Below are 111,984 nucleotides of genomic sequence, written 5' to 3'. Positions count from 1 at the left end.
ACGCCACGGCGGCGGAAGCCGAAGCGCAAGGCGCGATCGTCGCAAAATGCCTCGGCGATCTCGCCGAGGAGACCGCGGCCACCGACACCGTCGCCGCTACGCAACGTGCCTTCGGCCGGCTCGACGGATTGATCCTGATCGGCGGCCATGCCCGGCGCGGCAGCGCCATCGGTACGCCGGCGGATCAGTTCCGCAAGGCAATGGACGAGTCGGCGCTGGCGTTCACACGGTTGGTGGACGCCGCGCTGCCGCTGCTGCGTGCAGGGCGAGATTCGCGGATCGTGGCGGTGTCGTCGTTCGTCGCTCACGCGATCCGGCCGGAGTTCGCGCCCTTTGCAGCGACGGCCGCGAGCCGCTCCGCGCTCGAAGCGCTGGTGCGGCTCACCGCAGTCGAGCTCGCCAGGGAGGGCATCACCGTCAACGCCGTCGCGCCGGGCCTGATCGTCAAGGACAAGCCCAGCGAAAGCCGGCTTACACCCGAGCAGATCGCCGCGACCGAGACGCTGATCCCGATGGGCCGCCGCGGGCGACCGGAGGAAGTCGCCGAGATCATCGCCTTCCTGGCATCCCCAAAAGCATCCTACGTCACCGGCCAGGTCTGGCACGTCAATGGAGGCCTGACATGACCGAAGCCACCATCGAACGTCTCAGGCTGTTCCTGATCGAGAGCCCGATCAAGATGGCGCGCCTCCAGGGCGTCGGCAACGTCAAGGGTACGGTGAAGCGCGTGCTGCTGGAGCTCACGTCGAGCGACGGCGTGATCGGCTGGGGCGAGGCGGCACCATGGGAAGTGTTCACGGGAACGCCGGAAGCGGCGTTCGCCGCGCTCGACATCTATTTGCGGCCAATCGTGCTCGGCAAGTCGGTGCGCCGCATCCGCGCGCTGATGGCCGAGCTCGATCGTGCGCTGGTCGGACATGCCGAAGCCAAGGTCGCGATCGAGATGGCGCTGCTCGACATCGTCGGCAAGTCGTCGGGACTTTCGGTCGCCGACCTGCTCGGCGGGCGCGTACGCGACACGATCCCGCTGTCGTTCTCGATCGCCGATCCGGATTTCGCCGCCGATCTCGAACGCATGCGGAAGATGGTTCCGGACGGCAATTTGATCTACAAGGTCAAGACCGGCGTGAAGCCGCATCGCGAGGATCTCGATCATCTCGCGGCGATCCGGAAAGAATTCGGCGACAAGGTCGATCTACGCGTCGATTACAACCAGGCGCTGGCGCCGTTCGGCGCCATCAAAATCCTGCGCGATATCGAGCAGTTTGCGCCGACCTTCATCGAGCAGCCGGTGCCGCGCAAATTTCTCGACGTGATGGCGCAGCTCACCGCGGCGCTGGAAACGCCGGTGCTCGCCGACGAAAGCTGTTTCGACCGCCGCGACATGATGGAGGTGGTGCGCCGCGAGGCGGCAGATGCCGTCTCGATCAAGCTGATGAAGGCCGGCGGCCTGTTCGAGGCGCAGGCGATCATGGCGATCGCTGACATCGCGGGCCTGCCCGGCTATGGCGGCACGCTGTGGGAGGGCGGCATCGGGCTTGCCGCCGGCACGCAGCTGATCGCCGCGACGCCGGGCATCTCGCTCGGCTGCGAATTCTACATGCCGCATCATGTGCTGACCGAGGACGTGCTGGAAGAGCGCGTCGCCAATCGCGGCGGCCACGTCGTGGTGCCGGACGGTGCCGGCCTCGGCATCCGCGTCAGCGAAGCCTCGGTCCGCGCCAATGCGCGGGTGTTGGCGGAGGGGTAAAGGCACGCCCCCACCGTCGTCCTGGCGAAAGCCAGGACCCATTGCCCCAAAGAGAAGTTGCGGCACGAGGTCGGTAACCCCGAATCTTCGCCAAACCCAATCCGATGGTAATGGGTCCTGGATCGGCGCTGCGCTTGTCCAGGACGACGATCGCGTATGCCGCCTCTGCGGAGCGCCATCCTTCCCCAATCAGATTCCGTATCGTATGGTCGCAGCAAATATTCAGGGGTTCCGCCCCGCCATGCCCGATCCCATCGGGCCATCCGGAAACCTTTATGTCCGAACCCGCCTGGTCGCTGCACTCCCGCCTGAAAGAGGACACTATCGACATCGGCGATTTGCCGCTGTGCAAGGTCTTGGTCATCAAGGACGCGCATTATCCCTGGCTGCTGCTGGTGCCGCGACGCGCCGACGCGGTGGAGATCATCGACCTCGACGAGGTGCAGCAGGCGCAATTGATGACGGAGATCTCCCGCGTCTCGCGCGCGCTGAAGGAGATCACCCAATGCGACAAGCTCAACATCGCGGCACTCGGTAACCTCGTGCCGCAGCTTCACGTCCACATCATCGCGCGCCGCACCAGTGACGCCGCCTGGCCGCGGCCGGTCTGGGGCGTGATGCAGCCCTTGGCGCACGACGCCACCGAGGTGCAGAGTTTCATCAGCGCGCTTCGCCGCAAGATCTGGTTGGGTTGAAAGAACAAGAAATGTCAGCATTCGACTCGTTTCCACTGGGACAACCCGCCTTCGTCACCAACATTCTCGACCGCGCCGCGCATCTGCGCCGCGACGACGAAAAGCTGTTCGCGATGGAGCAGAAGCCGTCGTCGCGCGCCTATGTGGTCTATCGCGACTCACTGCTGGTGAAGCGCGAGGGCGACAAAGTGCGCGCGCTGCTCGGAATCGACGAGGCGTTGAAATGCGGCGCCAATCCCGGCACGATCTTCTTAGGCTTGCGCGGCGGCGCCGCGATGTTCGGGATGGGCCTGTCGCAGGCCGCGTCCGAGAAGCTGATCGGGCGCGAGGACTACGCCCTCAGCGAGCTGCGCGGCATGGCGATGCAGGGCGCGGTGCCGCCGCAGGAGCTGTCGGCGATCGCGATGGCGAAGTCGATGGTGAGCTGGCATCAGCGCCACGGCTATTGCGCCAATTGCGGCACGCGTACCGCGATGAAGGAAGGCGGCTGGAAGCGGGAGTGCCCGAGTTGCAAGGCCGAGCATTTCCCGCGCACCGACCCTGTCGTGATCATGCACGTCGCCGCCGGCGACAAATGCCTGCTCGGCCGCCAGAAGCAGTTTCCGCCGGGCATGTATTCCTGCCTCGCCGGCTTCGTCGAGGCCGCCGAAACCATCGAGGACGCGGTGCGCCGCGAGATTTTCGAAGAATCCGGCATTCGCTGCACCGAGGTGCAATATTACATGACCCAGCCCTGGCCCTATCCGTCGTCGCTGATGATCGGGTGCAGCGCGCGGGCGGTGAGCGAGGACATCGTCGTCGATCACTCCGAGTTGGAGGATGCGCGCTGGTTCACGCGCGAGGAGGCGGCCTTGATGCTGACGCGGACGCATCCTGACGGGCTCGCCGGCCCGCATCCGTTTGCGATTGCGCATCACCTGCTCGGCCGCTGGGTGCACGACAAGAGCTGAGACGGAGATGGCTGCACCAGGGATCGCGCCGCGCATCCTCTGCATCGGCATTCCCGTGCGCGACCTGACCTTTCGTGTCGAAACCGTGCCCGCGCGCGGCAGCAAGGCGAATGCCAGGCATCTCGCGGAGATTTGCGGCGGCAACGCACTCAATGCCGCGATCGCTATCGCTCGGCTTGGTGGCCGCGTCGCGTTCGCAGGTCCGATGGGCGATGCGCAGGAGACGTCGAGCGGCTTCATTCTCGACCGCATGACATCCGAAAATATCGACACAAGCCATATCGTGCGCATACCTGATGCGAGCACGCCCGTCTCTGCCATCATCATTGACGCGACGGGCGAGCGAACGCTCACGATCTATCGCGATCCGGCCCTGTGGACAGTCGAGCTGCCCGACGCCGACAAGCTGCTCGCCGATTGCCGGGCGGTTCTCGTCGAAAGCCGCTGCGCCGCGTTCGCAACTTCGCTCTGCACCGAGGCACGCCGGCGCGGCATTGCCGTCATCGTCGGCGTCGACCGCGCGATGTCGTTGCAGGACAGCCTGCTCACGGCCGCCTCACATCTGCTGTTCGCCAGTGACCAGTTGCAGGAGACAGCCGGCATCCCCGATGACGGCGCGGCATTGAAGCGCCTGGCCGCGCTCACGCCCGCCTTCCTCGCCGCCACCCGCGGTCCGTATGGCACGATCTGGCTGAACGAGACCGGCGCATTGGAGCAGACGCCGGCCTTCCCGGTTCAGGCCGTCGATACGCTCGGCGCCGGCGACGTCTTCCATGGCGCCTTCACGCTTCGCTTCGCCGAAGGTGGCGGCGTGCGGCAGGCGCTGCGATTCGCCGCGGCCGCCGCGGCGCTGAAATGCACCCGTCCTGGTGGCGGCCTGGCCGCCCCGCAACGCGTTGAAGTTGAAGAGCTTTTGAGCACGTCGCCGGCGGCGACGTTGGAGCGGGCGCCAAGATTATAGACTTGCTATAGAAAGATTTTCTCTATATCAGGGAAAACGTCCCTTGAAATGGAACAAAGTTCTTCAAATGACCGATCTCGCCGTCCCACTCCCCGAGACCAGCCGCCGCCTCGACGCCATCGACCGCAAGATTCTGATGGTGCTGCAGGACGATGCCTCCCTCTCCGTCGCCGAGATTGGCGACCGCGTCGGCCTGTCCTCGACCCCCTGCTGGAAGCGCATCCAGCGCTTGGAGGCCGACGGCGTGATTACCAAGCGGGTGGCGCTGGTCGACCAGAACAAGATCGGGCTCGGCATCTCCGTGTTCGTGTCGGTCGAGAGCTCCGACCATTCCGACGCCTGGCTCAAGAGGTTCGCCGACGCCGTCAGCGCCATGCCTGAGGTGATGGAGTTCTATCGCATGGCCGGCGACGTCGATTACATGCTGCGCGTCGTCGTCGCGGACATGCAGGCCTATGACGTGTTCTACAAGAAACTGATCAGCGCCGTGCCGCTGAAGAACGTCACCTCGCGCTTCGCGATGGAGAAGATCAAGTCGGTCACCGCGCTGCCGATCCCGGCTGTGGTTGCGGCTTAAGGCTCACCACACGCAAACTGTCATCGCCCGGCTTGACCGGGCGATCCAGTATTCCAGAGACGATGATGGGGTTCGGATAAGCCGCGTACTGGATGCCCCGGTCAAGCCGGGGCATGACAGCAGGTGAGACTAGCCTCGCGCCTCAAATCTTCTGATTGTACTCGCCGACTTCGGGATGGGTGCGCAGCACGCTGTTCACCATCTCGAACATGTCGTGCATGCGCTGCTCGGAGACCGGGCTCTCGACCACGACAACGAGCTCGGGCTTGTTGGAGGAGGCACGCACCAGGCCCCAGCTGCCGTCCTCGACCGTGACGCGGACGCCGTTGACGGTGACGAGATCGCGGATCGACTGGCCGCCGATCTTGGCGCCCTTGGCCTGCAAGGCCTCGAAGTGCTTCACCACCTTGTCGATGACGCCGTATTTGGTCTCGTCGGCGCAATGCGGCGACATCGTCGGCGACGACCAGGTCTTCGGCAGCGCGTTCTTGAGATCGGCCATCGACTTGCCGGGGGCGCGGTCAAGCATATCGCAGATCGCCAGCGCCGAGACGAGACCGTCGTCATAGCCGCGTCCATACGGCTTGTTGAAGAAGAAGTGGCCGGACTTCTCGAAGCCGGCGAGCGCACCCGTCTCATGGGTGCGGCGCTTCATGTAGGAATGGCCGGTCTTCCAGTAGGTGGTTTTTGCACCCTGCTTCTGCAGCACCGGATCGGTGATGAACAGGCCGGTCGACTTCACGTCGACGATGAACTGCGCGTCCTTGTGGATCGCGGACATGTCGCGCGCCAGCATCACGCCGACCTTGTCGGCAAAGATCTCCTCGCCGGTGTTGTCGACGACGCCGCAGCGATCGCCGTCGCCGTCGAAGCCGAGACCCACATCGGCCTTGTGCTGCAGCACCGCGTCGCGGATCGCGTGCAGCATCTCCATGTCTTCGGGGTTCGGATTGTATTTCGGGAAGGTGTGGTCGAGCTCGGTGTCGAGCGGGATCACCTCGCAGCCGATCGCCTCCAGCACCTGCGGCGCGAATGCGCCGGCGGTACCGTTGCCGCAGGCCGCGACAACCTTGAGCTTGCGCTTGAGCTTCGGGCGGCTGGTGAGATCGGCGATGTAGCGCGCCGGATAATTCTCGTGGAATTGATAGGAGCCGCCGGCCTTGTTCTTGAACTCGGCGCCCAGCACGATCTCCTTCAGCCGCGTCATCTCGTCGGGACCGAAGGTCAGCGGGCGGTTGGCGCCCATCTTCACGCCGGTCCAGCCATTGTCGTTGTGCGAGGCCGTGACCATGGCGCAGCAGGGCACGTCGAGGTCGAACTGCGCGAAATAGGCCATCGGCGTCACCGCGAGCCCGATGTCGTGCACCTTGCAGCCTGCTGCCATCAGGCCGGAGATCAGCGCATATTTGATCGAGGCCGAATAGCCGCGGAAATCATGACCGGTGACGATCTCCTGGCTGACGCCGAGTTCTGCGATCAGCGCGCCCAGCCCCATGCCGAGCGCCTGGATTCCCATCAGGTTGATTTCCTTCTGGAACAGCCAGCGCGCGTCGTATTCGCGAAAGCCCGTGGCCTTCACCATCGGCTCGGATTCGAAGGCATAGGTGTTGGGCAGCAACACGGATTTCGGCTTGGGGAACATTGAGACGGTCTCGTGAAAAAAGAGCCAGGATTTGATGCAGCCTTAGCGAATGCCGGGCTGCAGCGGAAGGCGGGAATGGCAGCTTATGGATGATAATTGCGGCAGTTTGGTAACGGGGAAATCTGTCCGCGAGAGCGATCGAAATAGAGATTTTCTTGAAATATGTGTCGCCGTCGCCTTTGGGAGGACCTTTACTGCTCCAGCACCATCTGACCGTTGGCGTATTCGAAGCGCCTGAGGCGGGAGAGGAAGGAGAGACCGAGCAGGTTCTCGGACAGTGCTTCGTCGGGCAGCACCATGGCATCGACGTCGCGCACGATTAGGCCGCCGACATCGAGCATGGCGATGCGAGTGCGCGCGGCCTTGATGGTGCCGTTGGCGGTGGAGACGGTGGCGTTGTAATCGCTGCGCGAGGGACGCAGGCCGAAGCGGACGGCCGAGGTCTCGTTCAGCGCGACCACGGAGGCGCCGGTGTCGACCATGAAGCCGATGCGCTGGCCTTCGATCCGGCCCTCGGTTTGGAAGTGGCCGCGGCCGTCGCGGGGGATGTTGAGGCTGCGGCCGCCGGCCGCCGCGGTGGACGCGACTGCGACCGTACGCGGCACCGACGTCGCCGAGGCGGAGCTCATCCTGTCCGCCATCTGCGCCATGAAGGTGCCGAGGCCGATCATGATCGCCGCGAAGATCATTATGTTACGCATCACACCACTCGAAGCCGAAGCTCGATTTCACCACGCGGAAGGCCGCTCCGCGAGCGACGCTGCGGCCAGAGCGGTGCTATTTTGACGAAAAGGATGAGCGGACGGTTAATGCGCCGGTGTCGCGGATACGACATATCCTCATCCTGAGGTGCCCGCGAAGCGCGGGTCTCGAAGGGCCCGGCCACCAGCGGGGCCGTCATCCTTCGAGACGCTTGCTACGCAAGCTCGTCAGGATGAGGAATTGGCAACGGCGCCTGGGACTAGAACGGGCTCACCGAGAAATACCGCAGCCACAGATCGGTGTAGCGGCCCTTCTCCCAGACGCGGAACATCGCCCAGTTCAGGGCCTGGCGCAGCACGTCGTTGCCCTTGCGTACGGCGATGCCAATGCCCTCGCCGAAGAAACGGCTCTCGACGAAGGGGCCGCCGGAGAAGGCGCAGCAATCGCCGGAATCCGTGCCGTTGATCCAGAACGCGAGCGCGATGGCGTCGCCGAAGATGAAATCGACCTCGCCCTTGCGCAAGGCGCCGCGCATAGCGTCGTCGTTGGGATAAGGGTGCAGCTCGGCGTCGGTGAACAGGGCCTTGAGATAGGCCTCATGCGCGGAGCCGGCGATGACGCCGACCTTCTTGCCTTCGAGATATTCGGGCCGGATCTCCGGCATCACCGCGTCCTTGCGCGAAGCAAAGCGCGCAGGCACGCGGTAATAGGGATCGGTGAAGTCGACCCGGGCGCGGAGCTGCGGACTCACCGCCATCGAGGCGATGATGGCATCGCCCCGGTTGGAGGCGAGCGCATCGACCAGCGTCTCGAAGCGCCGCATCTGCACCGTGCAAGTGACCTTGATCTCCTCGCACAGCGCGCGCGCGAAGTCGACGTTGAAGCCGGCCGGATTACCGTCGGCGCCGGTGTAGTTGAACGGCGGATAGTCGGTCTCGGTCAGGAAACGGATCACGGTCAGGCGCGACAGGTCCGGCCGCTCCGGCCGCCGCCGCGGGTCCCAGAAACCCGGCACCGCCTGCGGGGCGGCTTGCGGCGCGACCTGAGGTGAGGCTTGCGGCGCCGTTGGGGGCTGCTTGGCCGGGGCCTGCGCCTGCGCGGACGGCGCAGCAGCGAGCGCGCAGACGCCGACGATCAGCCCGGTCAGCAAGCCACGGGCGGATTTGGACGATTTCGCCTGTTGCGATGGAGCCATCGGCTGAAATGAACGATTTTCGTTGGGATCGGAGGGCCTTATAGCCCATCCGGCCGGGAACGCGAGCGCGGATTGCGGTCAATAGGGAAGCCTACAGATACCGCTTCAACTCCCCTGCGGCTTCTTCCGGCGTGCGCTTCAGGTTGAACGGCGAGACGAAGCGGCCGTCGCGATCCATCAGATAGATCAGCGCCGTGTGGTCCATGGTGTAGTCGCCGTCCTTGGTCGGGACCTTCTTGGCATAGACCCGGTAGGAGGTGATCACCTTGGCGGTCTCGGCAGGATCGCCGCTCAGCCCTTCGAGGTGCGGGTCGAAGCTCGACAGATAATCCTTCATCGCGGCCGGCGTATCGCGCTCGGGATCGACCGAGATGAAGACGGCATTGACCTTGTCGGCGTCCTTGCCCATCGCGCGCAGCACTTCCGAGATCTCGAACAGCGAGGTTGGGCAGACGTCGGGACAATGGGTGTAGCCGAAGAAGATCAGGGTCGGCTTGCCCTTGAGGTTCTTGTCGGTGACGGTCTTGCCGTTCTGGTCGGTGAGCTGGAACGGGCCGCCGATCGCGGCCGGCTGCGCCACCTTGCCGACCCCGCCCATGGCCCAGAATACGATCAGCAGCCCGAGGACGAGGCTTGCGGCGAAGGCGGTCGCGATCACCAGCGGACGGGCGGTAGGGCTCATGAGCGGAAAACTTCCTGTCGCGTGTCAGAAGCAGGCGGCAAGACCGGTCCTGATCATTTCGAAGAACACCTGGCTGCCGTAGTGGAACCAGAGCGCGAGCGCGCCGAGCACGACCAGGCCGCCGACGCCAGCACCTGCCAACAGCAGCACGACCGGCGTCCGGCCGGCAGTGGGCGAATTGTCCGATACAGGATGGGTAGGGTGCAGTGGTTGAGCCATGACAACGATCGGGGTGAAGGGTTCCCTGCCTTTCAAATAGGCGCTGGGACCGGGCCGGGCAAGCGCGGCGGGCGGGCTGGAGAACTTGTGATACGGAGGTTCTCCGTCATGCCGGGCTTGCGCGGCCGAAGCCGCTTCCGCGAGGCGAAGGCCCGGGCATCCACGGACTTTCCAGCCGGGCCCAAGAACGTGGATGGCCGGGACAAGCCCGGCCATGACGACAGATTAGTGAAAGGCGAATGACTGCCGCGGCCTACCGCGACGATGGCTTGTTGGCCGAGGCCTGCGCGTCGAGGTAGCAAGGCTTGTACATAGCCTGGAGCTGCCGGCCCTTCAGGAAGAGCATATGCGGGGTGAGGCCGCCGCGCTGATTGATCCAGCGCTTCACCTGCGAGGGATACATCGCATAGAGCATCTGGGTCGCTTCGGTATTGGTGACGGCGCGGCCGTTGCTGCCGAAATCCCACGCGGCGTGGAAGCCCAGTGTGGCGTGCGACGTCACGCAGATGCGGTCAGGCGGGATGGCGCCGAGGACGATGGTGCAGGCAGAGGCGCAGAGACCGTCGATGATGACGGTATCGCCCGACTGTCGCAGGTCCTGGTATTTGTCGACGTAGGTTCCGATCCGGCCGCCGCGGTCATCCGCGATCCGAACCACCGCGTGAGAAGCGCCCATGCTCGCGATCAGGAGAACCGCCGCAAGCAACCCCGTCAGAAACTTCATTGGCCCCCGCCCCAGTCGAATTCGAATCTGTGTGTCAGGTGGTGATGCCCTGCTAGGGTCCGTCGTAACCGCGGTTTTGTCTAGGCATGCCGGCTCGCTCAAAACAAATTCAAATCCAGTGTTGCGCCGGCGCTGCACTCAGCCGGTCTTTTTCCCGAAGTGGAACAAGTTAACGATGTCTTACGCGCCGTCCTCTTGATCTCAGTTGCAACCGCCGGCTTCAATCCGGGCAACTACAGGGAGGAACCTGTGGAGGGCGAAACACATGGAGGGGGAAACATATGGCCGAACAGATGGCTGAAGAGACTGACGTCATCGTTGTCGGCGCAGGACTGTCGGGCCTGGTGGCCGCAACCGAGATCGCGGACGCCGGCAAGCGCGTAATCGTGGTCGACCAGGAGGGCGAGCAGTCGCTCGGCGGCCAGGCGTTCTGGTCGTTCGGCGGATTATTCCTGGTCGATTCGCCGGAGCAGCGCCGGCTCGGCATCAAGGACTCCTTCGACCTCGCGATGCAGGACTGGCTCGGCACCGCCGGCTTCGACCGCGACGAGGATTTCTGGCCGCGGCAATGGGCCGACGCCTATGTGGCGTTCGCGGCCGGCGAGAAGCGTGCATGGCTGCGAGCGATGGGCCATCGCATTTTCCCCGTGGTCGGATGGGCCGAGCGCGGTGGTTATGACGCGATGGGCCACGGCAATTCGGTGCCGCGCTTTCATGTCACCTGGGGCACCGGGCCCGGCATCGTCGAGCCGTTCGAGCGCCGGGCGCGCGAGGCGGTCAGAAGCGGCCGGCTGAGCTTTCGGTTCCGCCATCGCGTCGATGCGCTCTCGATCACCAACGGTACGGTGGATGGCGTCGGCGGCGCCATTCTCGCCCCCGACAATGTCGAGCGCGGCAAGAGTTCGTCGCGCAATGTTGTCGGCGAGTTTGCGTTGAAGGCCCAAGCCGTGATCGTGGCGTCCGGCGGCATCGGCGGCAATCACGAGCTGGTGCGGCAGAACTGGCCGAAGCGACTCGGCGCGCCGCCGAAATTCATGATCTCCGGCGTGCCCGAGCATGTCGACGGCCGCATGATCGGCATCACCGAGAAAGCAGGCGCGCGGCTGATCAACCGCGACCGCATGTGGCATTATGTCGAAGGCATCCAGAACTGGTCACCGATCTGGCCGCGCCACGGCATCCGCATCCTGCCCGGCCCCTCCTCGATGTGGTTCGACGCCACCGGCACGCGCCTGCCGGCGCCGTTGTTTCCCGGCTCCGACACGCTCGGCCAGCTCCAATACATCATGTCCACCGGCTACGATTATTCCTGGTTCATCCTGACCCAGAGCATCATCAAGAAGGAGTTTGCGCTGTCGGGCTCGGAGCAGAATCCCGACCTCACCGGCAAGAGCTGGCGTATGACCATCAAGCGCGCCACCAACAAGGGCGCGCCGGCGCCGGTGGAAGCGTTCAAAAGCCATGGTGTCGACTTCATCGTGCGCGACAAGATCGAGGATCTCGTTGCGGCCATGAACAAGCTGGCCGGCAGCGACCTCCTCAAGCTCGAGCACATCAGGATGCAGATCGAGGCGCGCGACCGAGAGATCGCCAACCCTTACGTCAAGGATGCGCAGGTGATGAACATTCACAATGCGCGGCGCTATATCGGCGACAGACTGATCCGCACCGCCTCCCCTCACCGCATCCTCGATCCCGCGCAAGGGCCGCTGATCGCGGTCAAGCTCAACATCCTCACCCGCAAGACGCTCGGCGGTTTCGAGACCGACCTCTCTTCGCGCGTGTTCGGCGAGGAGGGCAGCGTCATCCCCGGCCTCTATGCAGCCGGCGAAGCCGCCGGCTTCGGCGGCGGCGGCGTGCACGGCTATCGTTCGCTGGAAGGCACGTTCCTCGGCGGCTGCCTGTTCTCGGGCCGCAATGCGGGCCGGGCCGCGGCGAAGGCCGTGGGCTAGATGATGCGGCCGCGGCTGCGCATCGGGGCGTTTGTTGCGGCATTAGCCGCTGCCTCGGCTGCGTCCGCGGATACGATCGATATTGACGGTGTGAAGCGGTCCTACACTGTGCAACTGCCGTCGAAGCGGCTCGTGCCGCTCGTCGTCGTGCTGCACGGCAAGACGCAGCGCGGAGCCGACATGATGACGCGGACAGCGTGGCCGCAGGTCGCAAAGCGCGAAGGGTTTGCGGTGGTCTTTCCTGATGGCCTCAACCACGCATGGGCCGATGCGAGGACCAAGGCGGGACCGGCGCTCCGTGGCCCGCCCGCGGGTACCGACGACGTCGCCTTCATCGCAAAGCTCGTCGAGAAGCTGGTGGCGAACGGCACCGCCGATCCTCGCCGCGTCTATGTCACCGGCATCTCCAATGGCGGCGCCATGGCAATGACGCTGGTCTGCGCCCGAGCCGATCTGTTTGCTGCCGGCGCGAGCGTGAGCATGAACCTCACTGATGAGACCGCTGTCACGTGCCATCCGTCGCGGCCGTTGCCGATGCTGCTGATGAACGGCACGGCCGATCCGCTGGTCCCCTACGAAGGCGGCCGCGGATCGAGCTATTATGCCGCAGACAGTTTTTGGTCCACCGACGAGACGCTTGCGTTCTGGCGCAAGCTCAACGGCTGCGAGACCGATAATGCCGACATGACCGATTTGCCCGACCGGGCGCCAGCAGACCAGTCCACGGTGACGCGGATCTCCTCGCGCTGTCCTGAAGGGCACGACGTCGTGCTTTATCGCATCAATCAAGGCGGTCATCGCATGCCCGGATTTTCTCCGGATGCCCGCTTCCCGAAGGTCGCCGCCAGCTTGCTCGGGTCGCAGAACGGCGACATCGACGCAGCCGAAACGATCTGGACGTTCTTCGGCCAGTTTCCCTGAAGTGCAACTCAGGCATCGCCGATGACGCATGCGTGCCTGGCAACGCATGCGTGCCCGGCAACGCATGCGTGCCTGGGGTGGCACAGGGCAAGCCGCTGCGCTAGACAGGGCCGCCATTCAAAGGAGACCCCCAATGAGCATTCAGCGTCTTGAAACCGGCCCGCGCATGAGCCAGGTCGTCGTGCACGGTAACACAGTCTATCTCGCCGGTGTCGTCGCCAACAACGCCGCCGGCGAAAGCGTGACGAAGCAGACCCAGGACATTCTGGCGACTATCGACAGCCATCTCGCCAAGGCCGGCACCGACAAGTCCAAACTTCTTTCGGCCACGATCTACATCACCGACATGAAGACGTTTGGCGAGATGAACGCGGTGTGGGACGCCTGGGTCTCGCCCGGCAACACGCCGGCACGCGCCACCGTCGAAGCCAAGCTCGCGGCGGCACAATACACCGTCGAAATCATGGTCACGGCGGCCAAGTAAGTTCGCGACAAACATTTGCGCGCGCTTGTCGGCGCATGATCCGATCGGGAAACCGCTTCACACTTTCCCGCATCATGCGCATGACCTCCGAGGTAATCGATCAGCGCGCGCAAACCTTCGATAATCATGTCAGCCGAACGACACGGCGCCATCGAAGGAGACGACAATGACCGATCCCATCACCATCGCTCGCCGCTACATCGATCTCTGGAACGAACGTGCAGCTGACCGCCGGCGCGAACTGCTGAGCCAGAACTGGACGGCGGATGCGAGCTATGTCGATCCCCTGATGAAGGGCGACGGCCATGACGGCGTCGATGCGCTGATCGCAGGCGTGCAGCAGCGCTTCCCCGATTTCAAATTCAAGCTGATCGGCGAGCCCAACGGCTACGGCGACCATGTCCGCTTCAGTTGGGGCCTTGGTCCTGACGGCATCGACAGCCCGATCAAGGGTACGGATTTCGCCGTGCTGAAGGACGGCCGTATCAGGAGCATCACGGGATTTCTGGACCAGGTGCCCGCCGGCACGTGAGCGCGCGCTGCTCGTTGCTGCGCCCTCTCCCCCGGTAAGGGAGAGGGCACACTTTCGTTCGTCGCACAGGCGCTAGTTATTCGCGCTCGCGGAATCGTCCATCGCCTTGAAGGCTTCCTCCAGCTGCAGCGAGATCGGCACGTTCAGCCGTTCGCCGGTCGGAAGCCGTGCGGTGAACCATTTGTTGTAGAGCGGAACGAGGTCGTGGTTGGAGCCGAGCTTGCGGAAAGTGCGATCGACCACCGCCGCCAGTTGCGGTTCGCCCTTGCGGAACATGATGCCGTAGGGGTCGTAGGACAGGTAATCGCCGGTGACGCGGAACTTGTCCTGTGCCTTGTGACGCACGATCAGGCTGGACAGCAGGATGTCGTCGGTCGCGAACGCATCGGCCTTGCCGTCGACGAGCATCTGGTATGACTGTTCGTGATCGGCACCGACAACGATGGTCAGTCCCAACGATGACTTCTTGTCGGCCGCCTGGATCGCCTGCTCGTTGGTGGTGCCCTTCGTCACCACGACGGTCTTGCCCTTCAGATCAGTCAGTGACTGGACGCTGGACGCCTTCGGCACCATCAGCTTGGTGCCGGCGACGAACATCAGCGGCGAGAAGGCGACGCGCTTGCCGCGCTCGGCATTGGCCGTGGTCGAGCCGCATTCCAGGTCGATCTTGTTCTGGAGCACGGCGTCGATGCGGTCATCGGAGGTGACCTTGACGTAGGCGATCTTCAGATTGGGATCGTCGACCTCGACGCCGATCTCCTCGACAATAGCCTCGCAAAGCTCGAGGCTGTAGCCGATCGGCCGGTTGGCCTGGTCGAGGAAGGAGAACGGCGGCGAGCTCTCGCGATAGCCGAGGCGCACGGTGTGCGCGGTCTTGATCGCCGACAGCGTCGGGCTAAGCCCTTCGCTGCCACCGGTCTGGGCGGAGGCACCCGTGGCCAGCAGGCACGCTGCCAGCAACAGGCCGCCCGATATCGCCATTGAAAGGCGCATGATGCACTCCGATCAATGGCCGGCCATCGCAGGCACTTCGCCGGGGATCATGTCCCCCGGCACGGCATCGCCAGGTTCAAGCTCGTGCTCGGGCCCGAGCTCGCCTTCCCACTTGGCCACGACCGAGGTCGCGAGCGTGTTGCCGATCACGTTGGTGGCGCTGCGGCCCATGTCGAGGAAGGTGTCGATGCCCATGATCATCAACAGCCCCGCCTCGGGGATGCCGAACTGCGAGAGCGTCGAGGCGATCACCACGAGGGAGGCGCGCGGCACGCCGGCCACGCCCTTCGAGGTGATCATCAGCGTTGCCAGCATCGCGAGCTGGGTGCCGAGCGGCATGTCGATGTGATAGCTCTGCGCGATGAAGACGCTCGCGAAGGTGCAGTACATCATCGTGCCGTCGAGATTGAAGGAATAGCCGAGCGGCAGCACGAAGCTCGATATCCGCGACGAGGCGCCGAACTTGTTCAACCCCTCCAGAGTTTTCGGATACGCCGCTTCCGAGCTCGCGGTGGAGAACGCGATCATCAGCGGTTCGCGGATCAGCTTCAGCAGATGGGCGTAGCGCGGCCCGATCACGATGAAGCCCACGACCACCAGGATGCCCCACAGGAGCGCGAGCGAGAGATAGAAGCCACCCATGAAGACGATGAGCTTCCAGAGCACTAGCAGGCCGTTCTTGGCAACCGTCGCGGTGATGGCGGCCCAGACCGCGAACGGCGCGAACAGCATCACATAGCCCGTCACCTTGAGCATGATGTGGCCGATGTCGTCGATCAGCGCCAGGATCGGCTTGGAGCGCTCGGGCATCGAGCCCATCGCCACCGAGAAGAACACGGCGAAGATCACGATCTGCAGGATCTCGTTCTGCGCCATCGCATCCGCGATCGAGGTCGGGATCAGATGGGTCAGGAATTTTTCGATCGAGAAGGCGGAAACCGGCAGGCCGGTCGACTGCGCCTTGTCAGGCAGCGTACCCGGGAAATTCGCGCCGGGCTGGAGCAGATTGACCATCACGAGGCCGAGCATCAGCGAGACGAAAGAGGCGCTGACGAACCAGCCCATGGTCTTGGCGAAGATGCGGCCGAGCTTGGAGCCCGAGCCCATATGAGCAATGCCGCCGACCAGGGTCGCAAATACCAGCGGCGCGATGATCATCTTGATCAGGCGCAGGAAAATCACGGCGATCAGGTTGATGGACGAGGCCCAGTCGCCCCGCGTGTCGGGCAGGAAATTGTAGATCGCCGCGCCCATGATGATGCCGAGCACCATCGCCACCAGAATGAATTGCGTAAACCTGTTCGACATTGAACACCCCCGCTACACCGACCGCTTCATGATGTCGCAGATATGACGACTGCGCAACACGCTTGGCGTGCGATCGTCGGGCGGATGTTCCCGTTGCGAAACTGGCGCCCGCGATCTAGCCTTCATGCAGCGCACAACGAAAGCGGCTTGCACGTTTTTCTTGCGGCCGCTGCATCAATAATCGTCAAACGACCGAGGGGAAACATCATGAGCGGCAGCATCAATCGTCAGATTCTTTTGGTGGAAAAGCCCAGCGGCAAGCTCGGTCCCGAGCACTTCAAGCTGGTCGAAGGTGCGGTGCCCGAGCCGAAGGACGGCGAGGCCTTGCTGCGCGTGCGTTACATCTCGCTCGACGCCGCCAACCGCGCCTGGATGCACGGCGCGACCTATCGTTCAGCGGTGGAGGCCAACAGCGTGATGGCCGGCGGCGCCATCGCCGAGGTCATCAGCTCGAAGGCGCCGGAGCTTGCGCCGGGCGACATCGTGTTCGGCGACACCGGCTGGCAGGAGTTGGCGACAGTGCCCGCCAAGCATCTCACCAAGATGCCGAAGCTCGAGCCGATGACGCATCTGCTCAGCGTGTTCGGCATTGCCGGCCTCACCGCCTATTTCGGCCTGCTGGAGATCGGCAAGCCCAGAGAGGGCGAGACGGTCGTGGTCTCCGCGGCCGCGGGCTCGGTCGGCTCGATCGTCGGGCAAATCGCGAAGATCAAGGGATGCCGGGTCATCGGCATCGCCGGCGGCGCCGACAAGTGCAGCTGGCTGACCTCCGAACTCGGCTTCGATGCCGCCGTCGACTACAAGGACGGCGCGGTGTTCAAGGCGTTGCGCGCGGCGGCTCCGAAGGGCATCGATGTCTATTTCGACAATGTCGGCGGCGACATTCTCGAAGCCTGCCTGCCGCAGATGAACAATTACGGCCGCATCGCCTGCTGCGGTGCGATCTCGCAATATGACGGCGCGCCCTCGGCACACGGCCCGCGCGGCGTGCCCGGCCTGATCGTGGTGAAGCGGCTCGTCATGCAAGGCTTCATCGTGATGGACTACATGAAAGAGAGTCAGCGAGCGCTCGCCGACCTCCAGGCCTGGGTCACATCCGGCAAGCTGAAGGTGCAGGAGGATATCATCGACGGCCTCGAGAACACGCCGAAGGCGCTGGTCGGATTGCTGGCGGGCGAGAACCGCGGCAAGCGGATGATCAAGCTCTGACGACGTAGTTACGTCGCAATTGCAAAGCCAATATCTACTTGCGGTAGAGGTCGCGGCGGCCAATGATGTCGCGCGCGGCATCACCCGCGACGATTGTTTGCATCACATTTGAAAAAATTGTCGGCGTTGCCGACAGGGCAGGAATACTCGGATGTTCAACACGTTGAAACATGCGTCGGCACGCGGGGCGTTGCTGGCGGCGGCTCTCTTCGCAACTGCAGCAGGCGCATTCGCACAAGCGCCGACCGAGGCGCAAAAGAGCGCGATCCGCTCCGCATGCCGCTCGGATTTCATGGCGCACTGCGCGAGCGTCACGCCCGGCGGCGTGGAAGCCTATCAATGCCTGCAGAAGAACATGTCCAGCCTGTCCTCGGGATGCCAAACCGCGGTCCGCGCCGTCGAGCCTGCTGCGGCGCCGAAGACCGAGGCTGCACCCAAAGAGGCTCCACCCAAGGCGGAGGCCGCGCCTGCCGCGCCGAAGGCTGAAACCGCCCCCGCCGCAAAGCCGGCATCTGGAGCAGCGCCGAAGGACGCGGCAGCCAAACAGCCGAGCAGCGCGCAGGTCGCTGCCGTCAAGAGCGCGTGCCGCGCCGATTATCCCAAGGTGTGCGCCAGCGTGCCGCCAGGCGGCGCGCCTGCGCTCGAATGCCTCGAGAAGAACAAGGCAAAGGTTTCGCCGGCCTGCGAGAAGGCCGTGAGCGCCGCGGCCGGCGGCGGTGGCACGGCAGCAACGGCGGCACCTCCGGGCGCGGCTCCCGCGGCGGCGGCAGCACCGGCAGCCGCGCCCGCCGTGATCGCGTTGCGCCCGCTGCGGCCGCGCGAAGAGCTGTTCATCGTCCGCTCCGCCTGCGGTGCCGACATCCGCACGCTGTGCGCCGGCGTAGCGCCTGGCGGCGGCCGCATCGTGCAGTGCATCGCCAGCAACGCCGCGTCGCTGTCACCTGCCTGCAAGGACGTGCTGGCGCCGTTCGCGGCACGCTAGAGAAGCGTGCCATCCGGCGGTCCGCTGCACCACCGTGCTCGTGGGCGGCGTACGGGTGAAGCGCTGCGTCTGACGGGGCGGATGGCCAAGCCGCCACGGTTTGGCTATGCTTCGCAAGGTCACTGCTTCGGACACGCGCCAAACGCGCGTCCGGACGTGAGCTGTGGTGTGCCGCGCGGCTTGCCGATAATTCCGCTGGCGCGGGTGGCCGGAGCACATTAGTCTACCCCTAGATAGTAAGTATACTGTCAATTAGGGAGGCAGACGTTGCGGATCGCCGTGATTGGCGGGGGGCCCGGTGGGCTCTACTTCGCCTATCTCTGGAAGAAGCGTCACCCCGAGGATCAAGTCGACCTGTTCGAACAGAACCCGGCCGACGCGACCTGGGGCTTTGGCGTGGTGTTTTCTGATCAGGCCCTGGAATTCCTGCGCGCCGACGACCCCGAGACGGTCGACGCGATCTCGCCGCACATGGAGAGCTGGGAGAACATCACGCTGAACCTGAGCGGCGACAGCGTGGCCATCGACGGCGTCGGCTTCTCCTCGATCGGCCGGCTCGAGCTCTTGCGATTCCTGCAGCAGCGCGCGATCAATGCCGGCGTCACCCCGCGCTTCGACACGCCGATTCATGCGATCGATCAGCTCAACGGGCACGATCTGATCGTCGCTGCCGACGGGCTGAACTCGCTGGTACGCCGCGCCTTCGAAGGCGATTTCGGCACCTCGCTGTCCTACTCCTCGAACAAGTTCGTCTGGTACGGCACCTCGAAGCGCTTCGAGACGCTGTCGCAGACCTTCGTCAAGACCGACCGCGGTGCCTTCAACGCCCATCACTACCGCTACTCGCCGACCATGAGCACCTTCCTGGTCGAATGCGACCATGCGACGTGGCAGGCCTACGGTTTCGCCTACAAGGACGTGGAGCAGTCCAAAGGTGTCTGCGAGGAGGTGTTCGCCGACACGCTCGGCGGCCGCTCGCTGGTTTCCAACAAATCGGTCTGGCGCAACTTCCCCTGGGTCTGGAACGAGCACTGGTCGTTCAAGAACATGGTGCTGCTCGGTGACGCCCTGCACTCGGCGCATTTTTCGATCGGCTCCGGCACGCGGCTCGCGATCGAGGACGCCATTGCACTGGTCAAGGCGCTGGAATCGGACGCCCATCTCTCGACCGCCCTGCATCGCTACCAGGCCGCGCGAAAGCCGGTGGTGCAGAAGCTCGTCAATGCCGCGCGGACCAGCGCTTTCTGGTACGAGCACTTTGCTCAGCACATGCAGCAGGGCCTGATGGACTTTGCCTATAGCTACATCACCCGCTCCGGCCGCATCGACGACTCCCGCCTGCGCGCGATGTCGCCGGGCTTCATGGCGCGCTACGAAGCCGCCAAGAACGGTGGGGACGAGGCATGAGCCGGCAGATTCACGACCAGGTGCCCGCCGACTGCGCGGGCGCGCGCGAGATCGGCTTTTCCGTTCCGCAGGTCTACAATGCCAGCCGCGTGCTGTTCGACAATGTCGGCAAAGGCCACGGTGACAAGCTCGCGCTCATCGGCCCCGCGAGCACGCGCACCTACGCGGAGCTCTGCGCGGAAGCCGGGCGCTGGGGCAACGGCTTTGCCTCGCTTGGCCTCAAGCGCGGCGATCGCGTGCTGTTGTTCCTCGATGACACTCCGGCCTACCCGGCCGCGTTCTTCGGCGCGGTGCGCGCCGGCTTCGTGCCATTGCTGATCAACACGCTGACACCGCCGGATCTGCTGCAATTCTATCTCGCCGATTCCGGCGCGACTGTTGCGGTGGCGGACGCCGAGTTCTGTGCACGTTTCAACGCCGAGGCCTGCAAGGACACGGCCCTGCATACCCTGGTCGTCGTCAATGGCCCGGCGAGCGATCACGCCGCGCCGAACGCCGTTTCCGCCGCCGGCTGGCTCCCCCAGTTTCCGACTGAGCTCGCGGAAGCCGACACGCATCGCAACGAGATGGCGTTCTGGATGTATTCGTCCGGATCGACCGGCCGCCCCAAGGGCATCGTGCATCTCCAGCACGACATGGCCTATAGCGAAGTCGCCTTTGCGCAGAACGTCTTGAAGCTGACGCCGGATGACATCTGCTTCTCGGTGCCAAAAATCTTCTTCGCCTATGGCTTCGGCAACGCGATCACCTTCCCGTTCTCGGCGGGCGCGACGACACTGCTGTTGCCCGGCCAGCCGAAGCCCGTGGCAATCTTTTCGGCGATCGAGCAGTACAGGCCGACGGTCTTCTTCGGCCTGCCGACGCTTTATACATCGCTGACCAAGGCCGAGGGTGCGAACAAGACCGACTTCTCCTCACTGCGCATGGCGCTCTCGGCCGCCGAGGTGCTCTCGGCCGACGTCTTCAACGGCTGGAAGACGCTCACCGGTCTCGAGATCGTGGAAGGCCTCGGCTCGACCGAGGTGCTGCACATCTATCTCTCCAACCGCCCCGAGCGGAAGAAGCTCGGCGCCGCCGGCCTGCGCGTGCCCGGCTACGAGGTCGCGCTGCGCGACAAGGACGGCCGCGATGTCGCCGACGACGAGGAAGGCATCTTGTGGGTGCGCGGCGATTCCAACACGCCGCTGTACTGGAACCGGCCGGACAAATCCGCCGAGACCATCCGCGAAGGCGGCTGGATCTACACCGGCGACCGCTTCGTCCGCGATGGCGATGGCTTTCACTTCTTCCGCGGCCGCGCCGACGATCTCATCAAGATCTCCGGCCAATGGGTCTACCCGCTCGAGGTTGAGCTTTGCCTCGCCGACCACCCGGACATCCGCGAATGCGCGGTGTTCGCCGCCGAGCTGCCGGACCGGCGCATGACGCTTAAGGCAGTGGTGGTGATGAACACCCGCGCGGCGGATCAAAGCGAAACGACCCGGCGGCTGCAGGATTACGTGAAGGGCAAACTGCTTCCTTACAAATATCCGCGCGAGGTGATCTTCATCGACGAGCTGCCGAAGACCGGCACGGGGAAGATCGACCGGCAGGCGTTGCTGAGGATGTGAGCCACCGCTGCCATCGCCCGCGAAGGCGGGCGATGACAACCAGGATTAAGGTGCCTTCCCCAGATGCTCCATCGCGTCCTCCGCCCGGAGCGGCACCCGCGACGCCTCGTTGTTGAGATCGACGAGCTGCGCCAGGAGCCCCATAAGCGCCTTGCGGTCCGCTGGCTTGAGCGGCTCGAGCATCCGCGCCTGGGCGCGTTCGACGGCGGGAATGATGTCGCGCAGGATCGCCGCGCCTGATTTGGTCAAATAGAGCAGCTTGATCCGCTTGTCTTCCGGCGCCGGCCTGCGCTCGACGAAATCCTTGGCCTGAAGCCGCTCGATCACGCTGCCGAGCGTGGAGCGATCGAAGGCGATCACCGCGGACAGCCGCGTCGCGTCGATGCCGGGGTGGGTGTGGATCGCGATCAGCGCCGCGTATTGCACCGGCGTGAGGTCGAACGCCTTGCACTCCTCCATGAAGATCGAGACCGCGATCTGCTGCATGCGCCGGAACAGATAGCCCGGCGCCGCATAGACCGCGTCTATCGTGATTGGAGGGGCAGGCTTACTCGGCATCGGGCTGCTTCTCCGGCGCGGCGTTGACGAACGCCGGCAGGGCCTTGGCCGCAGCTTCCGCTTCAAGCAGGCGCGGATAGGCGGAGACGTCGACGCCGAAGCGGCGCGCATTGGCGAGCTGCGGCACAAGACAGAGATCGGCGAGCGTCGGCACATCCCCGAAGCAGAACGGGCCCGGCTCGTTTCTGATCAGCGTCTCGCACGCCGCGAGCCCCTCGCGGTTGACCCAGGCCGCCCAGTCCTGAACCTTCTCCTCGGCAAGGCCGAGCTCGCGCAGCCGCGCCAGCACCTTCAAGTTCTGCACGGGGTGAGTGTCGCAGGCGATCGCCAGCGCGAACGCCCTCACCTTGGCGCGCTGCAACGCATCCCTCGGCAACAGGGGCGGGTTGGGATGGGTCTCGTCGAGCCATTCGATGATGGCGACCGATTGGGTCAGCACTGCGCCCGCATCGTTCTCCAGCGCCGGCACCAGGCCTTGCGGATTGATGGCGAGATAGGCTGGCGCACATTGCTCGCCCTTGCGAAGATGATGCGGCAGGTGCTCGGCACCGCGGCCTTTGAGGTTCAGCGCGATGCGTACCCGGTAGGCGGCGCTGGAGCGGAAATAGCCGTGCAGCTTCATCGGAACCCTCCCGTTTCGTTCTTGTTCGCACGTTGACGCTACCCAGATCGTAAGTATACTGTCAATCAACAAAGCGACGGGAGCCGCACCATGGAAGCCGTGACCAAGACGCCGGAACGCGAGGCGTTCTACAAGAAGATCGACGGCGAGAATCTCACCGCGCTCTGGACGGTCATGAGCGATTTGATCACGCCGGAGCCGAAGAGCGCCTGCCGGCCGCATCTGTGGAAGTTCGACATCATCCGCGACTACATGACCGAAGCCGGCAAGCTGATCACGGCGAAAGAGGCCGAGCGGCGCGTGCTGGTTCTGGAAAACCCCGGCCTGCGCGGACAGTCGAAAATCACCACGTCGCTCTATGCCGGCGTGCAGATGGTGGTGCCCGGCGACGTCGCGCCCGCGCACCGGCACAGCCAATCGGCACTGCGCTTCGTGCTCGAAGGCAAGGGCGCCCACACCGCCGTGGACGGCGAGCGCACCGCGATGGAGCCCGGCGACTTCATCATCACGCCGTCGATGACCTGGCACGATCATTCCAACGAGACCGACCAGCCGATGTTCTGGCTCGACGGTCTCGACATTCCGCTGGTGCAGTTCTTCGACTGCTCTTTCGCGGAAGGCTCCAACGAGGATCAGCAGAAGATTACAAGGCCGGCCGGCGACAGCTTTGCACGCTACGGCCACAATCTGCTGCCGGTCGACGTGAAGCGGAGCTCGAAGACTTCCCCGATCTTCAGCTATCCCTATGCCTACACGCGCGAGGCACTGGAGAAGGCTCGCGCGAGCCAGGAGTGGGATGCCTGTCACGGGCTGAAGCTGAAATTCAGCAACCCCGAGACCGGCGACTTCGCGATGCCGACCATCGGCACGTTCATCCAGCTGCTGCCGAAGGGCTTCAAGACCGCGCGCTATCGCGCGACGGACGCGACGGTGTTCTGTCCGATCGAGGGCCACGGCCGTACCCGCATCGGGGATGCGACGTTCGAATGGGGCCCGCGCGATTTGTTCGTGGTGCCGAGCTGGCAATGGGTCACGCACGAGGCTGATATGGATGCGGTGCTGTTCAGCTTCTCGGATCGCCCCGTGCAGCAGAAGCTGGATTTGTTCCGGGAGGATCGCGGGAATGCGTGAGGTACGCTGCTGGTAGCATCGTCATTGCGAGCGCAGCGAAGCAATCCAGAATCTTTCCGCGGCGACAGTCTGGATTGCTTCGCTGCGCTCGCAATGACGGAGTAAACCTCACCGCCAGTGCAACAGCCGCGTCTCCAGCCAGTTGATCACCCTCCCCACCATCAACCCAAACACCGACAAAATCACCACGCCCGCGAGCAGCTGATCCGTCTGCATCAAATTGCCAGCCTGCAGCACGAACGCGCCGATGCCGTACTGCGCGCCGATCATCTCGGCGCTGACGACGAGCAGCAGCGCCACCGACGAGGTGATACGGAAGCCGGCGAGGATCGCGGGCAGCGCGCCCGGCCAGACCACCTTGCGCACGATGGTGGCGAACGGCACGTTGAAGCTCTGCGCCATGCGGATGAGGTTGCGCGGCACCGCGTCGACGCCGCTATAGACCGAGATCGCGGTCGAGAAGAACACCCCGAGCGCAATGGTCGCGATCTTCGGCTCTTCACCGATGCCGAGCCAGAGGATCAACAGCGGCAGCAGCGCGATCTTCGGGATCGGGAACAGCGCCGAGATGAAGGTGATGCCGACGCTGCGCGCCAGACGCGACAGGCCGATGGCAAAGCCAACGGCGACACCGGCTGCCGTGCCGAGCAGCCAGCCGACACCGATGCGCAGGAGCGACGCGGAAAGGTGCTGCCACAGCGCACCCGAGATCGCGAGCTGGTAGATCGCCCGCGCGATCGCCGATGGCGGTGGCAGGAATAGCGGATTGACCAGGCCGGTGCTGCCGGCGGCCTGCCAGATCGCAATGACCAGCGCGAGCGCGATCCAGCCGCCGAAACGGCTGCTCGCCGGCACGAAGCCGGCGCCGCGAAAGCGGACGCGCCGGACCGCTTCATCCTTCGTCGATGTTCCCGCCGGAGCGCGATCAAGCATGCTGGACCTCGCGCTCGGCATCGATCGCCTCGTTGCGGATCAGCGACCAGATCTGGTTCTGAAGCGCGAGCAGCTTTTCACGGGCTGCAATGTCACCGCGCTCAGTGCGCGTCATCGGCACGCTCACGACCTCGCGAATACGGCCAGGGCGCCGCGACAGCACCACGATGCGGTCGGCAAGCCTCGCCGCCTCTTCGAGATTATGCGTGACATACACGGCGCCCATGCCGCCATCGGCGAGCAGCCGGACGAAATCCTCCATCAGCAGTTCGCGGGTCTGCGAATCCAACGCCGACAATGGCTCGTCCATCAGGAGAATGGCCGGCCTGACCGCGAGCGCGCGCGAAATGCCGACGCGCTGGCGCATGCCGCCGGAAAGCTGCTTTGGATAGGTTTTGCGAAAATCGGTCAGGCCGGTGCGGCGCAAGGCGTCCTCGACCAGCGCGCGGCGCTGCACGGCCGAGAGCTGGGTGTGCAGCAGCGGGAATTCGACGTTCTCCTCCACATTCGCCCAGGGCAGCAGCGCAAAGTCCTGGAACACGAAGGTGAGCGGATTGAGGCTGTCCGCCGGCGGCGATCCACGCAGCTCGGGCGCGCCGGAGGTCGGCAGCAACAGCCCGCCGAGGATCGACAGCAACGTGCTCTTGCCGCAGCCCGACGGCCCCACGATCGCCACCACCTCGCCCGCGCTGACGGTGAACGAGACGTTGTCGAGCACGGCGAGATCGCCGAAGCGATGGGTGATGTGGTTAGCGATCAGGTCCATGGACTGCGTTCTACTCTCAATCCGCCTTCACGAATTCCTTGGCGATGATCGCATTCGCGTCGAAGCCCTTGTCGGCAAAACCCTGCTCCTGGAGCCATTTGATCTGGTTGTCGACGTTCTTCACATCCAGCTTGCCGTCGGGATCGATATAGGCGCAGTTGCCGACCACCTGCTCGACCGGGAGGTTCGTATATTTGGCGATGATCTCCAGCAGCGGCTTTGTCTTGTCATTGATCGGCGCGACACCGTCCTTCATCGCGGCGAGGATGACGTCGTGATATTCGCGGTCGGCCTTTGCCAAGGCGCCGAGCAGCTTCGTCACCAGCACCTTGTTGGTCAGCGTCTTCGGCGAGGCGAACACCGCGCCCAATTGCCAGGGTGTCTCGTCGCCGACCCAGCCGAGAAACTTCGCACCACCGTCGTCCATCAGCTTTCGCGCGGTGGAGATCGGCAGCAGCGCTGCATCCACGGTCTCGCCCTTCAGCGCGGCCGCCGCATTCGACAGCGATTGCAGCGGCACAATCTTCACGTCGGCGAGCTTGAAACCGTATTTGTCGGCAAGCAGGCCGAGCGAATAGTGAAAGGAGGAGCCAACCTGCGTCATCGCCACGCGCTTGCCCGCGAGGTCCTTCGGCGTCTTCAGACCGCTCGCATAGGCGTTGTTGCTGGCGAAATAGCCGATCAGGGGATAACCAGCCTTCTCGCGGCTCATGCCGCCGATCACCTTGAGCACGCCCTTGCCGGCGAGATTGTAAAGACCTGCGGTGAAGGCGGTGACGCCGAAATCGATGTCGCCCGAGGTCGTCGCCACCGCGATCGGCTGCGCCGCGTCGAAGAATTTCAGCTCGACCTCGAGGCCGGCCTCGCGGAAATAGCCCTTGTCCTGCGCGATGAACACCGGCGCGGAGGAGGATAGCCTGAGCACGCCGATCCTGGCCTTCAGCGCGTCCTCGGCTCGGGCCGTGCCCATTGCTGTGATCGCCATCAGGCCAGCTAGCGCGAGCCGCACAATCCCGATCATTTCGTTTCCTCCGCCGTCGATATCTTGCAGTCGGTTACAGGCCTTCAGGCACGGGCTGGTCCCGTCCGATAAAGGCGCCCTGTTGTTTCAACGTTTCCTGCAGCTTTTCAACGGGGATGTCACGCGGGATCCGGTTTCCGGAGAGCGCCAGCGCTGCCGCGGAACCGGCCGCCTCCCCCATCACGAAACAGGCACCGGAGACCCGGGCCGCCGATTGGCCCTCATGGGTCATCGAGGCGCAGCGGCCGGCGACCAGCAGATTATCGACGCCTTCGGGCACCAGCATGCGGTAAGGCAGCTCGTTATAGCCGCGCGATTCCGGGATCGGCGGGAAGGTGAAGACGACGTCGCCGGGGACATGGGCCTCGATCGGCCAGCCATTGACCCCGATGGAATCCTCGAACGAAGCGCAGCCGAGCACGTCCTCGCCGCTGAGCTGATAGCCGCCCGTGATGCGGCGGGTTTCGCGGATGCCGAGCTGCGGCGGCAGGTCGACGATGTAGGATTTTTCAAAGCCCGGCACGGTGCGCAGGAATTCGAACGCAGCCAGCGCCTGCTTGCGGCCCTCGATCTCGCCGCGGGTGAGATCATCAGGCTCGATGCCGTTGATGGCATGGCCGTCCTCGCGCGCCACTTGCGTAAAATTCACCCGCCATTCGATGCCGGACTTCTGCGGCCGCACGATCGCGCTCTTGCGCGGGAATGTGTGGGTGCCGGCGGCGGTGGCCTGCTCCATCAATTGCGGAATGGTCCGCCAGGCTTCGCCTGCCCTCTCCGGGTCGATGTTGTTGAGACGGAGCATCATCGAGGGATACATCGGATGACCGTGCTCGTCGCCGAATTCGAACGGCGCGCCGGCCCAAACCGCGAGATCGCCGTCGCCGGAGCAATCGATGAAGATCTCCGATCGCACCGCCTGCCGGCCGGCCTTGGTCTCGACCATCAGCGCATCGATGCGGCTGTTAGCGCCCATCACCACACCGGCACCAAGCGCGTGGAAAAGGATGTGCACCTTGTGACTGGCGAGCAGTTGGTCGGCCGCGATCTTGTAGGCGGCGGTGTCGTAGGCCTGGGCGAAGACCTTGCCGAGAATCAGATGCGGCGCGTTGAGGCCGTTCAAGCGATCGATCCGCGCCAGCAACTCCGACGCCATGCCCTGCACCAGCCGGTGGGCCTCGCCGTGGACATTGCCGTGCAGGCCGCAGAAATTGGTGACGCCTGCGGCGGTGCCCATGCCGCCAAGGAAGCCGTACCGCTCGATCAGCAGCGTCTTCCGTCCCGCGCGTGCGCTTGAGGCCGCCGCCACGATGCCGGCCGGACCGCCGCCGAGGACGACGACTTCATATTCGCCGTAAAGCGGCACCTGGCGCGCCGGTTCTTCGATCGTCATGGCCTGCATGGCGCGTCCTGTCCCTGAAATCCTTTGCTTGGGCCGGACTATGAATTAACCCGGATCGAGCTACAATCCGCCAAAATAGGCGATCACCTTTCTCGAATCGCGAAAGGCCGAAGATGGACATCCTGGTAAACCTTCAGGCGTTCCTCGCGACCGCCGACGCCACCGGCTTCTCCGCGGCCGCGCGAAAACTCGGCGTCTCGACGTCGGTGGTCGCCAAGCGCGTCACGCAGCTGGAGGCGCGGATCGGCACGCCACTGTTTCATCGCTCGACCCGGCAATTGCGGCTGACCGAGGCCGGCCAGCGCTACGTGCATCGCGCCCGCGGCGTCGTCACCGACGCCGCCGATCTGCTGTCGCGCATGGGCGAGAAGGGCCACGATCTCGTCGATCATCTGCGCATCAAGGCCCCGACCTCGCTGACGGTCGCGCGGCTTGCGGACGTCTTCACCGCCTTCCAGACCCAGAACCCGCGGCTCAAGCTCGAGATCGTGCTGTTCGACCGTCCGGTCGATCCCGTCACCGAAGGCTTTGACATCGCCATCGGCGCCTTCCCGCATTCCTTTGGCGGTGTCGTCGACGAACCCTTGTGCCCGCTGAAGCGGCTGCTCTGCGCCTCGCCTGCCTATTTGAAGAAACACGGCACGCCAAAACATCCGCGTGATCTGGTCGATCATCGCTGCCTCAGCTTTCTACCGACCGGCCCCGAATGGATCTTTGACGGGCCGCGCGGCCGCATCAGCGTCCAGGTCAGTCCGCTGCTGTCCTGCAACGAGGGCCAAGTGCTGGCGCGCAGCGCCATCGCCGGCAACGGCATTGTGTTGATATCGGACTATCTCGTCGCGGGCGCCTTGCGCGACGGCGCGCTCAAGCCGGTGCTGCGCGAGTTTCCGATTCCGGAATTGTGGGTGAAGGCTGCGATCCCTGAACGGCGGCGCAATGCCGCCGCGGTACAGGCGCTGCTCACTTTGCTGAAAAGGTCACTCGCGACGTCGCTGTAAAAGCCCGTAGCCCGGATGGAGCGAAGCGTAATCCGGGCTACTCGCGTTCAGCTTTTAGCACCTGCCCAATTCGCGGCGCGCTTTTCCGCGAACGACGCCAGCCCCTCGGCGGCTTCCGCGCTCTGTCGCTTCAGCGAATGCAGATGCACGAGCCGCTTGTAAGCCGCATCGTCCACCGCCATGCCGCCGAACGAACTTTCCAGCGCGAGCCGCTTGGTCTCGGCCATCGCCTCCGATCCGTTGGCAAGCAACTGCTCGACCACCTTGGCGCCGGCGGCGTCGAGATCGGCGAGCGGCACCACCTCGTGGACGAGGCCGATACGACGGGCGTCCTCGGCGCCGAAACGTTCACCTGTCAGCGCGTAGCGGCGGACTTGCCGTACACCAATGGCATCGCAGAGCTGCGGGATGATGATGGCCGCGGTCAGGCCCCAGCGCACTTCGGTGATCGAGAACAGCGCGTTGTCGGCCGCGATCACGACGTCGCAGGCCGCGATCACGCCGGTGCCGCCGCCAAAGCAGCCGCCCTGCACCAGCGCGACCGTCGGGATAGCCAGCGTATTGAGCCGCTGCACGGCCTCGAACGTCGCCCGCGACGCGGCCTCGTTCGCCTCGCTCGATTGCGGCCGCACGCCGTTGATCCATTTGAGGTCGGCGCCAGCCTGGAAATGCTTGCCATTGCCCTTGAGCACGACGACGCGAAGGTTGGGCTTGCTGCCGAGATCGTCCATGGCCGCGAGCACGCCTGCGATCAACGCGCCGTCATAGGCATTGTTAACCTCCGGCCGGTTCAACGTGACGGTCGCAACCCCACGCGCATCCAGGGTCCACAGGACGGGGCTGTCGGTCATCGGTGTTCCTCCGCTCGTTTGTTTGGCGCGCACTATGACCGAGGCTCCGCGCCCTGATCCATATCTTTCGAGCGTAGGGCAGCCGCGTCCATCGCATGGCGGCTTGTGTCATGCTGCCGCGGGGCGGCATCAAGGGATCAGGGACGGACATCACATGCGCATCTGCATTTTCGGCGCGGGCGCCGTCGGCAGCCATCTTGCAGTTCGGTTGGCCCGCGCCGGCCACGAGGTCTCGTGCGTGATGCGGGGCGCGCACCTGGAGGCGGTCCGGGCCAACGGCCTCAAGCTGCGCGTCGGCGATTCCGAGGTCTCCGCCAAGGTGAACGCCTCCGGCGATCCGGCCCAGCTCGGCCCGCAGGACGTCGTGATCAGCACCTTGAAGGCGACCGCGTTGACCGGGCTGGTCTCCAGTCTCAAGCCGCTGCTGCAGGACAACACCGCGATCGTGTTCGCGCAGAACGGCATTCCCTGGTGGTACCGGATCGGCCTGCCGCCGCGGCACCCGACCCCGCCGGACATTTCCTTCCTCGACCCGGGCGGACGCCTGCGCGCCTGCATTCCGAAAGAGCGGATCGTCGGCGGCGTAGTCTTCTCCTCCAACGAGGTGATCGCGCCCGGCGTGGTGCAGAACCTGACGCCGGACCGCAACCGCCTGCTGATCGGCGAATGTGACGACCGCAATTGCGAGCGCATCACGACGCTCCGCGGTGTCTTCAGCGACGCACGGCTGGAATCGCCGCCGGTCGCCGAGATCCGCGAGGCGATCTGGTCAAAGCTGCTGACCAACATGTCACTGTCGGTGCTGTGCCTGCTCACCGGCCAGACCGCGCGCGGCGTGCGCGATGACCCCGCCTTTGCGGATGTCATTCCGCGGATGCTGAACGAGGCCAACGAGATCGCTCAGCATTTTATCCCCGAGGTCAAGCGCGTATCACGCAGCGGCCCCGCCCCCAACCACAAGCCGTCGCTGCTGCAGGATTACGAGCTCGGCCGCGCCATGGAGATCGACGTCCTGGTAAAGGCGCCCCAAGCCTTCGCGCGCACCGCCGGCCTGTCGACGCCGACGCTCGACTTGATCGCCGCGCTCGCGATCCAGAAGGCGCGCGACAAGGGGCTATATTCGGCGTGAGATTTCAGGCGAGGCTGTCGATCCAGGCCGCGAGCGTATCAAGCACCTCTGTCAGCGCCTCTTCATTGGTGCGGCCGGACTTTTTCAGCACCGCGAAGGAGTGATCGCCGCCTTCGATCTCATGCAGCGTCGCCTTCGGGGCAAGAGCGGCGATGACCGGCTTGAGGAGGCCGAGATCGGCGAGCCCGTCGCGGGTGCCTTGCAGGAACAGCATCGGGATCTCGACATGGGCGAGATGCTCGGCGCGCTCCGTCGACGGCTTCTTGTCGGCGTGCAGGGGAAAACCGAGGAAGGCGAGCCCTTTGACATCAGGCAGCGGAGCCTTGGACTGCGCCTGCGAGGTCATGCGCCCGCCGAAGGATTTTCCACCCGCAACGAGCATCACACCCGGGCAGAGCCGCGCGGCTTCCTCGACTGCCACGCGGATCGTGGCGTGGGCGACCGCAGGCTGGTCGGGACGGCCCTGCTTGTTTTCCATGTAAGGAAAATTGAAGCGGAAGGTCGCGATGTCGCGAGCAGCGAGCCCCTCCGCAATCTTGTCCATCGATGCATGCCGCATCCCTGCACCGGCACCATGCGCCAGGACGTAGCAGGCGCGCGCCTTGTCCGGCTGCGTCAGGATCGCGGAGACCGTGCCGATGCGCGCGATGTCGAGCTTGAGCTCTTTGGTTTTGACGGTTTGGATTTTGACAGCCACAATCAACCATCCCGATAGACGCTGCTCCGGCCGCCTTGGTAGCGTCACCGGCACAGCCTGAAAACACAATAATTGCCGCCAAAGGCTGGCCTAACCAGGCCGGCAAGCCGCATTGACCGAGGTGACCATGTCCTACCGCTCCTCCTGGATGACCGAAGAGCTCGAAATCTTCCGCGACCAGTTCCGGAAGTATCTTGCCAAGGATCTGGCCCCGCATGCCGAAAAATGGCGCGAGCAGAAGATGGTCGACCGCTTTGCCTGGCGCGGGCTCGGCGAGATGGGCGCGCTGCTGGCAAGCGTGCCGGAGGAATATGGCGGCCTGGGCGCCACCTTCGCCTATGATGCCGCCGTGCTCGACGACCTCGAAAGCACGGTGCCGGAGCTGACGACCGGCGTCTCCGTGCACAGCGCCATCGTCGCGCACTACATCCTCAATTACGGCTCGGAGGAGCAGAAGAAGCGCTGGCTGCCGAAGATGGCTTCAGGCGAGATGGTCGGCGCCATCGCCATGACCGAGCCCGGCACCGGCTCGGATTTGCAGGCCGTCAAGACCACCGCCAGGAAGCAGGGCAATTCCTACGTCATCAACGGACAGAAGACCTTCATCACCAACGGCCAGGCTGCCGACCTCGTCATCGTGGTTGCGCGCACCGGCGATGTCGGCGCCAAGGGCATTTCGCTGATCGTGGTCGAAACCTCAGGCGCGGATGGATACAAGCGCGGGCGCAACCTCGACAAGATCGGCCTGCATGCCTCCGACACGTCTGAGCTGTTCTTCGACAACGTCGCGGTGCCGCCGGACAATTTGCTCGGCGGCGAGGAAGGCCAGGGCTTCGTGCAGCTGATGCAGCAATTGCCGCAGGAGCGCCTCGCGCTCGCGGTCGGCGCGGTCGCGGCTATGGAGCGCGCGATAAAACTCACCGTCGACTACACCAAGGAGCGCAAGGCCTTCGGCAAGCCGCTGATGGATTTCCAGAACACCGCCTTCAAGCTCGCCGAGCGCAAGACCGAAGCGATGATCGCGCGCGTCTTCGTCGACTGGTGCATCGAGCGGCTGGTCGCAAAGGACCTCGACACCGTCACGGCGTCGATGGCGAAATATTGGTGCTCGGAGAAGCAGGTCGAGACCGCCGACGAATGCCTGCAGCTGTTCGGCGGCTACGGCTATATGCAGGAATATCCGATCTCGCGCATCTTCATCGATTCCCGCATCCAGAAGATCTATGGCGGGACGAACGAGATCATGAAGCTGTTGATCGCGAGGTCGTTGTAATCAAGCCGGCGTGAACGGCCTGCCGCTCAATTCGGATGCCACCACCGGCCGCCGATCACGACGCCTTCGGAGACGATCTTGCGGTCGCCGATCAGGTGCTCGCCGACGACGTCCTCATAGTCGAACTGGCCTTCCCTCACCGAGATCAGCGTGGCGTCGCCGACGCTGCCCGGCTTGAGGCTGCCGAGCTCGGGGCGCCGCAGCGCCATCGCGGCGTTGACGGTCGAGGTTGCGATGACGTCGGACAGCGGCATGCCCATGCACAGGAATTTCGACAGGGTCGTCACCTGATCGAAGGCCGGGCCGTCGATGCAGAGCTGATGAATGTCGGACGAGATGGTGTCGGGATAGAAGCCGTTGGCGAGCATCGCACGCGCGGTCTTGAATGCGAACGAGCCCTTGCCGTGGCCGATGTCGAACAGCACGCCGCGCTCGCGGGCGTCGAGCACCGCCCGCTTCACCGTGCCCTGCGCGGTCGCAGGCGTGTTGGGGAAGGGACGGAACGCATGGGTGAGCACGTCGCCGGGGCGCAGGCGCGCCAGCACCTCCTCGTAGCTCGGCGGCGGATGATCGATATGCGCCATCAGGGGCATGCCGACCTCGTTCGCGACCTCGAGCGCGATGTCGAGCGGCACGACGCCCGACGTGCCCGAGGAATGCAGCCCCACGCGCACCTTGATGCCGACGATGAGATCGCGGTTGGCGTCGGCCACCTTGGCCGCCTCGATCGGATTCATCAGCCGCAGCTCCTCGCTCTCGCCGACCATGATCCGGTGCGAGAAGCCGAAAATGCCGGCATGCGAGACATGCAGATAAGCGAGGATACGAACCTGGCTCGGCTCGATCACATGCTTGCGGAAGCCCGCGAAATTGCCCGGCCCCGCACTGCCGGTATCGACCGCGGTGGTGACGCCGGAAAGACGGCAGAACTCCTCGGCGTCGATGCCGAGCGACGTGCCGCCCCAATAGACATGGGTGTGGAGATCGATCAGTCCCGGCGTCACGATGTAGCGAGAGACGTCGCGCACCTCGGTGCCCGGATCCGCCTTGAGCCCACTGCCGATCGCCGCGACCTTGCCGCCGGAAAAGGCGACATCGGTCACGGCGTCGAGCTTCTGGGACGGGTCGACCACACGGCCGCCGCGCAGGATCAAATCGAAAGGCATTGTCGTCTCCGGATATGGCAGCGAGGCGGGGCGGCAGTCAGCCCGGGCCAGGAGGAAGCTTCGCGCTTCTAGCAATTTTTGCGCCGACGAGCGTATCAAACGCGACGATTGCTCACCGAAAAACTGGCGATCCCGGGAAGACTCGAACTTCCGACCTACGGTTTAGGAAACCGTCGCTCTATCCGGCTGAGCTACGGGACCGCGGAACCCGCAGAGCGGGTTACCGGGGCTTCATATCAAAGCGGAAGGGGGATCGGAAGCCCTCCGCGTTGCTCAATGCGGAGGGCTGCCGGTCATCTCATGCCCGGATATTGTTGTCCTTGACCACCTTGCCCCAAATGGCGACCTGCTTGTCGAAGAAGGTCTTGAAGGCGGGAGCGTCCTCGAGCAGCAGCGTCATCTGCTGCGTTTCCTTGAGCTGGGCGGCGGTCGCGGGCTCGCTCAGGATCTCCTTGGACGCCGTCGCGAGGCCTGCGACGATGTCCGGCGGCGTGCCGGTGGGCGCGAAGATGCCCCACCAGGCCAGCGTCTCGAAATCCGGAAAGCCCGCCTCGATCGCGGTCGGCGTATCCGGCAGGCCCGGCAGCCGCTCGCGGCCGAGCTGCAGGATCGGACGCAGCATGTTGGTGCCGAGCTGGGCTGCGACCAGCGCCGCAGATCCCGCGATCAGGTCGACATGGCCGCCGAGCACGTCGTTCATTGCGGGGCCTCCGCCGCGATAGGGCACGTGCATGATCTCGACGCCGGCCTTGTTGCCGAGCACGGTCATGGCGAGATGGCCGAGCGTGCCGATGCCGACGGAGGCATATTTCACCGCGCCGGGCGTCGCCTTGCAGGCCGCCACCACGTCGGCAAAGCTCTTGTAGGGGCGGCCTGCACCGGCAGCGATCACGTAAGGCGCGGTGCCGACCAGCAACACCGGCATTAGCTCGCGCTCGACATCGACGGGCGGCTTGTCGAGGATGGAGGGGATCACCGCATGGGAATCGAAGGTGACCAGGAACGTCGAGCCGTCAGGCGGGCTCTTGGCGACCTGCGCCGCGCCGAGCGCGCCTGCCGCGCCCGACTTGTTCTCGACAATGACGATGCGGTTGAGCTTGGTTTGCAGATGGCTCTGGAGCAGCCGCGCCATCGCATCGGTGGATCCGCCCGGCGGAAACGGCACCACCAGTGTGATTTTTGAAGCCTGCGCCAACGCCGGCGTCATCGCGAGAATAGCCGGCGCTGCCAGCAGCGTCCGTCGTGTGATCGTCATGGTATCCCTCCCCTGTTTTCTCGCGCCCGGCTTTTGCTCTTTGGCGCTTTAAGTGGTCCCGAAACCGGATCCCGCTTTTCTGTATTCTGGCCGCGGCGGACTGAAGATGTCCAGCACGCGGGCGCCGTCGGGGCCGGCGCGCATGGTGTGCGGCACATTACCCGGCGTGCGCCAGAAGTCGCCTTTCTTCACGGCAATCTCCTCATCACCCTGGACGCGGATGGCGGAGCCGTCGAGCAGCACGCCCCACTGCTCCTCGGGATGATGGTGCAGCGTGCCTTGCGCATGCGGCGCCAGCGTCACCACCGACAGCATCGCCTGCTCGCCGGAGAAGATGCGCGTGGTCACCCCTGCCGCGAGCTCGCGAAACAACCCGTCGCCGTTATCGTCGAGATTGTGGAATTCGTCCTGCTGGCTCACGCCGCCCTCCTCTTCATTCTCGCTGATCAGGATTTGCCATACGAGCCTTGATAACGGCCCTCGCGGATCGCCTTCAGCGTCTCCTCCTCGCGCGCGACCTGGGCTCGCACGGCGTCGAGCAGCGCCGCGGCACCGGCGGCGGCAAACGACACCACGCCGTCCTCGTCTCCGACGACGATGTCGCCGGGCGAGATCACGCTGCCGCCGATCGAAACAGGCACGTTGATCTCGCCGGGGCCGTTCTTGTAAGGGCCGCGGTGGATCACCGCGCGGGCATAGCAGGGAAAGTCATCGGCAGCGAACGCCGCGAGGTCGCGGATCGCGCCGTCGATGACGTAGCCTTCGGCTTTGCGCCATTGCGCGATGTTCTTCATGATCTCACCGACCAGCGCGCGGGTCTCGTCGCCGCCGCCATCGACCACGATGACGTCGCCGGGGCCCACCAGCTCGAGCGCGCGGTGGATGGCGAGATTGTCACCGGGACGGGTGCGGACCGTGAAGGCCGTGCCCACCAGCTTGGCACCGCGATGATAGGGTTTGAGCCCCACGGCGCCCGGCAGCCGGCCGAGATTGTCCGAAATGACCGGGGTCGGCGCACCGCGAAAGCCCTCGATGATCGCGGCCGGCGGCTTCGGCACAGCGTTCGCGGCGATGGTGATGGTCATAATCTCGGTCCTTCCCATGAATTCTCTTAATCGGCGTCCGCCCGCGCCTTCGCCGGCCAAATCCGGAACGCGCGCCCCTCCTTCATCCACGCCGCGCGCTCGTCGCGCAACAGCGTGCGGCGAACTTTACCGGAATCGTCGCGTGGTGGGACGGTGACGATCTCGAAGCTCTCCGGGTGCTTGTAGCGGCTGAGCCTGTCTTTGAGGAAATCCGCCATTCCGTCGGCGATGGCTTGGCCGTCCGCATCGCTCTCCGGCTCGATGATGGCGTGCACGCGCTGGCCCAATTCCGGATCGGGCAATCCCACCACCACGCAGGAGCGCACGCCCGGACAGGCGGAGACGGCAGCTTCGACCTCGGCGGGATAGATGTTGGCGCCGCCGCGCAGCACCATGTCGGCGAGGCGGTCACCGAGATAAAGGTAGCCTTCCGCATCCAGCCTGCCGATATCGCCCAGCGATTCCCAGCCGTCGGCGCGGCGCTTCGGCTCGGCGCCGAGATAGTGATAGGTGGCGTCATTGCCGTCATTGTTGAGGAAGTAAATCTCGCCGGTCTCACCCGGCGCAACGTCGTTGCCGTCCTCGCCGATGATGCGCAAGCGCGCCGTCTCGCCGATCTTGCCGACCGAGCCCTGGTGCGTCAGCCATTCCTTGCCGGAGATGATGCAGGAGCCCTGTCGCTCGGTGCCGCCATAGAGCTCCCAGATCCGCTCAGGCCCGAGCCAGGCGATCCAGTTCTCCTTCAGCCAGGGTGGCATCGGAGCGGCCATGTGGAAGACGGTTTGCAGGCTCGACACATCGTAGGCGTTGCGCACGTGCTCCGGGAGCGCCCAGATCCGGTGCATCATGGTCGGCACGAAATTGACCCATTGCACGCGCTCGCGCGCAATTTGCCGCAGCGCCTCCTCGGCGTCGAACTTGACGAGGCCGGTGAGCTGGCCGCCGGTGAACAGCGCGTAGTGCGACACGATGAACGGCGCATTGTGATAGAGCGGACCGGGATTGAGCAACGAGACCCCGAAGGGGATGTTGAGCGGCGGCGCGGCGACCGTGTCGATCACCGCCGGCTGGTGATCGAGGATCACCTTCGGGCGGCCGGTCGATCCGCCGCTGGTCATGGCTTTCCAATAGCGCGCCACCGGTGCGGTGAGCGGCTCGTCCGAAAACCCTTCCGGCACGAAATCCGCGGGCAGACGGTTCGGCGCGTTCCAGTCGGCTTCGCCGCCGACCACCAGCGCCGGCTTCAGGATGTCGAGCACCGCGGCGGCTTCGCCGCGCGGCAGCCGCCATGACAACGAGGTCGGCGTCGCTCCGCATTTCCACACTGCAAACGAGGTCTCGAAAAACGCATTGCAGTTGGGCAAACCGATCGCGACAAAGTCGCCGGGCTTGACACCCTTGGCCATGAACGCCCGCGCGCGCCGGTTGGCGCCGCGTTCGAGCGCGTCCCATGTCAGCGTATCCTGCCCGTGACGGACGGCGATCGTGCCTTGCGGTTTGCGTTCGGCGTACCAGCGCGGCACATCGGACAGGGGCAGCAGCATGAGGCGTTTCCACTTCGTATTCTTGGCGTCGCCGATGAGGCGAGCGCAGGATGAAGTGACGCTGTGACTCCTGCGCCACGTCAAGCAAAAAATGTCAGCATCACAGCCATGAAATTCCCGGGTTCCATGGGTGACAAGCAGGCCATAAAGGGGCAAAAATCAGCCCGACTCAGTTCGGGTTGAGTTTTGCAAGGAATGCTCTCGTAGAATGTCGGACGTAGTTGCATCGCGTCGTGCGGCGCTTGTCGTTGCTGCAGCAGGATTTTTCCTGCTGGCGCCGTCGCATGCCCAGGCACAATGGTGGAAGCGCGCGCCTGTTGACTTCGAGGCCTGCGCCGACGCCGCCGAGAAAGCTACGACCAAATCCGAGAAGACGGCTGCGCTTGCCGACTGCAACGCCAAATTCGCCGGCCGGCGCAAGGCGGGCGGCGGCTATTCCTATTACGATTTCCTCCAGGACCGCAGCTTCGACATCGCCGGGCCCAATCCGACGCCGGAGGAGCAGAAGAAGATCGACGAATCCTACACCGCCTATCTCGCCAATCAGCGCCGCAGCAATGAAGCCGCGCAGGCCACCGCGCGCCAGCAGCGCGAGCAGCAGGAACAACAGGTGCAGCAGCTCCAGCGGGTCGCGTTGCGAACCGAGGTCGAGCGCGTGCCCGTGCCGGTCGAGCGGCCGAAAGTCCAGCAGGCCGCCATCGGCGACGCGCGGCCGCGGCCGAAGGGCACACCCTGCACCAAGGGCTCGTTCTCCTGCGAATGGCCGCGGCTGTCGGATGGATTGAACGACATCAAGAAGCTGTTCAGCCCGACGCCGAGCAAGCCCGCGAAGAAGGGCTGAGCTGCGTCGCCGTCATTGCGAGCGCAGCGAAGCAATCCAGCATCTCTCCGCGGAGGCAGTCTGGATTGCTTCGCTACGCTCGCAATGACGAACTGGGCGGGGATCCGTCTCCTAGCCTCAGTTCGTGTGCTTCTTCTTGCTGCGCTTCGGTTGAGCAACCGGCGCATTCACCGGCGCCGTTGTTGTCGGTGAACTACCCAACTGCGAACGACTCTCCTTCAGGCGCGCGTCATAGCCGGGCGAATTCGTGACGGTCGGCGGCCTTGCCTGAGCAAACGTGGAAGCTGCACATAAGGCGGCGAGCACGACCCCGATCGTCAAACAACGTTTCATCGCACGTCTCCCGTCAGCCGGCGTGAACTCATGCAGCGCCGCGAACCTGCTGCGGCGTCAGCCGCGGCGGACCCTTGCCCGCGGCCTCAGCCTCGTTGATCAGCGCAACAATGCGGCGCGACAGCGGCACGTCGACACTGTTCTGTTCGGCGAGGGCGATGATCGCGCCCTGGAGATAGTCGATCTCGGTCTTGCGGCCCTGCTTCAAATCCTGCCACATCGAGGAACGCGCCTCGGGATCGATCTTCATGGTCCTTCCCAGGATCAGGTCGAAAATCGGATCAGGCAGTCTCAGCAAGGCGGGCGTCCAGGACGACGGGATCGGCGTCGCCGAGACCGGTGTGATGCCGGCGGCCCTCATTGCAGCCAGCCCCTCCGCCATCTGATCGGCGAACAACCTTCGCCATTCGCGGTTCCCCAATTGCGCAGCGAGGGGCATGTCGGACAAGGCGCTGAGCGCGTTGTTCAAATTGATGATCAGCTTGCCCCATTGCACGCCGGTGATGTCGCGGCTCGCGCGCATCGTGAGCCCCGGCACCGACAGAGCTGCGGCCGCGTTCGTGTCATCTTGGCCAACATGAATGTCGCCAGAGGTCGAGCGGTGGAAGCGGCCCTCGCCCATCCCGACCACGTTGAAAGGCACCATGCCGGCGAGCACGCGGCGATCGCCGAGGCGATCGCGCAGCACCGCGACGTTGCCGACGCCGTTTTGCAGCGAGACGATGACAGCGTCCTGCGGCGCATGCTGCGCGATCTGCTTGGCGACAGCTGCCGTGTCGGCGCTCTTCACCGTGACCAGCACGATGCCGGCGCTGTGCAAGATCGCGGGATCTTCCGATAGCGCGAGTTGGCCCGGATCGAGCTTCTTCTCGGAGCCGTCGAAATCGGTCAGAAGCAGACCGAACCGCTCGATCTCGGCCTTCACCCGCGGTCGCACCAGGAACGCGACGCGGCGACCGGCAGCCGCCAGGGTGCCGCCGACAAAACATCCGATGGCGCCCGCGCCGGCCACCACGATCGGTCGATCCGTCATCATCTTGGCTTGCCCCCTCAACGATCCGCCCTCGATAGCAGAGGCTGTGTCTGCTGCCCATTCCCGGAGTTGCGGCGCAATCGCCTTGTAACCGTCATGACGGCCTCATATGTTTTCGAACGGGGCTTGTTACCGGCAACAAAGCGCCAAGGGAGAACGCCATGGGTTTGCTCGACGTCCTCAACGGCATGCAGAACGGCCCGCGCGGGCCAAGCACGCCGAGTTCACAATCCTCATCCAGTGGCGGCATGTCGCCCATGACCATGGCGCTGCTTGGCCTGCTCGCCTGGAAGGCATTCAAGCATATGAGCGGCAACCAGAGCGGCAGCGCGCCGCAGCCGTCCCCGGCACCGAAGCCGACGCATCTCCCCCCGCCGGTGAATGCAGGCGCTGGTGGTGGCCTCGGCGACCTGTTGAAGGGCGGCCTTGGCGGCCTGCTCGCGGGCGGCGCGGCCGGCAGCGTGCTCAGCGGCGGGCTCGGCGATCTCCTCAACCAGCTTCAGCACAGCGGTCATGGCGATACTGCCAATACCTGGGTCGGCAAGGGCGAGAACAAGGCGATCGCTCCAGGCGATCTCGCCAATGCGCTCGGCGCCGACCAGATCGAGAGCCTGTCCGCCCAAAGCGGCCTGTCGCGTGACGAGCTGCTCTCGGGCCTCAGCCAGTATCTGCCGCAGGTGGTCGACCATCTGACGCCGGACGGACGGCTGCCGACCGAGCAAGAGATCGCGGGCAGAGTCTGATTGGTTTAGTCAAACGAGGGGAGCACGGACATGAGCATGGGTGGCTTGTTGTGGATCATCGTCGTCGGCTTCATCGCCGGCCTCATCGCGCGTTGGCTGGCGCCGGGACCGAACAATCCGAGCGGCTTCATCCTCACCACCATCCTCGGCATCGCCGGCGCGTTTCTCGCGACCTTCATCGGTCAGGCCATCGGTCATTACGGTCCCGACCAGGGTGCAGGATTCATCATGGCCACCATCGGCGCCGTGGTGGTGCTGTTCATCTGGCACCGGCTGGTGGCGAGCGGCGTGATCAAGGGGTGACGCTTCAAAACGCCGAAAGCGGCACACCGCCACCTCATCGTCATGCCCGGGCTTGACCCGGGCATCCACGTCTTTTGATCCGCGCGGCGACACGTGGATGGCCGGGTCAAGCCCGGCCATGACGTGGAGAGAGCGGAGGCCGGGTCAAGCCCGGCGACGACGTGGAGAGAGCGGAGGCCGGGTCAAGCCCGGCGACGACGTGGAGAGAGCGGAGGCCGGGTCAAGCCCGGCGACGACGTGGAGAGAATGTGCCGCGCGATCACGTCACCAAATGCATCCCCGCATCCATGCGCACGACTTCGCCGGTCATGTTGCTGGAGGCCGGCATCGCCAGGAAACAGACGAGCTGCGCGATGTCTTCCGCCGATGACGCGACCTTCAGCGGCACCTTCGCCGCGACGCTGTCGCGCACCTGCTTGGCGCCCGCCTCGCCGCGGCCCTTGGTGAACCAGGGTGTATCGATATAGCCCGGGCATACCGTGTTGACGCGGATCAGCGGCGCCAGCGCGCGCGACAGCGACAGCGTCATGGTGTTGAGCGCGCCCTTGCTCGCGGCGTATGCGATCGACGATCCGACGCCGCTGATGCCGGCGACCGAGGAGATGTTGACCACGGCGGACGGCCGCCCAGAAGCTTTGGCGCCGGCCTCGAGCAGGCTGCGCGCCGCGCGCACCATCTGGAACGGGCCGATGGTGTTGACGCCGTACAGGCGCTGGAAATCTTCCGCCGACAATCCGTCGAGATCGGCATGGACGACATGCTTGGTGGTGCCGGCATTGTTGACGAGCACGTCGAGCCGGCCCCAGCCGCCAGCTGCCGCGACGATCTTGCGGCAATCGTCATCCTTCGAGACGTCGCCCTGCGCGACCAGAACTTCCGGTGAGCCCGCCTTGCGGCAATGCTCCGCGGTCGCCTCCGCTTCCTTCTGGCTCGAGGAATAGTTGATGACGAGCCGCGCCCCGCTCCGTGCGAGAATTTCCGCGGTCGCAGCGCCCAGGCCGGAGGCGGACCCCGTCACGATTGCGCACAAACTGTCCTTTGCCATCCGGATTTCCTTCCCCTTGATTGAGTATCGACGTTCTGTTTAGCGAGTTTGCCGCGCCCTGCAAATCGAGCAAACTCCGCTAAGCGGAATTAGCTCATCGCCCATGCCCGCGCCGCAGGTTGACCTGCGATCAGCGCTTGTCAGGGCCATGGCTTTTTTGGATCATCGGGCGCAAGAAGAACCTGCGCGCCCGCCCCACTGGGGCCGGATGCGCCAATGGCAAAACACGGGGAACGCTGTGGCGGAGAGTGACAATATCGTCGTCGAGACCGCGGAGAAAATCTTCGCCGATCTCGCCGATCCGCAGACCGTCAACAACGACAAGAAGGATTCGTGGCAGGCGCCGCTGTGGCAGGCGCTGAGCGAGGCCGGCCTGCCGCTGGCCTGGGTGCCCGACGATCTCGGCGGCTCCGGCGCGAGTCTGGCCGACGGCTTTGCGCTGCTGAACGCGGCCGGCCGTTTCGCAGTCGCGGTTCCCCTGGCCGAGACCATGCTGGCCGGCTGGCTGCTGGCGCAGGCGAAGATCGCTTCCCCGGAGGGGGAGATGACGGTGCTGCCGGCGTCGCCCAAGGATCGCATCACCCGCGATGCCGATGGTGCGCTCTCCGGCCGCGCCCGCGGCGTGCCCTTCGCAAAGGCGGCAAAGCACTTCGCGGTGCTGGCCCACGGCAAGGACGGAGTCGCGGTCGCGCTGGTGGATGCGAGCAAGGGCCGGATCGAGACCGGACTCAATGTCGGCTATGACCACAGCGACACCGTCACGCTCGACAAGGTCCAGCCCCTCACCATCAAGCCCGCGCCGAGCGGCTTTGACCAGACCACAATGATGCTGATGGGCGGCGTCGCGCGCAGCCTTCAGATCGCGGGCGCGCTGGAATCGATGCTCGACATCTCCGTGCGCTATTCCAACGAGCGCGTCGCCTTCGAGAAGAAGATCTCCAAATTCCAGGCGGTGCAGCACAATCTCGCCCGCCTCGCCGGCGAGTCGGCTGCTGCGCTTGCGGCTGCGACTTCCGCGGCCGACGCCATCGCCAACGCAAAGTCGTTCGATGACGCGGTCTATCTCGAAGCCGCCTCCGCAAAGATCCGCTGCGCGGAAGCTGCGGAAAAGGGCGGCGCCATTGCGCACCAGGTCCATGGCGCGATCGGCTTCACCCTGGAGCACATCCTGCACCGCTATTCGCTGCGGGCGCTTGCCTGGCGCGACGATTTCGGTTCGGAAAGCCACTGGGCCGTCGAGCTCGGCAAGCTCATTGCCAACCGCGGCGCCGACGAATTGTGGCCGCTCGTGGCTTCGCGCTGATCAGGGACGAGACAACAATGACCGCTGCCCTCCGTTTCGATCCGATCCGCCTGCCCGAGAAATGCGAGCAATTGCGCAAGGAAGTACGCGCCTTCCTCGCGGAGGAAATCGCCGCCGGTACCTTCGATCCGCACAAGCCCAACCGCGAAGACACCGACGCGCCGGAATTCTCCCGCCGGGTCGGCGCCAAGGGTTGGCTCGGCATGACATGGCCGAAAAAATATGGCGGCCAGGAGCGCTCGTTCCTCGAACGTTACGTGGTGACGGAGGAGATGCGCGTCGCCAACGCGCCGACGCGGCGCTTCTTCGTCGCCGACCGCCAGAGCGGACCGGTGCTGATCAAATACGCGCCTGAGCACATCAAAATGGACATCCTGCCGCGCATCTGCCGCGGCGAGATCTGCTTCGCGATCGGCATGAGCGAACCGAACTCCGGCTCGGACCTGTTTGCCGCGAAGACCCGCGCGACCAAGACCGACGGCGGCTATCTCATCAATGGCACCAAGATCTGGACCTCGTCGGCGCATATCGCCGACTACATGATCGCGATCTTCCGGACGTCGCAGCCGACCAAGGAAAACCGACGTCACGGCCTGACCCAGTTCCTGGTCAAGATGAAGCAGCCGGGCATCCAGGTGAACCCGATCGGCCAGATCACCGGCCAGTACGAGTTCAACGAGGTCGTGTTCACCGATTTCTTCGTGCCTGACGATCATGTGCTCGGCGAAGTGGACGGCGCCTGGAAGCAGGCGACCAGCGAGCTCGCTTATGAGCGTTCGGGCCCCGAGCGCTTCCTGGAGACCTATTACGTGCTGACCGAGCTGGTTCGCGCCGTTGGTCCCAATCCGGATACCCGCAGCGCCGAAGGCATCGGCCGGCTGGTGGCGCAGCTCCACACCATGCGGCGCATGTCGGTCTCGGTCGCGGGCATGCTGCAAGCCGGCAAGGAGCCGGTCGTCGAAGCCTCCATCGTCAAGGACATCGGCACGGTGTGGGAACAGCAGCTGCCGCACCGCGTGCGCGATCTCGCCGCCTTCGTCGAGGAGACCGCGACCAACCGCGAGACGCTGGAGCGGCAGCTCGACTTCGCCATCAAAACCGCGCCGAAACTCACCATCCAGGGCGGCACCACCGAGGTGCTGCGCGGCATCATCGCCCGCGGGCTTGGTTTGCGCTAATCATTCGAGGACATCATGAGCACCTATAAAGATATCGGCGTCGAAAAAGTTGGTCACGTCGGCACCATCGAGATCCGCCGCCCGCCGCTCAACTTCTTCGACATTTCGCTGATCAACCAGATCGCGGACGCACTCGACGAGTTCGATCGCGACATCGAGATTCGCGCCTCGGTGCTATCGGCCCAGGGCAAGGCGTTTTGCGCCGGCGCCAATTTCCAGGACCCGGCACGACAGGCGCAAGAGGCGCGCGAAGCCGATAAGACGGCCAAGGGCGATCCGGCCGATAGCCTCGGGGCGATCAATCATCTCTACATCCAGGCCGTGCGCATCTTCCGCGCCAAGAAGCCGATCGTCGCGGCCGTGCAGGGCGCCGCCATCGGCGGCGGACTGGGCCTCGCGGTCTCGGCGGACTTCCGGGTCACCTGCCCCGAAGCGCGCTTCTCCGCGAACTTTACAAAGCTCGGCTTTCATCCCGGCTTCGGCCTGACTGTGACGCTGCCCGAGCTGATCGGAAAGAACAACGCCGAGCTGATGTTCTACACCAGCCGCCGCGTCACCGGTGAGGAGGCCTTCAAATGGGGCCTCGCCAACGAGCTGGTGCCGCAGGACCAGGTCAAGGCGGCCGCACTGAAGCTCGCCGGTGAAATCGCCGAATGCTCCCCGCTCGGCCTCGTCTCCACCCGCGCCACGATGCGCGCTGGCCTCGCCGATCGCGTGATGGCCGCGACCAATCACGAGCTCGAGGAGCAGACCCGACTGCGCGCCACGGAAGACTTCAAGGAAGGCGTGAAGGCCACGGAAGAGCGGCGGGTCGCGAATTTCAGGGGGCGGTAGGTCCTTTCTTCCTTCTCCCCTTGTGGGAGAAGGTGGCGCGAAGCGCCGGATGAGGGGTTGTCTCCGCAAGCCATTCTCTTGCGCTTGTGGAGAGAGACCCCTCACCCGTCTCGCCGCTTCGCGGCGAGCCACCCTCTCCCACAAGGGGAGAGGGATGATCTCCGCCCCACCACCAGCGCGTCCACGATCGTCACGCCCTGCCCTTCCGCGTGCACCAGCACCGGGTTGAGCTCGATCTCCGCGATCTCCTCTGCATGTTGCGCGGCAAGCACGGAAATGTCCGCGATCAACTGCGACACCGCCGCAACATCCGCCATCGCCGCCCCGCGAAATCCCGTCAGCAGCGGCGCGGCTTTCAAGCGCGCCAGCATCGTGCCGGCTTCTTCTGCGCTGACCGGCGCCGGGCGGTAGACGACGTCGCGGAACAATTCGGTCGTGATGCCGCCAAGGCCCACCATCACCATCGGCCCGAACGTCGCGTCTGTCATGGTGCCGACGATGATCTCGACACCCTGCTTCGCCATCGGGCAGACCAGCACGCCCTGAATGGCCGCCTCAGGCCTGTGCTGGCGCACATTGTTGAGCAGCGCCTCGAACGCCAGAAACGCTTCGCCCTTTGTGGTGATATTGACGCGCACGCCGCCGACCTCGCTCTTGTGCGCGATGTCCGGCGACTGGATCTTCAGCACCACCGGAAAGCCGACGCGGGCGACGGCATCATCGAGCTCGCCCTTGTCCTTCACCAGCACTTCATCCGGCAGCGCGATGCCGGCGGCGCGGAGCAATGTCTTGCTGTCGGCTTCCGAGAGCGCAGGCGATTTCAGCTGTGCTGAGATGTCCCGCGCGGGGACTTGCGCCCCGTCCGCGGGCCTCTGCAGCTCGAAGGTGGCATAATCGACGAGCTGCCGCATCGCGACGCCGACATAAGTGAGGCCGGAGAGCACCACGACGCCGGATTTGGCAAGCTCGCGCCGCGCGAAATCGGACGGTACCGTGTAGGAATAGAACACCACCGGCTTGTGCTGCGCGGCCAGCACCGGCGTCAGCTCGGCTTCCTTGAAGGGCTTCCGGACGTCGCTCGACAGCGACAGCACGATCAGGATTGCGTCGATCTCGTCCGACGCGGTGAGCACATCGACGCTCTTTTGCAAGCCGCCCGAGGTCACGCCCTGCGCCGTGACGTCGATCGGGTTGCGCGCGGTGCCGTAGGACGGCATCAGCGCGCTGATCTCCGCCTGGACTTTTTCGGAGAGCTCCGGCACCTGCAAGCCTTGCAGCGCCACGGCATCGGCGCCCCAGATGCCGGCGCCGCCGGAGACGGTGACCACGGCGACGCGATCGCCTTTCGGCAACGGATTGCTCGCAAGCACAGCTGCGATCGTCAGCGCCTCGTCGAGATCGTTGGAGACGATGAAGCCATATTTGGCGAACACCGCGTCGTAGGCCGCCGACCATCCGGCCATGCTCGCGGTGTGCGAGGCGGCCGCGCGCATCCCGGCGCCGGAGCGGCCGACCTTCGTGACGATGACAGGCTTTTTCAGTTCGGCGGCGCGCCGCGCTGCCGCGAGAAACTTGTCGACGTCGCGAATGCCTTCGATGAACAGCAGGATCACGTCCGTTGAAGCGTCCTGCACCATGTAATCCAGAAACTCGCCGGCCCCGAGATCGGATTCGTTGCCGGCACTGACGACATAGCTCACGGCAATGCCGAGCGCACTGGCGCGGTGATAATACGCAAAGCCGATGCCGCCGCTCTGCGCCACGATGCCGATCCGCTTCGTCGTGGCGACCAGCGGCACCACGCTCGGCTTGACGTCCACGGCGGGACTGAACGTCGCCGCCACGCGCTGCTTCTGGCTGAAAAAGCCTTCGGCATTCGGACCGGAAATCCGCATGCCGGTGCGCCTCGCCAGCCCCGCGATCGCGTCCTGCATCGCCGCGCTCTCCCCGCCCTCCTCGGCGAAGCCGGAGGAGATGATAACAGCGTTCTTCACGCCGGCGGCGGCGCATTGTTCGAGCGCGGCGAGCACCGCGCGGGCGGGGATGAGGATGATTGCGAGATCGACCGGCGCGCCGATGTCGGTGATCGATTTGTAGCAAATGAGGCCGTCGATCTCGGCGTAGTTCGGGTTCACCGGATAGATTTTTCCGGGATACTCGTTCTTGCGCAACATCGACAGCAGGCGCCCCGGAATCTTCTCGTGATCGCGCGAAGCACCGATCAGCGCGATGCTGGCGGGTGCAAAGAAGCTGTCGAGCGGATGCGGCATGTGCAGATTCCAATTGTCGGTCTGGCGCTACCCCCGTCATGGCCGGGCCTGTCTCGCCTGCGCGGCCGAAGCCGCTTCGGCCGCGCAGGCGGGACAGGCCTGGCCATGACGACACAACGAGAACTAGCGCAAGTGGTCAAGCAGCGAGCCGAAATGTCACGCCGCTCAGCAGAAACTCATTGCCCGCCACCGCGAGCCCCTTGGCCTTGGCGGCATGCAGCACCTGGGCCACATCTGTCACCTGAAACTCCAGCGCGCTCATGATTTCGCTGGCGCCCTTCACGAACCGGAAGGTCGCGTTGGTCAGCTTCAGTTCGACATCGCCACTCGGCGCCACGCCGATGAGCTTGCCCCAATGCTCGGCCAGCCCTTGCGGGTCCGGGCTCTGTATTTCCACGCTCGTCAACGCCTGCGTCACGTCCTTGCGGATGAATTTATGCCAGTCTGGCCCCGCTGGCGGATAAGGCCCCAAAATGTCGTCGCTGCCTTCGGTGTGGTTGAACTCGATGAAGGCGGCGCGACAGTCGCGGGGATGGAGCTGCACGCCGTGATAGGGCGCGTGGTCGATCACGTTGGCGGTGCGCACGCCCAGAGCGTTGGCGTTACGGCCGCGCTCGTCGGGATCGTTGCAGCAGAAGATCGCCATGTAGCCGCCGCGGCCGCCGCTCTTCTCGATGAAGCGGCCGGCCGTGGTGCCCTCCTTGAACGGCGCGACCACCTCCAGCAGGATCGTGTCGACCGGCAGCAGCGCGTTCTCCAGGCCGTATTTCGCGACGTTGCCGTCGCGGTAGCAGACAGCGAGGCCCATGATGTCAGCGATATCCGCGATCACGGGCGCGAGCTGCGGCGCGACCAGGCAGATCTGCCGCAACCGCATATAGGGCGCCATCGTCATGCGCCCTTGAAGGTCGGCTTGCGCTTCTCGACGAACGCCTTTGCGGCCTCCTTGTGATCCTCGGTATCGCTGCAGCGGGTGTGATGGATCGCCTCGCCGTCGAAGCAATCCTCCAGCGCGAGATGCTCGGCATTGTTGATGTTGCGCTTGATGAAGCCAAGCGCGATCGACGGGCCCTGCGCCAGCGACAGTGCGAGCTCGTGCGCGGCCGTATCGATCTCGGCGTCGGGAACAACCTTGGTCACCATGCCGATCGCATGTGCTTCCTTCGCGGTCAGCACCGGCGAGGTCAGATAGAGCTCGCGCGCCCGCGCACTGCCGAGCAGCTGGGTGAGGAAATAGGTGCCGCCGTAATCGCCGGAGAAGCCGACTTTTGCGAAGGCGGTGGTGATCTTGCAGGATTCGGAAGCGACGCGGAGGTCACACGACAGCGCCATCGACAGACCCGCGCCGGCGGCAGCTCCATCGAGCTGTGCCACCACGGGCTTTGGCATCTGGTGCAGGATACGCGACACTTCCATGCCGCGGCGCAGGTTCGCCATTTTCACTTCGAACGGCAGCGGCGCCCGGCCCTCCGCCATCGACTTGACGTCGCCGCCGACGCAGAAGGAGCCGCCCGCGCCCTTGAACAAGACCGCGCGCACCTCCGGATCATCCGCCGCGCGCCGTGCCGCCACGACCAGCCCGGCCACCATGTCCGGGTTGAGCGCGTTCTTGCGCTCGGGCCGGTTCATGGTGATGGTGAGCAGCCCGCCTTCGAGCTTCTGGAGGACCATGTCGTTGCTCATGGGACGTCTCCCTTGTTGTTGTTTGCTTCGGTCTATCGACGCTCGTCATTGCGAGCGAAGCGAAGCAATCCAGAGATGTTTCCGCGGAGACAGTCTGGATTGCTTCGTCGCTTCGTTCCTCGCAATGACGGTGTTTATTTCTTCACCAACGGGCAGCGCGACTGCTCCAGCGACTGGAACGCCTCGCTGCCGGGCACGGTGGCGAGCAGCTTGTAGTCGTCCCAGCGGCCCTTGGATTCCGACGGCTTCTTGACCTCGAACAGGTACATGTCGTGCAGCATGCGGCCGTCCTCGCGGATCTTGCCGTTCTTGGCGAAGAAGTCGTTGATCGGCGTCTCCTTCATCACTTTCATCACCGTCGCAGCGTCGGTCGTGCCGGCTGCCTTCACCGCTTTCAGATAGTGAGTCACGGACGAATAGACACCAGCTTGCGCCGAGGTCGGCGGCCGCTTCATACGCTCCTGGAAGCGCTTCGAGAACGCGCGGGTGTCATCGTTGAGATCCCAGTAGAAGGCTTCCGCCAGCAACAGGCCCTGCGCGGTCTCGAGTCCGATGGAGTCGATATCGGTCACGAAGGCGAGCAGCGGCGAGACCTTCTGGCCGCCCTTGGTGATGCCGAACTCGGCCGCCTGCTTGATGGCGTTGACGGTGTCGCCGCCGGCATTCGCAAGCCCGATCACCTTGGCTTTCGAGGCTTGGGCCTGGAGCAGGAACGACGAGAAATCCGACGTGTTGAGCGGATGGCGCACGCTGCCGAGCACCTTGCCGCCGGTCTTGGTCACGACGGCGCTGGTGTCCTTTTCCAGATCCTGGCCGAAGGCGTAGTCGGCGGTGAGGAAGTACCAAGTGTCGAGGCCCGACTTCACGGCCGCAAGGCCGGTCACATTGGCCTGACCGTAGGTGTCGAACACGTAGTGAATGGTATAGGGACCGCAGGCCTCGTTGGTGAGGCGGATCGAGCCCGGGCCGTTGAACATGATGATCTTGTTGCGCGCTTTCGCGATCTCGCCGGCGGCGAGCGCGGTCGCGGAGGCCGCGACGTCATAGATCATTTCGACGCCCTGATTGTCGAGCATGTCGCGGGCGATATTGGCGGAGAGATCGGCCTTGTTCTGATGGTCGGCAGCCAGCACCTGGATCTTGCGGCCGAGCACCTCACCGCCAAAGTCCTCCACGGCCATCTTGGCCGCGGTCTCGCTGCCGGGGCCGGTGATGTCGGCATAAAGGCTCGACATGTCGAGGATGCCGCCGATCTTCAGTGGCGGCTTGTCCTGGGCCTGCACGGCGCTCGCGCTCAGCGCCAACGCAGCGGCAAAAATGCCCGACAAAACATGCTTCATCGAAAAGACCTCCCTTATCGCGCCGTACTCTGATGGCGGCTTGGTTATTGCTGTTACCGCAATCATGCCGCATGCGCGACAGCGCAGCAAGCGCACGGGACGATGCAGATGAACGATCAACACGCGCTTTCCGCAAAGCGGAATGACGAGATGCGGAAGAGTGCCTCCGCCGTCATTGCGAGCGCAGCGAAGCAATCCAGGATCTTTCCTCGGAGGGACTCTGGATTGCTTCCCTGCGCTCGCAATGACGGAGTATGAACAAACAGTCTTCGCGCCCCACCGCGCTTGAGTTATGGTTGGAGCGCAACGCAACCTTTCCGGGCAACGTGACGCGACTGCTTCATCTCATCGTCGCATGTCTTCTGGTCGCGGCTCGCGGTGCGTCCGCCACGCCGTGCCAGTTCGAGTCCCAGGGCGAAGGCCGCGTCACCGCGATCGATGCGCGCAGTCTGCGTCTCGATGACGGCCGGGAAATCCGCTTGACCGGCATCGAGCCGACCGCAACCACGAAGCAGGCGCTGACGACGCTGCTCGTCGGTCGCGACGTTATTTTGCGCAGCGCCGACGACACGCCCGACCGCTATGGCCGCCAGGGCGCGCTGGTCTTTGTCGGCGAGAGCGACATCTCCGTGCAGGCGACGCTCCTCGCCGAGGGCGACGCCATCGTCTCCGCCGAGATCGCCGATAAGGACTGCGCGGCCGCCCTGATGGCGGCGGAGGCCGAGGCAAGGCGCCAAAAAAGGGCAGCTGGGCTGACCTGTCGGCCATAAAAAACGCGGAAAGTCCGGACGATATTTTGGCGGGGATCGGGCGTTTTGTGGTGGTCGAGGGCAAAGTCCTGTCGGTCCGGCAAGCTGGGGCAATGACCTACCTCAACTTCGGACGAAACTGGACACGCGGCTTCGCCGTGACTATTTCAAAGCGCATGATACCCGCGTTCGAAAGCGCCGGGATCGCCCTTAAGTCTCTGGAAAATAAGCGTATTCGTGTCAGGGGCTGGGCTGAGGGGAATACGGGGCCGCGTATCGATGTACGCCTCGTGGGACAAATCGAGTTGCTGGGCGCAAACGAGCCGACAGGGGTAAGGCCCTAAAAAGGGCCAGGCACGGGTTAAGCGACGTGAATGGGGTGCTAGGACGGCACGGACGAGGTGAACGCCGCCGCCTGCGGGCAGCGCCGGCTGCGCTATGCCTCGTGCTGGGTTCAGCCCTCGCCGGTTGCGGCGATATGGGCCGGTTCCAGACCGCGGCGGCGCCCCCGACCGTCGCAATGCCCAAGCCGAAGCCGGCCGTCGCGCAGACCCCCGCCACCGAAAAGGAGCACGAGCGCATCCTGGCGAGCTACGGCGGCACATATGACGACCCCAGGCTCGAATCGCTCGTCACCAAGACCGTCGACCGCCTGGTCGCAGCGTCCGACCGCCCCGATCAGGGTTACAGGGTCACGATCCTCAATTCCGGCGCGGTGAACGCCTTCGCGCTGCCGAACGGCCAGCTCTATGTCACGCGCGGTCTTCTTGCGCTGGCGAGCGATACGTCGGAATTGTCCTCCGTGCTCAGCCACGAGATGGCGCATGTGCTGTCCAAGCACGCCGCGATGCGCGAGGACCAGGCCCGCCAGGCCGCGATCGTCACCCGCGTCGTCACCGACATGAGCAACGATCCCGATCTCACCGCGCTGGCGCTCGCCAAGACCAAGCTGACCATGGCGAGCTTTTCGCGCAATCAGGAGTTCGAGGCCGACGGCGTCGGCGTCGGCATCTCCGCCAAGGCCCATTTCGATCCTTATGGTGCTGCACGCTTTCTCTCGGCGATGGAGCGCAATGCCGAGCTGAAGGTCGGCAAGACCTCGCTCGATCCGCGGGCGCAGGATTTCACCTCGTCGCATCCGGCAACGCCCGAGCGCGTGCAGAACGCGCAGACCATCGCGCGGCAATACGCAGCGCCAGAGGGCGGCGAACGCGACCGCGAGACCTATCTCGCCGCGATCGACAATCTCGTCTACGGCGAAGACCCCAGCGAAGGTTTTGTCCGTGGCCGGCGCTTCCTGCATCCGAAGCTCGGTTTCACCTTCCAGGCGCCGGACAATTTTACGCTCGACAACACCGCGCAGGCCGTGATCGGCGTGCGCGACGGCGGCTCGCAGGCGATGCGCTTCGACGTCGTGCGGGTGCCGGCCGAACAGTCGCTGGGCGATTACCTGAATTCCGGCTGGATGGAGGGCGTCGAGAAGGCCTCCACCGAGGACATCACCATCAACGGTTTTCCGGCTGCGTCCGCCACCGCCAAGGGCGACCAGTGGCAGTTCAAGGTCTATGCGCTGCGCTTCGGCAGCGACGTCTACCGCTTCATCTTCGCGGCACGGCAGAAGTCGACCGAGAGCGAGCGCAATGCGCGCGAGACCGTCGGTTCATTCCGCCGCCTGACGCTCGACGAGATCCAGGCCGCGCGCCCGCTGCGCATCAAGGTCATCACCGTACAGCCTGGCGACACCGTGGAATCGCTCTCCCACCGCATGGCCGGCGTCGACCACCCGGCCGAGCGTTTTCGCGTGCTCAACGGGCTCGATCGCAACGCGCAGGTGAAGGTGCGCGATCGTGTGAAGGTCGTGGCGGATTGACGCGCGGTGGTTCCGCAAACTCCGCTGTCGTCCCGGCGTCGGCCGGGACCCATAACCCCAGGGAGCAATTTGGCGGGCGCTGGTCGTTCGGGATTAAGAACACCCGCGTTCGATAGATCACGCGGTATGGGTCCCGGCCCCCGTGCGCAATTGCGCACTAGGCCGGGACGACATTCGCTTGTAGCTGCAGCTCACGCCCTAACCGCCCGCGTCCATATCGCCGGCCTCGCGCTGGCCGCTGAGCCAGAGCGCGAGCAAGGTCCAGAACGCGCCTGACAGCAGGTACGCACCCGAGGCGATGACGCCGAGATTGGTCGCCAGCAACAGAGCGACCAGCGGTGCAAAGCCTGCGCCGAACAGCCAGGCCATGTCGGAGGTCAGCGCCGAGGCCGTGTAGCGATACGCCTGCTTGAAGTTCGAGGCGATCGCACCCGAGGACTGGCCGAACGAGAGGCCGAGCAGGATGAAGCCGATCACCATGTAGATGGTCTCGCCGAACGCGCCGGCATCGAGCAGCTGCGGGGCAAAGCCGCTGTAGATCGCGATCGCGATCGCCGATCCCATCAGCAGCGACTTGCGGCCGACGCGATCGGCGATGACGCCGGAGAGCACGATCGCGCCGACGCCGAACACGGCGGCGACGATCTCGATGATCAGGAAGCGCACCGGGCTTTCGCGGGTGAACAGGAACACCCAGGACAGCGGAAACACCGTGACCATGTGGAACAGCGCGAAGCTCGCCAGCGGCGCAAACGCACCGAGCATGATGTTCTGGCCTTCGCGCGCCACGGTCTCGGAGATGCGCGAGGGTTGCAATTCGCGGGTCTCGAACAGCGAGGCATATTCTTCCGTCGTCACCATGCGCAGGCGCGCGAACAGCGCCACGACGTTGATGGCGAAGGCGACGAAGAACGGATAGCGCCAGCCCCAATCGAAGAAATCGTCGGCCGACAGATTCCCGGCGAAATAGGCGAACAGCCCGCTCGCCACGATCAGACCAAGCGGCGCACCAAGCTGCGGCACCATCGCGTACCAGCCGCGCTTTGAAGGCGGCGCGTTCAGCGCCAGCAGCGAGGCCATGCCGTCCCAGGCGCCGCCCCAGGCCAGACCCTGTGCGATGCGCGCCAGCGCCAGCAGCCAGATCGCGGCAGCGCCGATCTCGTGATAGCCGGGCAGGAACGCGATCGCGACGGTGGCGGTGCCGAGCAGGAACAGCGCCGAGATCAGCTTGGCCGTCTTGCCGTACTCGCGGTCGACCGTCATGAAAATGACGGTGCCGATCGGCCGCGCCATGAAGGCCAGCGCGAAGATCATGAAGGAATAGAGGGTGCCGGTCAGTTCGCTCGTGAACGGGAAGACCAGGCGCGGGAACACGATCACCGAGGCGATCGCGAAAACGAAGAAGTCGAAGAATTCCGAGGTGCGGCCGATGATGACGCCGATGGCGATCTCGCCGGGACTGGCCTGGTCGTGGCCGTGCTCGCCCGAGTGGTCTGCCATTGCGGGGGTCTGTGCCATCGCCATTCGCGCGCCCTTAACGTTCTGAAACCAAAGCCGACTGCCCGGCGAGGCGCCAGGCAATCGAATCCTGTCTGGCGCAACATCCCGCACTGCAACATTGGACAAATTGTCCAATGTTGGGATTGCTGCGCCGCAGCTACCCCTTGGCCCCGCAAAAGAAACTCATTCTCATAAGGCTCGGCCCGTGTCCCGTTTCAAGATCCTGGCGATGCTACCCTTGGCGGTTATGCTAAGTGGCTGCAACTACGTCGTGCTGGCGCCGGCCGGCGATATCGCGGCGCAGCAGCGCGACCTTGTCATCATCTCCACCGTCCTGATGCTCCTGATTGTCGTCCCCGTGATGGCCCTGACGGTGCTGTTCGCCTGGCGCTACCGGCAGTCCAACACCGACGCCCGCTACGAGCCGGAATGGGACCACTCGACCAGCCTCGAGCTGGTGATCTGGTCGGCGCCGCTTCTGATCATTGTTTGCCTTGGCGCGCTGACCTGGATGGGCACGCACCTGCTCGACCCCTATCGCACGCTCGGCCGCATCCATGCCGACCGCGCAGTCGACCAGTCCAAGGCCCCGCTCGAGGTCGACGTCGTCGCGCTCGACTGGAAGTGGCTCTTTATCTATCCGGATTACGGCATCGCCACCGTCAACGATCTGGCAGCTCCCGTCGATCGTCCGATCAACTTCCGCATCACCGCGTCCTCGGTGATGAACTCGTTCTACATCCCCGCGCTGGCCGGCCAGATCTACGCAATGCCGGGCATGGAGACCAAGCTCCACGCCGTCGTGAACCACGCCGGCAGCTATCGGGGCTTTTCGGCGAACTACAGCGGGGCCGGCTTCTCCGGCATGCACTTCAACTTCCAGGGTCTCGACGACAAGGGCTTTGACGCCTGGATCGCCAGCGCCAAGTCCGGCGGCGGCTCGCTCGGCCGCGCCGAATATCTCCAGCTCGAAAAGCCCAGCCAGAACGAGCCGGTGCGGCGCTACGGTACCGTGGATTCCGATCTCTACCGCCTGATCCTCAACATGTGCGTCGAGACCGGCAAGATGTGCCAGAGCGAGATGATGGCGATCGACGCCAAGGGCGGCCTCGGCCATGAGGGCCTGAACAACACCCTGCCGCTGGCCTACGACAAGTACGCCCGCCGCGGCACCGCGCTTGGGCCGGAGCCGACTTTCGTCGCCGGCACCTGCACGCCCGATGCGCCGCAGGGCAGGACCACCGCTTCCATCACGGCACCTGTCGACACCGCGCCGCTGCTCGGCGCCGGCCTGAAGCGGCCGAGTTTCACGCCGCTGAAGTCCTCGTCCTTCTTCCTCGGACAACGTCCGAAGTCAGATTCGTAAAGAGATCCCGCATGTCTCCTGATCTTCTCAAGCTCATCTTCGGCCGGCTCACCTTCGAATCGCTGCCGCTGCACGAGCCGATCGTCGTCGGCACGTTTGCCGTGGTGGCGACCGGCGGCCTCATCATGCTCGCCGGCCTGACCTATTTCCGCGTCTGGGGTTATCTCTGGAGCGAGTGGTTCACCAGCGTCGACCACAAGCGCATCGGCATCATGTACATGATCCTCGGCATCGTGATGCTGCTGCGCGGCTTCGCCGACGCGCTGATGATGCGGTTGCAGCAGGCGCTCGCCTTCGGCGGCTCGGAGGGCTATCTCAACGCCCATCACTACGACCAGGTCTTCACCGCCCACGGCGTGATCATGATCTTCTTCGTGGCGATGCCGCTGGTCACCGGCCTGATGAACTTCGTCGTGCCGCTCCAGATCGGCGCGCGCGACGTGTCGTTCCCGTTCCTGAACAATTTCAGCTTCTGGATGACGGTCGGCGGCGCGGTGCTGGTGATGGCCTCGCTGTTCATCGGCGAATTCGCCCGCACCGGCTGGCTCGCTTATCCGCCGCTGTCGAACATCGGCTACAGTCCGGATGTCGGCGTCGACTATTACATATGGGGGCTACAGGTCGCGGGCGTCGGAACGACACTGTCCGGCATCAACCTGATCTGCACCATCGTCAAGCTGCGGTGCCCCGGCATGACCATGATGCGGATGCCGGTGTTCACCTGGACCGCGCTCTGCACCAACGTGCTGATCGTCGCTTCCTTCCCGGTTCTGACCGTCGTGCTCGCGCTGCTCTCGCTCGATCGCTACGTCGGCACCAACTTCTTCACGAACGATTTCGGCGGCAGCCCGATGATGTACGTGAACCTGATCTGGATCTGGGGTCATCCCGAGGTCTACATCCTGGTTCTCCCCGCCTTCGGCATCTTCTCGGAAGTGACCTCGACCTTCTCGGGCAAGCGGCTGTTCGGCTACACCTCGATGGTCTACGCCACGGTGGTCATCACCATCCTGTCGTACCTGGTCTGGCTGCACCACTTCTTCACGATGGGGTCGGGCGCCAGCGTCAACTCCTTCTTCGGCATCACCACGATGATCATCTCGATCCCGACGGGCGCGAAGATGTTCAACTGGCTATTCACGATGTATCGCGGCCGCATCCGCTTCGAGCTGCCGATGATGTGGACGATCGCGTTCATGCTGACCTTCGTGCTCGGCGGCATGACCGGCGTGCTGCTCGCGGTGCCGCCGGCCGACTTCGTCCTGCACAACAGCCTGTTCCTGATCGCGCACTTCCACAACGTAATCATCGGCGGCGTCGTGTTCGGCGCGTTCGCCGGTATCGGCTACTGGTTCCCGAAGGCGTTCGGCTTCAAGCTCGACCCGTTCTGGGGCAAGCTGTCGTTCTGGTTCTGGGTCACGGGCTTCTACCTCGCTTTCATGCCGCTCTATGTGCTCGGACTGATGGGCGTGACCCGCCGGCTCCGTGTGTTCGACGACCCGAGCCTGCAGATCTGGTTCATCGTCGCCGGCATTGGCGCCTTCCTGGTCTTCCTTGGCATCCTCTCGATGCTGATGCAGTTCGCCGTCAGCTTCCTCAGGCGCGAGCAGCTCAAGGACGTCACCGGCGATCCCTGGGACGCGCGCACGCTGGAATGGGCGACCTCCTCGCCGCCGCCGGCCTACAACTTCGCCTTCACCCCCGTCGCTCACGACAACGACGCGTGGTGGGACATGAAGAAGCGCGGTTATCAGCGCCCGCTCACCGGGTTCAAGCCGATCCACATGCCGAGCAGCACCGGCACCGGCATCATCCTCGCCGGCTTCGCCACCGCGATGGGATTCGGCCTGATCTGGTACATCTGGTGGCTGGCGGCCGCGAGCTTCATCGCGATGCTCGCCGTCGGCATCGGTCACACCTTCAACTATCACCGCGATTTCGATATTCCGGCCGAGGACGTCATCCGGGCCGAAGACGCGCGCACCAAGCTGCTCGCCGGAGCCAAGTAAATGACTGTCGCTGTCAATCCCACGCAAACCGGCGAGCCGGTCTTCTACCTCGCCGACGAACACCCGCATCCGGAAGGCTACAGCACCTCGCTCGGCTTCTGGATCTATCTGATGAGCGACTGTCTCATCTTCGCGATCCTGTTCGCCACTTTCGGCGTGCTCGGCGGCAAATACGCCGCCGGCCCGGCGCCGAAGGATCTGTTCGAGCTGCCGCTGGTCGCGGTCAACACCTCGATGCTACTGCTGTCGTCGATCACGTATGGTTTTGCCATGCTGACGATGCAGCAGAACAAGATCGCGCAGACCCAGATCTGGCTGGCGATCACCGGCCTGTTCGGAGCCGCATTCATCGGCATCGAGCTGTCCGAGTTCGCCCACATGATCCATGAGGGCGCGACGCCGCAGCGTAGTGCTTTCCTGTCCGCCTTCTTCACCCTGGTCGGCACCCATGGCCTGCACGTCAGCTGTGGCCTGATCTGGCTGGTGACCCTGATGGTGCAGGTCTGGAAGTTCGGCCTGATCGACGCCAATCGCCGCCGCCTGATGTGCCTGTCGATGTTCTGGCACTTCCTGGACGTGGTCTGGATCGGCGTCTTCACCTTCGTCTATCTCCTGGGAGTTCTGCGATGAACACCGATACTCACGCCGCCCACGCGGACGATCATCATCACGGCGACAGCCACGCCAATGCCCACGGCTCGTTCTCGACCTATATGCTCGGCTTCGTGCTCTCGGTCGTGCTCACCGCGATCCCGTTCTGGCTGGTGATGAGCGGCGCGCTTCCGAGCAAGCAGATCACCGCGCTGGTGATCATGGCCTTCGCGGTCGTGCAGATCGTCGTGCACATGATCTACTTCCTGCACATGAACACGACGTCAGAGAACGGCTGGAGCATGATGGCGCTGATCTTCACCATCGTCATGGTGGTGATCGCCCTGTCGGGTTCGCTGTGGGTGATGAACCACCTCAACAGCAACATGATGCCGATCCACCAGATGACCGGGATGAAATGAACGAGACCCGGACCGTGACGAGCGAGGCAAACGGGACGCGCAGCAACGCAGCGCGCCCGCCCTTGTGGCTCACGATCCTCTCGCTCACGGCCATTGCACTTCTGATCGCGCTCGGCGTCTGGCAGATCGAGCGCCGCGCCTGGAAGCTGGCGCTGATCGATCGCGTCGAGCAGCGCGTTCATGCCCCGGCCCAGCCGATCCCCTCCCCGGCGGCATGGCCGACCGTCTCCGCCGCAAACGACGAATACAGACACGTCAGCGTCTCCGGCCGGTTCCTGCATGACCGCGAGACCCTGGCTCAGGCCGTCACCGAAGAAGGCCCGGGCTATTGGGTGCTGACACCGCTCAGGCGCGACGACGGCACGCTGGTCCTGGTCAACCGCGGCTTCGTGCCGTCCGACCGGCGCGATGCGTCGACGCGCTGGGACGGCAACCCGCAAGGCCAGGTCGAGATCACCGGCCTGTTGCGCGTGACGGAGCCAAAAGGCGGATTCCTCAGAAACAACGTGCCGGAGCACAATCGCTGGTACTCGCGGGATGTCGCAGCGATTGCGACGGCACGCGGCCTCGACCACGTCGCGCCCTTTTTCATCGATGCCGACGCTCGATCACAATCCGGCAGCGGCCCAATCGGCGGATTGACCGTGATCAGCTTTCCCAATAACCACCTGATCTACGCGCTGACGTGGTTTGCTCTGGCGTTCATGCTGGCCGGCAGACTTTTCGTCACATTCGGCGGCGGGCTGTTCCGCCGCAAGGAGCCCTGGAGCGGCTTCGCCCACGAAGCGGCCGGCGGCCTCGATGCTGTCGCCCGCAGGACGGGATCAGATGCTGGAACGATCGGCGAGCCCACCTGACAACGGAAGAACGCACAGCGCCGTCACGCTGCAATCGCAGGCGGACGCGCGCAGCGAGCTGATCGGCACAGCGCCAACCGACGACGAGACCAACCGCAAGAACATGGCGCTGCTGATCCAGCTGCGCTGGACCGCAGTGGTCGGCCAGATCGTGACCATCGGCGGCGTGCATGTGTGGCTCGGCATTCCCCTGCCCCTCACCCGCATGGGCGCGGTAATCGGCGCCCTGATATTTCTCAACATCTCCAGCCTGGTCTGGGTGCGCCATCGCGCCGCGATCACCAACAATGAGTTGCTGGTCGCCCTGATGCTGGACGTCGCCGCGCTGACCGCGCAGCTTTACCTCAGCGGCGGCGCCACCAATCCCTTCACCTCGCTGTTCCTGCTCCAGGTGACGCTGGGCGCGGTGCTGCTCGATGGCCGCTCGACCTGGTCGCTGGTCGCCTTGACCTGCGCGAGCTTCGTCTGGCTGACCGTCGCCTACCGACCGCTCGATCTGCCGCCGAACCCGCTGAGCGAGACCTACACCCTCACGGTTGCCGGCATGCTGCTGGGCTTCGTGCTCAACGCCGTGCTGCTGGTGGTGTTCGTCACCCGCATCAACAGGAATTTGCGCGAGCGCGACGCGCATCTGGCGGCGCTGCGCCAGCATGCCGCCGAGCAGGATCATATCGTGCGCATGGGCCTGCTCGCCTCCGGCGCGGCTCACGAGCTCGGCACGCCGCTCGCCTCGCTCTCGGTCATCCTCGGCGACTGGCGCCGCATGCCCGACCTCGCCGCCGATCAGGAGCTGGCCGAGGACCTCGAGGAGATGGAGACCTCGCTGCAACGCTGCAAGTCGATCGTGACAGGCATTCTGGTGTCGGCGGGCGAAGCCCGCGGCGAGGGATCGTCGCCGACGACGGTGGCGGCTTTCGTCACCGCGCTCGTGGAAGAGTGGCGCGACGCGCGCTCGGCGCGCACGTTGTATTTCGTCAACACTTTCGGCGAAGACGTCGCAATCGTCTCGGACGTCGCGCTGAAGCAGGTGATCTTCAACGTGCTCGACAACGCCTACGAGGTCTCGCGCGACTGGGTCGAGCTCGTTGCCGGGCGCGAGGGCGATCATCTCGTGCTGTCGATCAGCGATCGCGGCCCCGGCTTTGCGCCGGAGATGCTGGCACAGCTCGGAAAGCCCTATCAATCGAGCAAGGGCCGCGCCGGCGGCGGGCTCGGCCTGTTCCTGGTGGTGAACGTGGTGCGCAAGTTAGGGGGCAGCGTGACCGCCGAGAACCACAGGAAGCGCGGCGCTACGGTCCGCCTCACGCTGCCGCTCGCAACGCTCGCGATCGGAGGCAGCTTTGACGCCTGATCGTTCGCTCGTCGTCGTCGAGGACGATGCCGGCTTCGCCCGCACCCTGAAGCGTTCGTTCGAGCGCCGCGACTACGAGGTCGTGCTCGCCGCCTCGATCGAGGATGTGCGGAAAGTCCTGGAGGAGCGATCGTTTGGCTATGCCGTCGTCGACCTCAAGCTCGGCGGCGCCTCGGGACTGGCCTGCGTGGAGCTCTTGCACACGCACGATCCGGAGATGCTGATCGTGGTGCTGACGGGCTTTGCCAGCATCTCCACCGCCGTCGAGGCCATCAAGCTCGGCGCATGCCACTATCTGGCAAAGCCGTCGAACACCGACGACATCGAGGCCGCCTTCAACAAGGCCGCAGGCAATGCCGAGGTCGCGCTCGACGCCCGGCCGACATCGATTAAGACGCTGGAGTGGGAACGCATCCACCAGACCCTGATCGAAACCGATTTCAACATCTCGGAAGCCGCAAGGCGGCTCGGGATGCATCGGCGGACGCTGGCGCGGAAGCTCGAGAAGCGGCCGGTGAAGTGAGGAGGAGCGGATCGAAGCCGCTCCTCCTCTCCACTGGTTAGGCTTGCTTGCCATATCGCGCGATGACGTCGGCCAGGGCGGTGTGGCCTGCGCAGGATCCTGTTCCCGGATCATTGCTGCCGCTCTCCACGGCGGTGGCGTAGATGACCCCGGGATCGGCCTCGAGTTGTTGGCGCAGCGCGGCCAGCTTTGGCCAGCGGCTCCTGTCCGCGACAGCGTGGAAGTCGAGCCAGCGCGCCACACCTGCCAGCAAGGCGTCCGCGAGGGTCGGCCGGTCGGCGAGCAGGAACCTTGCCGGCTCGATCATGCCTTCGAGCTTGTCGTGACGTTCGATCACCTTTCTCCTTCCGAACTCCCGCAAGGCCGAACGCATGGCGTCGTCCATCGCCACGCCTTCCATTGCGACCCAAAGCGGCGCGAAGGCGCCGGTAAAGCCGGTATTCACGAACGCCATCAGCTGGTGCATGCGATCGGCTTGCGGCGACAACGGATCAAAGCTGATGCGCCGTTCGGTATCCCTGGCTTCGAGCCAAGCCGCGATCGCCATGGTTTCCGTCAGCACATCGCCCTGGTCCGTTATAAGTGCAGGCGTCTCGTGTCGCGGATTGATCCTGGCGTATGACGGGCTCAGCATCTCGCCCAGCATGTCGACGCGACACAGGCGATATGGCCTGCCAAACCATTCAAGAGCTGCAACGAGTCCCATGGAGCTTCCCATCGGGAAGCCGTAAAGTAGGATTGGATCCATCGATCTATTCTCCGTGATTTCTGATGATCACGCTGCGCAGCGGTCCCGAACCCTAGTCGCTCGCTCCATCAAGTAAATTGCGAACATTTTTGTAACCTGGAGCCCGCCGATGAAAGATCTCGTTTCGAGATGTCCCATCGAGGAAGTGATGCAGATCCTGAGCGGCCGGTGGCCTACGCTTCTGATCTACTATTTGAAACAGGGCACCAAACGGTTCAGCGACTTGCGTCGGGACAATCCGACCATCTCGCACAGGATGCTCGCCCTCGAGCTTCGCAAGCTGGAGGACGCCGGTATCGTGACTCGCACGGAATTCGACGGATACCCGTTGAGGGTCGAGTACGATCTGACCGCCGCCGGCCACACCTTGGTGCCGTTGATCGATGCGTTGGGCGCCTGGTGGTCGACGGTTGCGACTGACGCGCGCGGAGACGACCGCGAGACCGGGCGCGGCGCTTCGGGAAGCGCATCGCGGGTTTGATCCTGCTCAGGACCGCATAGGCTCAAAGCAATTCCGCCCGCTGACGTCCCCGAACCGGGGCGGTCAGCGTCTCCAAAACAAAAAGCCCGGCCGTAAGACCGGGCTTTGATCTGTTGCGTTCGACGCGCGAGACGCTTACGCGGCCTCGTCGGCGACCGTGGCGCCGCCCTCGGTCTCGTCGCTATCGCCCTCGGCGTCCGCATCGGCCTCGCCTTCGGCGGCTTCGGACTTGGCGCCAGTGCGGCGCGGGCTCTTGGCGAGCTGGGCCTCGATCTCCTTGACCGCTTCGGTCTCGGTCGAGTGCTGCACCACCGCGATCTCGCGGGAGAGACGGTCGAGCGCTGCTTCATAGAGCTGGCGTTCGCTGTAGGACTGCTCGGGCTGCGACTCGGAGCGATAGAGGTCGCGCACGACTTCCGCGATAGCGACGATGTCGCCCGAATTGATCTTCGCTTCGTATTCCTGGGCGCGGCGCGACCACATGGTGCGCTTGACGCGGGCACGGCCCTTGAGGGTCTCGAGCGCACGCTTCACCAGCGCGGGGTCGGAGAGCTTGCGCATGCCGACATTGGCGACCTTGGCGGTCGGCACGCGCAGCGTCATCTTGTCCTTGATGAAGTTGATGACGAACAGCTCGAGCTTCGCGCCGGCGATCTCCTGCTCCTCGATGGCCAGAATCTGGCCGACGCCGTGAGCGGGATAGACGACGAATTCGTTGGCCTTGAAGCCCTGACGCTGGGTCACAACCTTCTTTTCCTCGACCTTCGGCGCAACAGCCGCGGGCTTCACGGCCGGCTTGGCGGCAGCAACAGGGGCCTTGGCAGGAGCAGCAGCAACAGGAGCCTTTGCGGCGGGCTTGGCAGCGGGAGCCTTGGCAACAGCGGGCTTGGCGGCGGGCTTGGCGGCAACAGGCTTGGCAACGGTCGCTTTCGCGGCCGGCTTGGCAGTCTTGTTAGGCATTGCGCTTCTTTTGTTCTTCGAGGACTTTGCAGCCGGCGCCTTCGTCGCGGTCCGACCCTTGGATGCGCTACGGCTGGCCGCGGCGACTTTCTTGGCGTCCTTATGGGAAGCCTTCGCTGAAGTACTCTTTTTACGCGTTTTCTGTGACACAGCCTGCGCGCGGAAACTGCCACGCCCCTGTTCGACATTTGGTTTCACGGGAACCCAACGGGGCCGACGGGGCTAACCAGGGTTCGGCTCAATGTGCCCAATATAGCACATTTCCCGCAAAAATCAATGATTTAGGGGTGTTAAGGCCTAGTTTTCGGCGGTAAGGCCGCTAATAGGGTTAAGTTTGACCCGAATTAGTCGCCGGAGCCGGGGTTCGGCGAGAAATACTTGTCGAACTTGCCCTCCATGCCGTCGAAATCCTTGGCGTCGTCGGGTGATTCTTTCTTCTGGGTGATGTTCGGCCAGCTCTTGGCGTAGTCGGCGTTGACCGTGAGCCACTTTTCCAGGCCCGGTTCCGTGTCCGGCTTGATGGCATCGGCGGGGCATTCCGGCTCGCACACGCCGCAGTCGATGCACTCGTCAGGATGGATGACGAGCATGTTCTCGCCCTCATAGAAACAGTCGACCGGGCAGACCTCGACGCAGTCGGTGTACTTGCACTTGATGCACGCTTCAGTGACGACGTAAGTCATCCAACGCTCCGAAAAGCTCTTTTAAAAGTCGCGGCTTGCGTAGCGCGGATGGCCCGGCGCCGCAAGCTCAGGAACGGCCGATCATGACGGCTTTATGCGCTTGATCGACCAAGAAATGAATTCAAAGCGCAATTAATTGCGCTGAGAACTTGGCGGGCCTTCACCGAGCTCTTCGTAGAGCACACGGGCCGAGGCGGCGTCGCCGCGGCGCTCGTTGAAGGCGATGACTTTCAAGACGCGCACGGTGCGATCGAGCGCGATGGTGAGCACGTCGCCGATCTTGATCGCATGCCCCGGCGATTTCTCGCGTGCACCGTTGACGCGAACATGGCCGGACTCGACAAGCGCGGCCGCGGAGGTGCGCGCCTTCACCACCCGCGCGTGCCACAGCCATTTGTCGATGCGCTGCCGCTCGGTCGTGGGCTCACTCCTTACGCCCGGACAGCTGCTCCTTCAGCGCAGCGAGCTTCGCGAACGGCGAGTTCGGATCGACCGGACGATCGCGCTCGCGCGGGGTGGCGCTCGATGCGTAGGGACGCAGCGACGGTCCGCCCTGGCGGTCGCGGCCCTTGTCGCGGTCGCGGCCACGGTTATCGCGGCCCTTGTCGCGATCGCCGCCGAACTTGCCCTTGTTGCGGTCCTTGTTGTCGCGGTCCTTGTTGCCGCCATTTTTGCCCTCGAAGCGGCGGTTCTTGTCGTCGCGGCCCTCGGGACGCGGCGCAGCTTCGGCGCTACCTTCTCGCGGCTTGCGGAAGTCCCTGCCACCATCTCGACGATGACCGCCGCCATGGCGATGGCGCTCACCGCGCTTCTCGCCGTCGGCGGCAGGCTGGGCTTCGCCTTCGGCAGGCGCAGCGCCGGCTTCAGCGCCCGCCTGTGGACGCGGCTGGTGATGACGCTGGTTGCGATGGCGCTCGTGGCGCGGCTTGCGATCATCGTGACGGCCCGCGGGACGCCAGACCTCGATGAGCTCGGGCTCGGCGGGCGCGGCCGCGGCTTCCACCGGCGCTGCCGCATCGGCCGACGCAGCGGCTTCAGTTGCAGCGGTCTCTGCAGGCGCGGTTTCGGCAGGTGCGGTTTCGACAGCTTCAGCGGGGGCAACAGGCTCTTCCGCAGGTGGCGCGATGCCGGGAGCGTCTTCCGGCGTGACGGAAGCTTCGAGCGCCGGCTCGTCATGCGCGGGCTCGTCGTGCTGCTCCATCCCGGGCGCGTCTTCGACGGTCACAGGCTCGGCAGCGGCTTCGATCGCGGCATCCGCAGGGGTTGCGGCGTCCTCGACCGGCGTTTCGGTTGCGGGCGTCTCTTCGCTGGAGGCTTCAGCAACAGGCGCCTCAGCAATAGGCGTCTCGACAACAGCCGCGGCGGGCTTCGCCGGCAGCGGCGGGCGCTTGTCCATGCGATAGCCGAGCGCACGCAGCACGGAGGCAAAGTCTTCGCCGGCGGAGCCGGTGAGCGAGGTCATCGCCTGCGTCACCACAAAGCTGCGGCCGTCGAATGCCCCGGCGGGCTTTTCGCCAGACGCGTTCTCGCGCCAGGCCAGCGCCGGACGGATCAGATCGGCCAGGCGCTCGAGGATATCGACGCGCACGGCGCGCTCGCCGGCCTGCTTGTAGCCGAGCACGCGATAGGCATCGCGCGGCAGCTGCTTGTCGACCGGGAACGAGGTGCGGCCCGAGCTCGCCAGATGCTGCGCGCCCGACAGCGCGGAGGGATCGACATTGTCCTGCTTCAGCGCCCAGAGCAGCGCGGCCAGCGCACGCCCGGCCGGCTTGAGCAGGCCGGGGAAATAGAGGTGATAGGCGCCGAAGCGGACGCCGTATTTGCGCAAGGTCGCGCGCGAGGGCTGGTCGAGATCCTTCAGCTCGTTGGCGATCTTCGGGCGCTCCAGCACGCCGAGCGCCTCGACGAGCTGATAGGCGATGCCGCGGGCGATGCCGGTGACGTCCTCGGCCTTGCTGAGCTCGAACAGCGGCCCGAGCAGCTTTTCGATATGCGTCTTGAGCCAGAGCTCAAGCCGCGCCTGCACCTTGTCGCGGGGGGCGCCCGTGAGGCGTTCGTCGGAGATGATGCGGATGCGCGGATGCAGCGCTTCCTCTGCGGCAGACAGCCGCGCCACGGCGTCGCCGGTCCAGCGGATGATGCCTTCCGAGGTCAGCACGAACTGCTCGTCCGGTGCGTTGCCCAGTTTTTCGGCGCGCGCGTTGATCTCGCCGGCGAGCACGGCCTGCGCTGCAGCCTGCAACGCTTTCGCATCGGAGCCGGCTTCCGCCGCATCCGGTGCAAAGGTGAAGCCATCGAGGCGGCCGATGACATGGCCTTCGACGATGACTTCGCCGGTCTTGCCGATTTCCGTATTCAAGCTCGTGTTCTCCCGCAGGCGGCGCATCAATACACTGGTCCGGCGATCAACGAAACGCTCAGTCAAGCGTTCATGGAGCGCATCCGATAATTTATTTTCGACCTCGCGGGCGATCCCCTGCCAGCGTTCGGGGTCTTTCAGCCAGTCGGGGCGATTGGCGACGAAGGTCCAGGTGCGAATCTGCGCGATCCGGGCCGACAGCGTGTCGATATCGCCGTCAACGCGGTCGGCCTGGTCGATCTGGGTCCTGAACCAGGCGTCGGGGATGCATCCCTTCCGCATCAGGAAGCCGTACAGCGTCGTCACCAGCTCGGCATGGGCGGCCGGCGACAGCTTTCGATAATCCGGGACCTGGCAGGCCTCCCACAGCCGTTCCACGGCGTCCTTGCCATGCGCGACATCGCGCACCTCGGCGTCGCGGGCGGCGTGGTCGAGCACGCGCATGTCCTCGGCAATCGGCGCGCGCGTCAGCGCCTCGTGGCCGGGGGCCAGGTTCAGCGAGACCTGGAGCGCGCCGAGGGAAGCAAAATCCAGCTTCGAATTGCGCCATTGCAAAACCTTCACGGGATCGAAGGTGTGGTTCTGCAGCGCATTGACGAGCTCGGGCTCGAACGGGCCGCAGCGGCCGGTGGTGCCGAAGGTGCCGTTGCGGGTGGCGCGGCCGGCGCGGCCGGCGATCTGAGCGAATTCGGACGGCGTCAGGCGGCGGAACTGGTAGCCGTCGTACTTGCGGTCGGAGGCAAAGGCGACGTGGTCGACGTCGAGATTGAGGCCCATGCCGACGGCGTCGGTGGCGACGAGGTAATCGACCTCGCCGTTCTGGAACATCGCGACCTGCGCGTTGCGGGTGCGCGGCGACAGCGAACCCAGCACCACGGCGGCGCCGCCATGCTGGCGGCGGATCAGCTCGGCGATGGCGTAGACCTCGTCGGCCGAGAAGGCGACGATGGCGGTGCGGCGCGGCTGCCGCGTGATCTTGCGATCACCCGCGAATTCCAGCTGCGACAGGCGCGGCCGCGTGATCATGGAGACGCCCGGCAGCAGCCGCTCGATGATCGGGCGCATGGTCGCAGCGCCGAGCAGCAGCGTCTCGTCGCGGCCGCGGCGATTGAGGATGCGATCGGTGAAGACGTGGCCGCGTTCCAGATCGGATGCGATCTGCACCTCGTCGACGGCAAGGAACGAGACGTCGAGATCCCGCGGCATCGCCTCGACGGTCGAGACCCAATAGCGCGGCGCTTTCGGCTTGATCTTCTCCTCGCCGGTCACGAGCGCGACGGCGTCGGGGCCGACCCTTGCTGCGATCTTGTTGTAGACCTCGCGCGCGAGCAGGCGCAGCGGCAGCCCGATCATGCCGGAGGGATGCGCGAGCATCCGCTCGATGGCGAGATGGGTCTTGCCGGTGTTGGTGGGACCAAGCACCGCAGTGACGCCGGCGCCGGGAAGCCGCTCGGAAGCGAAGGGGGAGGAGGAAAAAGGCATCTGGGGGATTAGGTAATGGCGATTGGGGCGAATGTCAGTGCTGTTTTGGGGCGGTGGCGCGAAGGGCTCGCCTCACACACTGCTGTCCTCGCCCGGCTCGACCGGGCGATCCAGTATTCCAGAGGCGGCGCAGATCAAACCGAGAGGGCGCGGCGTACTGGATGCCCCGGTCAAGCCGGGGCATGACGGCGGAGAATGCGGCGCCTCTCCCTGAACCCAGCGCAACTGTCTCACTTTGCGACGCTTTTCCCGTTGGCTTTAAGCTTCGGAACGAGTTGAGAACGAATCGCGGCCGAATCGCTGACTCCCCCTTGAGTCCTGTTCCGTTCACGCAAGATGTCGCGGGAGGCTTGTGGGTTCGCACTAGATGGAGTTTTGCTCCGCCGCACAAGCGACGTTTCGATGGCGGATTCGTTAAAGCTGGGGACGGCGCGGAGTCGAATCAGAATCGGGGAGGAGTCAAATGGATTCCCGGTTCTCGACCCCCTCCAAACAAAATGCGCGAAAACAACCCCATGCACAGTAGACATGTTGTTGAAATCATTGATGTTTATTTTCACCAAAAGGGAGGTCCGTAGCCCGCATGGAGCGGAGCGCAATGCGGGGGCCGAAGCAAAGAACCCCGGATTACGCTGCGCTCCATCCGGGCTACGGCAGCGGGGCTACGGCACCCAGCCCTACTGCGTCTTCGCGACCTTGGGCGGCTGGGCGCTGGTGATGAAGCTGGTTGCTTCCAGCATGGCCGGCCCGAGCGGGGTCGGCACTTTCAGCCAGAACGGGACCAGGATGCGCGTGCCGGCGATCGGTGCGAACGCGACCTCGATGTTGCGCTGGGCGGCGAGATATTTGATCACCGGACGGTCGGGGATGTAGCCGGCGATGGGCACGAAATAGAGCGAGCAGACCACGACCTGGCCGTGATAGCCCTTCTCCGCCTTCACGTTCTCCATGCGCTTGAAATCGAGCTTGAGCTCGTAGCGCATGCGGCCGTCGAACACGGCGGCGCTGCCGTGGCAGGCGTCCGCCGACAGCACGTCGCCGGTGCCGGATACGCGCACCAGCGAGGCCGTCATCGGGTCCCAGACGCCGCGGCGATGCGCGTCGGTGACGACGATGCGGTCGGGATCGACCGGCGGCTCCGGCAGGATGGCAAAATCCTTCACATTGCCCTTGTCGAGCGTGATGCGGATCTCTTCGGTCTTCTTCGAGGTGGTGGTGGAGGCCTGATAGCCGGTCGCGACCAGCGCGCCGTTGACCACGCGGCCCTGCGAGGCGCCGGTGCCGGACCCGCCCGCGAAGGATTTCAGCAGCCCCGAGGTGCCGCCGGAGGCCGCGGCCGCGAACACATCGTCCTGGATGTCGATGTTCCAGGCGCCCTTGCCGACGGGAATGCCCGCCAGCGTCGCCTCATATTGCGCCTCGAGCTTGCCCTGCGCCGCCGCGGGCTCCGCCGCCCACGCCAACACCAGCCCGCCAAGGGCCGCCATGACCCAGCGGCCGGCAGAGCGAGGATGGCTTACGCGCGGATTCCTCGCGCGCCGCTCCGCTGAGCGCAGCTCTTTTGGGCGCAGGCTCGGCGCAAGATGAGGCGTTGTGAGCACGAAACAATCCAATCGGGGCGCGAACGGTTGTTACTTAAGCCAAATACCGCGCCAAGCAATGCGTCCGGGCCTGTCGGCGTCCGGAACTCCACCGGACTTTTCGGGCGCGAATACGCCCTTTATGTGATGGTAAGGCGCGATAATCATTGCCGTTTTGGTGATCGGGGGTGGGACTGAAAGCGCACCTCACCCCGCCACCTCCACCGCCGTCATGCCCCGGCTTGACCGGGGCATCCAGTACGCCGCGGCCCCTCTGGTCAGCCGCACCGGCGCGGAGTACTGGATCGCCCGGTCCCGGCTCCGCCAAGGCTACGCCGAGGCCCACACGGGTGCTCGGCCCGCCGAAGCTTCAGCGAAGGCGGCGAGCCGGGCGATGACAGCTACCTTGGAGCACGAAACCCGCCCCAAAACCTTGACGTCCCGCCGCTTCCCCCCTATACGTCCGCCCGCTCCCTGCAAGGACAGAGAATTTGCCCGTGGCGCCCCGAATGGCGGCCGCACATCGTTGGGAAAGATTGAGGATTTTGCCATGTCTCGCCGCTGCGAATTGACGGCCAAGGGCCCCCAGGTCGGCCACACGGTCAGCCACTCCAACATCAAGACCAAGCGCCGCTTCCTGCCGAACCTGGTCAACGTGACCTTCATCAGCGAAGCGCTGGGCCGCAACGTGCGCCTGCGCGTCTCCACCAACGCGATCAAGAGCGTCGACCACAATGGCGGCCTCGATCCCTTCCTGCTCAAGGCCAAGGCCGCCGTGCTGTCGCCCCGCGCCCTCGAGCTGAAGCGCGCCATCCAGAAGAAGGTCGGCCCGACCCCGGCGCCGGAGAAGAAGGCGAGCTAAGAATTTTCGAATCGGGCGAGGGCTTGCGTCGCGAGGCGTAGGCTTAGCTGGAAGAGTTTTGCGTGACGGCCGGATCGGAAGATCCGGCCGTTTTTGTTGATAACACCGCGCTTCCTCCTACAATCAAACGGTGCATCCCGTTTGGAAGGCATCGAGGCAACGCCATGACGGCATGGGAGCGGGAAAATGAACCAAAAGAAACTTTTTCTTGTCGACGGAGCTTCGGACAATCTCCTGTCGAACCTCGACAGCCGCGACATTGCACTTTGGCTGATCGACCTGCCGAAGGAATGCCCCCAACTCGAAACTTTGATATCATTCCTAGGCTTGCCTTGGCGGCTAGTCTTATCCGAGGTTTCTGACAAGCGGTTGATCTCAGCGCTCGATCAAGGATCGCGCTCCGGCGACGATATGGCTAGACGAAGGGGCTTCGTGCAGATCGTCGATAGCGATCCGTCGCGCATCACTTTTCCCCAGCGCTGTTTGCCCATCTACTTGCTCAATGGACGTGAGGGAAGCTCCACCTCGGAATTTGAAAATAGGCTGAGAAGAATGACGATGGTGGAGGACCTCCGCCGCTCGGGAGTTCGCCAAGTTCTTGTAGTTGCAGGCAACGACTATCCGATACCTCAAGAACTGAGCGATTTGTGGGAGTCCGGTTTTCGCACACAATTAACGATCACTTCTGAGTTGGAAAATGCAGAGACTGTGCTGAACCAATGGCTGGAACGGTCAAGCGTTGGGATGGACGCTTCGGCCTAAAACACTTCTTGTGGAGGGGACTAGTGATGTGGAGATATTTGAGCTTGCTGCTCGCCTTGAACGGGAGGCTACCGGTCAAGACTTGATTGGAACGGATCTAGCAATCATTGCCGCCGGCGAACGAGACCGAGGAGGTACACAGGGCGTCATTCGCGAATTGGTCAGCTTGCGAAGTTATTCGCGCACCTGCCTAACCAGAAGCGGTCGACCTGCCTATCGGTTTCTTGCACTATTCGACAATGACAAGGCAGGCCAACAGGCAGTAAGAGCTGCGACTGCTTTGGACACAAGTATTGTGGAGTTTCGTGACGTCTTCCGGCTTCATCCACACATGCCAACGAGCGGCAATCTCGATCCCAAGACTCTCCAAAAGGCCTTTGAACGGGAAAACCTGGCCTACAAAGGGTTGAATTGGGAACTAGAGGATCTACTGCCAAACCACTTTTTTGATCTCTTAGTTCAGGACCATCCGAGCGCAGTGATCCGAGCAGACAAAGTGGCCGACAAGGTTCATTGGGAGCTCACGCGAGATGGAAAAGCCCTACTCCGAAAAATGATACGGCAGTTTGGAACACACGCTGACCTCAGCGCGACAATTGCAGTCTTGAAGGCTTTCCATTTCTACTGCTCTATCGCTAAGCGGCAGTAGGCCCGAACAAACTATATTGTGTTTAGACCAATCCAACTCACCGATCTCATTTCTCCAAAATGAAGTTCCTTCATATTCGTCCAGACAGCCACGCGACGGAACCGACGGCCCGGCTCCGCCATACTTCTAGCCCACGCCGTTCCCCTACCCCCGAAAATCAATGCTCCGCAGCACGATCCCCGGCGGCGTGCCTTCGAACTCCGTCGCCTGATATTTGCGTCCGGTGCAGGCTTCGATGCGTTCGCGCAGGCGCGTGAACTGCTCTTCGCGCTCGCTGGGCCGGGCGCGCGGGCCGCGCTCGAGGTCGTCCATGGCGGAGGTCGAGATCGCGCAGGCGATCTCCTTCGCGCCGTCCTGCATCGAGAACTGGACGATGCCGCGGTCCTGGTCGTGGGCGATGAAGCGGCTGCTGGTGAGCGTCATGGGGTACTCCTTTTGCGTCCGCGTCGTGCCGGACTTGCGCAATTGCGCACTGGGGGCGGCGCCGGTCAGCGTTATCGAAGCAGGCTGTGGCACGAGGGTGCACAAAAACTGACTTCGGTGGTTATGGGTCCCGGCTCCGTGCGCAATTGCGCACTCGGCCAGGACGACGCCGGTGTTTGCGCGCGTTGCCTCGCCTTCAGCCGTCGCCGTTGAGCCTTGCGAAATCGTCGAACAGGGCGGCCACCAGCGCGCGGTGGCGGGTGTCCTCGGTGGGCAGGCTCGCGGCATAGAGGTTGAGCAGATGGCGGGCCTTCACGGCGGCCTCCGGCCAGGACGTGGCAGGCACCGACATCATGCGGTTTTCAAGCTCGGCCTCGCGCTCGCGCAGCTCCCTGACCTGGGCCTCGACATCGGCCAGCGCGCGGCGCAGATCGGTTGCCTTCTGGGCGGCCATGCCGCGGTGGCTGTCGAGATCGACCGGGATGTCAGTCATGTCAGGCACTCGCGTCGATACGTTGGGCATCCGCCAGGTCGACCGAGCCGATCGACAGCATCTCCGTCGCACCGCGCACGCCTTCGGAGGGCACCGTGATCATGGTGGCGACGCGGCGATAGGATGCGAAGGACAGGCCCTCGATCATCTCCTCGTCGGTGACGACCTCATAGGCGCCGGCCGGCAACTGGCGCTCGAGGCCGCGGATGTGGAATGGATGCTTGAAGGTGATGGTTTCTCGCCGCGAGCGGATGGTCATGCGCGCCTGCCTTTCGCAAAGAAGGGGCCCCAACCGACACCAGCTGGTCACGACCATGCGCTTGTTACCCGGCAATAGCCAGCATTATGTCAGCGTGGGCCGGGACTTACGGCGCAAGCGCGGTGCTCGTGCGCGGCGTTTTAGTCCTCGCAATCGGCAGGACGCGGGCGTACGCTCGACCACGTCAGCGCAGCTCACGCAATTGCCGCGCGTCGATGTTGCGCTGCATCTTTCGCGCCTCGTGTGCGCAGCGGCGATCTTCATTGGTTCGGGCGGGTGCATCTCACAGCCCCGCCCAGCGACCATTGCAGCGCCGATCTCGCACGCGGACGAACTCGAAACCCAGGAGGAGACGACGTCATGGCCAAGGGACAGCAACGCAGCAACCGCGAGACCAAGAAGCCGAAAAAGGACAAGATCAAGACCAGCGCCGCAGCGCCAAGCCGCAAGGACGCGGCCTGGCAGCCGGAGATCGGCCAGAAGAAGAAGTAGCCGGCGGGCGCCTTCCCTTCTCCCCTTGCGGGAGAAGGTGGCATAGGCGGCCTTCGGCCGCCGTTCTTGAAAACGCCGATGCTTCGCATCGGCTATGGCGCCGGATGAGGGGTCTGTCTCCGGGAGTTCTGACGCGAGAGATTCGCACGCGGAGAGAGACCCCTCACCCGTCTCGCCGCTTCGCGGCGATCCACCCTCTCCCGCAAGGGGAGAGGAGAAGAAGCGTCATCTCCCTCTCCCCGCCCTTTTCCGCTATACTCGCCCGGGTAGCATCAGCGGGAGGGGCATCCTGTGGATCACGAGCGCAACGCCGAGCACACATCCGAGCCGAAGAACCTTGTCATCTGCTGTGACGGCACCGGCAACGAGATTTCCGAAAACATCTCCAACGTCCTGAAGCTCTATCGCTGCCTGCGCAAGACCGACAAGACGCGGCCGCGGCAGATGGTGTTCTACGATCCCGGGGTCGGCACGGTGACGGAGCCGTCGACGTGGCACCGCTGGAAAGCCAACGTCAATCTGGTGCTGGGGCTCGCCACTGGCTACGGGCTCGATGACAACACGCTGTCGGCCTATTGCTTCCTGGTCGAGCATTACGCGCCGGGCGACAGGATCTACCTGTTCGGTTTTTCGCGCGGTGCCTACACGGTTCGCGTGCTGGCGGGGCTGATCCACAAGATCGGCCTGATCTCGCCGGAGCAGGCCAACCTCGCAGGCAGTGGCCTCGTCGCCTACAAGCAATATTCCGGCACCGGGCGCGGCAACGATGTCAGCGACCTCATCGATGAGGGTTTTGACGACAGCGGGCCGCTGCCGAAAAACAAGTTCGATCTCGCCGCGCAGTTCGCACGCATCACCTCGTCGCGCTGGCCGACCATCCACTTCATCGGCGTCTGGGACACGGTGGCGAGCGTGATCGTGCCGCGCGCCGACCGGGGCTATTTGCCGAGCTTCGAGGAGCTCGCCTTCACGCTGCGCAATCCCAGCGTCAACATCTTCCGCCAGGCGATCGCCATCGACGAGCGGCGCTGCATGTTCCGCCTCAAGCAGTATGAGGAGCCGCAGGAGTACTGGCGCAACCGCTTCGTGCCCGACGACAAGAAGGAGCCGCAGGACATTTTGCAGGTGTGGTTCGCCGGCGTGCATTGCGACGTCGGTGGCGGCTATCCGGAAGTCGAGAGCGGCGAGTCCAAATATCCGCTGCTCTGGATGATCGAGGAGGCGACCAAGGCGGGGCTGAACTTCAACCCGCGCACGGTGAACCAGCTCGCCTGGGGCATCCAGCGCAAGAACTCGCCGTTCCAATACGTGCCGCCGGCTTACACCGGCAAGACCGGCGAGCTGCATGATTCGATGACGGCGCCCTGGCGCGTGCTGGAATATCTGCCGAAGAGCGCCAAGTACCGGGAATGGCCGGCGCGGAAGGTGTTTCTCGGGTTCTACATCCCCGATTGCGAACCGCGCCTGATCCCCGAAGGCGCGCATGTGCATGAGAGCGTGTTGAAGCGGATGGCGGTGGAGCCGGACTATCGGCCGGTGAATTTGCCGAAGGAGTATGTGACGGTGCCGATGCCGCTGCCGCCGGGTGTGGGCATGGTGGCGGAGTCGGGGGAGATCGTGGTGGGGTGAGGGCCTTCCCTTCTCCCCCTGTGGGAGAAGGTGGCATAGGCGGTCTTCGGCCGCCGTTCTTGAAAACGCCGATGCTTCGCATCGGCTATGGCGCCGGATGAGGGGTTGTCGCCGCGAACGCGAAAGCTTCGTATGCCGTGCGAGACCCCTCACCCGTCTCGCCACTTCGTGGCGATCCACCCTCTCCCACAAGGGGAGAGGGGGAAGCCTTCCCACCCCGCTACCGCCGCTTTCTCCATTCGCCGATACTTTTCATTAAAATTCTCCGCCCCGCCTTAGCCGGATCGAATCAACTCCTGGGCATCATCTCCTGACCACCCGCGCCATCCGCGGAAATTGGAGGAGAGTGCCAATGCATCCGCGACGACATGCCCGCGTCAAACCCGCGGGCCTGGTGTCCCGCCAGGCCAAGATCATCACCGACCCGCGCGCGCCGGTGATCCCCTGCACGCTGATCGACTATTCGCCCGGAGGTGCCTGCGTCGATCTCGGCGGCCAGGTGAAGATTCCCGATCGCTTCGAGCTGCTGCATGTGAACACGAAAAAACGCTGCCGCGTGGCGTGGAAGCGCGGCACGAAGGTGGGAGTGGTGTTTTGACTCCTTCCAGCTGCTGAACAAGGCCGCGCTCCACACTCCGCTCGGCTCCCTCCCCCCTTGTGGGGGAGGGTTGGGGAGAGGGGTGGCCCAGCAAAAGGTGTTAGTTACGTGCGAAGCGATGGCAACAGAGTGTCGCTTCATTCGACAGAGCACGCCGTGTGGCTACCCCTCTCCCTAGCCCTCCCCCACAAGGGGGAGGGAACGCAGTGTACTTGCGGCGCGATCTCTCCCAACACAACAAATTCACGGTTTCCGCATCCGCGCCTTTGCGCCCGCGACGATCTGCATCGCGACGCCGGCGATCCAGCCGAACAAGGCGAACCAGCTCCAGGCGATGTGCGGATCGAGGCGGAGCACGATGATGGCGACGGAGGCGAGCGCGGTGAGCGTGGCGCAGAGCGTGCCGGCGGCGCTCAACAGTTCCGCGGCGTCGATGTCGCCGTGGGCCTCGTCGAACGGCAATTGCGGCGTGTCGATGCCGAGATAGAAGCCGACGAAGCCCAGCACCATCATCAGCAGCAGGAACCCCTCGGTGGTGAGCGCGGGGATCGCCGATCCCACATAAGCGCCGACAAACAGCCCGCACGCCGCGCCCGCCATCGCAAGGCCCACGCGCTCGATGACGTGGGCAGCTTTTCGAACACGAAATCGCATGGCGGGCCTCCGCGAGGCGTTGGACGCACGCGAGGTTAGGCCAGATTTGGGTGGGGTGGAAGCTGAGAGGGTTTACGGATGCGTGAGGCGGAACGGCACGGGACCAAAAGGTACGCGGAGCAACGACCTTGGCGTGTGTCGCATGGCTGCCTCCCCATCCTCATGGCGAGCGCAGCGAAGCAATCCAGGATCTTTCCGCGGACACAGCCTGGATTGCTTCGTCGCAAGGGCTCCTCGCAATGACGAGTTTGCGGCGCGGTCCTCGCGCCAGACTCGCCTCTCTCACCGCGCCCCGAACGTGGTCTTGCCGAACAGCGCCTTCTGGGTCGAGGGCTGCGAGCGCCAGTATTGCGGCGGGGCTTCGACCTCGCCGCCGAGTTCGGCTGCGGCGTGCCAGGCCCAGCGCGGGTCGTAGAGCAAGCCGCGGGCGAGCGCGACCATGTCGGCCTTGCCGGATGCGACGATCTCTTCGGCCTGCTTCGGCTCGGTGATCAGGCCGACGGCGATGGTGGGCAAACCGGTCTCGCGCTTGATGGCCTCTGCAAACTGCACCTGATAGCCGGGGCCGAGTGCGATCTTCTGCAGCGGCGAGACGCCGCCGGAGGAGGCATCGATCCAGTCGACGCCGCGCGCCTTCAGCGCGTTTGCGAATGCGATGGTCTGCGCCAGGTCCCAGCCGCCCTCGACCCAGTCGGTCGACGACACCCGCATGCCGACCGGCTTGTCGTGCGGGAATACGGCGCGGACCGCGTCGTAGACCTCCAGCGGGAAGCGCATGCGGTTCTCGAGCGAGCCGCCATATTCGTCGGTGCGCCTGTTCGAGATCGGCGACAGGAATTGATGCAGGAGATAGCCGTGCGCGCCGTGCAGCTCGACCGCGTCAATGCCGATGCGATCGGCGCGCTTGGCGGCATCGACGAAGGCCTCGCGGATGCGCTTGAGGCCGGCGGCATCGAGCGCCAGCGGCGCGGCCTCGCCCTCCTTGTGCGGCAGCGCCGACGGCGCCACGGTCTGCCAGCCGCCCGCGTCCTGCGGAATCAGCTGGCCGCCGTCCCAGGGCCGCGCGCTGCTGGCTTTGCGGCCGGCATGCGCGAGCTGCATTGCGACGGCGGTCGAGGAATGTTTCCGCACCGAGGTGAGGATCTGCTTCAGCGCGGCCTCGGCGGCATCGCTGTAGAGCCCGAGGCAGCCCGGCGTGATGCGGCCGATCGCCTCGACATGGGTCGCCTCGATGCAGAACATCGCGGCGCCGGACAGGCTGAGATTGTTGATGTGGGTGAAGTGCCAGTCGGTGGGGACGCCGTCCTCGGCCGAATATTGGCACATCGGCGACACCACGATGCGGTTCTTCAAAGTCAGGCCGCGCAGCTTGATCGGGGAAAACAGGGCGCTCATGCGGGGGAGTTCCGGGATGGGGGGCAGGGAGATGGAGAGAGTGTAGTGGGCGATGCGCCGATTGCCAGCCGCGCGGGGGGCATGGCGGCTCGCGGGGGATGCATTGCGGCCGCGCCGCCCTACTCCACCAGCGCGAACTGCAGCAGCAGGGTGCGCTGGAGCATCGAGAAATTGTCGTCCGACACCAATGTCAGCACGGTCTCGCCGTCAGCCGTGACGTGGGCGTCGATGCCTTCCATGTTGTCGATCTCGTGGCCGAGATCGGCCTTGAACAGCACGGGGCCGTCGACCAATGCGCCCGGCGCGATCGATTTCAGGGGGATCGCGCGGATGCGGATATCGACGCCGGTGAACCAGGAGAATTTGCGTTCGAGGATCAGGAGATCGCCCGAGGGCAGCAGCACCGCGTCGCTGATGAGCTGCTGGTCGGTGCGGCGAATGCTGAACTGGCCGGGTGTGGGGCCGCCGAGCAAAAATCCGATCAGATTGCCGTCGGCATCGAAGCCGCCCTCCGACAGCGCGATCAAGGTGCCCGCGAGCGGCTGCCCCTTTGGAACGAACACCAGCGCCTCGAGCCCCTTGTTGTAGGGCAGTTTGCGCACCGCCGGCGGGGTCGGCAGCACCTCGCCGCGCGCGCGTGTGCCGCCCTTCGCAAAATCGAACCGCATGATCTGGTTGACGCGCTCGAGCCCGACATAGACGAGGTCGCCGTCACGCGCGAGCGACTCGGTGTCGTACCACAGCCGCTTGTCCGTGATCGGCCGCCCCTCCGCATTGAGCACCGGCGCGGCCTCGACGTCGCCGAGGCCGGTCATGATCCGCCCGGAATAACGGATGCGACCGGTGAACCAGGTGCCCTGGTCGGAGATCGCGAGGAAGCGCTCGCCTTTGCTGTCGAGAAAGCGGAAGCCGGACAGGCCGCCGAAGCCGCGATGCGGCGAGGTCAGCACCAGGCCGCCGCGATAGTCCAGCGAACCGAACCGCGTGCGCGCGCGGTCGCGCGGCTCGAAATTCGGGATCGGCCGCGCGTTGACCTCGATGCCAACGGGCGCGGCGACGGCGTGCTCGATCAGCGCCGGCTTCGGCGCCGGCTGTGCCTGCGCCAGGCGAGACAGTGCGAGAGTGGAAAATCCCGCCGCCGCGTGGCCGATAAAGCTGCGGCGGGACCGATGGTTGCTCACGAATGCAGTTTGCGTCGCGGGCGGTTGGCCGGCTGCGTGGGCGCGGTGTTGGTCTCGCTGAACAGTTCGGCGAGTTTTTCGGTGATGGCGCCGCCGAGCTCTTCGGCGTCCACGATCGTCACCGCGCGGCGATAATAGCGCGTCACGTCATGGCCGATGCCGATCGCGATCAGCTCGACCGGCGAGCGGGTCTCGATCTCCTCGATGATGTGGCGCAGGTGCCGCTCGAGATAGTTGCCGGGATTGACCGACAGCGTGGAATCGTCGACCGGCGCGCCGTCCGAGATCATCATCAGGATCTTGCGCTGTTCGGGCCGGCCGAGCAGGCGCTTGTGCGCCCAGTCGAGCGCCTCGCCGTCGATGTTCTCCTTCAACAGCCCTTCGCGCATCATCAGGCCGAGGTTTTTCCGCGCACGACGCCAGGGGGCGTCCGCCGACTTGTAGATGATGTGGCGGAGATCGTTGAGGCGGCCGGGGCTGGCCGGCTTGCCGGCGGCAAGCCACGCCTCGCGCGATTGCCCGCCCTTCCAGGCGCGCGTGGTGAAGCCGAGAATCTCGACCTTGACGCCGCAACGCTCCAGCGTGCGGGCGAGGATGTCGGCGCAAGTCGCCGCGACCGTGATCGGCCGCCCGCGCATCGAGCCGGAATTGTCGAGCAGCAGCGTCACCACGGTATCGCGGAACGTCGCCTCCTTCTCGTGCATGAAGGACAGCGGGTGATAGGGATCGGTCACCACGCGCGACAGCCGCGCGGGGTCGAGAATGCCCTCTTCGAGATCGAATTCCCAGGCGCGGTTCTGCTGCGCCATCAAGCGCCTCTGCAGCCGGTTGGCGAGACGGGCGACGATGCCCTGCAGATGCGCGAGCTGCTTGTCGAGATAGGCGCGCAGCCGCTCCAGCTCGTCATGGTCGCAGAGGTCTTCGGCGGCGATGACCTCGTCGAACTTCGGCGCGAAGGCGTGATATTCCGGCCCGCGCGGCTCGTTCTTGCCGTGCGAATTCGGCCGCGTCGCCTCGCCCGGCGTCTCGTCGTCGCCGAGCTCGCCGTCGTCGAAGGTGTCGGAGGTCGAGGCCTGCGCGCTTTCCATCGCGCTCTCGCTCATCTCCTCGCTCGACGCCTGGGCCTGATCGGCGCTCATCTCCTGCGCGGCGTCGGAATCGGGCGAGCCCTCGGCGCCGGACTGATCGTTGTCGCCGTCCTGGTTCTCGTCGTTCTCGTCATTGTCTTCGCTGTCGGCGCTGCGCTCGTCGCCGATCTCGAGCGCCGTCAGCAGATCATGCACGGCATCGCCGAACCTGGTCTGGTCCTCGACCACGGTATCGAGCCGGTCGAGCCGCCTGCCGATCTTGTCTTCGAGAATAGGGCGCCAGAGATCGACCATCTTCTTGGCGGCCGTCGGCGGCGCCATGCCGGTCAGGCGCTCGCGCACCAGCATTGCCAGCGCGTCGGCGAGCGGCGCGTCGGCGCGATCGGTGATCTCGTCGAACTTGCCGCGATGGAAATGGTCGTCGAGCATCGCGGTGAGGTTTTTCGCAACGCCCGCCATGCGCCGCGCGCCGATCGCCTCGACACGGGCCTGCTCCACCGCCTCGAACACGCCGCGCGCCTGCGGATTGCCCGGCATCAGCTTGCGATGCACCTTCGGATCGTGACAGGCGAGCTTGAGCGCGATGGAATCGGCGTGGCCGCGCACGATGGCGGCATCACGCCTGGTCATCTTTCGCGCGGGCTCGGGCAGCCGCGCCTTGCCCGGCGCGAGCCCGGGACGCTCGGCGGCGAAGCTGACGTCGAGCTCGGGCGCCTTGGCGATCGCCTTCAGGCAGGAGGCCACCGAGCGCTTGAACGGCTCGGTCGGGGCTTCCTTGGTGTTGCGGAATTTGGAGTTGGAGGTGGTGCTCATCTCGCCCTTACCCGTCGTCCCCGCGAAGGCCGGGACCCATAACCGCCGGCAATCATTGCGTCAGGAGAAATTAGCAGCGTCGCTTCACAGAGAGACCTCGCGGTATGGGTCCCGGCCCCCGTGCGCAATTGCGCACTCGGCCGGGACGACACACCGAGAGCGATCAGCTGAGCGCCACGTTCACCGACGATTCCGGCAGCTCCGCGTTGAAGCAGCGCTGGTAGAACTCGGCGACGAGGGGACGTTCGAGCTCGTCGCATTTGTTGAGGAAGGTGACCCGGAACGCAAAGCCGATGTCGCTGAAGATGTCGGCGTTCTCCGCCCAGGTGATCACCGTGCGCGGGCTCATCACCGTCGACAGATCGCCATTGGCGAAGGCGTTGCGGGTGAGGTCGGCGAGGCGAACCATCTTGTTGACGATGTCGCGGCCCTCCGTGGTGCGATAGTGCTTGGCCTTGGCCAGCACGATCTCCACTTCCTCGTCATGGCTGAGATAGTTCAACGTGGTGACGATCGACCAGCGGTCCATCTGACCCTGGTTGATCTGCTGGGTGCCGTGATAGAGGCCCGAGGTGTCGCCGAGGCCGACGGTGTTGGCGGTCGAGAACATGCGGAATGCCGGATGCGGCTTGATCACCTTGTTCTGGTCGAGCAGCGTCAGCCGGCCGGAGACTTCCAGCACGCGCTGGATCACGAACATCACGTCCGGGCGGCCGGCGTCGTATTCGTCGAACACCAGCGCGACGTTATGCTGGAGCGCCCAGGGCAGGATGCCGTCGCGGAATTCGGTGACCTGCTTGCCGTCGCGGACCACGATCGAGTCCTTGCCGACGAGGTCGATACGGCTGATGTGGCTGTCGAGGTTGACGCGCACGCAGGGCCAGTTCAGTCGCGCAGCGACCTGCTCGATATGGGTGGATTTGCCGGTGCCGTGATAGCCCGTGACCATGACGCGGCGGTTGTGGGCGAAGCCGGCGAGAATGGCGAGCGTGGTGGCGCGGTCGAAGCGGTAATCGGAATCGACTTCGGGGACGTGAGGATCGACTTCGGAATAGGCGGGGACTTCGAGATCGCTGTCGATCCCGAACACCTGGCGCACCGACACCTTCATGTCGGGCAAACCGGAAACTTCCTCAACTTTGGACATCGCGGCGGTCGTCATCAATCCTCCGAGGTCCCGGGCGATCCCGAGACCAGTTATTGCACGTTGGCTGCGGCTGGGTGCTGTTGCGAACCTATCAGAGACAACGGGCGGGCAGAAGCCCGCCCCCCGATCAAAGTTCCGTTGTCTTTTCATTTAGATAGGCAAGGAACGCGATTTTTGGAAGGCTGCCCTGCGAATCACGCCTGAATTTCGTGCCGAAGGCACCGTCCTGCCGACGCGGGTGGCACTTTTACCGCCGCTCATTACTTATGTAGGGTCTGAATATAGGGTCCGAACCCCAAGGCCCAATCCCACCGCAGAGACGATGTGACGTCCTTTCTCGATCCCCTCATTTCATTCGTCTCGGCCCATGCGTGGCTGGCCTATCTGACCCTGTTTCTGGCGGCCCTGCTCGAGGCGGTTCCGGTGGTGGGGTCGGTCATCCCCGGCTCGACGATCATCCTGGCGCTGAGCGCCCTGGTCCCGGGCGGCGAGCTCAAGCTGCAATGGGTGTTGCTGGCGGCGGCGCTCGGCGCAGTGCTCGGCGATGGTTCGGCCTACTGGATCGGACACCGGCAACAACGGGAGATCCTCAACACCTGGCCGCTGACCAATTATCCGCGTGTGGTCGAACAGAGCGAGAATTTCTTCCACCGCTTCGGCACCTGGGCGGTGTTCTTCGCCCGCTTCGTGCCGCCGATCCGTGCCTTCGTCCCGGTCACGGCGGGCGCGCTCGGCATGCCCCCGGCCCGCTTCTACGCCATCAACATCCCGGCGATCCTGGTCTGGGCGCCGGCGCATGTGCTGCCGGGCGTTTTGGCGGTGTCGGCCCTGCACGAATATGCCGGGCTGCCGCACCATGGGCATCCGTATAAGCATATGTGGATTTTGACCGTGGTCGGCGTGGCAATCGTCGTAGGCCTGGCGGTTTGGATCTATCGCCGCCGGAACGGCGGCGGCGTGGCGGTGGCGAAGCCGCGAGGGTGATAGCGTCGAGCGGCGCACTGCGGTTTGGGGACTTCGCAACGTGGCGGCCCTTGCCTCCAAGCCGTAACGCGTTACATTGTAACGCGTTACATGGGATCGTTTCCAATGACTGCACCCGCTGAAAGAATGAAAATGATGCGCCAGCGGAGGCGGCTGCGGGGCTTGCGCGAACTGCGCCTCGTCGTAGCTGATGCTCGCTCGCGGTCAGTTCGACGACGGGTGGCGAAGCAAGTTGCCAGCCTCGACCCCGATCGCGAGCGCAACGCGCTGCAGTGGATCGAGTCGGTCTCCGAGTTTGATGCAGATGCAACGCGGTGACGTCGTGACCGTCGCTGCAACGGGCGACTATGGCAAACCCCGCCCGGCGGTCATCGTGCAGAGCGACGCTTTCCCTGAAACTCATGCCTCCGTCGTGATCTGCCAGTTGACTTCCGAACTGGCGCACGCCCCGGATTTTCGGGTGACTATCGAGCCAACCCGCGAAAATGGATTACGACTGAGATCGCAGGCGATGGCCGACAAGCCGATCACCGTGAGACGCGAACGGATCGGACAGAAGATCGGGCGCCTCGGCAGCCAGGATATGGCGCGGATTGGGATTGCTTTGGCGTTCGTGTTAGGGCTTGCGGATTGATCAGGTACCCGAGCACGGGCTTCCGCCAGGACGACCGCAGCAGCGATCCTAGCTAGCAGCGCCTCCCCTCCGCCCCGGTGCCGGCCCGACATACCTCGCCCGGGGCCTGATCAGCTTGCCGAACTGCAACTGCTCGCTCGCATGTGCGATCCAGCCGACGCTGCGGGCCATCGCGAACAGGGCGAGCTCGCTGCCGCCAGGCAGGCGCAGCGCGTGCACGAGCACCGCGAGCGCGTAGTCGATATTGACGAGTTCGCCGGTCGCCTCCGCGATCCGCTCGGGCACCTCCTTGGTGAATTTGCGCGGTGCGCCTGCGCGAGAGAGCGCGTTGAGCAGCGATTGCGCGCGCCGATCGCCCCGCTTGTAGACGCCGTGACCGAAGCCGGCAAAGCGTTCGCCGAGCGCGACACGCTCCCGGACCATTGGCTCGACGTCACGATCGACCAGTGCCTTGACGAGCTGCGAGGCGAGCACGCCGGCACCGCCGTGCTTCGGTCCCTTCAGCGCGGCGAGGCCGGCGATGACGGAATCATAAAGATTAAGACCGGTCGAGGCTGCGCAACGCGCGGTGAAGGTGGACGCGTTCAACTCATGCTCGGCGAGCAGAACCAGCGCGCGGCGTATGAGATCGGCCGCGTGCTTGTTGTCGGGAGCCCAGGCACTGGCGATCTGCTGGTGCAGCGGCTCGGCGGACGGCTCCGTATTGAGCATGGTCGCGACCAGGAGCCGGACGATGCGCGCACCGACCATCGCACGTCCATCATGCGCGCGGGTGAAGGCGCGGGGATCGGCGCTCGATGCGAGCGCCAGCACGGCAATGGCGCGATCGATCGGCGCGGCGCGCCGCGCGGCCTGCGCGATCAGGCGCATCTCATCGGACACCGCGGGAAAATTGTCCGGCGCAAAGGGATCGACGCCGGAGACGTCCCACAGAAGCGTCGCCGTGTGCTCCAGCGTGTCGTTCTCCGCGAGATCGACGCAATTGACGCCGCGATAGATCGCGCCCTCCTCGGTGATGGTGGAGATCTCCGTGTCCATGACCGGCAGATCGGCATCGAAGCTGCGCAGGCCGCGCGGCTCCGGCGACGGCACCCGACGCTCCTTCAGCGCCCGGACGTCCTCGGCGCGATAGCGGTTCTTGCGCGAGTCGGGCGTCGGCTCGGAGCGGACCAGGCCGCGGCTGACATAGGCGTAGAGCGTGGCCGGCGAGATCGCGAGCTCGGCGGCGGCTTCCCGGGCGGAGAGGTAGAGACCTTCCGAATTTTTCATATTGATTAATGTAATCAAGATTGATCAATCTGTCGAGAGGCCTGATCTTTGGCTGGTGCAAAGGAGATTTGGGCCATGAACATCCACCTCACCAAGAGCCAGATCGGGCTGGACGGCGTTCCCGCGGCCGAAACCGTGCTGAGCCATGTCGACGGCGAGCGCGGCGAGTTGATCATCGCCGGCGAGCATGTTGGCCGACTGGCGAGCCAGTCGAGCTTTGAGGGCGTCACCGCCCGGCTCTGGAACGGCGCCAGCACGACCACGCTGAGCGAAGCCGATGTGCGCGCGAGCCTGGGCGCCGCACGCGAGCGCGCCTTCGCGCGGCTGGATGAGCTGCTGCCGGCAACGCGCGGCATGGGCATCATCGACGGATTTCGCGCGGCGGTCGCGGGAGTTCGCGCCGAGCACGGGCTCGCCCATGAGGCGACGATCGTCGGCGCATTCCCGGTGATTGCGGGCGCGCTCGTCCGCCGGGCTAGGGGTCTCGATCCCGTGGCGCCCGATCCGAACGTGAGCCAGGCTGCCGATACGCTTCGCATGCTGCACGGGCGCGCGCCCGAACCACGCGAGGTCAGGGCGCTGGACGCCTATCTCGTGACCGCCAGCGACCACGGCATGAACGCCTCGACCTTCACCGCGCGCGTGGTGGCCTCAACGCACGCAGATCTGTTTGCCGCCGTCACCGCCGGCTATTGCGCGCTGACGGGTCCGCTGCATGGCGGCGCGCCGGAGCCGGTGCTGGAAATGCTCGACGCGATCGGCTCGCGCGAGCGCATCCAGCCCTGGGTGGACGCGGCACTCGCCCGCGGCGAGCGAATGATGGGCTTCGGCCACCGCGTCTATCGCGTGCGCGATCCCCGCGCCGACGTGCTCAAGACCGCGATCGAGGCGCTGGCCTCGGACGGCGCCGACCTGCCGTTTGCCGGCGAGGTCGAGGCCTATATCCGCGCAGCCTTGCGCAAGAAGAATCCGGACCGGCCGCTGGAGACCAATGTGGAGTTCTTCACCGCGATCCTGCTCGATGCGCTGGCGATTCCGAGGCAGGCCTTCACGCCGATCTTCGCCGTGGCGCGCGCAGCCGGCTGGACGGCGCATGCGCGGGAGCAGCAGCGGACCGGGCGGCTGATCCGGCCGAGCTCGTCATATGTGGGCGCGATGCCGAAGGCGTAGGGAATGCGTAGCCCGGAGCGCGTGCTTCCCCTCTCCCCTTGCGGGAGAGGGTGGCTCGCCGCAAAGCGGCGAGACGGGTGAGGGGTTGTCTCGACACCCTCATATCTTGCAGTTGAATTCGCCGAGAGAAACCCCTCATCCGGCGCTTCGCGCCACCTTCTCCCGCAAGGGGAGAAGGGAAGAAAGCGCGCGCGAAGCCTACGCCTCGCGCACCACGGTCTTCAGATAATTATACGCCTTGATGATTTCGATCAGGCGATCCTCGGTGGAGCGGTCGCCACCGTTGGCATCGGGGTGGTGCTGCTTCACCAGCGCCTTGTACTTGGACTTGACGTCGGCGAGCGTGGACTCGGGGGCGAGGCCCATCACCTGAAGCGCCTTGCGCTCGGCGTTCATGATCTTGCGCGTCTCGGCCTTGGGCGCGGCCTGCGGGCCGGCGCGCCAGCCGGTGCGGCCGTTCAGCTCCTGGAACATGCTGAACGGATCGAAGGCGCCGTCGATCTCGGCCTCGGCGCCCTTCTTGACGCCGCCATTGGCGCCCATCTTCCAGGTCGGACGATGACCGGTCAGCGCATCTTTCTGATAGCGCGCGACAGCGTCGGCATTCATGCCGGAGAAAAAATTGTAGTTCTGGTTGTACTCGCGCACGTGGTTCAGGCAGAAGTGCCAGTACTCACGCTGATTGTCGCGACCCTTGGGCGCACGATGCGCGCCCTTGTTCTGACACCCGGTCCATTCGCAATTGACCACGGCGTCGCGCGGCTTCACCTCCGGCTGCTTGCCTTTCGGCTTGATCCGGATGGAGTCGAAGAACTTTGATGAATCGATCGGCATGGCTGACTTTGACTACGCAATGCAAAAACCTTCAAGTCTTGACATTGCAATTAGCTGAAAAGCATAGCCGAAACTATGCTGAGGCGTCCTTGAACGGCCGCTAGAGGCGGCCTATCCAATACGGAGAGCGATCTCGCACCGTAATGACCCAGATGGCCATCAGAGACACTATCAGCAACAAGTTGCAGGAAGCTTTCACGCCGGAAAGCCTGCAAGTCGTCGACGAGTCACATTTGCATGAGGGCCACGCCGGCCATCGGCCGAGCGGCGAGACGCACTTTCGGGTTTATATTGTGTCTTCCGCCTTCAAAGGGAAGAGCCGGGTCGATCGCCACCGCATGATAAATTCGGCGCTGGCCGCGGAACTCTCCGGCAGCGTGCACGCGCTGGCGATCCACGCGCAAGCGCCGGGAGAAGGCGGCAGCTAGCTCGCCGATGCGGCTGTCATGCCCGCAAAGGCGGGCATCCAGTACTCCGAGGCGGCGCGGCTAGAATCGAGCCGCTGCGGCTTACTGGATCGTCCGCCCCAGTGCGCAAGCGCGCACAAGGCGGACGATGACAGCTACCGCTTCAAAACGACGTCCCCGCCCGCCGCCGCTTGGCTTCCTCCATTTCCGTCTCGCGCGGCACCGGTGAAATACGGAGCGCGGTGATGCGGTTGCGTTCGCGGCGGAGGACGCGGAAGCGGAAGCCGTGAAAGGTGAAACTCTGGCCGCGGTCGGGGATCGAGCGCGCCTCGTGAATGACGAGGCCGGCGACCGTCGTTGCCTCTTCGTCGGGCAGGTGCCAGTCCATGGCGCGGTTGAGATCGCGGATCGGGACCGAGCCGTCGACGACGACCGAGCCGTCCGGCTGGGCGCGCACGCCCGCGACCACGACGTCATGCTCGTCGGAGATGTCGCCGACGATCTCTTCCAGAATGTCTTCCAGCGTCACGAGGCCTTCAACTTCGCCGTACTCGTCGACGACCAGGGCGAAATGAGTCTTGCGGCGGCGGAACGCCTTGAGCTGCTCGGAGACGGGCCGCATTTCCGGCACGAACCAGGGCGGCAGCGCGATGGTCGAGACGTCGATGCGCGAGGTGTCGCCGTCGGACGCGCGGATCGCGCGCAGCAGATCCTTGGCGTGGAGCACGCCGATGATGTTTTCCGGTTTCTCGCGCCACAGCGGGATGCGGGTGTATTCGGCCGCCAGCACCTCGCGCACCAGATCCTCCGGCGGCAGGTCGGCGTTGATCATCGTCATCTCGGTGCGATGGATCATGACGTCGGAGACCTGGAGCTCGCGCAGATCGAGCAGCCCGCCGAGCATGTCGCGGTCGTGCTTCTCAAACTTGCCTTCATGATGCAGCAGGTCGACCGCGCCGCGGAGGCGCTCGGTCGGCGACAGGATCGCCTGGTGCTCGCCGGCAAGGCCAAACAGGCGCATCAACAGCCGCACGATGACTTCCACGATCCGCAGCAGCGGCCCCAGCACGTACATCGTCAGCCGCATCGGGCGCGCGACCGCGAGCGCCATACGGTCGGGCGCGTTGATCGCGATGGTCTTGGGCAGCACCTCGGCGAAGATCACGACCAGTGCGGTCATCAAGCCGGTGGCATAGAGCACGCCGACGTCGCCGAACCAGGCCGTGAAAATGCTGGTGGCCAGGGCGGATGCACTGATATTGGCGATGTTGTTGCCGAGCAGCAGGGCGCCGATCAGGCGCTCGCGCATGTCGAGCAGCTGCGAAACCACGTCGGCGTCGCGATTACCCTGCTTGGAGAGCCGCAGCATGCTGGCGCGCGAGGCGCCCGTCAGTGCGGTCTCGCTCGCGGCGAAGAAGCCGGAGACCAGCAGGCAGAGAATGACGATGGTGAATCCGAGCCAATCCATGAACCACTCTGGTTTCTTGTTTTGACGCGTTACTTACGCGAACCGGTACCCACTTCGCGCGAAAACGCTGTAGCGCCGTTCAGCCTCGCGTCATGCCTTTTGCGCGAGCTTGTCCTTCAGGAAGTCGCGCACCGGAGCCGGCTCGACGTTCTTCACGGCGACGGCCCGCCCCACGGCCTCCAGCAGGATGAAGGTGAGCCTGCCGCGCTCGACCTTCTTGTCCTGCGCCATCAGCGTCATCAGCGCGTCGGCATCGGCAAGCCCCTCCTGCGCGAAGCCCGCGATGTCCTGCAAGCGCGTCGGCAAGCCGGCGTCAATGAGGTGACGCTCGACTCGCATCGCATCGGCTTCGCCGATCATGCCGAGCTTCGCCGAAAACTGCGCCGCCAGCGTCATGCCGATCGAAACGCCCTCGCCGTGAAACAGGCGGTCGGAGAAGCCGGTCGCGGCTTCTAGTGCATGGCCGAACGTGTGGCCGAGATTGAGCAGCGCACGCTCGCCGGTCTCGCGCTCGTCGCGCGAGACGACGCCGGCCTTGGCGCGGCAGGAGGTCGCGATCGCATGCTCGCGCGCCGAACCGCCTTTGGAGATGTCGGAATGGTTGTTCTCGAGCCAGGCGAAGAAGGCCTCGTCGCCGAGCACGCCGTATTTGGCGACCTCGGCATAGCCGGCGCGAAACTGCCGCGGCGACAACGTGTCGAGCACGGCGGTGTCGGCGATCACAAGCACCGGCTGGTGGAAGGCGCCGAGCAGATTCTTGCCCTGCGGCGAGTTGATGCCGGTCTTGCCGCCGACGGAGGAATCGACCTGCGCCAGCAGCGAGGTCGGCACCTGCACGAAGTCGACGCCGCGACGCAGGATCGCCGCCGCAAAGCCGGCGAGATCGCCGACCACGCCGCCGCCGAGCGCGATGACGAGATCGTTGCGCTCGATCTTGGCGGCGATCAGGGCTTCGCTGACCTTTTCGAGCCCGGCATAGGTCTTGGAGATCTCGCCTTCCTCGACGACGATGCGCGATGTCGGAACGCCGCTGGCTGCGAGGGACGCCTCGGCGGGTTCGAGCCAGTATTTCGCGACGGTGCGATCCGTCACGATCGCGGTGCGCACGCCGGGGCGCAGGCGCGCGACGCGTTCGCCGAGCGAGGCCAGCACGCCGCGGCCGATGACGATGTCATAGGCGCGATTCCCCAGCGCGACCTCGACATTGACGGGATCTGAATGTTTCAAAGGCGCGGTCATCGTGCGGCACTCGCGACGTCGGCTGGTGGCGGGGACGCCCGTTCGCCGCAAAGATGCGCGCGCAGCGTCTCGATGGTCTCCTCAACGATCTTGTCGTGCGGCACGTCGCGCGAGGCGATGGTGAGGTCGGCATGGCCGTAGACCGGCTCGCGCTCGGTGAGCAGGCGCGTCACGGTTCCTTCGGGATCGGCGGTCTGGAGCAGCGGACGGTCGGCGCGCCGGCGCACACGGCGCATGATGACGTCATGATCGGCCTTGAGCCAGATCGAGATCGCCTTCGCGGCGATGCGGGCCCGCGTCTCCTCGCGCATGAAGGCGCCGCCGCCGGTCGCCAGCACGATGGGACCGCCGTCAAGCAGACGCGCGATCACGCGGGCCTCGCCGTCGCGGAAATGCGGCTCGCCATGACGCTCGAAGATTTCCGGTATGGTCATGCCGGCCGCCGCCTCGATCTCGGTGTCGGCATCGACGAAGGGCAGCTTGAGCCGGAGAGCCATGCGGCGGCCGATGGTGGATTTGCCCACCCCCATCATGCCGACGAGCACGATCGAGCGCGTCCCCAGCGCCGACAGGATGTCGGCCTCGGGCGAGGCTTGGATCGGCAACGCGGCGTCGGGCATTTGTCTCGCTCGAATGGGTCTCGCTCGATCTGCCGCCAATGGCGGCATCCTTTGGCCACCTATACGACCCCGCAGGGGCCCTCGCCAGAGGACTCTTGCCACGAAACGGCGAACGTGTTGGATGATTTCATTGGTTAATTTGCCCGCCAAGCCCCTGACCGAGACCCTCTCCGAGATCCTGCCGATGCCCAGCCTGTTCCGCTTCCTGACGGTCGTCGCCGTGATCGCCGGCATCGTCTATGGCGTGGTCTTCGCGCTGGCGAACTTCGTCAATCCCAAGCCGCGGGAAATGACGGTGACGATCCCGCCGGATAAGTTTCTCAAGAAATAGCAGCTAGGCTGCGGGCATGCGTGCCAGATCTTCCGATAACAAGTCCTCAGACACAAAACTCACCGGCCTGTTCCTCGACATGCTCGCGGCGGAACAGGGCGCCGGCCCCAATACGCTCGACGCCTATCGCCGCGACCTCACCGACTTCTCCGAGTTTCTCGGCCGCGTCGGCCATGCATTCGCGGACGCGGAAACACAGACGCTGCGCGACTATCTCGCCGATCTCGACACGCGCGGCTTCAAGTCCACCAGCGTCGCGCGACGGCTATCGGCGATGCGGCATCTCTATCGCTTCCTCCTGAACGAACGCATCAGAACCGACGATCCCGCGGCGATCCTGTCCGGGCCGAAGCGTGGCCGCGGCCTGCCGAAGGTGCTGTCGATTGCCGATGTCGACCGCATGCTCCGCCGCGCCAAGGAATTGAGCGAGGCGGAGGATGCTTCGCTCTCGAAACGGCTGCGCGCCCTGAGACTCTATTGTCTGCTCGAGGTGCTCTACGCCACCGGCCTGCGCGTCTCCGAACTGGTGGCGCTGCCACGTACGGCCGCGAAGCGCGACGCCCGCATGATCGTGGTGCGCGGCAAGGGCAACAAGGAACGGCTGGTGCCGCTCAACGAGGCCTCGCGCCAGGCGATGGCCGATTATCTCGCGGCGACGGAGGCGGCCAAGGACAACAACAAGACCGACAAGAAGAACCGCGTGGCGGCCTCCAAATGGTTGTTCCCCTCGTTCGGCGAGAGCGGGCATCTGACGCGGCAGCATTTTGCCCGCGACTTGAAGGAGCTCGCGGTCGCTTCGGGCCTGCAGGCCCGGCTGGTCTCCCCCCACGTGCTGCGCCACGCCTTCGCCAGCCACCTGCTGCACAACGGGGCCGATTTGCGCATCGTGCAGACGCTGCTCGGCCACACCGACATCTCGACGACCCAGATCTACACCCACGTGGTCGAGGAGCGGCTGAAGAGCCTGGTCCGCGACCTGCACCCGCTGGCGGAGAAATAGTTGCTGCCGTAGCTGCAGTAGCCCGGATGAGCGAAGCGACATCCGGGATTGACGATCGGGCGACCTGCCCCGGATATCGCTTCGCTCATCCGGGCTACGGTACTGGAACGATGAAACCGCCTTGACTTCGGCCACATCTCCGCAGAAAGAGCCGGGGCCTCACGATGATTTGGCCTGCGCTCGTTGCGAGCACACAAGCCAACTCATTGACGAACCTACACTTCTTTCCGCGACATCGAATCCGCTTCGCCGCCTCGCCCCGTCCTCCCTATATTGAGTTGATGCCAGACCAGATGCGCAGCTATCTCGATTTCGAAAAGCCCGTCGCCGAGCTCGATTCCAAGCTCGATGAATTGCGGACGCTTGCGGCCTCCGGCAGCGACATCGCCGAGGAGATCGGGCGGATCGAGGACAAGGCGGCGCAGGCGATGGCCGACCTCTATCTGAACCTGACGCCGTGGCAGAAAACGCTGGTCGCGCGGCATCCGCAGCGGCCGCATTTCAACGACTTCATCAAGGGCCTGATCACCGAGTTCACCCCGCTCGCCGGCGATCGCAAGTTCGGCGAGGACGAGGCGCTGGTGGCCGGCTTCGGCCGCTTCCGCGGCGAGGCCATCTGCGTGATGGGCCAGGAAAAGGGCGATTCCACCGAGAGCCGCATCAAGCATAATTTCGGCATGGCGCGGCCCGAGGGCTATCGCAAATGCGTGCGGCTGATGGAGATGGCGGAGCGGTTCGGCCTGCCGGTGCTGTCGCTCGCCGATTCCGCCGGCGCCTATCCCGGCATCGGCGCGGAAGAGCGCGGCCAGGCCGAGGCGATCGCGCGTTCGACTGATGCCTGCATGGCGCTGACCGTGCCGAACGTCGCCATCATCACCGGCGAGGGCATGTCGGGCGGCGCCATCGCCATCACCACCGCCAACAAGGTCCTGATGCTGGAGCACGCGATCTACAGCGTGATCTCGCCCGAGGCGGCGTCCTCGATCCTCTGGCGCGACGGCTCCAAGGCGCAGGAAGCCGCCAACAACATGAAGATCACGGCCCAGGACATGCTCCGCTTCGGCGTGATCGACAGCATCCTGAAGGAGCCGGTCGGCGGCGCCCATCGCGACCCCGCCGCCATGATCGCCACCACGGGCGACGCCATTGCCAAGGCCTTTGACGAACTCCGGGGTCTGGACGGGGACGCCATCCGCAAGCATCGGCGGCAGAAATTCCTCGATATTGGCCGGAAACTGGGCTGATTCGGGCGGGCTTTGGGGCCCGTTGGACGCGTCCCCCTCCGCCGTCGTCCTGGCTTTCGCCGAGACGACGCTGAATTTGAGGCCGGCCAAACCGTCCCGGAGGCCCCCGGTAACCCCGCGTTAACCCTTTTTTTGCCCAAATCAGCGATCTCAGTGCTGGTTTGGCCGAAAGGCCCAAGTTTCAGCCCAGTTTAAGTCTTCGTTGACCACGCCTTTGGGCCAACGGGCTCGTGATCCCCGTGCGGGTTGCGACCACATGACCCAGAGGTTAGAATTTTAATCAATGGCTTCAGGGCATAAGCGCTGGAGCGTGATTGCGAAAAAGCCCGTCGCGACGGGTCCCGGTCTCCGGTCGGATCATGCTTCAAGATTGGGGTTTGCGCGCGATGCCTTGGACGGTGTGGGGTCCATCTTGATTTCTCGTTCGCTTGCTCGCGCGTTTCTGGTTTCGGTGGCGCTTGCCGCCAGCTTCGTGCTGGCCGGCTGCGACACCGACCAGGTTTCGCTTGCGACCAATGCCAAGGCCAACCAGCCGGTGCCGCCAAAGCTTCTCGCCGCGATGGTCGAGAAGAACATGGATCTGCAATCACCGATCCTGGTGCGCCTGTTCAAGCAGGAGGCCGAGCTCGAGGTCTGGAAGCAGACCCGCAACGGCCAGTTCGCGCTGCTCAAGACCTATCCGATCTGTCGCTGGTCGGGCGATCTCGGCCCGAAGGTGCGCGAAGGCGATCGTCAGGCGCCGGAAGGATTCTACTCGATCAATCCGGGCCAGATGAATCCGCAATCGGCGTACTATTTGTCGTTCAACACGGGCTATCCGAACGCGTTCGACAAGGCTTTGGGCCGCAGCGGGTCGCAGCTGATGGTGCATGGCGATTGTTCGTCGCGCGGCTGCTACGCGATGACGGACGAGCAGATCGCCGAGATCTATTCGCTCGGGCGCGAGTCCTTCTTCGGCGGCCAGAAGGCGTTCCAGTTGCAGGCCTATCCGTTCAAGATGACGCCGGTGAACATGGCCAAGCACCGGAACAATCCGAACATGCCGTTCTGGAAGATGATCAAGGAAGGCTATGATCATTTCGAGGTGACGCGGCAGGAGCCGAAGGTCGATTTCTGCGAGAAGAAGTACGTGTTCGACGCGGCGAAGCCGCCCGACGCCAAGCGCGATCCGGTGTTCGACGCGTCCGCTAAGTGCCCGGCCTATGTGATCCCCGAGGAGATCGCCAGCGCCGTGCGCGAGAAGGATGCGCGCGACCAGGCGGAGTACAACAAGCTGGTTTCGCGCGGCACGCCCGTTGCGCGCATGAACACCGGCATCGACGGCGGCATGAACAAGATCTTTGCCGCGAAGATTCCGGAAGGCTCGACCGGCCTGTCGGAGGGCGCCGAAGGCACCACGCTCCAGATGTTGGCGATGGCGAAGGCGCCGGGCACCATCCCTGGACACGTCAATCCGCCGAAGCCGAATCTCGATGCAGCCGCGCCCTCGCCGCAGGAAGAGCCGGTCGTCGCCGTCAGCGCGCCCGCCGCCAGCGCCCGCGTTGCCACCGCAGCTCCGCCCGAGAAATCCGGCTTCTTCTCCAATCTCGGCCGCAAGATGGGTGTGGGCAATGCCGACGCCACGGCGACCACGCCGCCGCCGCAGGCCACGGCATCCGTCGCTCCGGCTGCAACGACGACCACGACGCCGCCCACCGCAGCGTCCCGGCTGAAGGCCGCGGTGACCCGGTTCGTACCGGGCCGCGACACGTCCAAGGACGCAGCGAAGGATGCACCGAAGCCGGCTGTTGCCGCTGCCAAACCCGCCGAAGCTGCGAAGCCCGACACCCGCCTCGCCGCAACCCGCCCGACGCTGAAGCCGTCGGTGTCGGATGGCGCGGGTGAAGCGACCCAGATCATGGGCGCGGCGCCGGTGGTGCAATCGAACTCGTTCGACAGCCGGTTTGGGGCGGTGAAGTAAAGCGGGCGCTCCGCTTAATCTCTTCGATCCATCCCAGCCTGACGCCGTCATTCCCCGCGAAGGCGGGGAATCCAGTATTCCAGAGGCACCCCTTATCGATCGAGAAGCTGCGGCGTACTGGATGCCCCGCCTTCGCGGGGCATGACAGCCGAGTTCGGTGTGAGAGCGACGCGCTTCACGCGCGCCCTACGGCGCCAGATACCGCAGCAGCTCCGGATTGCCCCTCACCTCGCCCGCTTCGCCTTGCAGCGCGACGCGGCCGCGGTCCAGCACGTAGGCGTAATCGGCGACGCGGAGCGCGAGGTCGAGGTGCTGCTCGACGATGATGACGGCGATGGTTTTCGCAAGCTCGATCAGGCGCTCGGTGATCTCCTCGATTACGCCGATCCAGACGCCTTCGGTCGGCTCGTCGAGCAGAAGAAGTTTTGGATCGCCCAGCATGGCGCGGCCGATGGCGAGCATCTTGCGCTCGCCGCCGGAAAGCGTGCCGGCGGGCTGGTCGAGGCGCTGGCCGAGCTTTGGGAAGATGGTCAGCACGTGCTCGACCGCGTCGGCTTTCCTGCTCGCGAGCGACCCGACCGCGAGATTGTCGCGCACCGACAGGCGCGCGAACACCGAATGCTCCTGCGGCACGTAGCCGATGCCGGCGCGCACCCGCTCCTGGGTCGCGCGGCGGCTGATGTCGCGGCCATCGAAGGCGACCTCGCCCTTCCACGCCGGCAGTTCGCCGACGATGGTCTTCATCAGCGTGGTCTTGCCGGCGCCGTTGCGGCCCAGCACGGCGACACCGCCGCGCCAGGGAATGCCGAGGTTGACGTCGAACAGGACCTGGCTGCGACCATAGCCGGCGTCGAGATGCTTGATGTCCAAAAATTCAGGCACGGCGCAAATAAATCTCCTGGACGGCCTTGTTGGCCTGGATCTCCGACACCGTGCCGGACGCCAGCACCTTGCCCTGGTCGAGCACGGTGAGACGATCGCAGATGTCGCGGATGAAATCGAGATCGTGCTCGACGATGACCAGCGAGCAATGCTTTTTGATCGGCTGCAGCAATTCACCGGTGACGCGGCGCTCCTCCAGGCTCATGCCGCCGGTCGGCTCGTCCAGCAGCAGAAGCTTCGGCTTGCAGGCCAGCGCCATCGCGATCTCCAGCCATTGCTGCTGGCCGTGCGACAGCGCCGCCGCCGCGTCGAAAGCGCGGTTGGCGAGGCGAAATTGCGTCAGCATGGTCATGACCTGATCGTGCAAGAGCCCGCGCGTGCGCGAGAACACGAGATCGAACAGCGAGGATTGCGCCTGCAGCGCGAGCAGAATGTTGTCGTAGAGCGTCAGCGTCGGCAGCACGGATGTGATCTGAAATTTCAAGCTCATACCGGCGCGGGCACGCTCGGTCGGCGTGAACGCGGTGATATCGGCGTTGACGAAGGAGACCTTGCCCTGTGTCGGCACCTCGGCGCCGGCGATGCACTTCATCAGCGTGCTCTTGCCGGAGCCGTTCGGGCCGATCAGGCCGTGAAACTCGTTCTCGCCGACGGTCAGCGCGGCGCCGTCGAGCGCGGTGAGCTTCCCGAAGATCTTCTTGACGCCGCTGGCTTCAAGGAGCGGCATCGCGCTTCTCCTTCCCGGTCTTCCTGGATTTGCCACCAAAGCTGCCGACCCGCTCGCGCTCGCCGAGCACGAAGCTGATCAGGCCGAGCGGCCGGAACAGAATCACCAGCAGGAGCAGCACGCCAAGGATGATCGGCCAGACCTCGCGGTAATTGTCCGAGAGCCAGAAGCTGACGCCCTCAACGATGACGGCACCGATGACGGCGCCGATCAGCGTGCCGGAGCCGCCGAACAGCACATAGAGCACCACTTGCGTCGAGACCACGACGCCGACCATGTTGGGCCAGACGAAACCTTCGTGGAAGGCATAGAGGCTGCCGGCGAGGCCGGCCACTGCGCCTCCGATCGCAAAAATGATCGCCTTCAGATGCTGCGCCTTGTAGCCGAAAAAGGCGATGCGCTGCTCGTTCTCGCGCAATCCCGCGAGCGCCAACCCGAACTGCGAGCGCACCAGAAAGCGGCAGAGGAGATAGACCACGACGAGCAGGCCAAGCACGAGATAATAGAACGGCGGCCCTTCCGAGAACTCGTAACTGCCGAGCGTCATCGAGGAGATCGAGGGGATGCCGTTCTGGCCACCGAGATAGTACCAGCCGCGCGCAAGCCGATCGGCGGCGTAGGATCCGGTCAGCGTGCCCAGCGAGACGAAGATCACGCTGGAGGGATGCCGTCCAAGCAGCAGGAAGCCGCCCAGCAGTAGCGCAAAGGTGAGCCCGATCATGGTGCCCGCGGGCAGCACCAGGAAGATGTTGGTAATGTTGAGATCGCGCGCGAGCAGCGCCACGCCATAGCCGGCCGAGCCGAAAAACAGCGCCTGGCCGAAGCTCATGATGCCGGCATAGCCCCACACCAGATCGAATGACAGTGCGAACAGCGCGAGGATGATCACGCGCGTCGCGAACACCGTGAGGTAGTCCTGCAGCACCAGCGGGGCGAGCAGCGCCACGACGAGCACGACGCCCTCCACGATCGGCAGGATTTTCCGCACCGAACCGGCTTGCCCTGCTGATCCGTGTTCAACCATGGCAACGTTCTGCTCCCCGCCGATCTCGGCGGGGACTGCCTGCTTCGCTGCGCCCATCGCTTTCGGCATTCGACTCTAGCATTCCTTGGGATCGACGAGTCCGTCGCTGCGTCCGACGATCTCGTAGTTCCCGCCTTTGGCGACAGCGGTGTACATCTTCATCTTGCAGTGGCGCTTGCCCGGCACCATCTCGGCAGGTCCGCCGGGACCTTCGGCGATCTTGGCATGATCGAGCGCAGCGGCGACCGAGTCGCGATCGACCTTGCCGGCTTCCTTGACGGCGGCTTCCCACAGTTTCAGGCCGCGATAGGTGCCGGTGGCGGCGCTGCCGGCAGCGAACAGGAAGTTGCCCGGGAAATCCTTCTCGTAGGCCGCCTGGATTTTTGCGTCGAACGGGTTCTCCTTGGTGAGCACCTTGAAATAATCGAGACAGCTGGCGAGACCCTCGATCTCGGCCGCCTGATTGATGTTGAGCGTGTTCTCGTCATAGTAGACGCAGGCCAGCCGTCCGCCATTCTTGAGAAAGCCGGCCTCGTAGAGCTGCTTGAAGAACGGACCGACGCCGGGCGGGATGACGGTGTTGAAGACGACGTCGACTTTGTTGGAGATGATGCGGTTGACGGTCGAGGAGAAGTCGACCTGGTCAAGCGGATAGTATTCCTCGAACACGACCTCGCCGCCGTTGGCCTCGATCACCTTGCGGGCGTAGACGTTGAGTGTGTGCGGCCAGACATAGTTGGCGCTCGGCAGCGCGAACTTCTTGCCGCCGTTCTTGATCAGCCAGGGAATGAACTCGTCACACTGCTGCGCCGGCGTCGGCCCGGTACAGAACAGATAAGGCGTGCACTCCTTGCCTTCGTAGAGCTGCGGATAGATGTAGAGCGTCTTGCCGCGCGCGACGATCGGGTCCTTGATGGCGTTGCGCATCGACGAGGTGATGCCGCCCAATACCATGTCGACCTTGTCGCGCTGGATCAGCTTGCGGACGTTGCCGACCGCGACGGATTCGTTCGAGGCGGTGTCCTCGACAAAGAGCTCGAGCGGGCGGCCGAGCAGACCGCCGCCGGCGTTGATCTCCTTGATCACCATCTTGGCGACGTTGGCGTCGGCATTGCCGGCGTAGGCAATCGGCCCGGTGAGGTCGGTGGCGATGCCGACCTTGATCGGGGCTTCGGCCGCATTGGCCCAGGGCGCCGGGATCACCCAACTGCCGACGCCGGTTGCGACTGCACCGGAGGCAAAGGCGAGATTCGAAAGGAACCGGCGACGGGAGAGCTGAGAACGATCGGACATGTGACTAAACCCCTTTTCCAGCAATGAGGCCCTGCGGCCGGAATTTGATGAAGACGATGGCGAGAACGAAGACGAGGACATCGGCCACGACGGGCGCCATCACCCAGGGCAGCGCGGCGCTGAGCGTGCCGATGACGCCGGCGCCCGCGACCGGCCCGATGAAGGAGCCGACGCCGCCGACCATGACCGCGACAAAGCCCTGGATCAGGAAGCGCAGGCCGAGATCGGCGAACAGGCTGAACACCGGCACGATCAGTGCGCCGGCAAGGCCAGCAAGCGCCGCGCCGAACGCAAAGGTGGCGCCGTAGATCAGCGGCGTGGAGATTCCGGAGGCGCGGGCCAGCGAAGGATTTTCCAGGGTAGCGCGCACGCGCAGGCCGAAGCTGGTGCGCGCCAGCAGCAGATAGCAGCCGCCCATCACCAGCGCCGTGATGATGATGATGGTGAAGCGCCAGGCCGAGATGTGCATGGCACCGATATCGATCGAGCCGCCGATCGGCTCCGGCACGGTGAGATAGAAGCCGCCGATCAAGCCGCGCACGGATTCGCGGATGATCAGGCCGAGCGCATAGGTGCCGAGCATGGCGACGATGGGGGCTGCGTAGAAGCGTCGGATGATCAGCGCCTCCAGCACGAAGCCGAGCGCGCCGACAATGAATGGTGCGGCGACCATGCCGGCCCAGATCGGCAGGCCATTGGCGTAGGCAAGATAGGTGATGTAGGCCCCGAGCAGGACGAACTCGCCCTGCGCGAAGTTGAAGATGCCCATCATGCTGGCGATGATCCCGAGCCCCAGCACGATCAGGACGATGATCGCACCAAAGCTCAGGATCTCGAACGCCGCGACGAACGCGTTAGCCATGCGCCGGAGCCTTTCCCGTTCCGAAGGAATCGGAACGGGGCTCCGGCTTGATGTCTTGACGCGTCCGAAAACGCTTCCCTGTTACGTCCGTCTGCATGAGTCCCTCGCTCACATCTTCTTCCAGTCGCCGATCTGCTCGAAGGCGTGGGCGGCGCGGTAGATGGTGGATTCCTCGAACATGCGGCCGACCAGCATCAGGCCGACGGGCAGGCCGTCGACCATGCCGCAGGGCAGCGACATCGCCGGATGATGGGTGATGTCGAACGGCGCGGTGTTGGAGATCATCTCCAGCGCACGCGCGACATAGTCTTCGCGGCTGGCCGTGGGCTCCGGCAGCTTCGTCGCCTTCATCGGCGTCGTCGGCAGCAGCAGCAAATCGTAGTCTTTGAAGGCCTTGTCGTAAGCCGCGGTCAGGCGTCGGGAGATGTTGAGAGCCTTGCCGTAATAGCGCGGACCGAAGGTGTTGTTGATGTAGGTGCCGAGCAGCAGGAACAGCTTTGTGGTCTCGGACAGAGAATCCGCCTGCCGCCGCCAGCCGCGATGGAAGTCCATCAGCGTGGTCGAGTAGAGATCGGAGCGGGACAGACCATAGCCGTCGCCATACATCATGGTCTGGGTCATGCCCTCGGTGCCGATCGGCGTCCAGATCGCGGGACCCATGAGATGCATCGGGATCGAAACGGTCTCGACCGTGGCGCCCAAATCCTTGAATCGCTTTGCGGCCTCGCGCACGCTCTCGTTCACGGCGGCTTCGGCCGTCGCCTGCTCAAAGCCTTCCTTGAGGATGCCGATCCTCATGCCCTTGACGCCCTGGCCGAGCGCCTTGGTGTACTCCTCGACCTTGGGCGCCTTGATGCGGGGGTCGTAGCCGTCGTCGCCGGCCAGCACCTCCAGCAGCAGCGCGTTGTCGGCGACGGTCGCCGTCATCGGGCCGGTGTGGTCGACGAACACCTCGATCGGCATGATGCCGGTGTAGGGCACGAGGCCCCAGGTCGGCTTCATGCCATAGGTGCCGCAGAACGAGGACGGCATGCGGATCGAACCGCCCTGGTCGCCGCCGATCGCCATGTCGACTTCGCCGAGCGCGACGACGACGCCGCTGCCTGACGACGAGCCGCCGGCCGAATAGCCCATCTTGTGCGGATTGTGGACGGCGCCGACCGCATTGGTGTGGCTGCCGCCGGACATGCAGAAGGATTCGCAATGGACTTTTCCGGCGATCTCGGCGCCCGCATCGAGCATGCGGGTGACGATGGTGGCGTCGAAATCGGGCACGTAGCCTTCGAGCGTCGCCGAGCCGTTCATCATGGGAACACCGGCGAGCATGATGTTGTCTTTCAGGGCGACCGTCTTGCCCTTGAGCTTGCCACTCGCCGCCCCCTTCACGGTCGACTTGCGATACCAGGCGTTGCGCGGGTTCTCTTCCGGCGAGGGCCGATAGCCCGGCGTGCGCGGATATTTGACCTCCGGCACCTCGTCCGGCATGGCTCCGACGAGATTGTAGGCCTCGATCGAGCCCTGCATCAGACCGCGGAACGAGGCGACATCGTCGTCGGTCAGCGAAAGGCCGCACTGGTCGGCGACACTGCGCAATTGGGCTGGCGTGGGAAGGACAACTGTCACGGCGCTCTCCTCAAAGGCTTCTTGATCCCTGGAATTGGAATCCCTGGCATTGGAGCCTCATTGGCGCGCGTGTGCGGGCGCGCCCATCGGCTCTACCTTGATATTACAGACGGAAATATTTTCCTTTTCAAGTATTATTTTGGATTCGGGCGTTTGCAGATGGGGCGCCGGCGTCAGATCGGTTTGATCAGCTTGAAATCGAGGCCATCCGCGCCGGCGAGATACATTTGCATCCGGGTATGACCGTTCCTGACGGTGACGGGGCCGCGCGCGCCGCCATAGACGATGTTGCGGCCGGCCGCGAGCATGGGCCCCATCGCCAACGTGCCCGCCTTGTTTGCCACGGCCTCAAGGAAGCGCAGTCCCTCATAGCTGGATTGACCGAGCGAGCCGATCGGGGGGCCGTTCGGTCCGAACATCGCGCGATAGCGGCTCTGGAAGTCGTCGTTGGCCCGCGATCCGATGCCCGGGAAATAGCCGGAGGCACAGAACAGATTTTCGCTGTTGTCGGCGCCGATTCCGAGCAGCACGGTCTCGTCCATCGCCCCGGCCAGCCGCAGCGTCGTGGCGCCGAGGCCGCATTCGCCGAACGCGCGATTGAACGTGATGCTGTCGGTGCCGATCAACGAGATCAGGACGACGTCAGGCCTCGCGGCACGGATGCGCTCCAGATGCGGCTCGTGGTTGTCTTCGCCGAGGGGAACGAACTCTTCGCCGACGACATGGCCGCCGGCCTCCTTGATGTAGCGCTTCACCGCGCGGTGCGACTGCCAGGGCCAGACATAATCGCTGCCGATCAGGTACCAGCGCGCCGCCTTCTTGACGTCGGCAAGCCAGTGGATGGAGGGGCGGCTCTGCCAGCGCGGCGTCTCGCCGATCGCCATGACACCCGGCGTCTGCTCGCCGCCCTCGTAGACGGGCGTATAGATGTAGGGGATACGGTGGCGGGTCGTGACCTTGCGCAGCGCCACACGCACCGCGCTGGTATGCAGTCCCACGATGAGGTCGATCTCATCGGAAGCGATCGCCTGCTCGGCGCGGCTCAGAATCCCGTCGAGCGGCCCGCCGGCATCGTAGATCGAAAGCTCGATCTCGCGCCCGAGAATGCCGCCGCGCTTGTTGATCTCGGCGACCGCGAGCTGCGCGCTGCTTGTCGCGCACGGGCCCCAGACACCGGGCGAGCCGGTGCAGCAAATGAAGCCCCCGATGCGGAGCTTGTTGTGTGCGCCGCGGCGCTTCATGAAATGCGCATCAGCCGGCGACAGGTCGAAATCCGCTGCCGCGGGCGACAGATTCCTGAACAGCAAGGACGGCGGTAACGCCGGACCGCCGTGAGCCGGGAAGTTTACCGTCGCGCGCACGCCAACTCCTGTCTGATACCAGACTTGAAAGCTCATTCAGCAGGCGGCCGCGGCACCCGCCCTATTGTTGGGCAATATCCTATTTTGAAAATATTGAATATTCAAGAATTGAAGTGCATATAGATGCAGCATCGATTGCAAGACATTCACTCATTTGGGTCAAGACAAAGTCTTAGCCGTGGCAAAACCGAACACCCCGATCACCGAACACCTCGCGTACCTGCTCGCGCAAGCCAACCGGGAGATCAACCGGCAGCTCGAACTGCGGTTGAGCAAGGAAGGCGTGCCCGTCGAGCAGTGGCGCATTCTGAAAGTCCTGTCGGATGGCAACGGCCATTCGATGGGAGAGCTCGCGGATGCCGTGCTGCTCAACCATCCGACGCTGACCAAGATGATCGATCGCATGGTCTCGGACACGCTGGTCTACCGCGTGCAGGACCCGAACGACCGCCGCAAGGTCCTGATGTTCATCTCCGATCGCGGCAAGGTGCTGAGCAAGAAGCTCAACTCGCTCGCGGTCGACCAGGAAGAGCACATCCTCGAGAGCTACGGCGACAAATCGACGAGCGAATTGAAGCGGCTGCTGGAGAGCTTGATCGACAGCTCGAATTGAGCTGGCGTGTTTAGCAAGCTCTCTCCACACGGTCGTCCCGGCGAAGGAGATGGAGCCGCGCGCCCCATACTCGATGTCATCGCCCGATTTAATCGGGCGATCCAGTATTCCAGAGACTGACGTGATTGAACCGAGAAGCCGTGGCGTACTGGGTCGCCCGGCTAAACCGGGCGACGACAGTGGAATGTGCGGCGCCGACGTCGCACCTCACACCTGATCGCTAAGCGTACCGCCCGTGGCAGTGCTTGTACTTCTTGCCTGAGCCGCAGGGGCAATCCTCGTTGCGGCCGATCTTGCCCCAGCTTGCCGGGTTCTTGGGATCGCGCAACGCCGCGTCGGTGGCCTGCGCTCCGAGCGTGACGCTCGCGAGCGCCATTTCGTCCTCGCCGGTGTTCGGGTCGAACTTGTGCGCTTCCATCGGCGGCAGCACCGGGGCTTCCTGCTCCGGCGGCACGATCTCGACCCGCATCAGCTGCGCCGTGACGGCCTCGCGCAGATGCGCGCTCATCTCCTGGAAGAGGTTGAACGCCTCGGTCTTGTACTCCTGCAGCGGATCGCGCTGGCCGTAGCCGCGCAGGCCGATGACCTGGCGCAGATGGTCGAGCATGATCAGATGCTCGCGCCAGAGATGGTCGAGCGTCTGCAGCAGGATGGTCTTCTCGACGTAACGCATCACGTCGGGACCCCATTGCGCGACCTTTGCGGCCATGTGCTCGTCGGCGCGGGTCTCGATGCGCGTGAGCAGCTCCTCGTCGGCGATGCCCTCTTCCTTGGCCCAGTCCTCGACCGGCAGGTCGAGATCGAGCACGCGCTTGAGCTCTTCCTTCAGGCCCGCGACGTCCCACTGCTCGGCATAGGCATGCTCGGGCACGTGCTTGGCGACGAGGTCGTCGATGAAGGCGTGGCGCATGTCGGCGACGGTCTCGGCGACGCTGTCGTCCTTCATCAGGTCGACGCGCTGGTCGAAGATCACCTTGCGCTGGTCGTTCTGGACGTTGTCGAACTTGAGCAAATTCTTGCGGATATCGAAGTTGCGCGCCTCGACCTTCTGCTGCGCCTTTTCGAGCGCCTTGTTGATCCAGGGATGGATGATGGCCTCGCCCTCCTGCAGGCCGAGACGCTGCAACATGCTGTCGAGGCGATCCGAGCCGAAGATGCGCATCAGATCGTCTTCCAGCGACAGGAAGAATTTCGAGCGGCCGGGATCGCCCTGACGGCCGGAGCGGCCGCGGAGCTGGTTGTCGATGCGGCGGGATTCGTGGCGCTCGGAGCCCATGATGTAGAGGCCGCCGGGCTTCTTCACGGTCTTGGCGGGCTTCGAACCCTTCGCGGGCTCGATCTCGACCTCTTCCTCGGCCTTCAGCACGATGTCGCGGAAGTGCTCGATGTCGGCCTTGATCTGCTCGATCTTCAAGGCCTTCTCGGCTTCGTCCTCGATCGAAGCGGCCTCCTGCTGGATGCGCATTTCCAGCGAGCCGCCGAGCTTGATGTCGGTGCCGCGGCCGGCCATGTTGGTCGCGATCGTGATCGCGCCGGGGACGCCGGCTTCCGCGACGATGTAGGCTTCCTGCTCGTGGAAGCGCGCGTTGAGCACCGCGAACAGCTTTGCCGGTTTGCCGGCGCGGGCCGCCGCGTACAGCTTCTGCATCGAATTTTCGTTACCGAAATCGATCTGCCGATAGCCGTGCTTCTTGAGATATTCGGCGATCACTTCCGATTTTTCGATCGAGGCGGTGCCGACCAGCACCGGCTGCAGCCGCGCATTGGCGCGCTCGATCTCGGCCAGAATCGCGGCGTATTTCTCGTTCTGGGTGCGATAGACCTCGTCGTCTTCGTCGAGACGGGCGACCGGCAAATTGGTCGGGATCTCCACGACCTCGAGCTTGTAGATGTCGAACAATTCGTCGGCTTCGGTCAGCGCCGTGCCGGTCATGCCCGCGAGCTTTTCGTACATCCGGAAATAGTTCTGGAAGGTGATCGAGGCCAGCGTCTGGTTTTCCGGCTGGACCTGCACGTGCTCCTTGGCTTCCAGGGCCTGATGCAGGCCTTCCGAATAGCGGCGGCCCTGCATCATGCGACCGGTGAACTCGTCGATGATGACGACCTCGTCGTCGCGGACGATGTAGTCCTTGTCGCGCGTGAACAGCGTGTGGGCGCGCAGCGCCTGATTGATGTGGTGCACGACGGAAACGTTCTCGACGTCGTAGAGCGATTCACCCTTGAGCTGGCCGGCATCGCGCAGCAGCGTCTCGATCTTCTCCATGCCGGCTTCGGTCAGCGTCACCGTGCGCTGCTTCTCGTCGACGTCGTAGTCGGACTTGTCGAGCTTGGGCAGGAAGCCGTCGATGGTGTTGTAGAAGTCGGAGCGGTCGTCGAGCGGGCCGGAGATGATCAGCGGCGTGCGCGCTTCGTCGATCAGGATGGAGTCGACTTCGTCGACGATCGCGTAGAAGTGCGGCCGCTGGACCATGTCCTCGAGCCGGTACTTCATGTTGTCGCGCAGATAGTCGAAGCCGTATTCGTTGTTGGTGCCGTAGGTGATGTCGCAGGCATAGGCCGTCTTGCGCTCGGAATCGTCGAGGCCGTGCACGATCACGCCGGTGGTCAGGCCGAGGAAGCCGTAGATCTGGCCCATCCAGGCGGAGTCGCGGCGGGCGAGGTAGTCGTTGACCGTGACGACGTGGACGCCCTTGCCGGCGAGCGCGTTGAGGTAGACCGCGAGCGTTGCGACCAGGGTCTTGCCTTCGCCGGTCTTCATCTCGGCGATGTCGCCCTCGTGCAGCACCATGCCGCCGATCAGCTGGACATCGAAATGGCGCTGGCCGAGCGTCCGCTTGGCGGCTTCACGGACCGTGGCGAAAGCGGGGACCAGCAGGTCGTCAAGGGTCTTGCCCTCGGCGAGCTGCTTCCTGAACTCGACGGTGCGGGCCTTGAGGGCCTCGTCGGAGAGTTTCGAGACCTCGGGCTCCAGCGCGTTGATCGCGTTGACGCGGGACTGATATCCCTTCACCCGCCGGTCGTTGGCGGAGCCGAAAAACTTGCGGGCGAGCGCGCCGATCATGCTTAGTTCCTGTGTTCGCGATTCAACCGCGTTCGCGTTGCAGCCAAGAGGTTGTCACCCGCCTGCCTATCAACTCACCGTGACGCCTGCTGGGCGCCAGAGCCCCGTCTGCGGGGGGTCCATCCGCCATATGGGTGGGAGTTGGGCAAGTCTGGGTTCAACGGCCAAAAACGCAGCAAAATAAACGCCATCGCATGGACGCGACCGGGCAGAGATATGGCCCGGTCAGGGCCTTGTCAACGGCGGGTGCATTGCGGCTAATTCATCATTTTGACAGACTTTTCGCGTTGCCAAGGCCCCCTGAATTGGGCGAGTGTCCGCCCCGCTCGAGCAGCCCCCTGCTTCAACAAAAGGATTTTCCATGACCACCTCGTTCCCGGTAACCAGAACCGGCCTGCGCTTCGGCCTCGCCACCGCCCTCGTGGGCTGCCTTGCGCTGGCGCTGATCGCGGGTCCCGGCCGGGCTGCCGACGATCCGGTGCTGGCGAAGGTCAATGGCGCGGAAATCAAGAAGAGCGACGTCGCCATGGCCGAAGAGGAACTCGGGCCGAGCCTCGCCCAGATGGACCCGGCGACCAAGGACGAGAACGTCCTGTCCTTCCTGATCGACATGAAGATCGTCGGCAAGGCCGCCGAGGACAAGAAGCTCGCCGAGGGCGAGGAGTTCAAGAAGCGGCTCGCGTTCGCCCGCAACCGCCTGCTGATGGACAGCCTGCTCGCCGGCGAGGGCAAGGCCGCCACCACCCCGGATGCCATGAAGAAGGTCTATGAGGAGGCCTCCAAGCAGATCACCGGCGAGCAGGAAGTGCACGCCCGCCACATCCTGGTCGAGACCGAGGACGAGGCCAAGGCGGTGAAGGCCGAACTCGACAAGGGCGCCGATTTCGCCGAACTCGCCAAGAAGAAGTCCAAGGATCCGGGCTCGGCCGACGGCGGCGACCTCGGCTTCTTCACCAAGGAGCAGATGGTGCCGGAATTCTCGGCGGTCGCCTTCGCGCTCGAGCCGGGCAAGATCTCCGACCCCGTGAAGTCGCAGTTCGGCTGGCACGTCATCAAGGTCGAGGAAAAGCGCAGCCGCAAGGCGCCGGACTTCGAGCAGGTCAAGGCGCAGATCGAGCAGTATGTCACCCGCAAGGCCCAGGCCGATTACGTCGCCAAGCTGCGCGCGGAAGCCAAGGTCGAGCGGCTGGACCAGCCGGCGGATGCGGCAAAGGACGCCAAGCCGGCCGATGCGGCCAAGCCGGCTGACGCCAAGCCGTCCGACAGCAAGATGGCGCCCCCGGCGAAGAAGTAAGAATTCGCTGTCACTTCGGTGACGTGAAGAGTATCTAAGCCTTTGTGATGCCCGGCCCCCGCGCCGGGCATCTGCATGTCCAGATCCCACCAAGGCGCCCCGATGTCCTCCTCCGTTTCCCCCCTCGCCCCGAAACACGTTCCCGACATGCCCGTGATCGCGGGGGTCCGTCTCGCGACGGCCGAAGCCGGCATTCGCTACAAGAACCGCACCGACGTGCTGCTGGCGGTGATGGACAAGGGCACCGCGGTCGCAGGCGTCTTCACCAAGTCGAAATGTCCCTCCGCGCCGGTGGAATGGTGCCGCGCCAAGCTGAAAGGCGGCAAGGCCCGCGCGTTGGTGGTCAATTCCGGCAACGCCAATGCCTTCACCGGCAAGACCGGCCGCAGCTCCACGGCACTGACCGCGAAGATCGCGGCCAAGGCCGTCGGATGCACCGAGGGTGAGATCTTCCTGGCCTCGACCGGCGTGATCGGCGAGCCGCTGGATGCGACCAAGTTCGACGGCGTGCTCGGGAGGCTCGCGGAAACCGCCGAGGCCGGCGATTATCTCGCCGCCGCCAAGGCGATCATGACCACCGACACCTTCCCGAAGGTCGCGACCGCGACCGTGAAGCTCGGCAAAGCCAAGGTCACCATCAACGGCATGGCCAAGGGTGCCGGCATGATCGCGCCCGATATGGCGACGATGCTGTCCTTCATCTTCACCGACGCACCGATCGCGCCTGCCGCGCTGCAGGCGCTGCTCAAAAGCGGCGTCGAGGACACCTTCAACGCGGTCACGATCGACGGCGACACCTCGACCTCGGACACGCTGCTGGCCTTTGCCACCGGTGCTGCTGCGGAACACGGCGCGCCGAAGATCAGTCGCGCCACCGACCCGCGCCTGAAAGCCTTCGTCAAGGCCTTCAACCAGGTGCTCGCCAATCTTTCCGAGCAAGTGGCCCGCGACGGCGAAGGCGCGCGCAAGCTGGTCGAGATCACCGTCGAGGGCGCCAAGACCAAGGCCTCGGCGCGCAAGATCGCGATGTCGATCGCGAACTCGCCGCTGGTGAAGACCGCAATCGCCGGCGAGGACGCCAATTGGGGCCGCGTGGTGATGGCGGTCGGCAAGGCCGGCGAGCCGGCTGACCGCGACAAGCTCTCGATCTCCTTCAACGGCATCCGCGTCGCCAGGAGCGGCGCGCGAGATCCGTCCTATGACGAGGCGCAGGTGTCGGAAGCGATGAAGGCGCCGGAGATCGCGATCAAGGTCTCGCTCGGCCTCGGCAAGGGCCGCGACCGCGTACTGACCTGCGACCTCACCAAGGAGTATGTCGCGATCAACGGGGATTACAGGTCGTGAATCTGATGTCCCTCTCTTGGTTCTCCACCGGAGAACGAGGTCCAGCATGCAGCCGGGCGAGGAGCTCGCTTCAATTTCCTGGCTGCCTTTAGCTTTCGTTAATGATGCCGCTCGATCCGGCAGCGTCGGATTTTCGGCCACCCATGTTCGCGACATCGGCGTAAGCTTTACTTAACAGCCCATCTTCAAAGTTCCGCTCTGCCGAGAGGTCGTCAGAGGCCGCCCGGTTGCGCTCCCGGTCCTCGATCCCCGATCGGCCAGAGAAATTGCCTCTGCCGGGACCCACGGCGATTAGGATGAAGATCATGCTTCGGGCTTGGTTGTATCGTTTTGCCAGAAATCGCAAGGCCAACGTCGCCGTGATGTTTGCAATTGTGATGGTTCCGACAATCTTTCTGCTCGGGATGGCGCTGGACTATACGCATACGCAGCACATGAAGGTTGATCTCGACTCTGCCGTCGATGCTGCCGCCGTCGCCGCCGTCACCTCGACGATGATGCAGAAGAGCCCGCAGGTCGCCCAAACCACAGCGAAGAACGTTTTCAACATCACCGCGAATGGCCTGGTCAGCAACAACAACCTGGCCGCACCGCCAACTCTCACGGTCACCGTCAATTGCAGCAAACCCGACTCCACAACGGGCTACTGTACCTACGCTCCCTGCCCCGGCCTGGACTCTGTCTTTGCTGACCCTGTCAACTCAAACAACCAAGTCGTTCGCAACGTCCAGGTTTGCTACACTGCGGCCGCAAACAACGCCTTCCCGAGCGTGCTCAAGCAGGTGAGTTGGCCGTTCGCAGGCCAGGCAGCGACACGCAACCAGGGCGCGCCCAACATCGATTTCTATCTCTTGCTGGACGCCTCGCCTTCCATGGCGATCGGCGCGACCTCGAGCGACATCAAAACGCTGATCGCGAACACGCAAAAGCAGGTCGATTCATCGACCGGGACGAAAGGATGCGGATTCGCATGCCACCAGACTAATCCTGCCGCGGACAATCTGGGCAATCCAGGCGGGATTGATAACTACCAACTTGCTCGCAATCTTGGCCTCACGTTACGGATCGATCGGGTAACGCAAGCGGTCAAATCGCTGATGAATACGGCCTATCAGATATCGAGCATCAACAGAAATACGTATGGGGTTGCGATCTATACCTTCGATACTGCTCTAAACAATTCTCCGACAAGCGGCAGCAGTTCGGCGGTCTTCGCACCTTCCGGAAAACCTGGGGTGGTGCGAACTCCCACGACGCCTGCCACAACGACCAGCTACACGGTAGCGACCATCCAGAGCAAGGCCGACAACATTCAGGTCCTGCCGGTCTACAAGAACAACTGGCTGACATCGTCGAACAATAATAGCGACGCCGACACCAGCATTGCGGGCGGATTAAGCGCTCTCAACAAGATCATGCCGACTCCGGGGAACGGCACCAATGTCGCCAACGATACGCCACAGGAAGTCGTCTTCCTCGTTACCGACGGCCTTGAGGACGTGAACATCACGACCGACCCGTACACGAACTCCTGCAATAAGAAACTCACTGGTAAGCGCTGCCAGCAACCGCTCGACCCCGCGATCTGCACCACCATCAAGAACAGGAAGATCCGTATCGCGGTGATCTACACCGAATACGACGACTCGGCGCTACATACATCCAACGGCTGGTACGATTCATGGATCTACCCCTTCAACAGCACGTCCACCGGCTCGACCAGCCAGATCGAGACAAATCTGCAAGCCTGCGCCTCGTCGCCCGATTTGTACAAAAAGGTGGCGACCGACGACGACATTACGTCCGCGCTCCAGAGCCTGTTCCTGAAGGTCGCGTCCGATCCGCGCCTGACCCAGTAGAGAAAGCAGTCATGACCGCCGCGCACGCCGTGCCCACAACCAAACGCCGCCGCTGGCGCGCGTTCCTTGCCGACCG

General features: G+C 64.5%; 109 protein-coding genes, 1 tRNA gene and 1 pseudogene (2 of these 111 only partly in view). 54 read left to right on the top strand and 57 right to left on the bottom strand.

Annotated elements, in window-relative coordinates:
• The 6 genes from IVB50_RS32140 to IVB50_RS32115 all read left to right on the top strand — a co-directional run.
• A protein-coding gene (locus IVB50_RS32140; protein WP_018453012.1) for an SDR family oxidoreductase crosses the window boundary here: on the top strand, positions 1-626 show its 3' portion. Its footprint begins 130 nt before the window's first position; 626 of the gene's 756 nt are visible here — the last part of the coding sequence; the start codon falls outside the window, past its left edge; it ends in the stop codon at positions 624-626.
• Positions 623-1,750, top strand: coding sequence for a muconate cycloisomerase family protein (locus IVB50_RS32135; RefSeq protein WP_018453011.1), 1,128 nt, complete (start codon positions 623-625; stop codon positions 1,748-1,750). The genes IVB50_RS32140 and IVB50_RS32135 overlap by 4 nt, the downstream gene beginning before the upstream one ends.
• 275 nt (positions 1,751-2,025) lie before the next feature.
• Complete coding sequence (locus IVB50_RS32130; protein WP_018453010.1) at positions 2,026-2,445, top strand: HIT family protein; 420 nt, start codon at positions 2,026-2,028, stop codon at positions 2,443-2,445.
• A gap of 11 nt (positions 2,446-2,456) precedes the next feature.
• Complete coding sequence (gene nudC / locus IVB50_RS32125; protein WP_018453009.1) at positions 2,457-3,395, top strand: NAD(+) diphosphatase; 939 nt, start codon at positions 2,457-2,459, stop codon at positions 3,393-3,395.
• 7 nt (positions 3,396-3,402) lie between these two features.
• On the top strand, positions 3,403-4,356 hold the full coding sequence (locus tag IVB50_RS32120) for a sugar kinase (protein ID WP_018453008.1): 954 nt from the start codon (positions 3,403-3,405) through the stop codon (positions 4,354-4,356).
• Between the two features lie 67 nt (positions 4,357-4,423).
• Positions 4,424-4,933, top strand: coding sequence for an Lrp/AsnC family transcriptional regulator (locus tag IVB50_RS32115; protein ID WP_018453007.1), 510 nt, complete (start codon positions 4,424-4,426; stop codon positions 4,931-4,933).
• Between the two features lie 142 nt (positions 4,934-5,075).
• On the opposite strand, the gene IVB50_RS32110 is transcribed toward IVB50_RS32115, so the two are convergent.
• The 6 genes from IVB50_RS32110 to IVB50_RS32085 form a co-directional block, all read right to left on the bottom strand.
• Positions 5,076-6,575 (bottom strand): phosphomannomutase/phosphoglucomutase, encoded by a 1,500-nt coding sequence (locus IVB50_RS32110; protein ID WP_018453006.1) that lies wholly within the window; start codon positions 6,573-6,575, stop codon positions 5,076-5,078.
• Positions 6,576-6,766: 191 nt separating this feature from the next.
• On the bottom strand, positions 6,767-7,276 hold the full coding sequence (locus IVB50_RS32105; RefSeq protein ID WP_247299213.1) for a TIGR02281 family clan AA aspartic protease: 510 nt from the start codon (positions 7,274-7,276) through the stop codon (positions 6,767-6,769).
• 260 nt (positions 7,277-7,536) lie between these two features.
• The gene (locus tag IVB50_RS32100; protein ID WP_018453004.1) at positions 7,537-8,472 is read right to left on the bottom strand and encodes a transporter substrate-binding domain-containing protein; all 936 of its coding nucleotides are present in this window, start codon (positions 8,470-8,472) and stop codon (positions 7,537-7,539) included.
• Between the two features lie 91 nt (positions 8,473-8,563).
• Positions 8,564-9,154: an SCO family protein gene (locus tag IVB50_RS32095; protein WP_018453003.1), complete on the bottom strand. Its 591-nt coding sequence runs from the start codon at positions 9,152-9,154 to the stop codon at positions 8,564-8,566.
• A gap of 24 nt (positions 9,155-9,178) precedes the next feature.
• Complete coding sequence (locus IVB50_RS32090; protein WP_026232437.1) at positions 9,179-9,373, bottom strand: hypothetical protein; 195 nt, start codon at positions 9,371-9,373, stop codon at positions 9,179-9,181.
• A 253-nt stretch (positions 9,374-9,626) separates the two neighbouring features.
• Positions 9,627-10,097: a hypothetical protein gene (locus IVB50_RS32085; RefSeq protein WP_018453000.1), complete on the bottom strand. Its 471-nt coding sequence runs from the start codon at positions 10,095-10,097 to the stop codon at positions 9,627-9,629.
• A gap of 293 nt (positions 10,098-10,390) precedes the next feature.
• Between IVB50_RS32085 and IVB50_RS32080 the strand changes: the two genes are divergently transcribed.
• From IVB50_RS32080 to IVB50_RS32065, 4 genes are all read left to right on the top strand, one after another.
• The gene (locus tag IVB50_RS32080; protein ID WP_026232436.1) at positions 10,391-12,049 is read left to right on the top strand and encodes an FAD-binding dehydrogenase; all 1,659 of its coding nucleotides are present in this window, start codon (positions 10,391-10,393) and stop codon (positions 12,047-12,049) included.
• On the top strand, positions 12,050-12,970 hold the full coding sequence (locus IVB50_RS32075; RefSeq protein WP_204512766.1) for a PHB depolymerase family esterase: 921 nt from the start codon (positions 12,050-12,052) through the stop codon (positions 12,968-12,970). It abuts the gene before it with no gap.
• 133 nt (positions 12,971-13,103) lie between these two features.
• Positions 13,104-13,454, top strand: a complete 351-nt coding sequence (locus IVB50_RS32070; RefSeq protein WP_007599359.1) for a RidA family protein — start codon at positions 13,104-13,106, stop codon at positions 13,452-13,454.
• 166 nt (positions 13,455-13,620) lie between these two features.
• Complete coding sequence (locus IVB50_RS32065) at positions 13,621-13,986, top strand: nuclear transport factor 2 family protein (RefSeq protein WP_018452997.1); 366 nt, start codon at positions 13,621-13,623, stop codon at positions 13,984-13,986.
• A 72-nt stretch (positions 13,987-14,058) separates the two neighbouring features.
• Here IVB50_RS32065 and IVB50_RS32060 read toward each other — a convergent pair whose 3' ends face one another.
• Both IVB50_RS32060 and IVB50_RS32055 read right to left on the bottom strand, forming a co-directional pair.
• Complete coding sequence (locus IVB50_RS32060; RefSeq protein ID WP_026232434.1) at positions 14,059-14,979, bottom strand: amino acid ABC transporter substrate-binding protein; 921 nt, start codon at positions 14,977-14,979, stop codon at positions 14,059-14,061.
• Positions 14,980-14,991: 12 nt separating this feature from the next.
• A complete protein-coding gene (locus IVB50_RS32055) occupies positions 14,992-16,287 on the bottom strand; it encodes a dicarboxylate/amino acid:cation symporter (RefSeq protein ID WP_027569994.1) in 1,296 nt (431 codons plus the stop codon).
• Between the two features lie 207 nt (positions 16,288-16,494).
• On the opposite strand from IVB50_RS32055, the gene IVB50_RS32050 reads away from it, so the two are divergent.
• The 4 genes from IVB50_RS32050 (at position 16,495) to IVB50_RS32035 (ending at position 21,495) form a co-directional block, all read left to right on the top strand.
• Positions 16,495-17,496 (top strand): NADP-dependent oxidoreductase, encoded by a 1,002-nt coding sequence (locus tag IVB50_RS32050; protein WP_018452994.1) that lies wholly within the window; start codon positions 16,495-16,497, stop codon positions 17,494-17,496.
• A gap of 151 nt (positions 17,497-17,647) precedes the next feature.
• On the top strand, positions 17,648-18,478 hold the full coding sequence (locus IVB50_RS32045; protein ID WP_247299211.1) for a cysteine rich repeat-containing protein: 831 nt from the start codon (positions 17,648-17,650) through the stop codon (positions 18,476-18,478).
• A gap of 267 nt (positions 18,479-18,745) precedes the next feature.
• Complete coding sequence (locus IVB50_RS32040) at positions 18,746-19,885, top strand: FAD-dependent monooxygenase (RefSeq protein ID WP_018452992.1); 1,140 nt, start codon at positions 18,746-18,748, stop codon at positions 19,883-19,885.
• Complete coding sequence (locus tag IVB50_RS32035; RefSeq protein WP_018452991.1) at positions 19,882-21,495, top strand: benzoate-CoA ligase family protein; 1,614 nt, start codon at positions 19,882-19,884, stop codon at positions 21,493-21,495. Before IVB50_RS32040 ends, IVB50_RS32035 begins: the two co-directional genes overlap by 4 nt.
• A gap of 45 nt (positions 21,496-21,540) precedes the next feature.
• Here IVB50_RS32035 and IVB50_RS32030 read toward each other — a convergent pair whose 3' ends face one another.
• Both IVB50_RS32030 and maiA read right to left on the bottom strand, forming a co-directional pair.
• Positions 21,541-22,053 carry a MarR family transcriptional regulator gene (locus IVB50_RS32030; RefSeq protein WP_018452990.1) on the bottom strand — a complete coding sequence of 171 codons (513 nt, stop codon included), beginning with the start codon at positions 22,051-22,053 and terminating at the stop codon, positions 21,541-21,543.
• Complete coding sequence (gene maiA / locus IVB50_RS32025; protein WP_018452989.1) at positions 22,043-22,675, bottom strand: maleylacetoacetate isomerase; 633 nt, start codon at positions 22,673-22,675, stop codon at positions 22,043-22,045. Before maiA ends, IVB50_RS32030 begins: the two co-directional genes overlap by 11 nt.
• Before the next feature lie 90 nt (positions 22,676-22,765).
• Between maiA and gtdA the strand changes: the two genes are divergently transcribed.
• On the top strand, positions 22,766-23,806 hold the full coding sequence (gtdA, locus tag IVB50_RS32020; RefSeq protein WP_018452988.1) for a gentisate 1,2-dioxygenase: 1,041 nt from the start codon (positions 22,766-22,768) through the stop codon (positions 23,804-23,806).
• Between the two features lie 108 nt (positions 23,807-23,914).
• On the opposite strand, the gene IVB50_RS32015 is transcribed toward gtdA, so the two are convergent.
• Genes IVB50_RS32015 through IVB50_RS32000 form a run of 4 tightly spaced genes read right to left on the bottom strand, consistent with a single transcriptional unit; the run spans position 23,915 to position 27,925 of the window.
• Positions 23,915-24,739, bottom strand: a complete 825-nt coding sequence (locus tag IVB50_RS32015) for an ABC transporter permease (RefSeq protein WP_018452987.1) — start codon at positions 24,737-24,739, stop codon at positions 23,915-23,917.
• Positions 24,732-25,505: an ABC transporter ATP-binding protein gene (locus IVB50_RS32010; RefSeq protein WP_247299209.1), complete on the bottom strand. Its 774-nt coding sequence runs from the start codon at positions 25,503-25,505 to the stop codon at positions 24,732-24,734. Before IVB50_RS32010 ends, IVB50_RS32015 begins: the two co-directional genes overlap by 8 nt.
• Positions 25,506-25,521: 16 nt before the next feature.
• Positions 25,522-26,526, bottom strand: a complete 1,005-nt coding sequence (locus IVB50_RS32005; RefSeq protein WP_018452985.1) for an ABC transporter substrate-binding protein — start codon at positions 26,524-26,526, stop codon at positions 25,522-25,524.
• A gap of 34 nt (positions 26,527-26,560) precedes the next feature.
• Complete coding sequence (locus tag IVB50_RS32000; RefSeq protein ID WP_018452984.1) at positions 26,561-27,925, bottom strand: FAD-dependent oxidoreductase; 1,365 nt, start codon at positions 27,923-27,925, stop codon at positions 26,561-26,563.
• Between the two features lie 113 nt (positions 27,926-28,038).
• On the opposite strand from IVB50_RS32000, the gene IVB50_RS31995 reads away from it, so the two are divergent.
• On the top strand, positions 28,039-28,923 hold the full coding sequence (locus tag IVB50_RS31995) for a LysR family transcriptional regulator (RefSeq protein ID WP_018452983.1): 885 nt from the start codon (positions 28,039-28,041) through the stop codon (positions 28,921-28,923).
• A 47-nt stretch (positions 28,924-28,970) separates the two neighbouring features.
• On the opposite strand, the gene IVB50_RS31990 is transcribed toward IVB50_RS31995, so the two are convergent.
• A complete protein-coding gene (locus tag IVB50_RS31990; RefSeq protein WP_085351611.1) occupies positions 28,971-29,774 on the bottom strand; it encodes an enoyl-CoA hydratase-related protein in 804 nt (267 codons plus the stop codon).
• A gap of 154 nt (positions 29,775-29,928) precedes the next feature.
• Here IVB50_RS31990 and IVB50_RS31985 point away from each other — a divergent pair, with 154 nt between their 5' ends.
• Entirely contained in the window at positions 29,929-30,903 is a 975-nt protein-coding gene (locus tag IVB50_RS31985; protein ID WP_018452981.1) for a ketopantoate reductase family protein, read from the top strand.
• Positions 30,904-30,907: 4 nt separating this feature from the next.
• Here IVB50_RS31985 and IVB50_RS31980 read toward each other — a convergent pair whose 3' ends face one another.
• Positions 30,908-31,600: an alpha/beta family hydrolase gene (locus tag IVB50_RS31980; protein ID WP_231189766.1), complete on the bottom strand. Its 693-nt coding sequence runs from the start codon at positions 31,598-31,600 to the stop codon at positions 30,908-30,910.
• A gap of 127 nt (positions 31,601-31,727) precedes the next feature.
• On the opposite strand from IVB50_RS31980, the gene IVB50_RS31975 reads away from it, so the two are divergent.
• Positions 31,728-32,873: an acyl-CoA dehydrogenase family protein gene (locus tag IVB50_RS31975; RefSeq protein WP_018452979.1), complete on the top strand. Its 1,146-nt coding sequence runs from the start codon at positions 31,728-31,730 to the stop codon at positions 32,871-32,873.
• Positions 32,874-32,899: 26 nt separating this feature from the next.
• Here the strand turns inward: IVB50_RS31975 and IVB50_RS31970 are convergent, their stop codons facing one another.
• The 6 genes from IVB50_RS31970 to IVB50_RS31945 all read right to left on the bottom strand — a co-directional run bounded on the left by IVB50_RS31970 (position 32,900) and on the right by IVB50_RS31945 (position 37,923).
• Positions 32,900-34,039, bottom strand: a complete 1,140-nt coding sequence (locus IVB50_RS31970) for an amidohydrolase/deacetylase family metallohydrolase (RefSeq protein WP_018452978.1) — start codon at positions 34,037-34,039, stop codon at positions 32,900-32,902.
• Between the two features lie 124 nt (positions 34,040-34,163).
• Positions 34,164-34,240: transfer RNA gene (locus IVB50_RS31965), tRNA-Arg, on the bottom strand.
• Positions 34,241-34,337: 97 nt separating this feature from the next.
• Entirely contained in the window at positions 34,338-35,294 is a 957-nt protein-coding gene (locus tag IVB50_RS31960) for a tripartite tricarboxylate transporter substrate-binding protein (RefSeq protein WP_018452977.1), read from the bottom strand.
• Positions 35,295-35,342: 48 nt separating this feature from the next.
• On the bottom strand, positions 35,343-35,714 hold the full coding sequence (locus IVB50_RS31955; RefSeq protein WP_018452976.1) for a cupin domain-containing protein: 372 nt from the start codon (positions 35,712-35,714) through the stop codon (positions 35,343-35,345).
• Positions 35,715-35,740: 26 nt separating this feature from the next.
• Positions 35,741-36,379, bottom strand: a complete 639-nt coding sequence (locus IVB50_RS31950; RefSeq protein ID WP_247299208.1) for an RraA family protein — start codon at positions 36,377-36,379, stop codon at positions 35,741-35,743.
• Positions 36,380-36,405: 26 nt separating this feature from the next.
• Positions 36,406-37,923, bottom strand: coding sequence for an AMP-binding protein (locus IVB50_RS31945; protein ID WP_247299205.1), 1,518 nt, complete (start codon positions 37,921-37,923; stop codon positions 36,406-36,408).
• A gap of 208 nt (positions 37,924-38,131) precedes the next feature.
• On the opposite strand from IVB50_RS31945, the gene IVB50_RS31940 reads away from it, so the two are divergent.
• Positions 38,132-38,764, top strand: coding sequence for a hypothetical protein (locus tag IVB50_RS31940; protein WP_018452973.1), 633 nt, complete (start codon positions 38,132-38,134; stop codon positions 38,762-38,764).
• A gap of 117 nt (positions 38,765-38,881) precedes the next feature.
• On the opposite strand, the gene IVB50_RS31935 is transcribed toward IVB50_RS31940, so the two are convergent.
• Positions 38,882-39,097, bottom strand: a complete 216-nt coding sequence (locus IVB50_RS31935; protein ID WP_083926313.1) for a hypothetical protein — start codon at positions 39,095-39,097, stop codon at positions 38,882-38,884.
• Positions 39,098-39,125: 28 nt separating this feature from the next.
• A complete protein-coding gene (locus IVB50_RS31930) occupies positions 39,126-40,133 on the bottom strand; it encodes a 2-dehydropantoate 2-reductase (RefSeq protein WP_247299203.1) in 1,008 nt (335 codons plus the stop codon).
• A gap of 158 nt (positions 40,134-40,291) precedes the next feature.
• Here IVB50_RS31930 and IVB50_RS31925 point away from each other — a divergent pair, with 158 nt between their 5' ends.
• Both IVB50_RS31925 and IVB50_RS31920 read left to right on the top strand, forming a co-directional pair.
• Positions 40,292-40,873 (top strand): YidB family protein, encoded by a 582-nt coding sequence (locus IVB50_RS31925; RefSeq protein ID WP_247299200.1) that lies wholly within the window; start codon positions 40,292-40,294, stop codon positions 40,871-40,873.
• A 30-nt stretch (positions 40,874-40,903) separates the two neighbouring features.
• Positions 40,904-41,176: a GlsB/YeaQ/YmgE family stress response membrane protein gene (locus tag IVB50_RS31920; protein ID WP_083926312.1), complete on the top strand. Its 273-nt coding sequence runs from the start codon at positions 40,904-40,906 to the stop codon at positions 41,174-41,176.
• 259 nt (positions 41,177-41,435) lie between these two features.
• Here the strand turns inward: IVB50_RS31920 and IVB50_RS31915 are convergent, their stop codons facing one another.
• Positions 41,436-42,221: an SDR family oxidoreductase gene (locus tag IVB50_RS31915; protein ID WP_018452969.1), complete on the bottom strand. Its 786-nt coding sequence runs from the start codon at positions 42,219-42,221 to the stop codon at positions 41,436-41,438.
• Positions 42,222-42,459: 238 nt separating this feature from the next.
• On the opposite strand from IVB50_RS31915, the gene IVB50_RS31910 reads away from it, so the two are divergent.
• From IVB50_RS31910 to IVB50_RS31900, 3 genes are read left to right on the top strand one after another with little or no spacing between them, the layout of a single operon-like run.
• Entirely contained in the window at positions 42,460-43,524 is a 1,065-nt protein-coding gene (locus tag IVB50_RS31910) for an acyl-CoA dehydrogenase family protein (protein ID WP_026232431.1), read from the top strand.
• Positions 43,525-43,541: 17 nt separating this feature from the next.
• Positions 43,542-44,702 (top strand): acyl-CoA dehydrogenase family protein, encoded by a 1,161-nt coding sequence (locus IVB50_RS31905; protein ID WP_008133127.1) that lies wholly within the window; start codon positions 43,542-43,544, stop codon positions 44,700-44,702.
• A gap of 15 nt (positions 44,703-44,717) precedes the next feature.
• On the top strand, positions 44,718-45,536 hold the full coding sequence (locus tag IVB50_RS31900; RefSeq protein ID WP_018452966.1) for an enoyl-CoA hydratase/isomerase family protein: 819 nt from the start codon (positions 44,718-44,720) through the stop codon (positions 45,534-45,536).
• A 101-nt stretch (positions 45,537-45,637) separates the two neighbouring features.
• On the opposite strand, the gene IVB50_RS31895 is transcribed toward IVB50_RS31900, so the two are convergent.
• The 4 genes from IVB50_RS31895 to IVB50_RS31880 form a co-directional block, all read right to left on the bottom strand.
• A complete protein-coding gene (locus tag IVB50_RS31895) occupies positions 45,638-47,806 on the bottom strand; it encodes an acetate--CoA ligase family protein (protein WP_204512778.1) in 2,169 nt (722 codons plus the stop codon).
• A gap of 136 nt (positions 47,807-47,942) precedes the next feature.
• Positions 47,943-48,695 carry a hypothetical protein gene (locus tag IVB50_RS31890; RefSeq protein ID WP_026232430.1) on the bottom strand — a complete coding sequence of 251 codons (753 nt, stop codon included), beginning with the start codon at positions 48,693-48,695 and terminating at the stop codon, positions 47,943-47,945.
• A gap of 2 nt (positions 48,696-48,697) precedes the next feature.
• Entirely contained in the window at positions 48,698-49,489 is a 792-nt protein-coding gene (locus IVB50_RS31885; protein WP_085351625.1) for an enoyl-CoA hydratase, read from the bottom strand.
• A 134-nt stretch (positions 49,490-49,623) separates the two neighbouring features.
• Positions 49,624-50,829, bottom strand: coding sequence for an ABC transporter substrate-binding protein (locus IVB50_RS31880; protein ID WP_018452962.1), 1,206 nt, complete (start codon positions 50,827-50,829; stop codon positions 49,624-49,626).
• Positions 50,830-51,083: 254 nt separating this feature from the next.
• Here IVB50_RS31880 and IVB50_RS31875 point away from each other — a divergent pair.
• Both IVB50_RS31875 and IVB50_RS31870 read left to right on the top strand, forming a co-directional pair.
• A pseudogene (locus tag IVB50_RS31875) lies at positions 51,084-51,922 on the top strand (thermonuclease family protein).
• Positions 51,923-52,056: 134 nt separating this feature from the next.
• Positions 52,057-53,448 (top strand): M48 family metalloprotease, encoded by a 1,392-nt coding sequence (locus IVB50_RS31870; RefSeq protein ID WP_018452960.1) that lies wholly within the window; start codon positions 52,057-52,059, stop codon positions 53,446-53,448.
• Positions 53,449-53,646: 198 nt separating this feature from the next.
• Here IVB50_RS31870 and IVB50_RS31865 read toward each other — a convergent pair whose 3' ends face one another.
• The gene (locus IVB50_RS31865) at positions 53,647-54,972 is read right to left on the bottom strand and encodes an MFS transporter (RefSeq protein WP_007604615.1); all 1,326 of its coding nucleotides are present in this window, start codon (positions 54,970-54,972) and stop codon (positions 53,647-53,649) included.
• 181 nt (positions 54,973-55,153) lie between these two features.
• Here IVB50_RS31865 and cyoA point away from each other — a divergent pair, with 181 nt between their 5' ends.
• Genes cyoA through IVB50_RS31830 form a run of 7 tightly spaced genes read left to right on the top strand, consistent with a single transcriptional unit; the run spans position 55,154 to position 62,067 of the window.
• On the top strand, positions 55,154-56,314 hold the full coding sequence (gene cyoA, locus IVB50_RS31860; protein ID WP_026232429.1) for a ubiquinol oxidase subunit II: 1,161 nt from the start codon (positions 55,154-55,156) through the stop codon (positions 56,312-56,314).
• 11 nt (positions 56,315-56,325) lie between these two features.
• Positions 56,326-58,323 carry a cytochrome o ubiquinol oxidase subunit I gene (gene cyoB, locus IVB50_RS31855; RefSeq protein ID WP_018452957.1) on the top strand — a complete coding sequence of 666 codons (1,998 nt, stop codon included), beginning with the start codon at positions 56,326-56,328 and terminating at the stop codon, positions 58,321-58,323.
• Entirely contained in the window at positions 58,324-58,953 is a 630-nt protein-coding gene (gene cyoC, locus IVB50_RS31850; RefSeq protein WP_018452956.1) for a cytochrome o ubiquinol oxidase subunit III, read from the top strand.
• The gene (gene cyoD, locus IVB50_RS31845) at positions 58,950-59,336 is read left to right on the top strand and encodes a cytochrome o ubiquinol oxidase subunit IV (protein WP_018452955.1); all 387 of its coding nucleotides are present in this window, start codon (positions 58,950-58,952) and stop codon (positions 59,334-59,336) included. The genes cyoC and cyoD overlap by 4 nt, the downstream gene beginning before the upstream one ends.
• Positions 59,333-60,193: an SURF1 family protein gene (locus tag IVB50_RS31840; RefSeq protein ID WP_018452954.1), complete on the top strand. Its 861-nt coding sequence runs from the start codon at positions 59,333-59,335 to the stop codon at positions 60,191-60,193. The genes cyoD and IVB50_RS31840 overlap by 4 nt, the downstream gene beginning before the upstream one ends.
• Positions 60,165-61,544 carry an ATP-binding protein gene (locus IVB50_RS31835; RefSeq protein ID WP_018452953.1) on the top strand — a complete coding sequence of 460 codons (1,380 nt, stop codon included), beginning with the start codon at positions 60,165-60,167 and terminating at the stop codon, positions 61,542-61,544. Before IVB50_RS31840 ends, IVB50_RS31835 begins: the two co-directional genes overlap by 29 nt.
• Positions 61,534-62,067, top strand: a complete 534-nt coding sequence (locus IVB50_RS31830; protein ID WP_018452952.1) for a response regulator transcription factor — start codon at positions 61,534-61,536, stop codon at positions 62,065-62,067. Before IVB50_RS31835 ends, IVB50_RS31830 begins: the two co-directional genes overlap by 11 nt.
• A 37-nt stretch (positions 62,068-62,104) precedes the next feature.
• Here IVB50_RS31830 and IVB50_RS31825 read toward each other — a convergent pair whose 3' ends face one another.
• Positions 62,105-62,815, bottom strand: coding sequence for a glutathione S-transferase family protein (locus IVB50_RS31825; protein ID WP_026232428.1), 711 nt, complete (start codon positions 62,813-62,815; stop codon positions 62,105-62,107).
• Between the two features lie 109 nt (positions 62,816-62,924).
• Between IVB50_RS31825 and IVB50_RS31820 the strand changes: the two genes are divergently transcribed.
• Complete coding sequence (locus IVB50_RS31820; protein ID WP_018452950.1) at positions 62,925-63,296, top strand: helix-turn-helix domain-containing protein; 372 nt, start codon at positions 62,925-62,927, stop codon at positions 63,294-63,296.
• A gap of 135 nt (positions 63,297-63,431) precedes the next feature.
• On the opposite strand, the gene IVB50_RS31815 is transcribed toward IVB50_RS31820, so the two are convergent.
• The 5 genes from IVB50_RS31815 to IVB50_RS31795 all read right to left on the bottom strand — a co-directional run bounded on the left by IVB50_RS31815 (position 63,432) and on the right by IVB50_RS31795 (position 70,267).
• Complete coding sequence (locus IVB50_RS31815) at positions 63,432-64,256, bottom strand: CarD family transcriptional regulator (RefSeq protein WP_018452949.1); 825 nt, start codon at positions 64,254-64,256, stop codon at positions 63,432-63,434.
• A 344-nt stretch (positions 64,257-64,600) separates the two neighbouring features.
• Entirely contained in the window at positions 64,601-64,939 is a 339-nt protein-coding gene (gene fdxA / locus IVB50_RS31810; RefSeq protein ID WP_018452948.1) for a ferredoxin FdxA, read from the bottom strand.
• A gap of 132 nt (positions 64,940-65,071) precedes the next feature.
• Positions 65,072-65,341 carry an RNA-binding S4 domain-containing protein gene (locus IVB50_RS31805; RefSeq protein ID WP_083926310.1) on the bottom strand — a complete coding sequence of 90 codons (270 nt, stop codon included), beginning with the start codon at positions 65,339-65,341 and terminating at the stop codon, positions 65,072-65,074.
• Positions 65,342-65,363: 22 nt separating this feature from the next.
• Positions 65,364-68,780 (bottom strand): helicase-related protein, encoded by a 3,417-nt coding sequence (locus IVB50_RS31800; RefSeq protein WP_018452946.1) that lies wholly within the window; start codon positions 68,778-68,780, stop codon positions 65,364-65,366.
• Between the two features lie 677 nt (positions 68,781-69,457).
• Positions 69,458-70,267 (bottom strand): DUF3108 domain-containing protein, encoded by an 810-nt coding sequence (locus tag IVB50_RS31795; RefSeq protein WP_085384094.1) that lies wholly within the window; start codon positions 70,265-70,267, stop codon positions 69,458-69,460.
• 643 nt (positions 70,268-70,910) lie between these two features.
• Here IVB50_RS31795 and rpmB point away from each other — a divergent pair.
• The 3 genes from rpmB to IVB50_RS31780 all read left to right on the top strand — a co-directional run bounded on the left by rpmB (position 70,911) and on the right by IVB50_RS31780 (position 72,633).
• Positions 70,911-71,222 (top strand): 50S ribosomal protein L28, encoded by a 312-nt coding sequence (rpmB, locus tag IVB50_RS31790; protein WP_026232426.1) that lies wholly within the window; start codon positions 70,911-70,913, stop codon positions 71,220-71,222.
• Positions 71,223-71,408: 186 nt separating this feature from the next.
• Positions 71,409-71,984, top strand: coding sequence for a hypothetical protein (locus IVB50_RS31785; protein ID WP_247299198.1), 576 nt, complete (start codon positions 71,409-71,411; stop codon positions 71,982-71,984).
• Between the two features lie 28 nt (positions 71,985-72,012).
• Complete coding sequence (locus IVB50_RS31780; RefSeq protein ID WP_247299196.1) at positions 72,013-72,633, top strand: hypothetical protein; 621 nt, start codon at positions 72,013-72,015, stop codon at positions 72,631-72,633.
• Positions 72,634-72,777: 144 nt separating this feature from the next.
• Here IVB50_RS31780 and IVB50_RS31775 read toward each other — a convergent pair whose 3' ends face one another.
• The 3 genes from IVB50_RS31775 to IVB50_RS31765 all read right to left on the bottom strand — a co-directional run bounded on the left by IVB50_RS31775 (position 72,778) and on the right by IVB50_RS31765 (position 73,808).
• Positions 72,778-73,056 carry a DUF1488 family protein gene (locus tag IVB50_RS31775; RefSeq protein ID WP_018452941.1) on the bottom strand — a complete coding sequence of 93 codons (279 nt, stop codon included), beginning with the start codon at positions 73,054-73,056 and terminating at the stop codon, positions 72,778-72,780.
• Positions 73,057-73,252: 196 nt separating this feature from the next.
• Positions 73,253-73,549, bottom strand: coding sequence for a hypothetical protein (locus tag IVB50_RS31770; RefSeq protein WP_018452940.1), 297 nt, complete (start codon positions 73,547-73,549; stop codon positions 73,253-73,255).
• Between the two features lies 1 nt (position 73,550).
• Positions 73,551-73,808, bottom strand: coding sequence for a hypothetical protein (locus IVB50_RS31765; protein ID WP_018452939.1), 258 nt, complete (start codon positions 73,806-73,808; stop codon positions 73,551-73,553).
• Positions 73,809-74,168: 360 nt separating this feature from the next.
• Here IVB50_RS31765 and IVB50_RS42490 point away from each other — a divergent pair, with 360 nt between their 5' ends.
• The 3 genes from IVB50_RS42490 to IVB50_RS31755 all read left to right on the top strand — a co-directional run bounded on the left by IVB50_RS42490 (position 74,169) and on the right by IVB50_RS31755 (position 76,527).
• The gene (locus IVB50_RS42490) at positions 74,169-74,300 is read left to right on the top strand and encodes a hypothetical protein (protein ID WP_007599247.1); all 132 of its coding nucleotides are present in this window, start codon (positions 74,169-74,171) and stop codon (positions 74,298-74,300) included.
• Between the two features lie 291 nt (positions 74,301-74,591).
• Entirely contained in the window at positions 74,592-75,929 is a 1,338-nt protein-coding gene (locus IVB50_RS31760; protein WP_018452938.1) for a DUF2235 domain-containing protein, read from the top strand.
• Positions 75,930-76,281: 352 nt separating this feature from the next.
• The gene (locus IVB50_RS31755; RefSeq protein ID WP_007599245.1) at positions 76,282-76,527 is read left to right on the top strand and encodes a PilZ domain-containing protein; all 246 of its coding nucleotides are present in this window, start codon (positions 76,282-76,284) and stop codon (positions 76,525-76,527) included.
• Positions 76,528-76,770: 243 nt separating this feature from the next.
• Here the strand turns inward: IVB50_RS31755 and IVB50_RS31750 are convergent, their stop codons facing one another.
• The 5 genes from IVB50_RS31750 to cobS all read right to left on the bottom strand — a co-directional run bounded on the left by IVB50_RS31750 (position 76,771) and on the right by cobS (position 82,820).
• Positions 76,771-77,181, bottom strand: coding sequence for a hypothetical protein (locus IVB50_RS31750; RefSeq protein WP_026232425.1), 411 nt, complete (start codon positions 77,179-77,181; stop codon positions 76,771-76,773).
• Between the two features lie 282 nt (positions 77,182-77,463).
• Positions 77,464-78,576, bottom strand: a complete 1,113-nt coding sequence (locus IVB50_RS31745) for an NADH:flavin oxidoreductase/NADH oxidase (RefSeq protein WP_018452936.1) — start codon at positions 78,574-78,576, stop codon at positions 77,464-77,466.
• A 119-nt stretch (positions 78,577-78,695) separates the two neighbouring features.
• Positions 78,696-79,757: an esterase-like activity of phytase family protein gene (locus tag IVB50_RS31740; protein WP_247299194.1), complete on the bottom strand. Its 1,062-nt coding sequence runs from the start codon at positions 79,755-79,757 to the stop codon at positions 78,696-78,698.
• The gene (gene cobT, locus IVB50_RS31735; protein ID WP_018452934.1) at positions 79,754-81,658 is read right to left on the bottom strand and encodes a cobaltochelatase subunit CobT; all 1,905 of its coding nucleotides are present in this window, start codon (positions 81,656-81,658) and stop codon (positions 79,754-79,756) included. Before cobT ends, IVB50_RS31740 begins: the two co-directional genes overlap by 4 nt.
• A gap of 163 nt (positions 81,659-81,821) precedes the next feature.
• On the bottom strand, positions 81,822-82,820 hold the full coding sequence (gene cobS / locus IVB50_RS31730; protein ID WP_018452933.1) for a cobaltochelatase subunit CobS: 999 nt from the start codon (positions 82,818-82,820) through the stop codon (positions 81,822-81,824).
• Positions 82,821-83,129: 309 nt separating this feature from the next.
• Between cobS and IVB50_RS31725 the strand changes: the two genes are divergently transcribed.
• The 3 genes from IVB50_RS31725 to IVB50_RS31715 all read left to right on the top strand — a co-directional run bounded on the left by IVB50_RS31725 (position 83,130) and on the right by IVB50_RS31715 (position 84,423).
• Positions 83,130-83,789, top strand: coding sequence for a DedA family protein (locus IVB50_RS31725; protein ID WP_018452932.1), 660 nt, complete (start codon positions 83,130-83,132; stop codon positions 83,787-83,789).
• A gap of 105 nt (positions 83,790-83,894) precedes the next feature.
• The gene (locus IVB50_RS31720; RefSeq protein WP_143273843.1) at positions 83,895-84,107 is read left to right on the top strand and encodes an antitoxin MazE-like protein; all 213 of its coding nucleotides are present in this window, start codon (positions 83,895-83,897) and stop codon (positions 84,105-84,107) included.
• Positions 84,088-84,423 carry a type II toxin-antitoxin system PemK/MazF family toxin gene (locus IVB50_RS31715; RefSeq protein WP_018452930.1) on the top strand — a complete coding sequence of 112 codons (336 nt, stop codon included), beginning with the start codon at positions 84,088-84,090 and terminating at the stop codon, positions 84,421-84,423. The genes IVB50_RS31720 and IVB50_RS31715 overlap by 20 nt, the downstream gene beginning before the upstream one ends.
• Before the next feature lie 48 nt (positions 84,424-84,471).
• On the opposite strand, the gene IVB50_RS31710 is transcribed toward IVB50_RS31715, so the two are convergent.
• Positions 84,472-85,692 carry a citrate synthase family protein gene (locus tag IVB50_RS31710; RefSeq protein WP_085358851.1) on the bottom strand — a complete coding sequence of 407 codons (1,221 nt, stop codon included), beginning with the start codon at positions 85,690-85,692 and terminating at the stop codon, positions 84,472-84,474.
• 75 nt (positions 85,693-85,767) lie between these two features.
• Between IVB50_RS31710 and IVB50_RS31705 the strand changes: the two genes are divergently transcribed.
• Positions 85,768-86,862, top strand: coding sequence for a citrate synthase/methylcitrate synthase (locus tag IVB50_RS31705; protein WP_018452928.1), 1,095 nt, complete (start codon positions 85,768-85,770; stop codon positions 86,860-86,862).
• Positions 86,863-87,060: 198 nt separating this feature from the next.
• Here IVB50_RS31705 and IVB50_RS31700 read toward each other — a convergent pair whose 3' ends face one another.
• Positions 87,061-87,696, bottom strand: coding sequence for a DnaJ domain-containing protein (locus tag IVB50_RS31700; protein WP_018452927.1), 636 nt, complete (start codon positions 87,694-87,696; stop codon positions 87,061-87,063).
• A gap of 152 nt (positions 87,697-87,848) precedes the next feature.
• Between IVB50_RS31700 and IVB50_RS31695 the strand changes: the two genes are divergently transcribed.
• Positions 87,849-88,124 (top strand): BolA family protein, encoded by a 276-nt coding sequence (locus IVB50_RS31695; protein ID WP_026232423.1) that lies wholly within the window; start codon positions 87,849-87,851, stop codon positions 88,122-88,124.
• A 142-nt stretch (positions 88,125-88,266) separates the two neighbouring features.
• Here IVB50_RS31695 and IVB50_RS31690 read toward each other — a convergent pair whose 3' ends face one another.
• From IVB50_RS31690 to IVB50_RS31680, 3 genes are all read right to left on the bottom strand, one after another.
• Positions 88,267-89,571: an HlyC/CorC family transporter gene (locus IVB50_RS31690; RefSeq protein WP_018452925.1), complete on the bottom strand. Its 1,305-nt coding sequence runs from the start codon at positions 89,569-89,571 to the stop codon at positions 88,267-88,269.
• A gap of 90 nt (positions 89,572-89,661) precedes the next feature.
• A complete protein-coding gene (gene aroB, locus IVB50_RS31685; protein ID WP_247299191.1) occupies positions 89,662-90,810 on the bottom strand; it encodes a 3-dehydroquinate synthase in 1,149 nt (382 codons plus the stop codon).
• Complete coding sequence (locus tag IVB50_RS31680) at positions 90,807-91,430, bottom strand: shikimate kinase (RefSeq protein ID WP_018452923.1); 624 nt, start codon at positions 91,428-91,430, stop codon at positions 90,807-90,809. The genes aroB and IVB50_RS31680 overlap by 4 nt, the downstream gene beginning before the upstream one ends.
• Positions 91,431-91,614: 184 nt before the next feature.
• On the opposite strand from IVB50_RS31680, the gene IVB50_RS31675 reads away from it, so the two are divergent.
• The 4 genes from IVB50_RS31675 (at position 91,615) to IVB50_RS31660 (ending at position 95,965) form a co-directional block, all read left to right on the top strand.
• On the top strand, positions 91,615-91,761 hold the full coding sequence (locus tag IVB50_RS31675; protein WP_035669499.1) for a hypothetical protein: 147 nt from the start codon (positions 91,615-91,617) through the stop codon (positions 91,759-91,761).
• A 16-nt stretch (positions 91,762-91,777) separates the two neighbouring features.
• Complete coding sequence (gene xerD, locus IVB50_RS31670) at positions 91,778-92,761, top strand: site-specific tyrosine recombinase XerD (RefSeq protein ID WP_018452921.1); 984 nt, start codon at positions 91,778-91,780, stop codon at positions 92,759-92,761.
• A gap of 281 nt (positions 92,762-93,042) precedes the next feature.
• Entirely contained in the window at positions 93,043-94,005 is a 963-nt protein-coding gene (locus tag IVB50_RS31665; protein ID WP_007599220.1) for an acetyl-CoA carboxylase carboxyltransferase subunit alpha, read from the top strand.
• Positions 94,006-94,417: 412 nt separating this feature from the next.
• Positions 94,418-95,965 (top strand): murein L,D-transpeptidase family protein, encoded by a 1,548-nt coding sequence (locus IVB50_RS31660; protein ID WP_231189755.1) that lies wholly within the window; start codon positions 94,418-94,420, stop codon positions 95,963-95,965.
• A gap of 186 nt (positions 95,966-96,151) precedes the next feature.
• Here the strand turns inward: IVB50_RS31660 and IVB50_RS31655 are convergent, their stop codons facing one another.
• From IVB50_RS31655 to IVB50_RS31625, 7 genes are all read right to left on the bottom strand, one after another.
• Entirely contained in the window at positions 96,152-96,847 is a 696-nt protein-coding gene (locus tag IVB50_RS31655; RefSeq protein ID WP_026232421.1) for an ABC transporter ATP-binding protein, read from the bottom strand.
• The gene (locus tag IVB50_RS31650; RefSeq protein WP_018452918.1) at positions 96,840-97,574 is read right to left on the bottom strand and encodes an ABC transporter ATP-binding protein; all 735 of its coding nucleotides are present in this window, start codon (positions 97,572-97,574) and stop codon (positions 96,840-96,842) included. The genes IVB50_RS31655 and IVB50_RS31650 overlap by 8 nt, the downstream gene beginning before the upstream one ends.
• Positions 97,561-98,667 (bottom strand): branched-chain amino acid ABC transporter permease, encoded by a 1,107-nt coding sequence (locus IVB50_RS31645; protein ID WP_018452917.1) that lies wholly within the window; start codon positions 98,665-98,667, stop codon positions 97,561-97,563. The genes IVB50_RS31650 and IVB50_RS31645 overlap by 14 nt, the downstream gene beginning before the upstream one ends.
• Before the next feature lie 6 nt (positions 98,668-98,673).
• Entirely contained in the window at positions 98,674-99,891 is a 1,218-nt protein-coding gene (locus tag IVB50_RS31640; RefSeq protein ID WP_018452916.1) for a substrate-binding protein, read from the bottom strand.
• 4 nt (positions 99,892-99,895) lie between these two features.
• Entirely contained in the window at positions 99,896-100,753 is an 858-nt protein-coding gene (locus IVB50_RS31635; protein WP_018452915.1) for a branched-chain amino acid ABC transporter permease, read from the bottom strand.
• Positions 100,754-100,861: 108 nt separating this feature from the next.
• Positions 100,862-102,376 carry an amidase gene (locus IVB50_RS31630; RefSeq protein WP_026232420.1) on the bottom strand — a complete coding sequence of 505 codons (1,515 nt, stop codon included), beginning with the start codon at positions 102,374-102,376 and terminating at the stop codon, positions 100,862-100,864.
• Positions 102,377-102,549: 173 nt separating this feature from the next.
• Positions 102,550-103,737, bottom strand: coding sequence for a substrate-binding domain-containing protein (locus IVB50_RS31625; RefSeq protein ID WP_085384113.1), 1,188 nt, complete (start codon positions 103,735-103,737; stop codon positions 102,550-102,552).
• 178 nt (positions 103,738-103,915) lie between these two features.
• Here IVB50_RS31625 and IVB50_RS31620 point away from each other — a divergent pair, with 178 nt between their 5' ends.
• Positions 103,916-104,350 (top strand): MarR family transcriptional regulator, encoded by a 435-nt coding sequence (locus tag IVB50_RS31620; protein ID WP_007599198.1) that lies wholly within the window; start codon positions 103,916-103,918, stop codon positions 104,348-104,350.
• A 220-nt stretch (positions 104,351-104,570) separates the two neighbouring features.
• On the opposite strand, the gene secA is transcribed toward IVB50_RS31620, so the two are convergent.
• Positions 104,571-107,411, bottom strand: coding sequence for a preprotein translocase subunit SecA (secA, locus tag IVB50_RS31615; RefSeq protein ID WP_204512793.1), 2,841 nt, complete (start codon positions 107,409-107,411; stop codon positions 104,571-104,573).
• A 361-nt stretch (positions 107,412-107,772) separates the two neighbouring features.
• Between secA and IVB50_RS31610 the strand changes: the two genes are divergently transcribed.
• The 4 genes from IVB50_RS31610 to IVB50_RS31595 all read left to right on the top strand — a co-directional run.
• A complete protein-coding gene (locus IVB50_RS31610; RefSeq protein ID WP_018452911.1) occupies positions 107,773-108,705 on the top strand; it encodes a peptidylprolyl isomerase in 933 nt (310 codons plus the stop codon).
• A 102-nt stretch (positions 108,706-108,807) separates the two neighbouring features.
• Positions 108,808-110,049, top strand: a complete 1,242-nt coding sequence (argJ, locus tag IVB50_RS31605) for a bifunctional glutamate N-acetyltransferase/amino-acid acetyltransferase ArgJ (protein ID WP_026232418.1) — start codon at positions 108,808-108,810, stop codon at positions 110,047-110,049.
• A gap of 296 nt (positions 110,050-110,345) precedes the next feature.
• Positions 110,346-111,908 (top strand): pilus assembly protein TadG-related protein, encoded by a 1,563-nt coding sequence (locus tag IVB50_RS31600; protein WP_245288362.1) that lies wholly within the window; start codon positions 110,346-110,348, stop codon positions 111,906-111,908.
• 11 nt (positions 111,909-111,919) lie between these two features.
• Positions 111,920-111,984 carry the start of a TadE/TadG family type IV pilus assembly protein gene (locus IVB50_RS31595; RefSeq protein WP_018452907.1) on the top strand. It continues 496 nt past the right edge of the window, so only the first 65 of its 561 coding nucleotides appear in the window; it begins with the start codon at positions 111,920-111,922; its stop codon lies beyond the right edge, outside the window.

It is taken from the genome of Bradyrhizobium sp. 87, from assembly GCF_023073015.1.
In the GTDB taxonomy this organism is placed as follows: domain Bacteria; phylum Pseudomonadota; class Alphaproteobacteria; order Rhizobiales; family Xanthobacteraceae; genus Bradyrhizobium; species Bradyrhizobium canariense_D.
This window is presented reverse-complemented; position numbering and strand designations above follow the sequence as displayed.

What these genes read in the sequence shown, in the direction of transcription:
- IVB50_RS32135 (WP_018453011.1), top strand. Translation starts at nt 623, where the DNA reads ATGACCGAAGCCACCATCGAACGTCTCAGGCTGTTCCTGATCGAGAGC.
- IVB50_RS32130 (WP_018453010.1), top strand. Translation starts at nt 2,026, where the DNA reads ATGTCCGAACCCGCCTGGTCGCTGCACTCCCGCCTGAAAGAGGACACT.
- nudC (WP_018453009.1), top strand. Translation starts at nt 2,457, where the DNA reads ATGTCAGCATTCGACTCGTTTCCACTGGGACAACCCGCCTTCGTCACC.
- IVB50_RS32120 (WP_018453008.1), top strand. Translation starts at nt 3,403, where the DNA reads ATGGCTGCACCAGGGATCGCGCCGCGCATCCTCTGCATCGGCATTCCC.
- IVB50_RS32115 (WP_018453007.1), top strand. Translation starts at nt 4,424, where the DNA reads ATGACCGATCTCGCCGTCCCACTCCCCGAGACCAGCCGCCGCCTCGAC.
- IVB50_RS32110 (WP_018453006.1), bottom strand. Translation starts at nt 6,575, where the DNA reads ATGTTCCCCAAGCCGAAATCCGTGTTGCTGCCCAACACCTATGCCTTC.
- IVB50_RS32105 (WP_247299213.1), bottom strand. Translation starts at nt 7,276, where the DNA reads ATGCGTAACATAATGATCTTCGCGGCGATCATGATCGGCCTCGGCACC.
- IVB50_RS32100 (WP_018453004.1), bottom strand. Translation starts at nt 8,472, where the DNA reads ATGGCTCCATCGCAACAGGCGAAATCGTCCAAATCCGCCCGTGGCTTG.
- IVB50_RS32095 (WP_018453003.1), bottom strand. Translation starts at nt 9,154, where the DNA reads ATGAGCCCTACCGCCCGTCCGCTGGTGATCGCGACCGCCTTCGCCGCA.
- IVB50_RS32090 (WP_026232437.1), bottom strand. Translation starts at nt 9,373, where the DNA reads ATGGCTCAACCACTGCACCCTACCCATCCTGTATCGGACAATTCGCCC.
- IVB50_RS32085 (WP_018453000.1), bottom strand. Translation starts at nt 10,097, where the DNA reads ATGAAGTTTCTGACGGGGTTGCTTGCGGCGGTTCTCCTGATCGCGAGC.
- IVB50_RS32080 (WP_026232436.1), top strand. Translation starts at nt 10,391, where the DNA reads ATGGCTGAAGAGACTGACGTCATCGTTGTCGGCGCAGGACTGTCGGGC.
- IVB50_RS32075 (WP_204512766.1), top strand. Translation starts at nt 12,050, where the DNA reads ATGATGCGGCCGCGGCTGCGCATCGGGGCGTTTGTTGCGGCATTAGCC.
- IVB50_RS32070 (WP_007599359.1), top strand. Translation starts at nt 13,104, where the DNA reads ATGAGCATTCAGCGTCTTGAAACCGGCCCGCGCATGAGCCAGGTCGTC.
- IVB50_RS32065 (WP_018452997.1), top strand. Translation starts at nt 13,621, where the DNA reads ATGACCGATCCCATCACCATCGCTCGCCGCTACATCGATCTCTGGAAC.
- IVB50_RS32060 (WP_026232434.1), bottom strand. Translation starts at nt 14,979, where the DNA reads ATGCGCCTTTCAATGGCGATATCGGGCGGCCTGTTGCTGGCAGCGTGC.
- IVB50_RS32055 (WP_027569994.1), bottom strand. Translation starts at nt 16,287, where the DNA reads ATGTCGAACAGGTTTACGCAATTCATTCTGGTGGCGATGGTGCTCGGC.
- IVB50_RS32050 (WP_018452994.1), top strand. Translation starts at nt 16,495, where the DNA reads ATGAGCGGCAGCATCAATCGTCAGATTCTTTTGGTGGAAAAGCCCAGC.
- IVB50_RS32045 (WP_247299211.1), top strand. Translation starts at nt 17,648, where the DNA reads ATGTTCAACACGTTGAAACATGCGTCGGCACGCGGGGCGTTGCTGGCG.
- IVB50_RS32035 (WP_018452991.1), top strand. Translation starts at nt 19,882, where the DNA reads ATGAGCCGGCAGATTCACGACCAGGTGCCCGCCGACTGCGCGGGCGCG.
- IVB50_RS32030 (WP_018452990.1), bottom strand. Translation starts at nt 22,053, where the DNA reads ATGCCGAGTAAGCCTGCCCCTCCAATCACGATAGACGCGGTCTATGCG.
- maiA (WP_018452989.1), bottom strand. Translation starts at nt 22,675, where the DNA reads ATGAAGCTGCACGGCTATTTCCGCTCCAGCGCCGCCTACCGGGTACGC.
- gtdA (WP_018452988.1), top strand. Translation starts at nt 22,766, where the DNA reads ATGGAAGCCGTGACCAAGACGCCGGAACGCGAGGCGTTCTACAAGAAG.
- IVB50_RS32015 (WP_018452987.1), bottom strand. Translation starts at nt 24,739, where the DNA reads ATGCTTGATCGCGCTCCGGCGGGAACATCGACGAAGGATGAAGCGGTC.
- IVB50_RS32010 (WP_247299209.1), bottom strand. Translation starts at nt 25,505, where the DNA reads ATGGACCTGATCGCTAACCACATCACCCATCGCTTCGGCGATCTCGCC.
- IVB50_RS32005 (WP_018452985.1), bottom strand. Translation starts at nt 26,526, where the DNA reads ATGATCGGGATTGTGCGGCTCGCGCTAGCTGGCCTGATGGCGATCACA.
- IVB50_RS32000 (WP_018452984.1), bottom strand. Translation starts at nt 27,925, where the DNA reads ATGCAGGCCATGACGATCGAAGAACCGGCGCGCCAGGTGCCGCTTTAC.
- IVB50_RS31995 (WP_018452983.1), top strand. Translation starts at nt 28,039, where the DNA reads ATGGACATCCTGGTAAACCTTCAGGCGTTCCTCGCGACCGCCGACGCC.
- IVB50_RS31990 (WP_085351611.1), bottom strand. Translation starts at nt 29,774, where the DNA reads ATGACCGACAGCCCCGTCCTGTGGACCCTGGATGCGCGTGGGGTTGCG.
- IVB50_RS31985 (WP_018452981.1), top strand. Translation starts at nt 29,929, where the DNA reads ATGCGCATCTGCATTTTCGGCGCGGGCGCCGTCGGCAGCCATCTTGCA.
- IVB50_RS31975 (WP_018452979.1), top strand. Translation starts at nt 31,728, where the DNA reads ATGTCCTACCGCTCCTCCTGGATGACCGAAGAGCTCGAAATCTTCCGC.
- IVB50_RS31970 (WP_018452978.1), bottom strand. Translation starts at nt 34,039, where the DNA reads ATGCCTTTCGATTTGATCCTGCGCGGCGGCCGTGTGGTCGACCCGTCC.
- IVB50_RS31960 (WP_018452977.1), bottom strand. Translation starts at nt 35,294, where the DNA reads ATGACGATCACACGACGGACGCTGCTGGCAGCGCCGGCTATTCTCGCG.
- IVB50_RS31950 (WP_247299208.1), bottom strand. Translation starts at nt 36,379, where the DNA reads ATGACCATCACCATCGCCGCGAACGCTGTGCCGAAGCCGCCGGCCGCG.
- IVB50_RS31945 (WP_247299205.1), bottom strand. Translation starts at nt 37,923, where the DNA reads ATGCTGCTGCCCCTGTCCGATGTGCCGCGCTGGTACGCCGAACGCAAA.
- IVB50_RS31940 (WP_018452973.1), top strand. Translation starts at nt 38,132, where the DNA reads ATGTCGGACGTAGTTGCATCGCGTCGTGCGGCGCTTGTCGTTGCTGCA.
- IVB50_RS31935 (WP_083926313.1), bottom strand. Translation starts at nt 39,097, where the DNA reads ATGAAACGTTGTTTGACGATCGGGGTCGTGCTCGCCGCCTTATGTGCA.
- IVB50_RS31930 (WP_247299203.1), bottom strand. Translation starts at nt 40,133, where the DNA reads ATGATGACGGATCGACCGATCGTGGTGGCCGGCGCGGGCGCCATCGGA.
- IVB50_RS31925 (WP_247299200.1), top strand. Translation starts at nt 40,292, where the DNA reads ATGGGTTTGCTCGACGTCCTCAACGGCATGCAGAACGGCCCGCGCGGG.
- IVB50_RS31920 (WP_083926312.1), top strand. Translation starts at nt 40,904, where the DNA reads ATGAGCATGGGTGGCTTGTTGTGGATCATCGTCGTCGGCTTCATCGCC.
- IVB50_RS31915 (WP_018452969.1), bottom strand. Translation starts at nt 42,221, where the DNA reads ATGGCAAAGGACAGTTTGTGCGCAATCGTGACGGGGTCCGCCTCCGGC.
- IVB50_RS31905 (WP_008133127.1), top strand. Translation starts at nt 43,542, where the DNA reads ATGACCGCTGCCCTCCGTTTCGATCCGATCCGCCTGCCCGAGAAATGC.
- IVB50_RS31900 (WP_018452966.1), top strand. Translation starts at nt 44,718, where the DNA reads ATGAGCACCTATAAAGATATCGGCGTCGAAAAAGTTGGTCACGTCGGC.
- IVB50_RS31895 (WP_204512778.1), bottom strand. Translation starts at nt 47,806, where the DNA reads ATGCCGCATCCGCTCGACAGCTTCTTTGCACCCGCCAGCATCGCGCTG.
- IVB50_RS31890 (WP_026232430.1), bottom strand. Translation starts at nt 48,695, where the DNA reads ATGGCGCCCTATATGCGGTTGCGGCAGATCTGCCTGGTCGCGCCGCAG.
- IVB50_RS31885 (WP_085351625.1), bottom strand. Translation starts at nt 49,489, where the DNA reads ATGAGCAACGACATGGTCCTCCAGAAGCTCGAAGGCGGGCTGCTCACC.
- IVB50_RS31880 (WP_018452962.1), bottom strand. Translation starts at nt 50,829, where the DNA reads ATGAAGCATGTTTTGTCGGGCATTTTTGCCGCTGCGTTGGCGCTGAGC.
- IVB50_RS31870 (WP_018452960.1), top strand. Translation starts at nt 52,057, where the DNA reads ATGGGCCGGTTCCAGACCGCGGCGGCGCCCCCGACCGTCGCAATGCCC.
- IVB50_RS31865 (WP_007604615.1), bottom strand. Translation starts at nt 54,972, where the DNA reads ATGGCGATGGCACAGACCCCCGCAATGGCAGACCACTCGGGCGAGCAC.
- cyoB (WP_018452957.1), top strand. Translation starts at nt 56,326, where the DNA reads ATGTCTCCTGATCTTCTCAAGCTCATCTTCGGCCGGCTCACCTTCGAA.
- cyoC (WP_018452956.1), top strand. Translation starts at nt 58,324, where the DNA reads ATGACTGTCGCTGTCAATCCCACGCAAACCGGCGAGCCGGTCTTCTAC.
- cyoD (WP_018452955.1), top strand. Translation starts at nt 58,950, where the DNA reads ATGAACACCGATACTCACGCCGCCCACGCGGACGATCATCATCACGGC.
- IVB50_RS31840 (WP_018452954.1), top strand. Translation starts at nt 59,333, where the DNA reads ATGAACGAGACCCGGACCGTGACGAGCGAGGCAAACGGGACGCGCAGC.
- IVB50_RS31835 (WP_018452953.1), top strand. Translation starts at nt 60,165, where the DNA reads ATGCTGGAACGATCGGCGAGCCCACCTGACAACGGAAGAACGCACAGC.
- IVB50_RS31825 (WP_026232428.1), bottom strand. Translation starts at nt 62,815, where the DNA reads ATGGATCCAATCCTACTTTACGGCTTCCCGATGGGAAGCTCCATGGGA.
- IVB50_RS31820 (WP_018452950.1), top strand. Translation starts at nt 62,925, where the DNA reads ATGAAAGATCTCGTTTCGAGATGTCCCATCGAGGAAGTGATGCAGATC.
- IVB50_RS31815 (WP_018452949.1), bottom strand. Translation starts at nt 64,256, where the DNA reads ATGCCTAACAAGACTGCCAAGCCGGCCGCGAAAGCGACCGTTGCCAAG.
- fdxA (WP_018452948.1), bottom strand. Translation starts at nt 64,939, where the DNA reads ATGACTTACGTCGTCACTGAAGCGTGCATCAAGTGCAAGTACACCGAC.
- IVB50_RS31800 (WP_018452946.1), bottom strand. Translation starts at nt 68,780, where the DNA reads ATGCCTTTTTCCTCCTCCCCCTTCGCTTCCGAGCGGCTTCCCGGCGCC.
- IVB50_RS31795 (WP_085384094.1), bottom strand. Translation starts at nt 70,267, where the DNA reads ATGGCGGCCCTTGGCGGGCTGGTGTTGGCGTGGGCGGCGGAGCCCGCG.
- rpmB (WP_026232426.1), top strand. Translation starts at nt 70,911, where the DNA reads ATGTCTCGCCGCTGCGAATTGACGGCCAAGGGCCCCCAGGTCGGCCAC.
- IVB50_RS31785 (WP_247299198.1), top strand. Translation starts at nt 71,409, where the DNA reads ATGAACCAAAAGAAACTTTTTCTTGTCGACGGAGCTTCGGACAATCTC.
- IVB50_RS31775 (WP_018452941.1), bottom strand. Translation starts at nt 73,056, where the DNA reads ATGACGCTCACCAGCAGCCGCTTCATCGCCCACGACCAGGACCGCGGC.
- IVB50_RS31770 (WP_018452940.1), bottom strand. Translation starts at nt 73,549, where the DNA reads ATGACTGACATCCCGGTCGATCTCGACAGCCACCGCGGCATGGCCGCC.
- IVB50_RS31765 (WP_018452939.1), bottom strand. Translation starts at nt 73,808, where the DNA reads ATGACCATCCGCTCGCGGCGAGAAACCATCACCTTCAAGCATCCATTC.
- IVB50_RS42490 (WP_007599247.1), top strand. Translation starts at nt 74,169, where the DNA reads ATGGCCAAGGGACAGCAACGCAGCAACCGCGAGACCAAGAAGCCGAAA.
- IVB50_RS31755 (WP_007599245.1), top strand. Translation starts at nt 76,282, where the DNA reads ATGCATCCGCGACGACATGCCCGCGTCAAACCCGCGGGCCTGGTGTCC.
- IVB50_RS31750 (WP_026232425.1), bottom strand. Translation starts at nt 77,181, where the DNA reads ATGCGATTTCGTGTTCGAAAAGCTGCCCACGTCATCGAGCGCGTGGGC.
- IVB50_RS31745 (WP_018452936.1), bottom strand. Translation starts at nt 78,576, where the DNA reads ATGAGCGCCCTGTTTTCCCCGATCAAGCTGCGCGGCCTGACTTTGAAG.
- cobT (WP_018452934.1), bottom strand. Translation starts at nt 81,658, where the DNA reads ATGAGCACCACCTCCAACTCCAAATTCCGCAACACCAAGGAAGCCCCG.
- cobS (WP_018452933.1), bottom strand. Translation starts at nt 82,820, where the DNA reads ATGACGACCGCCGCGATGTCCAAAGTTGAGGAAGTTTCCGGTTTGCCC.
- IVB50_RS31720 (WP_143273843.1), top strand. Translation starts at nt 83,895, where the DNA reads ATGACTGCACCCGCTGAAAGAATGAAAATGATGCGCCAGCGGAGGCGG.
- IVB50_RS31715 (WP_018452930.1), top strand. Translation starts at nt 84,088, where the DNA reads ATGCAGATGCAACGCGGTGACGTCGTGACCGTCGCTGCAACGGGCGAC.
- IVB50_RS31710 (WP_085358851.1), bottom strand. Translation starts at nt 85,692, where the DNA reads ATGAAAAATTCGGAAGGTCTCTACCTCTCCGCCCGGGAAGCCGCCGCC.
- IVB50_RS31705 (WP_018452928.1), top strand. Translation starts at nt 85,768, where the DNA reads ATGAACATCCACCTCACCAAGAGCCAGATCGGGCTGGACGGCGTTCCC.
- IVB50_RS31700 (WP_018452927.1), bottom strand. Translation starts at nt 87,696, where the DNA reads ATGCCGATCGATTCATCAAAGTTCTTCGACTCCATCCGGATCAAGCCG.
- IVB50_RS31695 (WP_026232423.1), top strand. Translation starts at nt 87,849, where the DNA reads ATGGCCATCAGAGACACTATCAGCAACAAGTTGCAGGAAGCTTTCACG.
- IVB50_RS31690 (WP_018452925.1), bottom strand. Translation starts at nt 89,571, where the DNA reads ATGGATTGGCTCGGATTCACCATCGTCATTCTCTGCCTGCTGGTCTCC.
- aroB (WP_247299191.1), bottom strand. Translation starts at nt 90,810, where the DNA reads ATGACCGCGCCTTTGAAACATTCAGATCCCGTCAATGTCGAGGTCGCG.
- IVB50_RS31680 (WP_018452923.1), bottom strand. Translation starts at nt 91,430, where the DNA reads ATGCCCGACGCCGCGTTGCCGATCCAAGCCTCGCCCGAGGCCGACATC.
- IVB50_RS31675 (WP_035669499.1), top strand. Translation starts at nt 91,615, where the DNA reads ATGCCCAGCCTGTTCCGCTTCCTGACGGTCGTCGCCGTGATCGCCGGC.
- xerD (WP_018452921.1), top strand. Translation starts at nt 91,778, where the DNA reads ATGCGTGCCAGATCTTCCGATAACAAGTCCTCAGACACAAAACTCACC.
- IVB50_RS31665 (WP_007599220.1), top strand. Translation starts at nt 93,043, where the DNA reads ATGCCAGACCAGATGCGCAGCTATCTCGATTTCGAAAAGCCCGTCGCC.
- IVB50_RS31650 (WP_018452918.1), bottom strand. Translation starts at nt 97,574, where the DNA reads ATGCCGCTCCTTGAAGCCAGCGGCGTCAAGAAGATCTTCGGGAAGCTC.
- IVB50_RS31645 (WP_018452917.1), bottom strand. Translation starts at nt 98,667, where the DNA reads ATGCCGAAAGCGATGGGCGCAGCGAAGCAGGCAGTCCCCGCCGAGATC.
- IVB50_RS31640 (WP_018452916.1), bottom strand. Translation starts at nt 99,891, where the DNA reads ATGTCCGATCGTTCTCAGCTCTCCCGTCGCCGGTTCCTTTCGAATCTC.
- IVB50_RS31635 (WP_018452915.1), bottom strand. Translation starts at nt 100,753, where the DNA reads ATGGCTAACGCGTTCGTCGCGGCGTTCGAGATCCTGAGCTTTGGTGCG.
- secA (WP_204512793.1), bottom strand. Translation starts at nt 107,411, where the DNA reads ATGATCGGCGCGCTCGCCCGCAAGTTTTTCGGCTCCGCCAACGACCGG.
- IVB50_RS31610 (WP_018452911.1), top strand. Translation starts at nt 107,773, where the DNA reads ATGACCACCTCGTTCCCGGTAACCAGAACCGGCCTGCGCTTCGGCCTC.
- argJ (WP_026232418.1), top strand. Translation starts at nt 108,808, where the DNA reads ATGTCCTCCTCCGTTTCCCCCCTCGCCCCGAAACACGTTCCCGACATG.
- IVB50_RS31600 (WP_245288362.1), top strand. Translation starts at nt 110,346, where the DNA reads ATGAAGATCATGCTTCGGGCTTGGTTGTATCGTTTTGCCAGAAATCGC.